This is a genomic window from Stenotrophomonas sp. AN71, assembly GCF_050435725.1.
Taxonomy (GTDB): Bacteria; Pseudomonadota; Gammaproteobacteria; order Xanthomonadales; family Xanthomonadaceae; genus Stenotrophomonas.
This window is the reverse complement of the sequence record NZ_JBNDKU010000001.1, coordinates 513,673-629,015: the sequence shown is the minus strand read 5'-3', so window position 1 is coordinate 629,015 and position 115,343 is coordinate 513,673. Positions and strand designations below refer to the sequence as shown.

General features: G+C 66.4%; 98 protein-coding genes and 1 pseudogene (2 of these 99 only partly in view). 24 read left to right on the top strand and 75 right to left on the bottom strand.

All coding sequences use genetic code 11. From position 1 onward, the window contains the following. Positions 1 to 993: the 5' portion of a DUF1176 domain-containing protein gene (locus ABH900_RS02700; protein WP_429621013.1), read on the bottom strand. It extends 57 nt beyond the left edge of the window; 993 of the gene's 1,050 nt are visible here — the first part of the coding sequence; its start codon is at positions 991 to 993; its stop codon lies off the left edge, out of view. A 131-nt stretch (positions 994 to 1,124) separates the two neighbouring features. On the opposite strand from ABH900_RS02700, the gene ABH900_RS02695 reads away from it, so the two are divergent. Next, positions 1,125 to 4,034 (top strand): VIT domain-containing protein, encoded by a 2,910-nt coding sequence (locus ABH900_RS02695; protein ID WP_429621011.1) that lies wholly within the window; start codon positions 1,125 to 1,127, stop codon positions 4,032 to 4,034. A gap of 69 nt (positions 4,035 to 4,103) precedes the next feature. Here the strand turns inward: ABH900_RS02695 and ABH900_RS02690 are convergent, their stop codons facing one another. Then, positions 4,104 to 5,309 carry an acyltransferase family protein gene (locus ABH900_RS02690; protein ID WP_429621009.1) on the bottom strand — a complete coding sequence of 402 codons (1,206 nt, stop codon included), beginning with the start codon at positions 5,307 to 5,309 and terminating at the stop codon, positions 4,104 to 4,106. Between the two features lie 154 nt (positions 5,310 to 5,463). On the opposite strand from ABH900_RS02690, the gene ABH900_RS02685 reads away from it, so the two are divergent. From ABH900_RS02685 to ABH900_RS02645, 9 genes are all read left to right on the top strand, one after another. Then, on the top strand, positions 5,464 to 6,348 hold the full coding sequence (locus ABH900_RS02685) for a LytTR family DNA-binding domain-containing protein (RefSeq protein WP_429621008.1): 885 nt from the start codon (positions 5,464 to 5,466) through the stop codon (positions 6,346 to 6,348). 119 nt (positions 6,349 to 6,467) lie between these two features. Next, positions 6,468 to 7,593, top strand: a protein-coding gene (prfB, locus tag ABH900_RS02680; protein ID WP_157721524.1) for a peptide chain release factor 2 whose coding sequence is annotated in 2 segments (ribosomal slippage) — positions 6,468 to 6,542 and positions 6,544 to 7,593 — 1,125 coding nt in all. Because the reading frame shifts where the segments join, the coding sequence is not laid out codon by codon here. Positions 7,594 to 7,638: 45 nt separating this feature from the next. After that, positions 7,639 to 8,421, top strand: a complete 783-nt coding sequence (locus ABH900_RS02675; protein WP_429621006.1) for a helix-turn-helix transcriptional regulator — start codon at positions 7,639 to 7,641, stop codon at positions 8,419 to 8,421. Between the two features lie 792 nt (positions 8,422 to 9,213). Then, entirely contained in the window at positions 9,214 to 10,599 is a 1,386-nt protein-coding gene (locus ABH900_RS02670) for an NAD-dependent succinate-semialdehyde dehydrogenase (RefSeq protein ID WP_429621004.1), read from the top strand. A gap of 64 nt (positions 10,600 to 10,663) precedes the next feature. Continuing rightward, positions 10,664 to 12,304 carry an acetolactate synthase large subunit gene (locus ABH900_RS02665; protein WP_429621002.1) on the top strand — a complete coding sequence of 547 codons (1,641 nt, stop codon included), beginning with the start codon at positions 10,664 to 10,666 and terminating at the stop codon, positions 12,302 to 12,304. A 189-nt stretch (positions 12,305 to 12,493) separates the two neighbouring features. Further along, positions 12,494 to 14,005 (top strand): lysine--tRNA ligase, encoded by a 1,512-nt coding sequence (gene lysS / locus ABH900_RS02660; RefSeq protein ID WP_429620999.1) that lies wholly within the window; start codon positions 12,494 to 12,496, stop codon positions 14,003 to 14,005. A gap of 205 nt (positions 14,006 to 14,210) precedes the next feature. Further along, positions 14,211 to 15,356 (top strand): HD domain-containing phosphohydrolase, encoded by a 1,146-nt coding sequence (locus ABH900_RS02655; RefSeq protein WP_429620997.1) that lies wholly within the window; start codon positions 14,211 to 14,213, stop codon positions 15,354 to 15,356. Then, a complete protein-coding gene (locus ABH900_RS02650) occupies positions 15,353 to 17,530 on the top strand; it encodes a response regulator (protein WP_429620996.1) in 2,178 nt (725 codons plus the stop codon). Before ABH900_RS02655 ends, ABH900_RS02650 begins: the two co-directional genes overlap by 4 nt. Positions 17,531 to 17,665: 135 nt before the next feature. Then, a complete protein-coding gene (locus ABH900_RS02645) occupies positions 17,666 to 18,463 on the top strand; it encodes an alpha/beta fold hydrolase (RefSeq protein WP_429620994.1) in 798 nt (265 codons plus the stop codon). A 71-nt stretch (positions 18,464 to 18,534) separates the two neighbouring features. On the opposite strand, the gene ABH900_RS02640 is transcribed toward ABH900_RS02645, so the two are convergent. The 5 genes from ABH900_RS02640 to betI all read right to left on the bottom strand — a co-directional run bounded on the left by ABH900_RS02640 (position 18,535) and on the right by betI (position 25,350). Continuing rightward, positions 18,535 to 19,407, bottom strand: coding sequence for a crotonase/enoyl-CoA hydratase family protein (locus tag ABH900_RS02640; protein WP_429620992.1), 873 nt, complete (start codon positions 19,405 to 19,407; stop codon positions 18,535 to 18,537). Between the two features lie 161 nt (positions 19,408 to 19,568). Beyond that, positions 19,569 to 21,245: a long-chain fatty acid--CoA ligase gene (locus ABH900_RS02635; protein WP_429620990.1), complete on the bottom strand. Its 1,677-nt coding sequence runs from the start codon at positions 21,243 to 21,245 to the stop codon at positions 19,569 to 19,571. A gap of 219 nt (positions 21,246 to 21,464) precedes the next feature. Beyond that, on the bottom strand, positions 21,465 to 23,147 hold the full coding sequence (gene betA, locus ABH900_RS02630) for a choline dehydrogenase (protein WP_429620988.1): 1,683 nt from the start codon (positions 23,145 to 23,147) through the stop codon (positions 21,465 to 21,467). 101 nt (positions 23,148 to 23,248) lie between these two features. Continuing rightward, the gene (gene betB / locus ABH900_RS02625; RefSeq protein WP_429620985.1) at positions 23,249 to 24,721 is read right to left on the bottom strand and encodes a betaine-aldehyde dehydrogenase; all 1,473 of its coding nucleotides are present in this window, start codon (positions 24,719 to 24,721) and stop codon (positions 23,249 to 23,251) included. A 38-nt stretch (positions 24,722 to 24,759) separates the two neighbouring features. After that, entirely contained in the window at positions 24,760 to 25,350 is a 591-nt protein-coding gene (gene betI / locus ABH900_RS02620) for a transcriptional regulator BetI (RefSeq protein WP_429620983.1), read from the bottom strand. A 169-nt stretch (positions 25,351 to 25,519) separates the two neighbouring features. Between betI and ABH900_RS02615 the strand changes: the two genes are divergently transcribed. After that, the gene (locus ABH900_RS02615) at positions 25,520 to 27,070 is read left to right on the top strand and encodes a BCCT family transporter (RefSeq protein ID WP_429620981.1); all 1,551 of its coding nucleotides are present in this window, start codon (positions 25,520 to 25,522) and stop codon (positions 27,068 to 27,070) included. A gap of 187 nt (positions 27,071 to 27,257) precedes the next feature. Here the strand turns inward: ABH900_RS02615 and acnA are convergent, their stop codons facing one another. Both acnA and bamE read right to left on the bottom strand, forming a co-directional pair. Then, a complete protein-coding gene (gene acnA / locus ABH900_RS02610; protein ID WP_429620979.1) occupies positions 27,258 to 30,011 on the bottom strand; it encodes an aconitate hydratase AcnA in 2,754 nt (917 codons plus the stop codon). 393 nt (positions 30,012 to 30,404) lie between these two features. Beyond that, the gene (gene bamE, locus ABH900_RS02605; protein WP_429620977.1) at positions 30,405 to 30,764 is read right to left on the bottom strand and encodes an outer membrane protein assembly factor BamE domain-containing protein; all 360 of its coding nucleotides are present in this window, start codon (positions 30,762 to 30,764) and stop codon (positions 30,405 to 30,407) included. Positions 30,765 to 30,952: 188 nt separating this feature from the next. Here bamE and ABH900_RS02600 point away from each other — a divergent pair, with 188 nt between their 5' ends. The 9 genes and pseudogenes from ABH900_RS02600 to ABH900_RS02560 all read left to right on the top strand — a co-directional run bounded on the left by ABH900_RS02600 (position 30,953) and on the right by ABH900_RS02560 (position 38,463). Next, positions 30,953 to 31,177, top strand: coding sequence for an AbrB/MazE/SpoVT family DNA-binding domain-containing protein (locus tag ABH900_RS02600; protein ID WP_429620975.1), 225 nt, complete (start codon positions 30,953 to 30,955; stop codon positions 31,175 to 31,177). 6 nt (positions 31,178 to 31,183) lie between these two features. After that, positions 31,184 to 31,582, top strand: a complete 399-nt coding sequence (locus tag ABH900_RS02595; RefSeq protein ID WP_008267153.1) for a type II toxin-antitoxin system VapC family toxin — start codon at positions 31,184 to 31,186, stop codon at positions 31,580 to 31,582. 43 nt (positions 31,583 to 31,625) lie between these two features. Next, the gene (gene acnB / locus ABH900_RS02590) at positions 31,626 to 34,217 is read left to right on the top strand and encodes a bifunctional aconitate hydratase 2/2-methylisocitrate dehydratase (RefSeq protein WP_429620972.1); all 2,592 of its coding nucleotides are present in this window, start codon (positions 31,626 to 31,628) and stop codon (positions 34,215 to 34,217) included. Between the two features lie 98 nt (positions 34,218 to 34,315). After that, positions 34,316 to 34,984, top strand: a complete 669-nt coding sequence (locus ABH900_RS02585; RefSeq protein ID WP_429620970.1) for a hypothetical protein — start codon at positions 34,316 to 34,318, stop codon at positions 34,982 to 34,984. Then, positions 34,965 to 35,705 (top strand): dCTP deaminase domain-containing protein, encoded by a 741-nt coding sequence (locus tag ABH900_RS02580; RefSeq protein WP_429620969.1) that lies wholly within the window; start codon positions 34,965 to 34,967, stop codon positions 35,703 to 35,705. The genes ABH900_RS02585 and ABH900_RS02580 overlap by 20 nt, the downstream gene beginning before the upstream one ends. Positions 35,706 to 35,759: 54 nt before the next feature. Further along, on the top strand, positions 35,760 to 36,809 hold the full coding sequence (locus ABH900_RS02575) for a thiamine-phosphate kinase (RefSeq protein ID WP_429620967.1): 1,050 nt from the start codon (positions 35,760 to 35,762) through the stop codon (positions 36,807 to 36,809). Between the two features lie 166 nt (positions 36,810 to 36,975). Next, positions 36,976 to 37,173, top strand: a complete 198-nt coding sequence (locus ABH900_RS02570; protein ID WP_429620965.1) for a hypothetical protein — start codon at positions 36,976 to 36,978, stop codon at positions 37,171 to 37,173. A gap of 64 nt (positions 37,174 to 37,237) precedes the next feature. Next, positions 37,238 to 37,549, top strand: a pseudogene (locus tag ABH900_RS02565) (aconitase family protein); the annotation flags it as partial. 242 nt (positions 37,550 to 37,791) lie between these two features. Next, positions 37,792 to 38,463: an energy transducer TonB gene (locus ABH900_RS02560; protein ID WP_429620963.1), complete on the top strand. Its 672-nt coding sequence runs from the start codon at positions 37,792 to 37,794 to the stop codon at positions 38,461 to 38,463. A gap of 222 nt (positions 38,464 to 38,685) precedes the next feature. Here ABH900_RS02560 and ABH900_RS02555 read toward each other — a convergent pair whose 3' ends face one another. From ABH900_RS02555 to ABH900_RS02240, 64 genes are all read right to left on the bottom strand, one after another. Next, positions 38,686 to 39,759, bottom strand: a complete 1,074-nt coding sequence (locus ABH900_RS02555; protein WP_429620961.1) for a protein-glutamate methylesterase/protein-glutamine glutaminase — start codon at positions 39,757 to 39,759, stop codon at positions 38,686 to 38,688. Next, positions 39,756 to 40,352 (bottom strand): chemoreceptor glutamine deamidase CheD, encoded by a 597-nt coding sequence (cheD, locus tag ABH900_RS02550; RefSeq protein WP_428708251.1) that lies wholly within the window; start codon positions 40,350 to 40,352, stop codon positions 39,756 to 39,758. The genes ABH900_RS02555 and cheD overlap by 4 nt, the downstream gene beginning before the upstream one ends. Next, entirely contained in the window at positions 40,349 to 41,218 is an 870-nt protein-coding gene (locus ABH900_RS02545; protein WP_429620958.1) for a CheR family methyltransferase, read from the bottom strand. Before ABH900_RS02545 ends, cheD begins: the two co-directional genes overlap by 4 nt. Positions 41,219 to 41,255: 37 nt before the next feature. Beyond that, positions 41,256 to 43,529 carry a methyl-accepting chemotaxis protein gene (locus ABH900_RS02540; RefSeq protein ID WP_429620956.1) on the bottom strand — a complete coding sequence of 758 codons (2,274 nt, stop codon included), beginning with the start codon at positions 43,527 to 43,529 and terminating at the stop codon, positions 41,256 to 41,258. A gap of 849 nt (positions 43,530 to 44,378) precedes the next feature. Beyond that, positions 44,379 to 46,757, bottom strand: coding sequence for a methyl-accepting chemotaxis protein (locus tag ABH900_RS02535; RefSeq protein ID WP_429620954.1), 2,379 nt, complete (start codon positions 46,755 to 46,757; stop codon positions 44,379 to 44,381). A 101-nt stretch (positions 46,758 to 46,858) separates the two neighbouring features. Further along, a complete protein-coding gene (locus tag ABH900_RS02530; protein WP_429620952.1) occupies positions 46,859 to 47,242 on the bottom strand; it encodes a hypothetical protein in 384 nt (127 codons plus the stop codon). 136 nt (positions 47,243 to 47,378) lie between these two features. Beyond that, positions 47,379 to 47,870 (bottom strand): chemotaxis protein CheW, encoded by a 492-nt coding sequence (locus tag ABH900_RS02525; RefSeq protein ID WP_429620951.1) that lies wholly within the window; start codon positions 47,868 to 47,870, stop codon positions 47,379 to 47,381. Between the two features lie 235 nt (positions 47,871 to 48,105). Beyond that, positions 48,106 to 48,879 carry a flagellar brake protein gene (locus ABH900_RS02520; protein WP_429621421.1) on the bottom strand — a complete coding sequence of 258 codons (774 nt, stop codon included), beginning with the start codon at positions 48,877 to 48,879 and terminating at the stop codon, positions 48,106 to 48,108. Positions 48,880 to 49,128: 249 nt separating this feature from the next. Further along, positions 49,129 to 51,378, bottom strand: a complete 2,250-nt coding sequence (locus tag ABH900_RS02515) for a methyl-accepting chemotaxis protein (RefSeq protein ID WP_429620949.1) — start codon at positions 51,376 to 51,378, stop codon at positions 49,129 to 49,131. A gap of 348 nt (positions 51,379 to 51,726) precedes the next feature. Next, positions 51,727 to 53,712 carry a chemotaxis protein CheA gene (locus tag ABH900_RS02510; RefSeq protein WP_429620948.1) on the bottom strand — a complete coding sequence of 662 codons (1,986 nt, stop codon included), beginning with the start codon at positions 53,710 to 53,712 and terminating at the stop codon, positions 51,727 to 51,729. 45 nt (positions 53,713 to 53,757) lie between these two features. Further along, the gene (locus tag ABH900_RS02505) at positions 53,758 to 54,123 is read right to left on the bottom strand and encodes a response regulator (protein ID WP_005409521.1); all 366 of its coding nucleotides are present in this window, start codon (positions 54,121 to 54,123) and stop codon (positions 53,758 to 53,760) included. Then, positions 54,120 to 54,428, bottom strand: coding sequence for an STAS domain-containing protein (locus ABH900_RS02500; protein WP_057496420.1), 309 nt, complete (start codon positions 54,426 to 54,428; stop codon positions 54,120 to 54,122). The genes ABH900_RS02505 and ABH900_RS02500 overlap by 4 nt, the downstream gene beginning before the upstream one ends. Positions 54,429 to 54,744: 316 nt before the next feature. Continuing rightward, positions 54,745 to 56,001, bottom strand: a complete 1,257-nt coding sequence (locus tag ABH900_RS02495) for a chemotaxis protein CheW (RefSeq protein WP_429620945.1) — start codon at positions 55,999 to 56,001, stop codon at positions 54,745 to 54,747. Continuing rightward, positions 55,998 to 56,780, bottom strand: coding sequence for a ParA family protein (locus tag ABH900_RS02490; protein ID WP_429620943.1), 783 nt, complete (start codon positions 56,778 to 56,780; stop codon positions 55,998 to 56,000). The genes ABH900_RS02495 and ABH900_RS02490 overlap by 4 nt, the downstream gene beginning before the upstream one ends. Positions 56,781 to 56,784: 4 nt before the next feature. Continuing rightward, entirely contained in the window at positions 56,785 to 57,792 is a 1,008-nt protein-coding gene (motD, locus tag ABH900_RS02485; protein ID WP_429620941.1) for a flagellar motor protein MotD, read from the bottom strand. A 1-nt stretch (position 57,793) separates the two neighbouring features. Next, entirely contained in the window at positions 57,794 to 58,534 is a 741-nt protein-coding gene (locus ABH900_RS02480; protein WP_429620939.1) for a flagellar motor protein, read from the bottom strand. 101 nt (positions 58,535 to 58,635) lie between these two features. After that, positions 58,636 to 60,468 (bottom strand): chemotaxis protein CheA, encoded by a 1,833-nt coding sequence (locus ABH900_RS02475; RefSeq protein ID WP_429620938.1) that lies wholly within the window; start codon positions 60,466 to 60,468, stop codon positions 58,636 to 58,638. A 2-nt stretch (positions 60,469 to 60,470) separates the two neighbouring features. Beyond that, the gene (locus tag ABH900_RS02470) at positions 60,471 to 61,076 is read right to left on the bottom strand and encodes a protein phosphatase CheZ (protein WP_429620936.1); all 606 of its coding nucleotides are present in this window, start codon (positions 61,074 to 61,076) and stop codon (positions 60,471 to 60,473) included. Further along, positions 61,076 to 61,468 (bottom strand): chemotaxis response regulator CheY, encoded by a 393-nt coding sequence (gene cheY, locus ABH900_RS02465; RefSeq protein WP_006365466.1) that lies wholly within the window; start codon positions 61,466 to 61,468, stop codon positions 61,076 to 61,078. Before cheY ends, ABH900_RS02470 begins: the two co-directional genes overlap by 1 nt. Before the next feature lie 57 nt (positions 61,469 to 61,525). Continuing rightward, on the bottom strand, positions 61,526 to 62,269 hold the full coding sequence (locus ABH900_RS02460; protein ID WP_188489504.1) for an RNA polymerase sigma factor FliA: 744 nt from the start codon (positions 62,267 to 62,269) through the stop codon (positions 61,526 to 61,528). Then, positions 62,266 to 63,153: a MinD/ParA family ATP-binding protein gene (locus tag ABH900_RS02455; protein WP_010482449.1), complete on the bottom strand. Its 888-nt coding sequence runs from the start codon at positions 63,151 to 63,153 to the stop codon at positions 62,266 to 62,268. The genes ABH900_RS02460 and ABH900_RS02455 overlap by 4 nt, the downstream gene beginning before the upstream one ends. Further along, a complete protein-coding gene (gene flhF, locus ABH900_RS02450; RefSeq protein ID WP_429620934.1) occupies positions 63,140 to 64,756 on the bottom strand; it encodes a flagellar biosynthesis protein FlhF in 1,617 nt (538 codons plus the stop codon). Before flhF ends, ABH900_RS02455 begins: the two co-directional genes overlap by 14 nt. Before the next feature lie 145 nt (positions 64,757 to 64,901). Next, positions 64,902 to 66,962, bottom strand: a complete 2,061-nt coding sequence (gene flhA, locus ABH900_RS02445; protein WP_429621419.1) for a flagellar biosynthesis protein FlhA — start codon at positions 66,960 to 66,962, stop codon at positions 64,902 to 64,904. 44 nt (positions 66,963 to 67,006) lie between these two features. After that, positions 67,007 to 68,137: a flagellar biosynthesis protein FlhB gene (gene flhB, locus ABH900_RS02440; protein ID WP_429620933.1), complete on the bottom strand. Its 1,131-nt coding sequence runs from the start codon at positions 68,135 to 68,137 to the stop codon at positions 67,007 to 67,009. A gap of 124 nt (positions 68,138 to 68,261) precedes the next feature. Continuing rightward, positions 68,262 to 70,508, bottom strand: coding sequence for a CocE/NonD family hydrolase (locus ABH900_RS02435; RefSeq protein WP_429620931.1), 2,247 nt, complete (start codon positions 70,506 to 70,508; stop codon positions 68,262 to 68,264). Between the two features lie 138 nt (positions 70,509 to 70,646). Continuing rightward, positions 70,647 to 72,779 carry a putative bifunctional diguanylate cyclase/phosphodiesterase gene (locus ABH900_RS02430; RefSeq protein ID WP_429620928.1) on the bottom strand — a complete coding sequence of 711 codons (2,133 nt, stop codon included), beginning with the start codon at positions 72,777 to 72,779 and terminating at the stop codon, positions 70,647 to 70,649. A 165-nt stretch (positions 72,780 to 72,944) separates the two neighbouring features. Beyond that, complete coding sequence (gene fliR / locus ABH900_RS02425; protein ID WP_429620927.1) at positions 72,945 to 73,736, bottom strand: flagellar biosynthetic protein FliR; 792 nt, start codon at positions 73,734 to 73,736, stop codon at positions 72,945 to 72,947. 13 nt (positions 73,737 to 73,749) lie between these two features. After that, positions 73,750 to 74,019 carry a flagellar biosynthetic protein FliQ gene (locus ABH900_RS02420; RefSeq protein ID WP_005413254.1) on the bottom strand — a complete coding sequence of 90 codons (270 nt, stop codon included), beginning with the start codon at positions 74,017 to 74,019 and terminating at the stop codon, positions 73,750 to 73,752. Between the two features lie 84 nt (positions 74,020 to 74,103). Further along, positions 74,104 to 74,883 carry a flagellar type III secretion system pore protein FliP gene (gene fliP / locus ABH900_RS02415; RefSeq protein WP_429620924.1) on the bottom strand — a complete coding sequence of 260 codons (780 nt, stop codon included), beginning with the start codon at positions 74,881 to 74,883 and terminating at the stop codon, positions 74,104 to 74,106. 1 nt (position 74,884) lies between these two features. Then, on the bottom strand, positions 74,885 to 75,283 hold the full coding sequence (gene fliO, locus ABH900_RS02410; protein ID WP_429621417.1) for a flagellar biosynthetic protein FliO: 399 nt from the start codon (positions 75,281 to 75,283) through the stop codon (positions 74,885 to 74,887). Between the two features lie 17 nt (positions 75,284 to 75,300). Continuing rightward, positions 75,301 to 75,636, bottom strand: coding sequence for a flagellar motor switch protein FliN (gene fliN / locus ABH900_RS02405; RefSeq protein WP_429620922.1), 336 nt, complete (start codon positions 75,634 to 75,636; stop codon positions 75,301 to 75,303). Next, on the bottom strand, positions 75,633 to 76,637 hold the full coding sequence (gene fliM, locus ABH900_RS02400) for a flagellar motor switch protein FliM (RefSeq protein ID WP_429620920.1): 1,005 nt from the start codon (positions 76,635 to 76,637) through the stop codon (positions 75,633 to 75,635). The genes fliN and fliM overlap by 4 nt, the downstream gene beginning before the upstream one ends. A 10-nt stretch (positions 76,638 to 76,647) precedes the next feature. After that, positions 76,648 to 77,163: a flagellar basal body-associated FliL family protein gene (locus ABH900_RS02395; protein ID WP_429620918.1), complete on the bottom strand. Its 516-nt coding sequence runs from the start codon at positions 77,161 to 77,163 to the stop codon at positions 76,648 to 76,650. A 192-nt stretch (positions 77,164 to 77,355) separates the two neighbouring features. Then, complete coding sequence (locus ABH900_RS02390) at positions 77,356 to 78,516, bottom strand: flagellar hook-length control protein FliK (RefSeq protein WP_429620916.1); 1,161 nt, start codon at positions 78,514 to 78,516, stop codon at positions 77,356 to 77,358. Next, positions 78,516 to 78,998 carry a flagellar export protein FliJ gene (gene fliJ / locus ABH900_RS02385; protein WP_429620914.1) on the bottom strand — a complete coding sequence of 161 codons (483 nt, stop codon included), beginning with the start codon at positions 78,996 to 78,998 and terminating at the stop codon, positions 78,516 to 78,518. The genes ABH900_RS02390 and fliJ overlap by 1 nt, the downstream gene beginning before the upstream one ends. A 3-nt stretch (positions 78,999 to 79,001) precedes the next feature. Further along, a complete protein-coding gene (locus ABH900_RS02380; protein WP_429620912.1) occupies positions 79,002 to 80,387 on the bottom strand; it encodes a FliI/YscN family ATPase in 1,386 nt (461 codons plus the stop codon). Further along, the gene (locus ABH900_RS02375) at positions 80,384 to 81,025 is read right to left on the bottom strand and encodes a FliH/SctL family protein (RefSeq protein ID WP_429620910.1); all 642 of its coding nucleotides are present in this window, start codon (positions 81,023 to 81,025) and stop codon (positions 80,384 to 80,386) included. Before ABH900_RS02375 ends, ABH900_RS02380 begins: the two co-directional genes overlap by 4 nt. Continuing rightward, the gene (fliG, locus tag ABH900_RS02370) at positions 81,022 to 82,008 is read right to left on the bottom strand and encodes a flagellar motor switch protein FliG (RefSeq protein ID WP_024958226.1); all 987 of its coding nucleotides are present in this window, start codon (positions 82,006 to 82,008) and stop codon (positions 81,022 to 81,024) included. The genes ABH900_RS02375 and fliG overlap by 4 nt, the downstream gene beginning before the upstream one ends. Positions 82,009 to 82,015: 7 nt before the next feature. Continuing rightward, positions 82,016 to 83,662, bottom strand: coding sequence for a flagellar basal-body MS-ring/collar protein FliF (gene fliF, locus ABH900_RS02365; RefSeq protein WP_429620907.1), 1,647 nt, complete (start codon positions 83,660 to 83,662; stop codon positions 82,016 to 82,018). A gap of 13 nt (positions 83,663 to 83,675) precedes the next feature. After that, positions 83,676 to 84,041, bottom strand: coding sequence for a flagellar hook-basal body complex protein FliE (gene fliE, locus ABH900_RS02360; RefSeq protein ID WP_429620905.1), 366 nt, complete (start codon positions 84,039 to 84,041; stop codon positions 83,676 to 83,678). A gap of 720 nt (positions 84,042 to 84,761) precedes the next feature. After that, complete coding sequence (locus tag ABH900_RS02355; protein WP_429620903.1) at positions 84,762 to 85,328, bottom strand: SUKH-4 family immunity protein; 567 nt, start codon at positions 85,326 to 85,328, stop codon at positions 84,762 to 84,764. A 162-nt stretch (positions 85,329 to 85,490) separates the two neighbouring features. Beyond that, positions 85,491 to 86,996, bottom strand: a complete 1,506-nt coding sequence (locus tag ABH900_RS02350; RefSeq protein WP_429620902.1) for a sigma-54 dependent transcriptional regulator — start codon at positions 86,994 to 86,996, stop codon at positions 85,491 to 85,493. After that, complete coding sequence (locus ABH900_RS02345) at positions 86,993 to 87,370, bottom strand: response regulator (RefSeq protein ID WP_135273546.1); 378 nt, start codon at positions 87,368 to 87,370, stop codon at positions 86,993 to 86,995. Before ABH900_RS02345 ends, ABH900_RS02350 begins: the two co-directional genes overlap by 4 nt. Positions 87,371 to 87,384: 14 nt before the next feature. Continuing rightward, complete coding sequence (gene rpoN, locus ABH900_RS02340) at positions 87,385 to 88,794, bottom strand: RNA polymerase factor sigma-54 (RefSeq protein WP_429620900.1); 1,410 nt, start codon at positions 88,792 to 88,794, stop codon at positions 87,385 to 87,387. 327 nt (positions 88,795 to 89,121) lie between these two features. Then, on the bottom strand, positions 89,122 to 89,754 hold the full coding sequence (locus ABH900_RS02335) for a response regulator (RefSeq protein ID WP_005413261.1): 633 nt from the start codon (positions 89,752 to 89,754) through the stop codon (positions 89,122 to 89,124). Between the two features lie 92 nt (positions 89,755 to 89,846). Further along, entirely contained in the window at positions 89,847 to 90,425 is a 579-nt protein-coding gene (locus ABH900_RS02330) for a PilZ domain-containing protein (RefSeq protein ID WP_429620898.1), read from the bottom strand. Further along, a complete protein-coding gene (locus ABH900_RS02325) occupies positions 90,422 to 90,715 on the bottom strand; it encodes a hypothetical protein (RefSeq protein WP_429620896.1) in 294 nt (97 codons plus the stop codon). Before ABH900_RS02325 ends, ABH900_RS02330 begins: the two co-directional genes overlap by 4 nt. Next, positions 90,712 to 91,128 (bottom strand): flagellar export chaperone FliS, encoded by a 417-nt coding sequence (gene fliS, locus ABH900_RS02320; RefSeq protein WP_005409561.1) that lies wholly within the window; start codon positions 91,126 to 91,128, stop codon positions 90,712 to 90,714. The genes ABH900_RS02325 and fliS overlap by 4 nt, the downstream gene beginning before the upstream one ends. Before the next feature lie 128 nt (positions 91,129 to 91,256). Further along, on the bottom strand, positions 91,257 to 92,672 hold the full coding sequence (gene fliD / locus ABH900_RS02315; protein WP_429620894.1) for a flagellar filament capping protein FliD: 1,416 nt from the start codon (positions 92,670 to 92,672) through the stop codon (positions 91,257 to 91,259). A 441-nt stretch (positions 92,673 to 93,113) separates the two neighbouring features. Then, positions 93,114 to 94,292, bottom strand: coding sequence for a flagellin (locus ABH900_RS02310; RefSeq protein ID WP_429620892.1), 1,179 nt, complete (start codon positions 94,290 to 94,292; stop codon positions 93,114 to 93,116). 86 nt (positions 94,293 to 94,378) lie between these two features. Then, positions 94,379 to 95,569: a flagellin gene (locus ABH900_RS02305; protein WP_429620890.1), complete on the bottom strand. Its 1,191-nt coding sequence runs from the start codon at positions 95,567 to 95,569 to the stop codon at positions 94,379 to 94,381. Between the two features lie 72 nt (positions 95,570 to 95,641). Further along, positions 95,642 to 96,859 carry a flagellin gene (locus ABH900_RS02300; protein WP_429620888.1) on the bottom strand — a complete coding sequence of 406 codons (1,218 nt, stop codon included), beginning with the start codon at positions 96,857 to 96,859 and terminating at the stop codon, positions 95,642 to 95,644. A gap of 423 nt (positions 96,860 to 97,282) precedes the next feature. Continuing rightward, a complete protein-coding gene (gene flgL / locus ABH900_RS02295; RefSeq protein ID WP_429620886.1) occupies positions 97,283 to 98,485 on the bottom strand; it encodes a flagellar hook-associated protein FlgL in 1,203 nt (400 codons plus the stop codon). Next, complete coding sequence (gene flgK / locus ABH900_RS02290) at positions 98,482 to 100,362, bottom strand: flagellar hook-associated protein FlgK (RefSeq protein ID WP_429620884.1); 1,881 nt, start codon at positions 100,360 to 100,362, stop codon at positions 98,482 to 98,484. The genes flgL and flgK overlap by 4 nt, the downstream gene beginning before the upstream one ends. Positions 100,363 to 100,370: 8 nt before the next feature. Next, positions 100,371 to 101,570 (bottom strand): flagellar assembly peptidoglycan hydrolase FlgJ, encoded by a 1,200-nt coding sequence (flgJ, locus tag ABH900_RS02285; RefSeq protein ID WP_429620882.1) that lies wholly within the window; start codon positions 101,568 to 101,570, stop codon positions 100,371 to 100,373. A 1-nt stretch (position 101,571) separates the two neighbouring features. Continuing rightward, positions 101,572 to 102,714 carry a flagellar basal body P-ring protein FlgI gene (locus ABH900_RS02280; RefSeq protein ID WP_429620880.1) on the bottom strand — a complete coding sequence of 381 codons (1,143 nt, stop codon included), beginning with the start codon at positions 102,712 to 102,714 and terminating at the stop codon, positions 101,572 to 101,574. A gap of 2 nt (positions 102,715 to 102,716) precedes the next feature. After that, on the bottom strand, positions 102,717 to 103,409 hold the full coding sequence (gene flgH, locus ABH900_RS02275) for a flagellar basal body L-ring protein FlgH (protein ID WP_429620878.1): 693 nt from the start codon (positions 103,407 to 103,409) through the stop codon (positions 102,717 to 102,719). Positions 103,410 to 103,431: 22 nt separating this feature from the next. After that, positions 103,432 to 104,217 carry a flagellar basal-body rod protein FlgG gene (gene flgG, locus ABH900_RS02270; RefSeq protein ID WP_429620876.1) on the bottom strand — a complete coding sequence of 262 codons (786 nt, stop codon included), beginning with the start codon at positions 104,215 to 104,217 and terminating at the stop codon, positions 103,432 to 103,434. 103 nt (positions 104,218 to 104,320) lie between these two features. Continuing rightward, a complete protein-coding gene (locus ABH900_RS02265) occupies positions 104,321 to 105,070 on the bottom strand; it encodes a flagellar basal body rod protein FlgF (RefSeq protein WP_429620874.1) in 750 nt (249 codons plus the stop codon). A 32-nt stretch (positions 105,071 to 105,102) separates the two neighbouring features. Further along, a complete protein-coding gene (gene flgE, locus ABH900_RS02260) occupies positions 105,103 to 106,326 on the bottom strand; it encodes a flagellar hook protein FlgE (RefSeq protein WP_429620872.1) in 1,224 nt (407 codons plus the stop codon). 32 nt (positions 106,327 to 106,358) lie between these two features. Further along, positions 106,359 to 107,042, bottom strand: coding sequence for a flagellar hook capping FlgD N-terminal domain-containing protein (locus tag ABH900_RS02255; RefSeq protein WP_429620870.1), 684 nt, complete (start codon positions 107,040 to 107,042; stop codon positions 106,359 to 106,361). A gap of 23 nt (positions 107,043 to 107,065) precedes the next feature. Beyond that, complete coding sequence (gene flgC, locus ABH900_RS02250) at positions 107,066 to 107,473, bottom strand: flagellar basal body rod protein FlgC (protein ID WP_005416461.1); 408 nt, start codon at positions 107,471 to 107,473, stop codon at positions 107,066 to 107,068. 3 nt (positions 107,474 to 107,476) lie between these two features. Next, positions 107,477 to 107,872 carry a flagellar basal body rod protein FlgB gene (flgB, locus tag ABH900_RS02245; protein WP_429620868.1) on the bottom strand — a complete coding sequence of 132 codons (396 nt, stop codon included), beginning with the start codon at positions 107,870 to 107,872 and terminating at the stop codon, positions 107,477 to 107,479. Between the two features lie 151 nt (positions 107,873 to 108,023). Next, the gene (locus ABH900_RS02240; RefSeq protein ID WP_429620866.1) at positions 108,024 to 108,968 is read right to left on the bottom strand and encodes a chemotaxis protein; all 945 of its coding nucleotides are present in this window, start codon (positions 108,966 to 108,968) and stop codon (positions 108,024 to 108,026) included. A gap of 195 nt (positions 108,969 to 109,163) precedes the next feature. On the opposite strand from ABH900_RS02240, the gene flgA reads away from it, so the two are divergent. From flgA to ABH900_RS02220, 4 genes are all read left to right on the top strand, one after another. After that, a complete protein-coding gene (gene flgA / locus ABH900_RS02235) occupies positions 109,164 to 109,820 on the top strand; it encodes a flagellar basal body P-ring formation chaperone FlgA (RefSeq protein WP_429620864.1) in 657 nt (218 codons plus the stop codon). Positions 109,821 to 109,895: 75 nt separating this feature from the next. Next, complete coding sequence (flgM, locus tag ABH900_RS02230; protein ID WP_429620862.1) at positions 109,896 to 110,201, top strand: flagellar biosynthesis anti-sigma factor FlgM; 306 nt, start codon at positions 109,896 to 109,898, stop codon at positions 110,199 to 110,201. Then, positions 110,198 to 110,536: a flagellar protein FlgN gene (locus ABH900_RS02225; RefSeq protein WP_429620860.1), complete on the top strand. Its 339-nt coding sequence runs from the start codon at positions 110,198 to 110,200 to the stop codon at positions 110,534 to 110,536. The genes flgM and ABH900_RS02225 overlap by 4 nt, the downstream gene beginning before the upstream one ends. 91 nt (positions 110,537 to 110,627) lie before the next feature. Then, positions 110,628 to 111,848, top strand: a complete 1,221-nt coding sequence (locus tag ABH900_RS02220; protein WP_429620858.1) for an ATP-binding protein — start codon at positions 110,628 to 110,630, stop codon at positions 111,846 to 111,848. 85 nt (positions 111,849 to 111,933) lie between these two features. On the opposite strand, the gene ABH900_RS02215 is transcribed toward ABH900_RS02220, so the two are convergent. Then, complete coding sequence (locus ABH900_RS02215) at positions 111,934 to 113,709, bottom strand: EAL domain-containing protein (protein WP_429620856.1); 1,776 nt, start codon at positions 113,707 to 113,709, stop codon at positions 111,934 to 111,936. A 4-nt stretch (positions 113,710 to 113,713) separates the two neighbouring features. Next, a protein-coding gene (locus tag ABH900_RS02210) for a PAS domain S-box protein (RefSeq protein ID WP_429620854.1) crosses the window boundary here: on the bottom strand, positions 113,714 to 115,343 show its 3' portion. The gene runs 473 nt beyond the window's last position; only the last 1,630 of its 2,103 coding nucleotides appear in the window; its start codon lies off the right edge, out of view; it ends in the stop codon at positions 113,714 to 113,716.

Genomic DNA, 115,343 nt, shown 5'->3' with positions numbered 1-115,343 from the left:
GCACAGGCCTGCTGCCACCTCCGAAGTGGCGACGAACGCGCTGCCGTTCCAGGTCCAGGTGCTCTGCGAAATGCAGTCGCCGAGGCCACGGCCCTTCTGCGACGCGACGATCTGGCCGTCGTCATAGTCAATCGCATCACTGGTCACCCACTGCGCCTGGAACGGCGCTTGCGGGCGGGCCACCCAGTAGCCGTCGCCGGTGTTGTACGCCGCCCGCCAGCAGGGCACGTTGACCAGCACGTGCTGCGCATCCAGGCGCTGCACTTCCAGGGGTGAGTTGCTCAGCGGGATATCCGCATCGGTATCGAGCAGGCCTTCGCAGCTGCTGTCCTTCAGCGTCGCGCGCAGGGCTGCACGCAGGGCGGGTGAGGCAGCCAGCCGCGCAAAGGCAGGATCATCAGGGGTCGAGTCCAGGGTGGCGGCCTTGCGTACCAGTGGCACTGGCAATGCAGCCGGGACGCGGGTTTCAGGCGTGCTGCCCTTGCGCATCACAGCGCCGGGCGTACCCAGGCGGCCCTGGTACTCGTCGATCTTCAGCAGCGCCGCGGCGGCGCCCTTGTCCGACAACGGCCAGCGATGGCCGGCGGCATCGGTCACGCTGATCCCGCCATCGCGCACCAGCGCGGACAGCAGCGCGCTGGTCTGCGCGGCGTTCAAGCTGTGCGTCCCTTCGCCCTTTGCGGGTGCCAGAACGCCCAGATCCTGGGTCTGGATACGCAGGTGCAGGGCGCCCTTGGGCTGCGCCTGGCCTTCTTCCGGCTGCAGCGACAGGCGGCCTTCGATGGCCTGATTGGGGCCGCCCTTGCGGGTGAGCAGGACACTGAGGGTGCTGTTTTCGTCGGCGGCATAGCCGGCAGCACGGCAGGTGAGGGTGTTGTCGCAGGCCGCAACCCAGTCATGGTGCTGGAAATACAGGGGCTTGGACGGGGCCGCAGCAATGGCGGCCAGCGGGCAGGCCAGGGCCAGCAGGGCAGCAGGCAGGGGCAGTCGCATCGGCATCCTTGCGCGTGTGGGAGAGTGGGACATGGTGCCTGCCGGCGGAGGCAATGAAAAGCGACGCACTGCCCAACCCCGTTCCGTCAGCTCACGCGTTCAAGCATTCACGATCCCACTGGAGCGCTGTCATGGTCTTCGCCCGTTGCTGCATTGTGTTTCTGCTGACGCTGGCAGCTCCGACTGCCGGGGCGCAGGCGCTTCGTGTCGCGCGGCCTCCCGCCGCGACGCCCCTCCTGGTCGCCGCCGCCGCCGAACAACCGGTGCAGTTGCAGCACGCGCGCATCGAAGGCGAAGTGCAGGCCGGCATTGCTCAGACCCGCATCACCCTGGAATTCCATAATCCGAACCGGCGCGTGCTGGAGGGCGAACTGCAGTTCCCGCTGGCCGATGGGCAGCAGATCAGCGGTTTCGCGCTGGACATCAACGGCGAGCTGCGCGATGCGGTGCCGGTGCCCAAGGACCGCGGCCGTCAGGTGTTCGAGGAGATCGCCCGGCGTGGCGTCGACCCGGGCCTGCTGGAACAGACCGCCGGCAACCAGTTCCGCCTGCGCATCTATCCGTTGCCGGCCGGTGGCAGCCGCCGCGTACAGTTGGTGCTGCGCGAACCACTGGCCTTCGCCGGCCAAGGCTGGCAATGGACACTGCCGCTGCAGTTTGCTGCGGGTGCCGCTTCGGTCGAGCTGAAACTGCAAGCGCCCCCGGTTACTGCAGGTACGGCGCCGTTCCGTATCAGCGCGGGGCAGTTGCAATGGCAGGGCAAGGGCGCGCAGCTGCCGGCGCAGCTGCAATGGAACCTGCCGGCGGCACGCCAGGCGCAGGTGCAGGTGGCGGCTTGGCAGGACGGTCACTACCTGCTGGCACAACTGCCGGTGCCGGTCAGCCGCACACCGCGCACGCTGCCCAGCGAGATTGGCCTGCTGTGGGACGCCTCGGGTTCGGCGGGCCAGCGCGATCGCACGCGGGAGTTTGCGCTGCTGGATCGCTATTTCGCGGCGATGGGCGATGGCACGGTGGCATTGACGGTGCTGCGTGATCGTGCCGAGCCGGTGCGTCGCTTCCGCATCCGCGCCGGCAACTGGAGCGAGCTGCGCGCCGTACTGCAGGGCATGCGCCCGGACGGTGCCAGCGCGCTTGCGCAGTGGCAGCCGCAGCCGAGCGTGAAGGAATACCTGCTGGTCAGCGATGGCCTGCTGACCTACGGGCTGGAGTCGCTGCCGGCGATGGCGCCGGAGCAGCGCCTGTTCGCGATCAGCAGCGCCGGTGCCCGTACCGATGCGGTGCGCCTGCGCGGCTGGAGCGAGACTCATGGCGGCCGCTTCGTCGCGCTTGGCAAGGATGTCGATGCGGCCGCTCGGGAACTGCTGTCGTCGCCGTTGGACGTGCAGGTCGATGCGGGTCGTGGCGTACAGGACGTGGTGATCGACCGCCACAGCGAAGCCGAGGGCTGGTTGTGGCTGCATGCCCGTCTCGCGGCGGACGGTGTGCCGATGCGGGTGCGTGTAGGGGACGGTGAGTGGCAGGCGCTGCCGGCAACGCGGAAGAGCGATGACGGTGAGCTGCTGGCGGGATTGTGGGCGCAGGCGCGCCTGCAGCAGCTGGCGTCCGACCGCCGCGGCAACCGCGAGGCGATGCAGCGACTGTCGCAGCAGTTCGGCCTGGTCGGGCCGGATACTTCATTGATCGTGCTTGAAACCCTCGAGGACTATCTGCGTTACGCGATCCGCCCGGCAGGCAGATTGCGCGCCGAGTACGAGGCCCGTTTCGCACGGCAGGTCAGCGACCAGGGGGCCGCCGAGCGCAAGCGTCTGGATGGCGTGGCGGCGCAGTGGCACGAGCGCCAGCAGTGGTGGAATCGCAGCTGGCCGAAGGGCGCGCCGCTGCAGGCAAAGGGCGCCACGCTGGAGGTGGTGTCCGCCGATGCTGCAGCCGAATCGGCCCCTGTGGCGATGCTGGCGGCTCCCTCACCCGCTGCTCCACCCGCCCCGGCGCCGGTGGCCGTCGCTGCCGAGCAGCGCATGCAGGCCACCAGTGCGCGCGCGCGTCGCCCGGCATCGACGTCGAACCTGGCACTGGACGCGATCACAGTCACTGGCGGGACGGTCGATGAACCTGTAGCGGCCAACAACGGAGCGCTGGGCATCCAGCTGGCGGCATGGCAGCCGGATTCGGCCATCGCCCGGCGCCTGCGCCAGGGGCCGCCGTCGCAGCTGTACGACCGCTACCTGGCCGAACGCGATGCGCACGCTGACAGCAGTGCATTCTTCCTCGACGTCGCCGACCTGCTGCTGGAACAGGGGCAGCGCGATCTGGCGCTGCGCGTGCTGTCCAACCTGGCTGAGATGGACCTGGACAACCGCCACCTGCTGCGCGTGCTCGGCTATCGGCTGATGCAGGCCGACGCCCCCGCACTGGCGGTGCCGGTGTTCGAGCAGGTGCTGGCGATGGGGCAGGAAGAGCCGCAGAGCTTCCGCGACCTGGGCCTGGCACTGGCGGCGGCCGGCAAGCCGCAACAGGCGCTGGCACCGCTGTACCAGGTGGTGGTGCGGCCGTGGGACAACCGCTTCGATGGCATCGCGTTGATCGCGCTGGATGAGCTGACCAACCTGGTGGCTCGCAGCACGCCGCGGCTGGATACCACCGGCATCGATCCGCGCCTGCTGCAGGCGATGCCGCTGGACCTGCGCGTGGTGCTGTCGTGGGACGCCGACAACAGCGACATGGACCTGTGGGTGACCGACCCGAATGGCGAGCGTGCCTACTACGGCAACCGCCTGACGTACCAGGGCGGGCAGATGTCGCAGGATTTCACCGGCGGCTATGGTCCCGAGCAGTTCTCGCTGCGCAACGCCAAGCCAGGCAGGTACAAGGTGGAAGCGAACTACTTCGGCAGCCGCCAGCAGCTGGTCACCGGTGCTACCACGCTCATGCTGCGCCTGACCACCCACTGGGGCACGCCGAAGCAGAAGGACCAGATGGTGACGATGCGGTTGAAGGACCGTGCCGAGACCGTGCTGGTAGGTGAGTTCGAGGTCAAATGATCGATCCCGGGCCATGTAGCGTCGAGCTTGCTCGACTGTCTCGTTGTAGGGCCGAGCCTGCGCTCGGCTCTACAACGTCGCAGCCCGTATCGCTGGCGTCGGTGGGCGATTGGCGCGAAGGCCGAACAGGGGGCGCAGCCAGCGCACGCGTCGGACCAGCAGTTCGTGGATCAACAGGCAGCCACCGACGGTGCCGGACACCAGCAGCGCAGGTTCCAGCCACGGGCCCAGCTGCAACGGGCGCAACGCGTACAGCAGGACGATCAGCACGGTCTGATGCAGGATGTACCAGCTGAACACCGCCTCCCGGCAGTAGGTCAGGCCGGCCCAGGGGCGATCCAGCAACACGCGGGCCCAGCCGAACAGCGCCAGCAGCATGCACCACGTATATAACGCGCGTCCGACGCGTTCGGCCTGGGCCCATGGCAATGCCAGCACCCAGGCATCGACCTCGCCTACATGCGGCAGGCGGGACAGGGCGCGGATGCCCAGCTCCATGCACAGACCCAGGGCCGCCAGAGCCAGTGTCAAGCGCCGCCCACGCACCAGCAGACCCCAGCCGCGCTGCCAGCGCGCGGCGAGGAATCCGCCGAGGAACAATGGCAGCGACTCGGCATGCACGTAGACGTCGTCCAGCAAGGCGTGGGTGGGCGGCCAGCGCGGCATCAACACCAGCAGCGCCCAGGCCAGCCACGCAGCCGGCGCCATCAGCAACACGCTGCCCAGCAGGCGGTCGCTCAGCTGCACGCGAGGCAATACTCCGCGCAGCGGTCGCAGCAGGCTGGCCAGCGACACCACCAGTACGGTGTAGGGCAGCAGATAGGCCAGGTACCAGAGGTGGTTCCAGGTAAAGCCGTACGCGGCACCACTGAAATGCGCTCCCGGCCACGGCTGGAACTGCCAGTAGCGCCACAGGAACCGGGCCAACCCTGGTGCTGCGTCGCCCTTGTCCAGCGCCTCGTAGTAGGCCTGCAGGGATACGACGGCAACGATGCCGAACAGCAGCGGCAGCTGCAGCCGCCAGCAACGGCGCAGGGTGTGCTGCAGCCGTCCCTGATCGGGCAGGGACAGGCCCAGGGCGATACCGCTGATGGCGAACAGCAATGGCATGCGCCATCGGTTCAGCGCGATCATCGGCCACTGCAGCCACTCGGCGGTGTAAGCGCTCTTGAGGTGAAAGTCCCAGCCGGCCACGTAGGCCATGGCGGCGTGGTAGAGGATCAGCAGGGCGAAGGCGGCGATTCGCAGGGTGTCCAGATCGTGGCGACGGTGCATGGGCGGCGTGCATCAGGAGGAAACTGCACCCTCCGCCGGCCAACGCCTGGGCGCCAGCAGAGGGGGCCCGGTAGCGGCCCCGCAGGGGCCAATGGAGGGGTGGCAGGGACCAATGGCCAATGCAGGCGGGGCCGGATGGGCAACAATAGGTCGCATGGAAAATGGAGATCCGGCGGTGTTGGCCGCCCCTGTTGCCGAGCCGTCGCGGCGCCGTGGATTGGCCGCCGCGTTCTGGTCGCTGCTGTTTCTGGGCACCGCAGCAGGCAACGTCCTGGCGCTGTGGATGCGGGCATTGCGTGACGCGCAGCCGTTCCCCATGGCGGCAACCTCAATCGAAGAGTTCAGCAGTGCGCTGGCCAGCCTGGCACTGCTGGTGCTGTTGCATGCGGCCGCACGCCGTTGGCCCCTGCATGCCGATACCTGGCGGCGGCGCATCGGTTTCTACGTGCTGGGCGGCATCGCCTGGTGGCTGCTGCACGTCAGTGCCATGGTGCTGCTGCGCAAGCTGGCCTTCAGCATGGTCGGCCAGCACTACACTTACGGCGACTGGCCGACGCAGTGGTTCTACGAGTTCTTCAAGGATGTGCAGACCTACAGCCTGCTGGTGATCGCCGTGCACGCCGTGGCCTGGTTCGGCCGCCAGCGGCAGGGTGAGGCCCACCTGCTGGCGCCGCCCGACGAGGGCCCGCCGGTGGAGCCGGTGGAACGCCCGGCGCACTTCCTGGTACGCAAGCTGGGCAAGGAATTCCTGGTGGCCACGGCCGACGTGGAGTACGCACAGGCCGCAGGCAACTATGTGAACCTGCGGGTACGCGGGCATGACTACCCGCTGCGGATCACCATGGCGGTGCTGGAGCAGCGCCTGGACCCGGCGCTGTTCCTGCGCCCGCACCGCAGCTGGCTGATCCATCGTGGCCTGCTGCGCTCGATCGAGCCGCTGGAGGGCGGCGAGGCCCTGCTGCATATGGCCGACGGGGCCCGGGTACCCTGCAGCCGGAGACAGCTGCCGCTGCTGCGGCAGGCGCTGGGCGGGGGGTAGTGTCGAGCCTGCTCGACGAGGGCGGCGGCGCCCCGGGCGCAGTCGAGCAAGCTCGACTCTACGGGTGGGGCGTCCTGCGGTATCATATGCAGTCATCTATTTAGTGCATAACCGCCGACATGATCGAACTGAATCCTGTCCGCCAGCGCATCACCGATCTGACCGATCGCGTGCTGTCGCTTCGGGGGTATCTTTGACTACGACGCCAAGAAAGAGCGTCTTGAAGAAGTAACGCGGGAGCTGGAAAGCCCCGACGTCTGGAACAATGCCGAATACGCCCAGAATCTGGGCCGCGAGCGTTCCAGCCTGGAAAAGACCGTGGGCGGCATCGCCTCGGTGCTCGATGGCCTGAGCGACGCCACCGAACTGCTGGAACTGGCCGAGTCCGAACAGGACGAAGACACGGCGTTGGCCGTGGTCGCCGACCTGGACAAGCACCAGGCGCATGTGGAGAAGCTGGAGTTCCAGCGCATGTTCTCCGGCGAAATGGACAATGCCGCAGCGTTCGTCGACATCCAGGCCGGTGCCGGCGGCACCGAAGCCCAGGACTGGGCCGAGATCCTGCTGCGCATGTACCTGCGCTGGTGTGAGTCGCGTGGCTGGAAGACCGAGCTGATGGAAGTCTCCGGTGGCGACGTCGCCGGTATCAAGTCGGCCACCCTGCGCGTGGAAGGCGACTACGCCTACGGCTGGCTGAAGACCGAAACCGGCGTGCACCGCCTGGTGCGCAAGTCGCCGTTCGACTCGGACAACCGCCGCCACACCAGCTTCACCTCGGTGTTCGTGTCGCCGGAAATCGACGACAACATCGACATCACCATCAATCCGGCCGACCTGCGTACCGACGTCTACCGCTCCTCCGGCGCCGGTGGCCAGCACGTCAACAAGACCGAGTCGGCGGTGCGTATCACCCACATCCCGACCAATATCGTGGTTGCGTGCCAGACCGGCCGCAGCCAGCACCAGAACCGCGACAACGCGATGAAGATGCTGGCCGCCAAGCTGTACGAGCTGGAAATCCAGAAGCGCAACGCCGAGAAGGACGCGGTGGAAGCCACCAAGTCCGACATCGGCTGGGGCAGCCAGATCCGCAATTACGTGCTCGACCAGAGCCGTATCAAGGACCTGCGCACCGGCATCGAGCGTTCGGATACGCAGAAGGTGCTCGACGGTGACCTGGACGAGTTCGTCGAGGCCAGCCTTAAGGCCGGCCTGGCCGTGGGCTCCAAGCGCGTCGATGCCTGATCGGCGCGCCTGCGCGGATATCATCGCCTTCCGCAACGGAGGGCGATGATGCGCAGCGAGAGTGAACGCAAGGAACTGGGCGGTTTCCTCAAGGCCTGCCGCGCCCGTGTCGACCCCGCCACGCTCGGCCTGCCGGCCGGGCGTCGGCGTACGCCGGGCCTGAAGCGCGAGGAAGTGGCACTGGCGATCGGGGTCAGCGTCAGCTGGTACACCTGGATCGAACAGGGCCGCGAAGTGCGCGCCTCGCCCGAGGTGCTGGAGCGCCTGGCGCAGGTGCTGCGCATGAGCGACGACGAACGCGCCTATGCGTTCGCGCTCTCCGGTTATGGCGTGCCACTGGAATCGCCGGACGAGAGCGTGACCGACGGCTTGCGCCAGCTGGTGGAGGCGATGCAGCCGATCCCGGCCTACGTGCGCAATACCCGATTCGACATCCTGGCCTGGAACCCGGCCATCGCCGACCTGTTCGTCGACTACAGCCAGCTGGCGCCGCACGAGCGCAACACGCTGCGGCTGATGTTCCTGTACCCGCCGTACCGGACGCTCATCCTCAACTGGGAAGAAATGACCCGCGGCCTGCTGGCCGGCTTCCGCGCGGCAATGGCGCAGGCGCCGGACAAGGCCCCGTTCCTGGCGCTGGTCGAGGACATCGCGGCGCACAGCGAGGAGTTCCGCCAGTGGTGGCCGGAGCACGACGTGCGCCGTTTCGACGAGGGCGCGAAGACACTGAACCATCCCACGCGCGGGTTGCTGGACCTGCAGTACGTGGCGCTGGTGCCGGAGAGCCGGCACGACCTTTCCTTGGTTACCTACCTGCCGCGTAGGTAGGGGGTTTACGGCAGGGCTGCGCCCTGCACCCGCAGAGGCTTCAAGCCAAGGCAACAGCAAGAGCGGGCTATCCGTGGGATGGCGGGACGGTATCGGAGTGCGGGGATGCCGTAAACCCGTCCTTGGGGGCTTGGCAGCCGCATCCATGCGGCTGACACCCCGCACTCCGACACCGCCCCGCCTCTGACAGGTTCCCGGGGCTGTTGGCAGGTGTCGACCTTGGTCGACACCTCTGTCAGATATCGAATGAAGTTCCGGGGTCAGATCCGTTTTCCTACGGAAACGGATCTGACCCCAAGAGTATTTCCGACAGATCGCGGAAAACTGTCGAAGGCGGGGTGGGTCCGGTTGAGGGGGCGTGAGCCGCATGGGCCCGAGGCATGCCTCGGGCGGGTTGGGCAGGACGCCCAACCCCGGTCTTGCCGTGTGCGCAGGACTGCGCACACGAGCAAGCGGCGACCGAGCTTACATGGGTGAGGGCGCTTTGCTTGCGAAGCATTGCTTCGCAAGCGCCCAAACGCCCAGCCGCCAGCGGCTGGGCCGGGTCCCGGAGGGGTACTTGCAGCGCCCCCTCAACCGGACCCACCCCGCCAACCCCCGGAATGCAAGCTTCTGCCGTTGACGTTGCTCTGGCTTCGGTGGGTGCACGGCGCAGCCCTGCCAAGAGCCCCCATTCAGGCAGGTAAGTGCAGGTCACAGGATAAGCAGACGCCTTGTTGCGTTCATCAATCGGGTCCACATTCCTGTGCAGGAGACGGGCACCGCCCGTTGTCGAGACACCAGGAGACCTGCATGTCCGCTGCCCCCACTACCGCCATTTCCCGCGATCCGGCCACCGGCCAGCAGATCGCCAGCCATCCCTTCGCCACCGGCGCCGAACTGGAAGCGATCCTCGACCGCGGCCAGGCCGGCTTCGCCACCTGGAGCACAAAGAGCCTGGAGCAGCGGGCCGACGTGCTGCGTGCGATGGCGGCGGTGCTGCGTCGTGACCGAGAGCCGTTGGCTGCGCTGGCCACCGCCGAGATGGGCAAGGTCCACGCCGAGTCGCTGGCCGAGATCGAAAAGTGCGCCGTACTGTGCGACTGGTACGCCGACAACGGCGCGCAGTTCCTGCGCGACGAGCCGACCCAGGTGCCGGATGACAAGGCCTACGTGTCCTACCTGCCGTTGGGCGTGGTGCTGGGCATCATGCCGTGGAATTTCCCGTACTGGCAGGTGATGCGCGCGGCGGTGCCGATCCTGATGGGCGGCAACGGCTTCCTGCTGAAGCCGGCTGAGAACATCGTCGGCACCGCCCGGCTGCTCGACGCGGCCTGGCGCGATGCCGGGTTGCCGGAAGGCACCTTCATCGCCGCCAACATCAGCCGTGAGGGCACCAGCCACGCGATCGCCGATGACCGCATTGCTGCAGTGACCCTGACCGGCAGCGTGGCTGCCGGCCGCAGCATCGCGGCGCAGGCCGGGCAGGCGCTGAAGAAAGTGGTGCTTGAGCTGGGCGGCTCGGATCCGTTCATCGTGCTGGCCGACGCCGATCTGGATGCCGCGGTCGATGCGGCGGTCGCCTCGCGCTTCCAGAACACCGGGCAGGTGTGCATCGCCGGCAAGCGCATCATCGTCGAAGAGGCGGTGTACGACCGGTTCGTGGCGCAGTTCTGCCAGAAGGTGCAGGCGCTGACCATCGGCGATGGCCGCGAAGCAGGCAACCGCATCGGCCCGATGGCCCGACAGGACCTGCTCGAACAGCTCGACGCGCAGGTGCGTGCCTCGGTGGAGGCCGGTGCGCAGCTGCTGGTCGGCGGTCACCAGCTGGATCGCCCCGGCGCGTTCTATGCGCCCACCGTGCTGGCCGGCGTGGAGCCGGGCATGCAGGCGTTCGATACCGAGACCTTCGGGCCGGTGGCCTCGATCAGTCGCGCACGTGACGCCGACCATGCAGTGGAACTGGCCAACCAGAGCGAATTCGGCCTCAGCGGCAACCTGTGGACCGGCGACCGTGCCCGTGCGATGCAGCTGGCGCGCCGGCTGCAGACCGGCGGAGTGTTCGTCAACGGCTTCTCCGCTTCGGACCCACGCGTGCCGATCGGCGGCGTGAAGAAGAGTGGCTTCGGCCGTGAGCTCTCCCATTTCGGCATCCGCGAGTTCGTCAACGCGCAGACGGTGTGGTTCGACAAGCGTTGACGCGCGGCTCTCATCCTTCCTGCAACGATCCACCATCAGTCCAGCGAAAAAGGACGGCATTCCCATGTCCAAGGGTTCAGATCTGCTCGTCGCCGCACTTGAGAACGAAGGCGTCGAGCGTATTTTCGGCATTCCCGGCGAAGAAAACCTCGACGTGGTCGAGTCGCTGCGCCATTCCAGCATCGAGCTGGTCATCACCCGTCACGAGCAGGCAGCGGTGTTCATGGCGGCCACGTATGGCCGGCTGACCGGCAAGCCCGGCGTGTGCCTGGCCACGCTCGGTCCGGGTGCGCTCAACTTCACCACCGGCGCGGCCTACGCGCTGCTGGGTGCGTGGCCGGTGATCATGATCACCGGGCAGAAGGGCATCGTCGCCAGCAAGCAGGCGCGGTTCCAGATCGTGGACATCGTCAGCACGATGAAGCCACTGACCAAGCAGGCACGGCAGATCGTCTCGGCGCGCACCATTCCGACCATCGTCCGTGAAGCCTTCCGCACGGCACAGGAGGAGCGCCCCGGCCCGGTGCTGCTGGAGCTCCCTGAAGACATCGCGGCGATGGAGGTCGAGGACGTGGCATTGATACCGCCGCATCCGGTGGATCGGCCGATCGCAAGCCCGGAAGCCCTGGATCGCGCGGCGCAGATCATCCGCGATGCCCGGCGGCCGCTGCTGGTGATCGCCTCGGCGGCCTCGCGGCCGCAATCGAGCGAAGCGCTGTCGGCGTTCGTGCAGCGCGCCGGCATCCCCTTTGTCACCACGCAGATGGGCAAGGGTGCCGTGGCCGGTGGCTCGGGCCTGTACATGGGCACGGCGGCGCTGAGTGAGCGCGACTACGTTCACATGGCCATTGACCAGGCCGACGTGATCGTCACCATCGGCCACGAGGTGACCGAGAAGCCGCCGTTCGTGATGCACCCGGGCGGCCCGACCGTGATCCATATCGGTTACTCGCAGGCAGCGGTGGAACAGGTGTATTTCCCGCAGGTGGAAGTGATCGGCGATATCGGCCGCTCGCTGACACTGCTGGGCGACCGCATCGAAGGCAGGGTCGACAACGCCGCCGCGCTGCTGCCGTTGCGCGCGACGATCCTGGAGCACATCGCCGATCGCGCCGAAGAGGCTGGCTTCACCCCGCAGCGGTTGGTGCATGACGTGCGCCAGGTGATGCCGCCCGACGGCATCGTGGCGCTGGACAACGGCATGTACAAGATCTGGTTCGCCCGCAATTACCGCACCCAGGTGGCCAATACGCTGCTGCTGGACAACGCGCTGGCCACGATGGGTGCAGGTCTGCCGTCGGCGATCATGGCCTCGATCCTGTATCCGCAGCGGCGGGTGCTGGCCGTATGTGGTGATGGTGGCTTCATGATGAACAGCCAGGAGCTGGAGACCGCACGCCGGCTGGGCCTGAACCTGGTGGTGCTGATCCTCAACGACGGCGCCTACGGCATGATCCGCTGGAAGCAGGCGGTGGACGGCTTCGCCGACTACGGCATGACGTTCGGCAATCCGGATTTCGTCAAGTACGCCGAAGCCTATGGCTGCAAGGGGCACGCGGTCACGGCCATCGAGCAGTTCATCCCGACCCTGGAGGCGGCGTTCAACGAGGGTGGGGTGCACCTGGTGTCGGTGCCGATTGATTACTCGGAGAACGAGCGGGTGCTTGTGGACGAACTGCGGCAGGCGTTCCCTGGAAACAGGTAAGACCGGAGCAGGGCCGGCCGATCCGCGCGGTAGGTGTCGACCTTGGTCGACACGCAGAGCGCCAACCAGGGTTGGCGGCTACCAGGCGGTGGGCCCGGCCCAGGGCCGGGGCAGGGCGGTTTTGGTATGCTGTGGAACCGGCTGCGCCGGGCGCAGCATCCCCCCTCACTACACGATTCCCGCAGATCCATGAGCGAAGCTACCGATACCCCCCCCGTCGACGAAAACAAGTTGATCGCCGAGCGCCGTGAGAAACTCAAAGCGCTGCGTGGGCAGGGCATCGCGTACCCGAACGACTTCCGTCGCGAGGACTTCGCCGGTCGTCTGCAGGACGAGTTCGCCGACGCTGAAACCTGGACCGCCGAGGCGTTGGAAGGCCAGGGACGCCAAGTGAAGATGGCCGGTCGCCTGATGGCCAAGCGCATCATGGGCAGGGCCAGCTTCGCGCAGATCCAGGACGAGTCCGGCCGCATCCAGCTGTTCCTGCAGGGTGCCACGCTGGGTGATGCCTACACCGCCTTCAAGGGTTGGGACGTGGGCGACATCATCGCCGTCGAAGGCGGCCTGACCCGCACCAAGACCGGCGAGCTGTCGGTCAAGGCCGAGTCGATCCGCCTGCTGACCAAGTCGCTGCGCCCGCTGCCGGACAAATGGCATGGCCTGGCCGACGTCGAGCAGCGCTACCGCCAGCGTTACGTCGATTTGATCGTGACCCCGGAATCGCGCGCGGTCTTCATCAAGCGCTCGAAGATCATCCGCGCCATGCGCGCGTGGCTGGACAACCGCGACTTCCTGGAAGTCGAAACGCCGATGATGCATTACATCCCCGGCGGCGCGGCGGCCAAGCCGTTCACCACCCACCACAACGCGCTGGACCTGGACCTGTACCTGCGCGTGGCGCCGGAGCTGTACCTCAAGCGACTGACCGTGGGTGGCCTGGAGCGGGTGTACGAGATCAACCGCAACTTCCGCAACGAAGGTGTGAGCACCCGGCACAACCCGGAATTCACCATGATGGAGCTGTACGAGGCGTACGCCACGTACAACGAGATCATGGACCTGACCGAAGGTGTCATCCGTGACGTGGCCCAGGCCGTGAACGGTGGTACCGAGGTGGAGTGGGATGGCGCGAAGATCGATCTGGGCCCGGCGTTCCGCCGCTGGCGCATGGACGAGGCGGTGCGCCATCACAACCCGGAAATCTCCGCGGCCGACTGCACTGACCGCGACGCGTTGCTGCGCCATTGCGAGCGCTTGAAGATCCGCGTCAAGCCGTCCTACGGCTGGGGCAAGCTGCTGCTGGAGATCTTCGAGGCGACCGTCGAGCACACCCTGATCCAGCCGACCTTCATCACCGATCACCCGGTGGAGGTCTCACCGCTGGCCCGTGCCAATGACAACGATCCGGGCTACACGGACCGCTTCGAGCTGTTCGTCAATGGCAAGGAGCTGGCCAACGGCTTCTCCGAGCTGAACGATCCGGAAGACCAGGCCCAGCGCTTCCAGGCCCAGGTGGCGGCCAAGGAAGGCGGCGATGATGAGGCCATGCATTACGATGCCGACTACATCCGTGCGCTGGAGTACGGCATGGCGCCGACCGGCGGTCTCGGCATCGGCGTTGATCGCCTGGTGATGCTGCTGACCGGCAGCAGCTCGATCCGTGATGTGCTGTTGTTCCCGTACATGCGTCCGGAGCAGTAAGACGTCTTTCCTACATGGGTTTGTGCGCGCCGTCTCGAAACGAGACGGTGCGATTGACGCCTCCCACACTCGGCGTATCGTTATTGCACTACCTTGACGCCTGTTGTGGCTTGATCGGCGCCAAGGGGAGTGCACAGTGTGGAGAGCCCGCTTCACAATGTGATGACGATCATGAACCGGGACGCATGACACGGGAGTCAGGCCGATGCAGGGTGCGAGCGTTCGCAGCGGCAGAGTATCCTCGCCTGCTGATGATCCGGCGTGGTCGAAAAACCAGGCGGAGTACGCGTTGAACATCGTCATTGTTGACGACCAGACGTCCGCCCGGACGATGCTGCGTCACGTCATCGAGGACATCGCGCCGGAACTGAGCGTGTATGACTTCGGCGATCCGCTGACCGCATTGGCCTGGTGCGAGGCGCACCCGGTCGACCTGTTGCTGCTCGATTACCGCATGCCGGAAATGGATGGGCTGGAGTTCGCCCGCCGTTTCCGCCGCCTGCCCAAGCACCGTGACATTCCGGTGATCCTGATCACCGTGGTCGGCGACGAGCCGATCCGGCAGGCGGCACTGGAAGCGGGCGTCATCGATTTCCTGGTCAAGCCGATCCGTCCACGCGAACTGCGCGCACGTTGCTACAACCTGCTGCAGCTGCGTCAGCAGACCGAGAACGTGAAGCAACGCGCGCTGTCGCTGGAGCAGCGCCTGCTGGCCAGCATGCACGAGGTCGAGGAGCGCGAGCGCGAAACCCTTTCGCGACTGGCGCGGGCGATCGAGTTCCGTGATGCCGGCACCAGCGCCTACCTGGAGCGCATGGCGCGCGTGGCCGGCCTGATCGCCGACCAGCTGGGGCTGCCCGAGGATGACGTGCGGCTGATCGAAATGGCGGCGCCGTTGCACGACATGGGCAAGATCGCCATCCCCGACGCGGTGCTGCTCAAGCAGGGCAAACTCAACGACGAGGAGCTGGCGATCATGCGCCGGCATCCGCGCATTGGCCATGAACTGCTCAGTGGCAGCCAGAATCGCTTCATCCAGGTGGGTGCATTGATCGCCTTGCGCCATCATGAGCGCTATGACGGCAGTGGTTACCCGGATGGGCTGGTCGGCGATGCGATTCCGCTGGAGGCGCGGATCGTCGCCGTTGCGGATGTCTTCGATGCCCTGATTTCGCCCCGTCCGTACAAGGAAGCATGGACCATGGAAGCCACCCTGGCTTATCTGTACGCCCAGCGTGGCCGTCTGTTCGACCCCCGGTGCGTGGACGCGCTGCTGCGCGGCCGCGAACAACTGGACCAGATCTGCGCCGAGCATTCGATGGCCTCCGCGCGTCCGGGGCTGGGCGCGTGAAACGCGTGTTGTCGCAGCTGAGGCTGCGCCTGTCCCAGCGCCAGGACAGTGAGCATGGCCAGCAGATCGTCCGCATCGCGCTGATCAGCCTGATCCTGGCCTACGTGCTGCTGCCGGCACCGCGCCACGACCTGCCGCACGCGCAGTACGTGGGTGTGCTGGCGATCGTGCTGACCGGCCTGAGCCTGTCGCTGCTGTTGTTCGGCTGGTTGCTGTGGCGGCCGGCGCGCTCCGATCCTCGCAGGGTGCTTGGCATGTTGGCCGACTACGGCCTGATCGCGGCCGGCATGGTGCAGATGGGCGAGCCGCTGGCCTGGGTCTACATCGTGGTGATGTGGGTGACGGTCGGCAACGGCATGCGCTTCGGCAACCACTATCTCTACGTGGCGGTGGCAATGGCAATGGTCAGCTTCGGCAGTACCGTGCTGCTGACGCCGTACTGGGAACAGAATTTCCGCCTGGCCATCGGCCTCTGGCTCGGCCTGGCTGCGGTGCCGCTGTATTTCTCGACGCTTCTGCGGCAGCTGACCGAGGCGATGGCCGAAGCGCGCCGGGCCAGCGAGGCCAAGAGCCGCTTCCTGGCCAACATGAGTCATGAATTCCGCACCCCGCTCAATGGCCTCAACGGCATGACCGAAGTGCTGGCAACCACGCGCCTGGACGATGAACAGCGCGAGTGCCTGAACACCATCCAGGCCTCCTCGCGCAGCCTGCTGGCGCTGGTGGAAGAGGTGCTGGACATCTCCGCCATCGAGGCCGGCAAACTGCGGGTGGTGGCCGAGGATTTCGCATTGGCCGATGTGATCCAGGCGATCGGGCTGATCCTGCTGCCGCAGGCCAAGGCCAAGCGTCTGGACTACCGGGTGAAGGTTGCCGATGGTGTGCCGCCCCGGCTGCGTGGCGATGTAGGCCACCTCCGGCAGATCCTGCTGAACCTCGCCGGCAATGCGGTCAAGTTCACCGACCACGGCCGCGTCGAGATCCGTGTCGGTGTGGTGCACGCCGATACCAGTGGCGCAGTGCGGCTGCGCTTCGACATCATCGACACCGGCATCGGCGTGGTCCCGGCCATGCGTCCGCGGCTGTTCGATGCCTTCGAGCAGGCCGACGTCAGCATGGCGCGGCGCCACGAGGGTACCGGCCTGGGCACGACCATCGCCAAGGGGCTGGTCGAAGCCATGGACGGTGATATCGGCTATCTGGAAAACCCGCCGCGCGGCAGCCATTTCTGGGTGGAACTGCCGTTCGCGCCGCCGCAGCCGATGGTGCCAGGTGCGGTGCCGACCCTGGCCGGCGGCGAGGAGACCGGGCCGGGCGGCAATGTGATTGCTTTCGCCGATCCGTTCCTGCGCCATCGCGCGCGGGTGCGCAGCATGCAGATCCTGGTGGCCGATGACCACGAAGCCAATCGCATGGTGCTGCAGCGTCTGCTGCAGAAGGCCGGCCACCGCGTGCTGTGCGTGGATGGCGGTGAAGCGGTGCTGGACGCACTGGCTGACAGTGAGTACGACGCGGTCATCGTCGACCTGCACATGCCGGGCATGAGTGGCCTGGACATGCTGAAGGAACTGCGCGTGATGCAGGCCGGTGGCGGTCCGCGCACGCCGGTGCTGGTGCTCAGTGCCGATGTCACCCCTGAGGCGATCCAGCGCTGTACGCAGGCCGGCGCGCATGCGTTCCTGGCCAAGCCGGTCGTGGCGGTGCGCCTGCTCGACACGCTGGCCGAGATTGCCAACAACGCCCAGTTGAAAACCATGGCCGCACCCGCGGTGCGGACCACGGCGCCGGTGCTGGATGGCGTGCTCGACAGCAGTGTGCTGGATGAGTTGGCCTCGCTGGGGATGGGGGAGGGCTTCGAGCGCGAGTTCATCCGCCAGTGCATGGAGGATGCCGCGACCTGCATGGGCAAGGCCGACCAGTCCGGTGAGGCCGCGCAGTGGGACGTGTTCCGCGAGCAGGCCCACGCGATCAAGGGCGTGGCGAGCAACCTGGGGCTGATGCGCGCGGCCAACCGTGCTGGCGAGCTGATGCGGATGGCCGACTGGCAGCTCAAGGCCGAATGGCGCACGCGCCTGAGCATCCTGCACGATGCCGTGAAGGAAGGCCGACGCGCACTGGAGGCACGGGCCGAACGGCGCCTGCGCGGCGCGGCCGATGATGGTGAGGCGCGCTGAATGCGGGTGCTGGCCGGAAAACGGCTGATTGATTGTCGCCTGCGCGGTTGATAGCATGCGGGCCTGTTCAAGACGCCCTCCCGGTCCGCCGGGAGGGCGTCTCGTTTTGGTTCCCCTTCATTTCAAGGAACCGGCATGAACACGCTCCCCGATACCCGCGCACCGGCCAACCGTGGCCTGGGTCATGTGCTGCACGGCCACGGCCCTCGACGCGTCATGGTGCTGCACGACTGGCTGGGCGACCACACCGGCTACGCGCCGCTGTTGCCCTGGCTTGACGGCAGTGCCTTCACCTACGCCTTCATCGATCTGCGCGGTTACGGCCGCTCGATGGGCATGCGGGGCGATTACAGCCTGATGGAGATGGCGGCCGACTGCCTGGAACTGGCCGATCGGCTGGAATGGTCGCGCTTCCATGTCATCGGGCATTCGATGACCGGCATGCTGACCCAGCGCTTGGCAGTGGATGCGCCGCAGCGGATCGCCAGCGCGGTCGCGGTCTGTCCGGTATCCGCCGCCGGCAACCGGCTGCAGGGCGAGGCGCTGGCGTTCTTTGCCAGCACCACCACCGATGATGCCGCGCTGCGCAGATTGTTTGCCTTTGTGTCCCCGGGCCTGCCGGCATCCTGGGTGGAGGCGAAGCTGGAGTGCAACCGTCGCAACGTCGCCGCATCCTGCCGGCTGCCGTACCTGCGTACGCTGGTGGAAGCGGATTTCGTGGATGAGGTGCGCGGGTTGCGCACTCCCTTCCTGGTCATCATCGGCGATCGTGATCCTGGATTGGATGCCCCGGCGATGCAGAGCACCTTCCTGGCCTGGCATCCGGTGGCGGAACTGCAGGTGCTTGGCAATTGCGGGCACTACCCGATGCAGGAATGCCCGCCGCGCCTGGCTGCGGTGATCGAGGCGTTCCTGCTGCGCCAGCAGGATTGAACGAGACCGGGAGCGCGGATAAAAAAAGCCCGGTGGCCAACCGGGCTTGAACCCTTCTGGGGGAGGGTGAATCAGGCCGCGTCGAGACTGGCGCGACGGGTCTGGGCCTTGATCAGGCGATCCATGGTGCGCAGCGAGCGATCGCCGAGGGCGAGGGCGGAGTCGACCCAGACCTTGGTGATCTCCAGCAGTTCATCGTAGCTGACCGGTTGGGCGATGCCGCGTGCCGCGTTCATTGCCAGATACGACTGCGGGATGCGCTGCTGCTGGCGGATCAGGTCTTCGACTGCGGCACGGCCTTCGCCCTTCTTCACCAGTACGTCGACCACGCCCATCGCGTACATTTCCTCGGCGCTGTAGACCCGGCCGTCGAGGATGATCTTCTCGGCCAGGTGCGGGGACACCCGCCGGCACAGGAACGAATAGGCACCCATGCCCGGGAACAGGCCGAACAGCACCTCCGGCAGGCCCAGGCCGCTGCCTTCCTCGGCCACGATGGTGTGGCAGGCCAGGGCCATTTCCAGTCCGCCGCCCAGCGCATCGCCCTGGATCAGCGCGATCGAGCGGATGTCGCCGCCAAAGCCGGTATGCAGATGGTGCACGCCTTCCACGCAGCGCTGGGCGTAGGTCAGCAGGAGGTCGCGGTTGCCTTCGCGGATCAGGCGGGTGAACAGGTCCAGGTCGCCGCCCAGGTTGTAGGCGGCGGCATCGGAGGCCAGCACGAAATGCCGTAGCTTGCCGCTATGGCGCTCGGCCGGGCTGCGGGTGATGGCGCCCATGTAGCTCCACATCTCGTCCAGCATGTCCTTGCGGCAGCAGGGACGGATGCCGGTGGTGGCATCGGCATGCATGAACAGCCAGTGGGCAGCGCCATCGGCGCTGTCTTCGGTACGGATGGTGGCAAACGGCGAGCCGCTGGTGGGCAGCTTTTCAATGGTGCTCATGGAAGGGTCCTCGGCATGCGGCCCGCAGAGTCAGGTGGGTGGCCGGCGGGCCGAACGGTCCACACACGCGGCGATGCTACACCGCCTCCAGGGCGACGCATGCGAAAGGGCCCAGGACGTTTCCGTCCCGGGCCCGATTCCGTTCAAGTTGCCGAAAACCCTTACTGGGCGGGCGTATCGCGGAGTTCGCGACGGAGAATCTTGCCGACGTTGGTCTTCGGCAGCTCCTTTCGGAATTCGACGATTTTGGGGTGCTTGTAGCCGGTCAGGTTGGCCCGGGCATGCTCCTTGACCATTTCGGCGGTCAGGTTCGGGTCCTTCTTCACGATGACCACCTTCACCACCTCGCCGGACTTCTCGTCCGGAACGCCGACGGCGGCCACTTCCAGCACGCCCGGCATCATCGCGATCACGTCCTCGACTTCATTCGGGTACACGTTGAAGCCGGACACCAGGATCATGTCCTTCTTGCGGTCGACGATGTAGAAAAAGCCCTGTTCATCCATCTTCGCCATGTCGCCGGTATGCAGCCAGCCATCGGCGTCGATGGCACTGGCGGTCTCCTCCGGGCGCTGCCAGTAGCCCTTCATCACCTGCGGGCCCTTGATGCACAGCTCGCCGACCTCACCCAGCGGCAGGATGTTGCTGTTGTCGTCCTTGATGCAGGCATCAGTGGACGGGATCGGCAGGCCGATCGAGCCGTTGTACTCGGTCAGGGTGAGCGGATTGATGCAGGCCGCCGGCGAGGTCTCGGTCAGGCCATAGGCCTCGACCAGGGTCACGCCGGTGGTCTTCTTCCAGCGCTCGGCCACAGCACGCTGCACCGCCATGCCGCCACCGAGGGTGACCTTCAGCGACGAGAAATCGACGGTGTCGAAGCCGGGCGTGTTGAGCAGGCCGTTGAACAGCGTGTTGACGCCGGTGATCGCAGTGAAGCGCACCGACTTGAGCTCCTTGACGAAGCCCTTCATGTCGCGTGGGTTGGTGATCAGGTGGTTGCAGCCACCGAACTTCATGAAAACCAGGCCGTTCGCGGTCAATGCGAAGATGTGGTACAGCGGCAGGGCGGTGATGATCCACTCCTTGCCCATCTCGATGCCCGACGCGCTGATCCAGGCCGAGGCCTGCTGCATGTTGGCGATCAGGTTGCGGTTGGTCAGCATCGCCCCCTTGGCCACGCCGGTGGTGCCGCCGGTGTACTGCAGGAAGGCGATGTCGTCATGGTCGATCTCGACCTTGGTCAGGCTGTGGCGGCTGCCGAGCTTGAGCGCCTGCCTGAAGCGCACCGCACCCTTGAGATGGTAGTTGGGCACCATCTTCTTGATGTACTTCAACACGAAGTTGACGATCACGCCCTTGGCGCCGAGCAGGTCGCCCAGGCCGGTGGTGATCACGTGCTTGACCGGCGAATCGGCGATGACCTGCTCGACGGTGTCGCCGAAGTTGTCGACCACCACCAGTGCGGTCACGCCGGCATCCACCAGCTGGTGCTTGAGCTCGCGCGCGGTATACAGCGGATTGACGTTGACCACGGTCAGGCCGGCACGCAGCACGCCGAAGGTGGCGATCGGGTACTGCAGGCAGTTGGGCATCATCAGGGCGACGCGGTCACCCTTCTTGAGCTTGAGCTCGCCCAGCAGGTACGCCGCGAACTGTTCGACCAGTGCATCGGTCTCGCCGTAGGTGAGCACCTTGCCGAAGCTGGAGTAGGCGGGGCGGTCGCGGAATTTCGCGACGGAAGCGTCGAAGACCGAAGCTACCGAATGGAACTCGTTGACGTCGATTTCGGCGGGAACGCCTTTCGGATAGCTCTGTAGCCAGGGACGATCCAGACTCATATTCCCCCTCCAGGAATCGTGATGTAGTAGGTCCGGCCCTGAGCGTATCGACAATGGCCGGTCATTGCAGCATACCCCGCCGTAGGGAAAACGCGAAGAGGCCCCGAAGGGCCTCTTTGCTCGGTAGTGCCGGCCGCTGGCCGGCATCTGCCGCAACCGGGATGTCGGGCAATGCCGGCCAGCGGCCGGCACTACCGTGGCCCGCGGGGGCCGCATGCGTCAGCCCTTGTTGCGCACCGGTGCGCCGTTGGCCTTGTAGTACGGCGCGGTGCTGCGGGCCAGCGGGGTGCGGCCGCGGATCATGTCGGCCAGCTTCTCGGCGATCATGATGGTCGGCGCATTGAGGTTGCCGGTCACCACCTGCGGCATGATCGAGGCATCGACGATGCGCAGGGCTTCCAGGCCATGCACGCGGCCCTGGCCATCGACCACCGCCATCGGATCATCTGCGTGGCCCATCTTGTTCGAGCACGACGGGTGATAGGCGGTCTCGGCGTGCTCGCGGACGAACGCATCGATCTGCGCGTCGGTCTGCAGCGCGCTGCCCGGCGAGATTTCGCGGCCGCTGTACGGTGCCAGCGCCGGCTGCCCGAAGATCTCACGGGTGATGCGGATCGCCGCGCGGAATTCGCGCCAGTCCTGATCATGCGACATGTAGTTGAACAGGATGCTGGGATGTTCGCGCGGATCCTTGGAGCGCACGTGGATGCGGCCGCGGCTGGGCGAACGCATCGAACCGACGTGCATCTGGAAGCTGTGCGCCTTGATCGGGTTGGAGCCGTTGTAATTGATCGCCACCGGCAGGAAGTGGTACTGCAGGTTCGGCCAGTCGAACTCGGCATCGCTGCGGATGAAGCCGCCGGCCTCGAACTGGTTGCTGGCGCCGATGCCGGTGCCCAGGAACAGCCACTCGGCGCCGATCGCCGGCTGGTTGTGCAGCTTCAGTGCCGGGGCCAGCGACACCGGCTTCTTGCACTCGTACTGCAGGTACATCTCAAGGTGGTCCTGCAGGTTGGCGCCGACGCCGGGCAGGTGGTGCACCAGGTCGATGTCCAGGCTGCGCAGCAGGTCGGCCGGGCCGACACCCGAACGCTGCAGGATCTGCGGCGAGGCGATCGCGCCGCCACACAGCAGCACTTCGCGACGTGCGGTGGCACGCTGCGGCTGGTCGTTGTGCAGCCACTGCACGCCGACCGCGCGCTTGCCCGAGAACAGGATGCGGTCGGTCAGCGCGTGAGTGACGATGGTCAGGTTCGGGCGCGGCTTGGCCAGGTCCAGGTAGCCACGGGCGGTACTGGAGCGACGGCCCTTCGGGGTCACCGTGCGGTCCATCGGGCCGAAGCCTTCCTGCTGGTAACCATTGAGGTCGTCGGTGCGCGGGTAACCGGCCTGCACACCGGCCTCGACCATCGCAGCGAACAGCTCGTTGTTGCCGGCCTTCGGCGTGGTCACGCGCAGCGGGCCGTCGCCACCGTGATAGTCATTGGGGCCAATGTCGCGGGTTTCCGCCTTGCGGAAGTACGGCAGGCAATCCAGGTAGGTCCAGTCCTCAAGGCCCGGCATGCCGGCCCAGTTGTCGTAGTCCATCGCGTTGCCGCGGATGTAGCACATGCCGTTGATCAGCGACGAGCCGCCCAGGCCCTTGCCACGGCCGCAGTCCATGCGGCGGTTGTTCATGAAGGGCTCGGGATCGGTCTTGTACGCCCAGTTGTAGCGCTTGCCCTGCAGCGGGAAGGCCAATGCCGCCGGCATCTGGGTACGGAAGTCGAGCCGGTAGTCCGGGCCACCGGCTTCCAGCAGCAGCACGCTGACATCGGCATCTTCGGTGAGGCGGGTGGCCAGCACGTTGCCGGCCGAGCCGGCACCAATGATGATGTAGTCGTACTCGTTGTGGGTGCTCATGGATGTCTCCTGCAGGCCGGGACACGCTGCATGCAGGCGTCCCGGCGGAATGTCGGATCGGCGCGGTGGCCGGACGATGGGGCGGGCTCAGGGCGCGCCGATCAGAACACGCTGGCGTAGTCGCCCAGCTCGACCTGCACCGACTTGATGCGGGTGTAGTGGCCGAGGGTCGAGATGCCGTTCTCACGGCCGACACCGGATTCCTTGTAACCACCCACGGGCATTTCGGCCGGCGATTCACCCCAGGTGTTGATCCAGCAGATGCCGGCTTCCAGGCGATGGATGATGCGGTGGGCGCGGCTGACGTCCTTGCTGACCACGCCGGCGGCGAGGCCGAAGGTGGTGTCGTTGGCACGACGCACCACTTCATCCTCGTCGTCGTAGGCGAGGATGCTCATCACCGGCCCGAAGATCTCTTCGCGGACAATCGTCATGTCATCGCGGCAGTCGGAGAACACGGTCGGCAGCACGTAGGCGCCGTTGGCCAGCGCACCTTCGGTGGCACGGCCGCCGCCGGTCAACAGGCGCGCGCCTTCGGCCTTGCCGCTTTCGATGTAGCGCAGCACGTTTTCCATGTGCGGGAAGCTGGTCAGCGGGCCGAAGTTGGTCTCGGCGGCCATCGGGTCGCCAATGCGGATGCGCTTGACGCGCTCGACAACGGCGGCCTCGAAGGCGGCCAGCATGCTGCGCGGCACGAACACGCGGGTGCCGTTGGTGCAGACCTGGCCGGAGCTGAAGAAGTTGGCCATCACCGCGATATCGGCGGCGCGGTCCAGGTCGGCGTCATCGCAGATCACCAGCGGCGACTTGCCGCCCAGCTCCATGGTCACTTCCTTCAGCGACGAGGAGGCGGCACTGGCCATCACCTTCTTGCCGGTGGCGACGCCGCCGGTGAAGGAGATCTTCTCGATCACCGGGTGCTCGGTCAGCCACTGGCCGATCTCGCGGCCCGGGCCCTGCACCACATTGAACACGCCGGCCGGCACGCCGGCTTCGGTGTAGATCTCGGCCAGCCTGATCGCGGTCAGCGGGGTCACTTCCGACGGTTTGAACACCATGGCGTTGCCAGCGGCCAGGGCCGGGGCCGACTTCCACATGGCGATCTGGATCGGGTAGTTCCAGGCACCGATGCCGGCGACCACGCCCAGCGGCTCGCGGCGGGTGTAGAAGAAGCTCGATTCGCGCAGCGGCAGCTGGATGCCTTCGATGGCGGTAGCCAGGCCGGCGTAGTACTCGACCACATCGGCACCGGTGACGATGTCCACGGTGGTGGTTTCGGCCAGCGCCTTGCCGGTGTCCAGGGTTTCCAGGTGGGCCAGTTCGTCGTTGCGCTCACGCAGGATCTCGACGGCGCGGCGCAGGATGCGCGAACGTTCCATCGCGGTCATTGCGGCCCACACCTTCTGGCCTTCGGCCGCGCTCTGCACGGCGCGCTCGACGTCGGCCTGGCTGGCCACCTGCACTTCGGTGATCACTTCACCGGTGGCCGGGTTGACGGTCTTGAAGGTCTTGCCGCTGGTGGCATCGACCCGCTGGCCGTGGATGTAGAGCTGTTGGACGGGCAGGGTGGTCATGGGGCGTACTCCTTGGAAGGGGGCGGGTGCTGAAGCGCTTATAGCGCGTCAGCCTGCAACTGGAAGTCGATGTAGCCGTAAGCGATGCGCCGGGACTTCTCGGCGTTGAACTGGCCGCCGACCAGGCTGCCGCGCAGCCATAGGCCGTCGATCATGGCGGCCAGCCCACGGGCGGCCAGGCGGGCCTGCGGGTGCGGCAGCAGGCGGTTGAATTGGTGGCACAGGTTGGAGAACAACCGCTGGTCGTTGGCGCGCTGCAGGCGGGCCAGTTCGGGCTGGTGCATGCTCGCAGCCCAGAAGGTCAGCCAGACGCGCATCGCGGTGCCGTTGATCTGGCTGTCGTCGAAGTTGCCATCGACGATGGCGCGCAGCTGGTCGCGCGGGTCGTCGCCAACATCGGCGCGGTAGCGGGCGACGGCGTCCTTCAGCTCGCGCAGGATCTGCCGCATTGCAGCATTGAGCAGGCCGTCCTTGTCGCCGAAGTAGTGGGCGACGATGCCGCTGGACAGCCCGGCCTTCTTCGCGATGGTGGCGACGGTGGCATCGGCCATGCCGATCTCGTCGATGGTCTGGAAAGTGGCCCGGATCAGCTGCTCGCGGCGGACCGGTTCCACGCCTTTCTTCGGCATTGTCTCTCCACGGATTGCGACCCGAAGGATCGGGCTGCCCGCCATTATGCTTTTTATTGATTGAACGTTCAATCAATAAACCCTAGGATGCGCTCGCGCCCCACGCCATGGGCCCGGTTTACCGGTCCGGCCCCGCCCATGTGCTCCCTCGGACTGATGAGACGACCCCATGTCTTCCCTGGCTCATCCCAAGCGTTCGCCCCTGCGCTTGAACCGTTTTGTCTTCTTCAGCTCCTCGGTGTCGATCGGCATCCTCGGGCTGCTTACCGTTCTCTATCCCGAAGGCAGCGAGCATTGGCTGCAGTGGGCGCAGGCCGAGGTGTCGGCGGCGTTCGGCTGGTGGTACATGCTGCTGATCGTGCTGTGCCTGGGCTTCGTGCTGTGGCTGGCATTTTCGCCGTATGGCCGCATCCGCCTCGGCCACAACGAGGAATCGCCGGCCTTCGGCTACGTCGCTTGGGTCTCGATGCTGTTCTCGGCTGGCATCGGCATCGCCCTGTTGTACTACGGCGCTTACGAGCCGCTGGACCATTTCCTCCGCCCACCCGGGCAGCCCGGTGGCACTGTTGCCGCCGGCCGCGAGGCGATGGTGCTGACCTTCCTGCATTGGGGCCTGCACGGCTGGGCGCTGTACGCGCTGGTCAGTGTGGCGCTGGGCTACTTCGCCTACCGGCGTGACCTGCCGCTGGCGCTGCGCTCGGCGTTGTACCCGATCTTCGGCGAGCGTATCCATGGCCGTATCGGCGACATGGTTGATGGCTTCGGCATCCTGGCCACGCTGATCTCGATGGTGACCAACCTCGGCATCGGCGCGCTGGTGGCGCAGTCCGGCCTGGTCTACCTGTTCCACATCCCGGACACGCCGCAGGTACTGGTGGCCATCGTGCTGGTGATGATGGTGGTGGCCACCATCGGCGTGGTGGCGGGTGTGGAGAAGGGCATCGCCTGGCTGTCCAACCTCAACGTGCGCCTGCTGTGCGGCCTGCTGCTGTTCGTGCTGGTCACTGGCCCGACCCTGCACCTGTTCGACGGCCTGATGCAGAACACCGGCGATTACCTCGGTGCATTCGTGCGCAAGAGTTTCGACATGTACCTCAACGACCCCAAGGGCCGTGAGTGGATGGGGTCGTGGACGCTGTTCTACTGGGCGTGGTGGATCGCCTGGGCGCCGTTCGTCGGTCTTTTCGTGGCGCGCATCTCGCGCGGCCGCACCATCCGCGAAGTGATCATGGGTGTGCTGCTGATTCCGCTCGGCTTCACCCTGGCCTGGCTGTCGATCTTCGGCAACACCGCCATCGACCTGGTGCTCAACCACGGACAGGCGATCCTGGGCGAGGTGGCCCAGCACGATGCGGCGATGACGCTGTTCAAGCTGCTGGAGTACCTGCCCGCCGCGCCGTACGTGGCCGGTGCCGCGGTGGTGATCGGTTTCGTGCTGTTCCTGACCCCGGTCGATTCGGGCACGCTGATGATCGCCAACCTGTGCACGCGCCGTGTCGATGACGGCGTGGAGGATGGCCACGACGCGCCGATCTGGCTGCGCGTGTTCTGGGCGGCGGGCATCACCGTGGCCAGCGTCGGCCTGCTGCTGGCCGGCAACTTCAGTGCGATGCAGACGGCCGTGGTGCTGTGCGGCCTGCCGTTCTCGTTCATCCTGGCGCTGTACATGTGGGGCTTGCTGAAGGCGCTGCGCACCGACCCGGATGCCCCGCGCCGGTGATCGGGCATCCGGTGGCTATCCCGATGCCGCCGGTGATGCAGTAGAAGCCAGGCCATGCCTGGCTGCGGTGAAGCAGAAAGGGCCGGATCCGTGAGGATCCGGCCCTTCTTCTTGTAGAGCCGAGCCCATGCTCGGCTGATGCTGTGGCGATGTAGCCGAGCGCGGGCTCGGCTCTACAGTTGATGCGTTACTTGCTGGCCAGCTGGCGCAGCACGTACTGCAGCAGGCCACCATGACGGAAGTACTCCACTTCCTTCGGGGTCAGCAGCATCACTGAGGCTTCGAAGGTCTTTTTCGTGCCATCGGCCTTGGTCGCGGTGACCGTGGCGCGCTTGCTGGCGCCATCCTGCAGGCCGGTGACATCGATCACTTCCGAACCGTCCAGGCCCAGGGTCTGCGCGTTCTCGCCGTTGCGGAACTGCAGCGGCAGCACGCCCATGCCCACCAGGTTGGAGCGGTGGATGCGCTCGAAGCTTTCGGCGATGACCGCCTTCACCCCCAGCAGCAGGGTGCCCTTGGCCGCCCAGTCGCGCGACGAACCGGTGCCATACTCCTTGCCGGCCAGCACCACCAGCGGCACGTTGTCGGCCTTGTACTTCATGGCCGCATCGTAGATCGCCAGCTTCTCCGGCTGGCCACCGCCGGCAGGGTAGTACAGGGTGTTGCCACCTTCCTCGCCGCCGAACATCAGGTTCTTGATACGGATGTTGGCGAACGTGCCACGGACCATCACGTCATCGTTGCCGCGACGGCTGCCGTAGCTGTTGAAGTCGGCCGGCTGTACACCGCGTTCCTGCAGGAAACGGCCCGCTGGAGAATCCTTCTTGATGTTGCCGGCCGGGGAGATGTGGTCGGTGGTGATCGAATCGCCGAACAGGCCCATCACGCGTGCGCCGTGCACGTCGTCGATGCTGCCGGTCTGCATGGTCATGCCATCGAAGTACGGCGGGTTCTTGATGTAGGTGGAGGCATCGCTCCACTGATACAGGTTGCCGTCCGGCGAGGCGATGGTGTTCCAGCGGGTATCCCCCTTGAACACGTCGGCGTAGTTCTGCTTGAACATCTCCGGCCCGATGGTGGCGGCGATGACGTCGCCGATTTCCTTGTTGCTCGGCCAGATGTCGCGCAGGAACACCGGCTGCCCATCGCTGCCGGTGCCCAGTGGCTGGGTGGTCAGGTCGATGTCGGTGGTGCCTGCGATGGCGTAGGCGACCACCAGCGGCGGGCTGGCCAGGTAGTTCATCTTCACTTCGGGGTGCACGCGGCCCTCGAAGTTGCGGTTGCCCGACAGCACCGAGGTGACCACCAGGTCGCCGGCGGCGATGCCGGCGCTGACTTCGGTCGGCAGAGGGCCGGAGTTGCCGATGCAGGTGGTGCAGCCGTAGCCGACCACGTAGAAGCCGATCTTCTCCAGCTCCTTCAGCACGCCGGCCTTTTCCAGGTAATCGGTGACCACGCGGGAGCCCGGGCCGAGCGAGGTCTTCACCCACGGCTGGCGGTTCAGGCCCTTGGCCGCCGCGTTGCGTGCCAGCAGGCCGGCACCGATCATCACCGCGGGGTTGGAGGTGTTGGTGCAGGAGGTGATGGCGGCGATGACCACTGCGCCGTCCTTCAGCCGCACCTTGCGGTTCTCGATCTCGATGTCGGCGAAGCCCTTGGCCAGCTGCTCGTTGCCGACCGCCGCACCACCACCTTCATTGACGAACGAGGAGACATCGTCGCTGCGCTTGTCACGGTTGGCAGTCATGCCGACCAGCGCTTCGCGGTAGTTCTTCTGCACGTCTTCCAGCAGCACACGGTCCTGCGGGCGCTTCGGGCCGGCCAGCGATGGCTTCACCGTGCCCATGTCCAGTTCCAGCGTGGTGCTGTACTGGGCGTGCGGGCTGCCCGGCTCGTGCCACAGGCCCTGCGCCTTGGCGTAGGCCTCGACCAGGTTGATCTGCTCTTCGCTGCGGCCGGACAGGTGCAGGTAGTTCAGCGATTCGGCGTCGATCGGGAAGATGCCGCAGGTGGCGCCGTATTCCGGAGCCATGTTGCCGATGGTGGCGCGGTCGGCCAGCGGCAGGTGTTGCAGGCCCTCGCCGTAGAACTCGACGAATTTGCCGACCACGCCCAGCTTGCGCAGCATCTGGGTGACGGTCAGCACCAGGTCGGTGGCGGTGGCACCTTCGGGCAGTTTGCCGGTCAGCTTGAAGCCGACCACCTGCGGGATCAGCATCGACGACGGCTGGCCGAGCATGGCGGCCTCGGCCTCGATGCCGCCCACGCCCCAGCCGAGCACGCCGATGCCGTTGATCATCGTGGTGTGGCTGTCGGTACCGAACACGGTATCGGGGTAGGCCACCGCCTTGCCGTCCTTGTCCGCGGTCATCACCACGCGGGCCAGGTTCTCCAGGTTCACCTGGTGGACGATGCCGGTGTTGGGCGGCACCACCTTGAAGTTGTCGAAGGCCTTCTGGCCCCAGCGCAGGAAGCCGTAACGCTCCTGGTTGCGCTGGAACTCGATCTTGCCGTTGAGGTCCAGCGCATCGGGCTTGCCGAACACGTCGACCTGTACCGAGTGGTCGATGACCAGCTCGGAGGGAATCTGTGGGTTGATCTGTTCCGGCGAGCCGCCGAGCTTGACCACCGCGTCGCGCATCGCGGCGAGGTCGACCACGCAGGGCACGCCGGTGAAGTCCTGCAGGACCACACGCGCCGGCATGAAGGCGATCTCGGTGTCTGGTTCGGCGGCCGGGTTCCAGCGGGCCACGGCCTCGATGTGGTCGGGGCCGACGGTGGCGCCGCCGTCCTCATGCCGGAGCAGGTTCTCCAGCAGGATCTTCATCGAGTAGGGCAGGTGGGAGATATCGAAGCGCTGGCCCAGCGTGGGCAGGCTGAAGTAGTCGTAGGTCTTGCCGCCGACATTCAGCTGGCTGCGGGTGGAGAACGAATCGCTCATGCGGGGTAACTCCTTCTTGCGGATGGCTTGCAGTGGCTCGCGTAAATACGGGCCTGCTTGCGTTGGCCGACAGTCCGTGCCGCCGGGCAGGAGGCCAGTATGGCCGATGCCGTCGGGGCCGCAGAAGTGCGGGCTCAGAACGCAAGGTTATATATTCGTATGTAGTTTTCGTGTCATGGCAGCGCCGGAATCCAGGGCGGCCTGACAGGCTCCAGGCGGTGCTGAGCGGGTGCACCGGAGCGATAGAGTGGCGGCATGTGGCCGCAAGGTCCGGGAGGGTTCGCAAGGACCGTATGGGATGCCCGTGGCCGGGATTGGTTGGCGAGCGTGCGGTCGAAGTGCGCGGGCACGCGCCGGCGCGCTGCTGGCGGGCAGTGCGCCGGTCAGTGGCAATCAGCCGCCCAGGAACGGGTTGCCGGTCTTTGCCGGAGCTGCACCCTTGGACTTCACTTTGAGCACGTTGTCCTTGCCGAATTCGAAGACGGTCGATTCCTGCACGTTCTTTCCGAAGTGCTTGATCTTGGCGTAGTCGTAGTACCAGACCTGGGTATCGCCCAACTGCTCGCGACGCGTCGGGGCTCCGAACTTCTCGCGGACGTGGTCCTGCGTAGCCTTGCCCACCTCCAGCTCGTCCATCTGCTTCTGGGTGATTTCGGTACCCGTGGTATGGGCCGCGAACGGATTGGCATGGGCCGAGGTTGCGGTCATGACCAGTGGCGTGGCCAGGAACAGGGCCAGAGTGAATGCGCGCATGGAACTTCCTTTTATGACGGAGGGGTCGAGCGGTGCGCCGGACGTCCGGCCCGGCGGCAGCAAGCGCTGCTGCGTCATCAGTCTAATGGGCAAATGCGACTGATTCCGGTTCAGGATCACAGTTCGGTCGGTTTGTGGCAGATGCGTCAGGTATGTATAATTCATACATACTTTTTGAGGCGTACCCCATGGAAGCCACTGTTGCAGAGCGCGGACAGATCACCCTGCCCAAGGCCGTGCGGGATGCCCTTGGCCTGACCAAGGGCACGCTGCTGAAGGTCGAGCTGGACGGCAGCCGCATCATCCTGCGCAAGAGTGTTGACGATGCGATTTCACGGGCGCGCGGCAAGTTCGCGCTGGACGGCTTCGAATCGTCCGACGCGGCCGTGCGTTCGGTGCGCGACGAGAACTGATCGGTGATGATCGCCGTCGATTCGCCGGTGCTGGTCGAACTGCTCAGCAATGGCCCGCAGGCCGATGCGGTGGAAGCCATCCTCCGGCAGAGCCTGGTCGGTGGCCGCGTGGTGGTCTGTGGCGCGACCCTGGCTGAAGTCTGCGCATCGCTGCGCGGCGGGGCCGAAGTGCTCGAAGCGCTGGAAGAAATGGGCGTGCACTTCAACCCGATGGAGGCCAAGTCGGCGCTGCGTGCCGGCGAAATGCACCGCCGTCATCGCCAGCGCAGCGGCAGCCGCCGCAGCCTGGACGAATTCATGGTCGGCGCCCACGCACTGCTGCAGTGCGACGGCCTGATCACCTGGAACGACACGTTTTACCGCGACTACTTCAAGGGCCTGAAGCTGATCGTGCCGCAAGCCTGAGCCCACTTTGTTATTTCAACCTACGCATTACCCGGGAGTTGTCATGTTGGAAGCCTACCGCCACCACGTCGCTGAGCGCGCTGCGCTTGGCATCCCGCCCCTGCCGCTGACCGCGCAGCAGACGGCCGATGTCATCGAACTGCTGAAGAACCCGCCGCAGGGCGAGGCCGAGTTCCTGCTCGACCTGCTGACCCACCGCGTGCCGGCCGGCGTCGATGACGCAGCCAAGGTCAAGGCTTCGTACCTGGCAGCGATCGCGCTGGGCAGCGAGCAGAACCCGCTGATCACCCGCGAGCGCGCCACCGAACTGCTGGGCACCATGCTCGGCGGTTACAACGTCGCCCCGCTGGTGCAGCTGCTGGACGACGCCAGCGTCGGCACCATCGCCGCCAACGGTCTGAAGAAGACCCTGCTGGTGTTCGATGCCTTCCACGATGTGCAGGAGAAGGCAAAGGCCGGCAACGCCAACGCCCAGTCCGTGCTGCAGAGCTGGGCCGACGCCGAGTGGTTCACCAGCAACCCGGAAGTGCCGCAGAGCCTGACCGTCACCGTGTTCAAGGTGCCGGGCGAAACCAACACCGACGACCTGTCGCCGGCGCCGGACGCGACCACCCGCCCGGACATTCCGATGCACGCCCTGGCGATGCTGAAGAACAAGCGCGACGACGCGCCGTTCACTCCGGAAGAAGATGGCAAGCGCGGCCCGATCCAGCAGATCCTGTCGCTGAAAGACAAGGGCCACCTGGTGGCCTACGTCGGCGATGTGGTCGGCACCGGTTCCTCGCGCAAGTCGGCCACCAACAGCGTGCTGTGGTGGACCGGCGATGACATCCCGTTCATCCCGAACAAGCGCGCTGGTGGCGTCTGCCTGGGTTCGAAGATCGCTCCGATCTTCTACAACACCATGGAAGATGCCGGCGCGCTGCCGATCGAGCTGGACGTGTCGAAGATGGAGCACGGCGATGTGGTCGAGCTGCGTCCGTACGAAGGCAAGGCGCTGAAGAACGGTGAAGTGATCGCCGAGTTCCAGGTCAAGTCCGAAGTGCTGTTCGACGAAGTGCGCGCCGGCGGCCGCATTCCGCTGATCATCGGCCGCGGCCTGACCGGCAAGGCGCGTGAAGCGCTGGGCCTGGCCCCGACCGACCTGTTCCGCCTGCCGGTGCAGCCGGTCGATACCGGCAAGGGCTTCTCGCTGGCACAGAAGATGGTCGGCCGCGCCTGTGGCCTGCCGGAAGGCCAGGGCATGCGCCCGGGCACCTACTGCGAACCCAAGATGACCTCGGTCGGCTCGCAGGACACCACTGGACCAATGACCCGTGACGAGCTGAAGGACCTGGCCTGCCTGGGCTTCTCGGCCGATCTGGTGATGCAGTCGTTCTGCCACACCGCCGCTTACCCGAAGCCGGTGGACGTCAAGACCCACCACACCCTGCCGGAGTTCATCTCCACCCGTGGCGGCGTGTCGCTGCGTCCGGGCGATGGCGTGATCCACAGCTGGCTCAACCGCATGCTGCTGCCGGACACTGTCGGTACCGGTGGCGACTCGCACACCCGTTTCCCGGTGGGCATTTCGTTCCCGGCCGGTTCGGGCCTGGTCGCCTTCGCCGCTGCCACCGGCGTGATGCCGCTGGACATGCCGGAGTCGGTGCTGGTGCGCTTCAAGGGCACGATGCAGCCGGGCGTGACCCTGCGTGACCTGGTCAACGCGATCCCGCTGTACGCGATCAAGTCGGGCCTGCTGACCGTGGCCAAGGCTGGCAAGAAGAACATCTTCTCCGGCCGCATCCTGGAAATCGAAGGCCTGCCGGAACTGAAGGTCGAACAGGCCTTCGAACTGTCCGACGCCTCGGCCGAGCGTTCGGCCGCCGGTTGCTCGGTGCGCCTGAACAAGGAACCGATCATCGAGTACCTGACCAGCAACATCACGCTGCTGAAGTGGATGATTGCCGAGGGTTACCAGGATCCGCGTTCGCTGCAGCGCCGCATCGAGAAGATGGAAGCCTGGCTGGCCAACCCGGAGCTGCTGGAGCCGGATGCCGACGCTGAGTACGCCGCTGTCATCGAGATCGACCTGGCCGATATCCACGAGCCGATCGTGGCCTGCCCGAATGATCCGGACGACGTGAAGACCCTGTCCGAAGTGGCCGGCGCCAAGATCGACGAAGTGTTCATCGGTTCGTGCATGACCAACATCGGTCACTTCCGCGCCGCTGCCAAGCTGCTGGAAGGCAAGCGTGACCTGCCGACCCGCCTGTGGGTGGCCCCGCCGACCAAGATGGACGCCTCGGAGCTGACCAAGGAAGGCGTGTACGGCACCTTCGGCGCCACCGGTGCACGCATGGAAATGCCGGGCTGCTCGCTGTGCATGGGCAACCAGGCGCAGATCCGTGAGGGCTCCACCGCGATGTCGACCTCCACCCGTAACTTCCCGAACCGCCTGGGTCGCAACACCAACGTGTACCTGGGCTCGGCGGAACTGGCGGCGATCTGCTCGCGCCTGGGCCGTATCCCGACCAAGGAAGAGTACATGGCCGATGTGGGCGTGATCGCCGCCAGTGGCGCGGAGATCTACCGCTACATGAACTTCGACCAGATCGAGGAATACCAGGACGTGGCCAAGACGGCCGCTGCCTGATGCGGTAGTGTTGGAGGCGGCGCGAGCACCTTTAAGGCCCGGCTAACACCGGGCCTTATTCTTGGCGAATACTAGGCAGCTTGTTGGAGTTGGCATCCATGCATAGAGTAGGTGAGGCTGAAGTTGATGCTGAGTGTGCGTATCTCTTGGCCTGTATTCCTGATAACGGAATGGTAGTGAGCCTTTTGGAGGGCATCTTGAAGTCTCCTAACGTCCTCGCGGGGCTGTCTAGGGAGTCCTACTGGCATCCTCTTGGCTTTATAAAGATAGTTTTGCCTCCATTGCATCAAGGGCTTATTTATAGATTGCACTACTGGCCACCATCTTCAAGTTTTGCAGAGGATGTCCATTCTCATCGATCCGACTTTGCATCGAGGGTCGTTGACGGAAAGCTGGTGGTAAACAGGTATGAGCTGGTTGCTGGGAATTCATCTTCGTTGATTTCATATCAATCTATGCCAAGTGGCGAAGTTTCTGCTCGTTTCGTTGGCACGACTGATGTGAGAGAGATTTCAAGTAAGATCTATGAGCATGGGGGGGCATATTTTTGCAGTAGGGACGAGCTTCACAGGGTTATTGTTTCGGATGGGGGTGCCGTTACTATTTCAGTTTGGGACGTGAGAACTGTTCCGGCCATCGTTGTGAAGGGTGCTGGCGACCCCGTCGACACATGTTGCGGCAGGGGTGAATGTTCGGAAATGGAAATTCGCGAAGTGTTGAGCGACGTTATTTCAAGGATGCAAAATCGTGATCATAGGCCGCGATGAGATAATTAGATTGGCGAAAGGGGATTCGCGTCTAATTTGTCCATTTTCCTTGGAGAACGTAAGGCGGAGCTCTTACGATCTTACGGTTGGCGAGGAGTACTACGTTGGCGGGAGTGGGCCAAATGGAGTTATGTCCGCAGAATCAGTTGCCATGGGCCATAGCTTCAAAATTCCGGCGCATGGTCTTTGCTTTGTGCTGTCTGCAGAGGCCATTTCTCTTCCATATGATTTGACAGCTAAAGTTTCGCTTCGAATGTCGCACGTGTACGAGGGTTTGGTTCTAACTGCGCAGCCGCCGTTCGACCCTGGCTATCGGGGGAGGGTTATAATTATGATTCACAATTTGTCCTCTGGTGAGCGTCACATTAAAAGAGGGGATAGGGTTGCGACGATGGAGTTTTCGCGCGTAATCGGCCTTGCGTTGGATTCTGACGGCGAGGCGCCCGGAAAAGCCCATAGAAGTGTTTCCGGTATCGCGCAGCAGCTTAGACAGCCTGTTCAAAGTGGCCTGAATGATCTGTCTGATAGAGCTTCTTCGCTCGGAAAAGAGATTGCAACGCTGAAGACTTTGGGTCTCGCGTTTGCTGCTTTGCTTCTTGCCGTCGTTGCGATTCCTGCGGCAAATATCTATTCGGCTTTAGATCAAAAAATTGATGAGCTAAAGAAGCGGCTAGATAGTGTGGAGAGTGTTCAAAAGCATCAAAAGCTAGGCGATGAGTGACATATTTTAACTATTGGCTTAAGCCGCTATTTGTTTGCATATAAGAGGTGCGTGGTGACTGAGTACGAATCAATGCTTGACATTGGCGAGAAGGGATTCATCGCATCTCTTATGCCTATGCTGTCAGATTCAGATGCGTTCGTTAACGGATTTGGCCATGATGTCAGTATTGTTGACGTAGGTCTTGATGAATTAATTGCGTTTAAGATTGATCGCGCTCCAAAGCCGGTTTTGCTGGCGCTTGGTTACGATGAGTATCGTGTTTGGGGGCGGCTCGCGGCGGTTGCAAATATAAGCGACATCATTGCTGGTGGCGCGGTCCCGTATGCGGTTATGCTTTCGCTCGTTCTGCCCCGTGATTTTCCGGCGGAATATGCTCGTCAGATCGTTCTCGGTTGTCGAGATGCATGTCAGGAACATGGCGTTAATTTCGTTGGCGGAGACACCAAAGAGGGAAGGGAAGCCCAGGTGGTGGGTGCGGCAATCGGGCGGGTTTCGAGGGGGCGGTATTGGGCCAGGAGAAAGGCGGTCGCAGGTGATCGGCTGTATGTCACCGGAACAGTAGGCGCAGCTGCAGCGGCTATGCTTGAATTGAGCAGGTCCGAAGTAAAAGAACGGGATCGATTTGTAAGTGTTTTACGAAATCCTTGTGCAGATGTAAAAATAGCCGCGAAGTTGCGCGAGAAGTCGATGATATTCGCTGCTTGCGATATAAGTGATGGTTTGTGTGACGCTGTCGAATTGTTTTCTAGCGGAAGTGTCGGGGTAGTGATTGATGCCGACAGGCTTCCTTTAAGTTGTCTCGCTATTGAGACTTCGACAAGGTTGGGAGTCGAAGCGTGGAAGTTTGCTTTCTCTGTTGGGGACTGGGGGCTTGCTCTGGTTGTCTCTAAGGAGGATTGTGATGAATTCGAAAAAATATTCTGCGGAGAAAATGAAGTGACAAGGATTGGTGATTTTCTCGAAATTTCGTCGAGTGAAGTTCGCCACAGAGGTCGTTCCTTAGCGCTCCCGAAGATCAGAAATGAGCACTTTAGGAGTAGATTTGAAGATGGCGCTGAATTTCTTGATTTTCTAGTTAGTCCTTCAATTTTATTGCCTTGAAGGATTTTGGAGGGGTGGTTCGGGCGCTTTGCGGATCGCGGGTTTGTACGATGGACCTAAGAGCGATTCGATGTCCGGAATTCTTCTCAAGAGACCGGAATTGTGCATAATGGATTTTTGCGCAGCCATGGTGGTTGCGCAATTGGATACGTAGAGGGAGCATGATATGACCGATCAGGGACCTAGGGCTTGTACAGTGGGCTTTGGTGATGGAGAGAGGGAGGGAATCTTTCATATGTTTGGCCATGTGAAGGCTCTCGATGAAGGCAATAACCCGTATGTCCACCTGATTGCGGTTGTTGAGCTAAAGGACGGTCGGGTTATTGAGGTTGAGCCGGCTTCTGTGCGCTTTGCAAAGTCCTGATTCGTCGTTGGAAGCCTTCGAGTTTTTGTTGCGGGAGATGATGACTGATTCAGCCTTCTGTGAAGCCACCGGCGCACGCATGGAAATGCCGGGCTGCTCGCGGTGCATGGGCAACCAGGCGCAGATCCGTGAGGGCTCCACCGCGATGTCGACCTCCACCCGCAACTTCCCGAACCGCCTGGGTCGCAACACCAACGTGTACCTGGGCTCGGCGGAACTGGCGGCGATCTGCTCGCGCCTGGGCCGTATCCCGACCAAGGAAGAGTACATGGCCGATGTGGGCGTGATCGCCGCCAGTGGCGCGGAGATCTACCGCTACATGAACTTCGACCAGATCGAGGAATATCAGGACGTGGCCAAGACGGTCGCTGCCTGATGCGGTAGTGCCGGCCGCTGGCCGGCACCCCGTTGAAACGAAGAGCCCCCGGTGAAAGCCGGGGGTTTTTTGTTGTGGCATCGTCTTCGACGCATTGCTTGGCGTGACCGGTAGGTGACAAGTGTTCGTGTTGCATGCTCTGCTATCGGGCTGTCCGTCCGGAGCATTTCATGCGTCCAGTTGCTGTGCCTTCCCTCCCTGACGCCGTTCGCCGTCGTTCACTCCGTGCGTTCGTGAGTTCGATGGCCAGCGTCGCGCTGTTGTGTGTGGCATCCGCTGCAGCAGCCTACGAAGACCCGCCGACGGTAGGCATCAGTTCAATGGCGAACAATCCCGCGAGGTTTCCGGCGGGGGTATACAAAAAGGTTCCACCGGGCAGAAAGTCGCTGCTGCTGGAAATCCAGGTGGATGCGCTGGGCAAATGGACGTCGACGAAGGTGATCGAAAGCAGCGGCTGGGATGCCATCGATGCGGGCTACCTCAAGGCGGGCCAACGTTGGGACTATCAGGCTGCGGTGCGCGACGGCGAACGGGTGGCCGGCGTGATGCGCTTGCCGGTGTCGTTCTGCCTGGTGGCGTGTGAGCCGGCGCCGGCGAAAGCCTCTGCCGAGCAGGCGGTATCCGAACCGCAGGACGCGCCGGCGGAACTGGACCTGTCCTCACGGTACGGCAACGCGCCGATCTATCCAGGGCAGGCGTATCGGGACGGCTTGGAGGGCGAGGCGATCGTGGTGTGTCACGTGGCCGCCGACGGCACCCTGGTCGATGCTCTCGTGGAGACGAGCAGTGGCTGGGCGGTGCTGGATGAGGCGGCCCTGGTGGCAGTGAAGAAATGGAGGTACACCGCTGCCAGGAAGAACGGGGTGCCGGTGCCGGGGCAGGTTCGGATTCCGGTGAGGTTCAAACAGCCGTGAGGCTCATGCGGCGGCACGTGCTCCTTGGCGGCACCGTGCTTGAACGCTGCGGTCGCCGCCCGATGCGGTAGTGCCGGCCGCTGGCCGGCGCTTCGTTGAAACGAAGATCCCCGGTGAACGCCGGGGATATTCTTCTGGGTGATGGTCTGTAGTCGAGCACGGCTCGACTCTACAAAGGCATCCACGCATGGCGTGGATCTACTTCGGGGACGGGGCGCGCAATCAGCCGCGGGCGAGGGCCAGCAGCCGTTCGGCGATGCGCTCCAGCGGCACCTGTTCCTCGGCGGCGCCGAGCTTGAAGGCCGCGCCGGGCATGCCCCAGACCACGCTGGTGGCCTCGTCCTGCACCAGTGTGGGGGCGCCAGCCTGGCGCATCTCCAGCAGGCCACGCGCGCCGTCGTCACCCATGCCGGTGAGGATCGCGCCGATGGCATTACCGCCGGCGCTCTGCGCCACCGAACGGAACAGCACGTCCACTGCTGGCTTGTGCCGGTTCACCGCCGGGCCGTCGTCGACGCGGCAGCGCCAGCGCGCACCGTCGCGGATGATCCGCAGGTGCTTGCCGCCCGGAGGCAGGTAGGCATGGCCGGGAAGCACGGCTTCGCCGTCGCTGGCCTCGCGCACGGCCATGGCCGAGTGGCGGTCCAGGCGTTCTGCGAAGGCGCTGCTGAAGCTGGCCGGCAGGTGTTGGGTCATTACCACGGCGGGCGCGTCGGCGGGCATGCCTTCGAGCACCACGCGCAGCGCTTCGGTGCCACCGGCGGAAGATCCGATCGCGATCAGGCGGTCGGTGGTACGGAACTGCGGTGTGGTCGGGCGCATCGCCGGAGTTGCCTCCAGCATGAGCTTCGGTGCCGCAGCGCGCACCAGCGGGCGCACGCGTGAGCGCGCCGCCATCTTGACCTTGGCGATGATTTCGTCCGCGTAGCCCTGCAGGCCACGCGCCACATCGAGCTTGGGCTTGGAAACGAAATCCACCGCACCCAGCGCCAGTGCCTGCAGGGTGGTGTCGGCACCGCGCTCGGTCAGCGAGGAGATCATCACCACCGGCAGCGGATGCAGGCGCATCAGGTTTTCCAGAAAGGCCAGGCCATCCATGCGTGGCATTTCCACATCCAGGGTGATCACGTCCGGGGCCAGGCGCTTGATCTTCTCGCGCGCCAGCAGCGGATCGGCGGCGGTGCCGACCACATCGATGGACGGATCGCTGGACAGGATCTCGGTGAGCATCTGCCGTACAACGGCGGAGTCGTCGACGATCAGGACCCGGCAGGGGGCGTTGCCGGAGAAGGTCATTCGAACAGCTCCACGCCGCCGGTGACCGGGGCCTTGGACAGGCGCGCACGTACCGCCGATTCGGTGGCCGCCACTTCGGCTTCGTGGGCATGCGGCAGGCGCTGCACCACTACACGGCCGGTGTCGGCGAAGAACCAGATCTTGCGCGGGTGGATGCCGCACAGATCTTCGGCGAGGATCGGGATGTGCTCGGCCTGCAGGTACTGGCGTACGAACTCGGCGTTGCGCGTGCCGACCGGGTTGCTGGTGAAGCCCTTGAGCACGTTGGCGCCGCCGAACACCTTCGCTTCGATGCGCTTGCGGTGCGCGCCGCGCTTGAGCATGTCGTTGATCAGCAGCTCCATCGCGTAGCTGCCGTAGCGTGCCGGCGCGCCGTCGCCGGCGTTGCCCTCGGGCAGCAGGAAGTGGTTCATGCCACCGATCTTCAATACCGGGTCGCGCAGGCAGGCGGCCACGCAGGAGCCAAGCGTGGTGGTCAACGCGGTGGTGTCATCGACCACCAGATACTGGGTCGGCAGCAGCTTGGCGGCGATCGTCTGGAAGCGCGCATCCTGGTAGCGCATCACATCGTCGGTACGCAGTGAGGCGTTCATGCGCCGGCCTTTGCCGCACGGCGGTACAGCGTGCGGCCGCAGGGCTGGATCAGGTCGGCGGCGTGCAGGTAGTTCTCCGAGTGGCCGGTGTAGAGCAGGCCGTCATCGGCCAGGTGCTGCACCAGGCGGCCAAGGATGGCGCGCTGGGTCGGCTTGTCGAAGTAGATCATCACGTTGCGGCAGAACAACGCATCGAACGGGCCGCCGACGTCGTAGCGTGGGGCAAGCAGGTTCAACGGGCGGAACTCGATCAGCTCGCGCAGCGCCGGCAGCACGCGGCACTGGCCTTCGTTGGGACCACTGCCACGCTGGAAGTAGCGGCGACGCAGGTCCGGATCGAGGCTGGCGACGCGGTCGATGTTGTAGACGCCACGACCGGCGGTGGCCAGTACCTGGGTATCGACGTCGGTGGCGACGATGCGTACCGGCGGCTTCAGCGTGCCGAACGCCTCGCAGGCGGTGATCGCCATCGAATAGGGCTCCTCGCCGGTGGAGGCGGCGCACGACCACAACAGCAGCGGCGTGCGGTTGGAGCGCTGCTGCAGCTCTTCGCGCAGCTTGTCGAAGTGGTGCGGTTCGCGGAAGAACGAAGTCAGGTTGGTGGTCAGGGCATTGGTGAACGCCTGCCACTCGTCACCATCTTCCTGTTCCAGATGGTCCAGGTATTGCTGGAAGCTGCGCATGCCCAGCGTACGCAGGCGACGCGACAGGCGGCCATAGACCATGTCGCGCTTGGCAGGCGCGAGGGCAATGCCCACGCGCTGGTAGATCAGGTCGCAGACGCGGCGGAAATCACGGTCGGCGAACTCGAATTCGCGTGGGCCGGTAACGATGGGAGTGGGACTTTGCACGGGGGACGTGTCCATCGGCGGGGGCGGCGGCCGAAGCCGCCGCAGGTGGGTCTCAGAATTCCTGCCAGTCGCTGTCGCTGGCGACGAAGGTGCTGGCGTTGCTGCTGCTGCGCCGTGCCGGTGCCGGCGCGCGGGTCGATTGCGGGCGTGCCACGGCGGCAACGCGGACCGGCTCGACCTGCGCGGCCACGGCCTTCATCGCGGCTGAAACCTGGTTGTCGAGGCGGAAGATCGCCACGGCGTCGGCCAGCTGGCCGGCCTGGTCTTCCATCGCGCGTGCGGCGGCGGTGGCTTCTTCCACCAGCGCGGCGTTCTGCTGGGTGGTCTCGTCCATCTGCACCACGGTCTGGTTGACCTGCTCGATGCCGGCCGACTGTTCCTGCGAGGCGGCGGAGATCTCGGCCATGATGTCGGTCACGCGCTGCACCGAGGCGACGATCTCGCCCATGGTGCTGCCGGCCTGGTGGACCAGGCTGGAGCCTTCGGCAACTTTGCCGACCGAATCATCGATCAGGCCCTTGATCTCCTTGGCGGCGGCCGCCGAACGCTGGGCGAGGGTGCGCACTTCGCTGGCAACCACGGCGAAGCCGCGGCCCTGTTCGCCGGCACGTGCGGCTTCCACCGCAGCGTTCAGTGCCAGGATGTTGGTCTGGAAGGCGATGCCGTCGATGACGCTGATGATTTCGGCGATCTTCTTCGACGAGGCTTCGATGGCCGACATGGTGGTGACCACCTGGCCGACCACGCTGCCGCCTTGCGAGGCGACGCCATGCGCGCCGATGGCGAGCTGGTTGGCCTGGCGTGCGTGCTCGGCGTTCTGGCGCACGGTGGAGGTCAGTTCCTCCATCGAGGCGGCGGTTTCTTCCAGGTTGGCGGCCTGCTGCTCGGTGCGGCGCGACAGGTCGCTGTTGCCGGAGGCGATCTCGCCGGCGGCCAGGGTGATGCTGGAGGCGCTGGCCTGTATCTGGCCAACGATCTGGGTCAGCTGGGTGACGGTGGTGTTGGCATCATCCCGCATGCGCGCGAACACGCCCTGGTAATCGCCGTGCATGCGCGCGGTCAGGTCACCTTCGGCGATGGCCGACAGCAGCTGCGAGAGCTTGCCGAGGTTGTCATCGCTGACCGCCATCATCGCGTTGAGGTTCTCCAGCATCAGGCGGAAATCGTGATCGAAGCGCTGGGCGTCACCGCGCCGGCTGAAGTCACCTGCGGCAGCGGCCGTGGCCAGTTGCTTGATTTCGGTGTTGATGCGGCCGAGGTTGGCCTTGACCGTATCGACGGTGGTGGTCATCGCCGCCTTTTCGCCCGGATAGCGCGCGATGTCGCGGCTGAGGTCTCCGACCGCGTACTGCTGCACCACGTCCAGCACATCCTGCAGGGTCTGCACGTGGCCGCCGACCAGGGCGTTGGTTTCCTGCACCATCAGCCGGTACTCGCCGGGGAAGGCGCTGGCTTCGATGCGGTAGCTCAGTTCGCCCGCATCGTGGCGGCGCGCCATCTCGCGCTGGCCGCCGATCACGGCGTGCAGCTGCTGCTGCATGACGGACATCGCCTCCAGCAGCCGGCCGGGCTCGTCGTGCGGCTGCGGGCCGATGTGGCTGTCCAGCTTGCCATTGGCGATACCCTCGGCGACGGCGGTGGCCTGCTTCAGCGGGCGCGCGATACGGTTGCCGATGACCCAGCTCAGGGCCAGCACGATCAGCACCAGCACGCCACCGGACATGGCCATGATGGCGGTGAACACCAGTGCCTGCTTCTGCACGTCGTCCATGTAGACGCCGCTGCTGACCACCCAGTTCCAGGGTGCGAACAGGCCGGCGTAGGCGACCTTCTCGACGTCGCCCTTGCTGCCGGGCTTGGCCCAGCGATAGTTGACGAAACCGCCACCGGCCTTGGCTGCCTCAACCTGGTCGTAGTAGATGCGCACGCCGTCGTCGGTGCGGAAGTCCTTCATGTCCTTGCCGACCAGATCCTTGCGGAACGGGTGCATCAGCAGGCGGTAGCCGGTGTCGTAGAGGTTGAAGTAGTAGGTATCGTTCTCGGCGCGCATGACTTCCAGCGCTTGCAGCGCGGCAGCCTTGGCGGCGTCCTCACCGAGTTCGCCGGTACTGGCCAGGCGGTGATAGTGCTGCAGGATGCCGTAGCTCAGTTCGACCTGGGTCTTCAGCGCGGTCTTGCGGGTCTCGGTCAGGTCCAGGTACTGCATGCGGGCGGCGATCACCGACAGCGCGATCACGCCGAGCGCGATGAGCAGCGTCAGCAGGTTGAGCTTGCGCCGGACGGAAAGATTGCTGAAGTAGTGTTGCCAGCGATGCAGGAGATTCATCGAGCAGGACCAGGTCGAAACGGGCGGGCGGCGCCAAGCCGGTCAGCGGCGGGATACGCCGTGACAACCCCGTTATCGGCCGCGCGGGCGGGGGATTGAGGTGCGGTGTCCGAACGTATTCAGGTTTCCTTGCAGCGGCGGCTGCGGCGCTGCCTGCGGCAGGCTTTTGAAGCAACGGCAACGGCAACGGCAACGGCAACGGCAACGGCAACGGCAGCAACGGCAACGGCGGTTGGTCGGCTCTGCATTGTCAGTGGGTGGCTGGGTCGGGGTGGGCTGGCGGGACACGCTGTAAACCCGTCCCTGGGGGCTCGATGGCGCCATCCATGGCGCCAACGGTCCCGCCAGCCCACCCCGACCCAGCCCTCTCGGCATTTCGGTGTCGGACAGCAAGAGCGTTGGGTTTCCAAGTGGAAAGAGGGGGTCAGATCCGTTTTCCTGCGGAAAACGGATCTGACCCCGGAAGCGTGCAGCTGTTGCTCTTGCTCTTCTTTCTTCAATCCGGGGTGGACGCGCACGGAAAGTGTCCGTGGCCGGGAGGGTGGGTCGCGCAGGGGTGTCCGCGGCATGGATGCCGCGGCCAAGCCCCCAGGGGTGAGGGCGCTTTGCTTGCGAAGCACTGCTTCGCAAGCGCCCGAACGCACAGCCGCCAGCGGCTGGGCCGGACCCCGGAGGGGGGTTCACGGCGTCCCCTGCGCGACCCACCCTCCCGGCCCAAGCGAAGGAAACCCGCCGCTTTCCACGGCCACCCCGAGGGGCTGCGCCGTTGGCTGGATAATCAGATACCCCGTAAACAAAAACGCCCCAGCGCAGGGCCAGGGCGTTCTCGTACGTCAGGTCAGGCAGGCATCAGAATTCCTGCCAGTCTCCGTCGGCCAGTTCGGTGGCCATCGAGCGACCGCCAGCGGTGCGGCGGGCCGGCGGCGCGACCGGTGCCTGGGCGACCGGTGCAGTGACTCGCGGGGCCGGGGCAGCGGTGACGCGCGGGGCGGTCACGACCTCGGCTTCGTCGACCACGAAGATCGAGACCGCTTCGCTGAGATGGCCGGCCTGTTCTTCCATCGCACGTGCGGCGGCGGTGGCTTCTTCCACCAGCGCGGCGTTCTGCTGGGTGGTCTCGTCCATCTGCACCACGGTCTGGTTGACCTGCTCGATGCCGGCCGACTGTTCCTGCGAGGCGGCGGAGATCTCGGCCATGATGTCGGTCACGCGCTGCACCGAGGCGACGATTTCGCCCATGGTGCTGCCGGCCTTGCGTACCAGTGCCGAGCCGTCGCTGACCTTGCCGACCGAATCATCGATCAGGCCCTTGATCTCCTTGGCAGCTGCGGCCGAGCGCTGGGCGAGGGTGCGCACTTCGCTGGCAACCACGGCGAAGCCGCGGCCCTGTTCGCCGGCACGTGCGGCTTCCACCGCAGCGTTCAGCGCCAGGATGTTGGTCTGGAAGGCGATGCCGTCGATGACGCTGATGATCTCGGCGATTTTCTTCGACGAGGCTTCGATGGCCGACATGGTGGTGACCACCTGGCCGACGACGTCGCCGCCCTGCGAGGCGACGCCATGCGCGCCGATGGCGAGCTGGTTGGCCTGGCGTGCGTGCTCGGCGTTCTGGCGCACGGTGGAGGTGAGTTCCTCCATCGAGGCGGCGGTTTCTTCCAGGTTGGCGGCCTGCTGTTCGGTGCGGCGCGACAGGTCACTGTTGCCCGACGCGATTTCGCCGGCCGCCGAGCTGATCGCGCGGCTGGACTGCTTGATGCGGGTGACGATCTCGCTCAGCTGCGCGGCGGTGGCGTTGGCATCGTCGCGCATGCGGGCGAACACGCCCTGATAATCGCCGTGCATGCGCACGGTCAGGTCACCCTGCGACAGTGCAGCCAGCAACCCGGAGATCTGTTCGATGCTGCCGGCGTTGGCGTCCAGCAGGCCGTTGATCTGCTGGGCCAGTTGCAGGAAGAAGCCTTCCTTGTCGCTGGCGTCGATGCGACCGGACAGGTCGCCGGCGGCGGCCTGGGCGATCACGCGTGCCACTTCGGCTTCGACCTGCGCTTCCTGGGTGCGGTCGCGCCATTCCACCACGTAGCCGACGGTGTCGCCGTCTTCGTTGCGGATGGTGGACACCACCTGGGCGAACTGGGCGTCGCCGTACTGCATCGGGCGACGGGCCACGCCGTGCGCCTTCAGGTTGCCCAGCAGGGTCTGGTCCATTTCGCCACGGTGCTCGAGCACGGTGACCGGCTTGCCGATCAGCGAGGCCTTGGCATCGAAGTCCGGCAGGTCACGGCGCACGTCGTCCTGGTACTGACTCAGGGTCTGCTGCAGCGCACGGTTGCTGTAGACGATGGTGTTGCTGGTGTCGGTCAGGTACACGCCAGTGGAACTGTAGTCCAGCGCGGTTCGGATGCGCAGGTTCTCGCGCGCAATCGCCTGGTCGGTTTCGGTGCGCTCGCGCAGGTCGCGCTGCATGCGCTGCATGGCCTGCATCAGTTCGCCCACTTCATCCTGGCGGCTGACGTCGATGTGGCCATCGAGCTTGCCGCCGGCCACGTCGTTGGCGACCGAGACGGCGCCGCGCACGCTGCCGACCAGGGCACGGGCAAACAGCCACACCAGCACCAAGCCGAGTGCGGCGCCGCCGAGCAGGGCGATCACGGTCAGCACGGCCGAAGCGGAATAGGTGGATTCGGCCTCTTCGCGCGAGGCGCGGGCGAGGCGGTTGTCTTCGGCGATCAGCGCTTCCAGCGCCGAGGCGGCCTTGCGGTGCTTGCTGCGGGTTTCGCCGACGAAGGTGTCGATGGCATCGTCCGGCAGGTCCAGTTCCAGCATCTCGGTGACGCTGTCATAGGAGGCCAGGGCGTCCTTCCATTCCTTGGCGAAGGTATCAAACAGCTTCTTCTGCTGCGGGTTGTCGACCAGTGCCGGGTAGCCCTTGATCGACTTGTCCATGCTCTCGCGCAGCTCGACCGCCTGCTTGCGCGCGTCGGACTTGACGTCGTCGCTGGCGCGGATCAGCTGCTGGTAGGCGGCGTTACGGTACTCGCCCAGCATGCCGCGCATCTCGCCGGCCATGCGGATGCTGTCCATGCGCGAACCGGCCAGTTCTGTGGTGACGTTGTTCAGCGAATGCAGGCCACGATAGGCCACGATGCCCTGCAGCAGCATCACCAGCAGGATGACGCCGAAGGTCAGCATCAGCTTCGGCATCAGTTTCAGGTTGTTGATCCACGGCATGGGCGTTGCGATCTCCTAAGGCAGACGCGTCCGGGCATCGGGCCCGGTTGCAGCAGGAACCGCGCCGGCACCAGGTCCGGCGAGATTCGACGAACAGCGGTTTACTTGATGTTGGCCAGCTTCAGCGCCGACGGCGAGCTGACTTCGATTTCCGCGCGCGAGGCATCGCGCTGGATCTTGCCGATCACGCAGACAGTCTTGCCTTCCAGCGATTCCAGCGGGAAGGAGAACTTGCCGCGGTTCTCACCGGCGATGCGTGCCGAGAAGGTGTGGCGCGGGAAGGCGCCGCCCATGTACAGGAAGGTCGGCTGGCCTTCGGAACCTTCTGCGTAGCGGGCCTTCTCAACCTTGCCACAGACCATGCCGTCCTTGCCGACCGAGCGCGGTGCCATTTCCGGCGGGATCATGTCGGCCGACTGGGCGAAAGCGGAGGCGGCGGTGGTGGCCAGGACAGCAGCCGAAACGAACGCAAGCAGGGACTTCATCGAGGTGTATCTCCGGGGATGGTAACGGTCGGGCCGGTGCTGCGCGCTCCTGCGCGACCGGCTTCTGTCCCCCTATCGGCATCGCCGGAGGGAACTGAAGGGTTTTGTGACTGGAACGTGAAGCAGTTCCGTTCGATCAGGCAGCGACGTCTTCGGCAATGCTGGTCTGGCCCATGTCGGCGCTGTCGAGCAGGGTCTCGATGTCCAGCAGGATCAGCATGCGATCGTCGTGGGTACCGATGCCGGAGATGAAGCGGGTATCGACGGCGGCGCCGAACTCCGGGGTCGGGCGGATCTGTTCGGCCGACAGCGGAATCACGTCGGAGACGCTGTCAACGACGATGCCGACCACGCGGTCTTCCACGTTCAGCACGATCATCACGGTGAACGCATCGTAGCGGGCGTTTTCCAGGCGCAGCTTCAGGCGCAGGTCGATGACCGGCACGATGGTGCCGCGCAGGTTGATCACGCCCTTGATGTAGTCAGGGGCATCCGGCACGCGGGTGACCGCGTCGTAGCCGCGGATTTCCTGCACCTTGAGGATGTCCACGCCGTAGTGCTCGGCACCGAGGGTGAAGCTGAGGAATTCGCCACCGGCGCTGGCAGCGGTGCTGGTCTTGTCGTTCATCGAGGGGTCCTGGTTCTGCCGGAAGTCCCGGTGTCAGGCTCGGTATCGGCCCCGCTGGGGGGGACTTTAGGTGCCGGGAGAGGCATCCACGCATGGCGTGGATCTACCGGGGAGGGGTGGGGCATCCACGCATGGCGTGGATCTACCGGGGGCCGGTAGCATCCACCGAAGCACGGTAGCGCCGGGTCATGCCCGGCTGGGTTTGCGCATTCGCCGGGCATGGCCCGGCGCTACCCTACAGCTCGCCGTTGCGGCGGGCCTTGCGCTGGCGGTCGATGCGGAAGATGTAGCGCTGGATGGCGCTGTCGGCGCCGCGCGGAAGGCTGTCGAAGCGCATGCCGACGCGCTTGACCTCGATGCCGTTGGGCTGGCGCTGCGGCAACAGGTTGCAGACCACCAGTTCGATGTCCAGGTCCGGGCCGTCGGGCAGCGACAGCTGCGCCGGGTAGCGCTTCTGCAGGGCGAACACCGCGCAGTCGGTGGGTACAACCACGGCCAGGCCGCCGCCACTGATGTCCACCACCCGCATCGACAGTGCCTCGGCACGCGCTTCGCCCGGCGGCAGCAGCAGCTGTGGCGAGTCGGTGACCGGTGTCTCCAGCCGGTACAGTTCGCGGCGCTGCAGGTGTACCAGTTCCTCCGGCAGTGGTGCGCGGAAGGCCACGTGGCCGTCGTTGTCCACGCGCTGGAGTGAGTGCAGGCGGAACCGCACCAGCACCCGTTCGAGCTGGGCGAAGCACAGCAGGTGGTCGGCCTGTTCGGCGGCACGGTTGGAGGCTTCCTGCGGACTGCCATCGAGCAGCAGGTAGTCCTCGTCTTCGTCGAGGTCGAGCAGGGCGGTCGGGAACGAGCGGTCGCGGCCGTCGATATGCGCGTTGATCAGCGAACGCTGCTCGATCAGCGACCTCAGCAACTGGCGCAGCTGGCGGGGGTTGCGGACGAGGAAACGTTCGTCAGCGGCGTCGGCCGCATGGACTTCATGCACTGCAGTGTCGTTGCCGTCGGACATGGAATCTAGGGTCAAGGGCGGGCGCCAGCACGCGTTGGTGCGAGGCTTGATGGGAGTATCGGCCCCTGCACCGGATTATGAAGTGAGAATTGCATCACTTTCCATGCGTAGGGGGTCAGATCCCTTTCCCGCGGGAAAGGGATCTGACCCCGGGTGCTGACCGCACCTGTAGATCCACGCCATGCGTGGATGCTTCCTGTGTGGGGTCAGAGCCCCCTTCCCGGGAAGAGGGATCCGACCCCGGGTGCTTCAGAACTCCTGCCAGTCGCCATCGGTGGCCAGCGCCGGCTGTGCCGCCGATGCACGCAGCGTGCGTGCGGGCGCTGCCTTCGCGGCCGGTGCGGCCACGGCGACCTGGCGCGGTACCGGTGCCGCGATCGGGCGGGCCGGGACGCCCGTCGTGCCCTGCGATGCCAGCCGGAAGCGGGCCACGGCCTCACCCAGCTGCACTGCCTGGTCTTCCATCGCGCGTGCGGCGGCGGTGGCTTCTTCCACCAGTGCGGCGTTCTGCTGGGTGGTCTCGTCCATCTGCACCACGGTCTGGTTGACCTGCTCGATGCCGGCCGACTGTTCCTGCGAGGCGGCGGAGATCTCGGCCATGATGTCGGTCACGCGCTGCACCGAGGCGACGATCTCGCCCATGGTGCTGCCGGCCTGGTGGACCAGGCTGGAGCCTTCGGCAACCTTGCCGACCGAATCATCGATCAGGCCCTTGATCTCCTTGGCGGCGGCCGCCGAACGCTGGGCGAGGGTGCGCACTTCGCTGGCAACCACGGCAAAGCCACGGCCCTGTTCGCCGGCACGTGCGGCTTCCACCGCAGCGTTCAGCGCCAGGATGTTGGTCTGGAAGGCGATGCCGTCGATGACGCTGATGATTTCGGCGATCTTCTTCGACGAGGCTTCGATGGCCGACATGGTGGTGACCACCTGGCCGACGACGTCGCCGCCCTGCGAGGCGACGCCATGCGCGCCGATGGCGAGCTGGTTGGCCTGGCGTGCGTGCTCGGCGTTCTGGCGCACGGTGGAGGTCAGTTCCTCCATCGAGGCGGCGGTTTCTTCCAGGTTGGCGGCCTGCTGCTCGGTGCGGCGCGACAGGTCGCTGTTGCCGGAGGCGATCTCGCCGGCGGCCAGGGTGATGCTGGAGGCGCTGGCCTGGATCTGGCCGACGATCTGGGTCAGCTGGGCGACGGTGGTGTTGGCATCGTCGCGCATGCGCGCGAACACGCCGTTGAACTGGCCGTCCATGCGTGCGGTCAGGTCGCCGGCGGCGATCGACTGCAGCAGCTGCGAGAGCTGCCCCAGGTTGCCGTCGGCCACCTGCATCATGGTGTTGAGGTGCTCGATCATCAGCTTGAAGTCGTGCTGGAAGCGCTGCACGTCGCCACGCTGGCTGAAATCGCCGGCGGCTGCGGCACCTGCCAGCTGCTGGATCTGCGTATTGATCGCCAGCAGGCTGGCCTTGGCCGCATCCATCGATTCGTGCAGGATCGCGCGGCTGCCGGGCAGGCGGCGTGCATCCGGAGCGAGGTTGCCGATGGCGTACTGGTTGAGCACGTCGATGGCATCGCGGATCGCATCGAGGTGCTCGAAGATCACGGTGTTGATGCCGCCGGCCAGCTGGCCGTAGACGCCCGGGAAATCTTCGGGGATGCGGTGACTGATATCCGGACCGGCGTGCATCTGTGCCATCAGCTGGGTCTGCTCGGAGAACCGGCGCAGCATCGCGGTCATGTCAGCGGTGGCAGCCAGCATCTTGCCCGCCTCGTCCTTGCTGGTGGCCTGGGTGCTGATGCTGAGGTCGCCACGGGCGACGGCCTGGATGGCGGTCACCGCTTTGCCGAGCGGACCGGTGACCGCGCGAGAGATGACCGTGGCCAGCGCAGCGGCAACCAGCGACAACAGCACGATGCAGCCGACGATGGCGATCATGCTGGTGCGGTGGGTGGCATTGGCTGCGGCGATCTTGCCGTCCATCAGGCCAGCGATATGGGTGCCGAGCGTCTTCATTGCAGCGAACAGGTCGCGGCGGGCTGGGCGCGACTGCTCGTCGGAGATCTGCTGGGCGAGGGCGCCATCGCCGGCGGCGACTGCGGCGCGCATCGCCTTGTTGGCGGCGAAGTAGCGCTCCAGCTGCTCGCTGGCTGCGCGGTAGAGTTCGCGCTCCTTGGCCAGGGCAGGCAGTGACGCGTATGCGGTCAGCTCCTCGTGCACGGTCCTGGCGGTGTCGTCCATGCGCTTGTTGTAGTCGGCGACCTTGTCGGGCTGGTCGAGCATGCTCAGCAGCGCCAGTTCGTAGGTGCGGAATTCGCCCAGCTGCGAGCGTGCTTCACCCAGGTGCTGGACCGACGGAATATCGTTGCCGGCCATCTCGCCCAGCTGTTTGTTGGCCTCGCTCAGGCGCAACAGGGCGAAGGCCCCGAGGACCAGGGTCATCAACGTGGTGAGGGTGAACCCCACGGCCAGCTTGCGGGCGATGGGCAGATCTTGGAACCACTTCATGCAGGGTGCTCCAGGTGGGCGGGGTGCCGGCGCAGGTGCGTCGGCCGGGGGTGGTTGCAGAGCGAACGGTGGTGTCCGGTGGGGTTCGGTGACGGCCGTCATTGCGGAATAACGGCGCGGTTTGGGTGGACTTTATGGACGCAGATCACATTCGGTTGCGTAGGGGGTGAAGGCGCGAAAGCCCTGCCATGGAAGGGCTTTCGCTTGGGTGGCGTGGTTGCACGCGAAACCATCGCGATGACGGAGTTCACGGAATGCAGGTTGCCGGATCTGCCCCCCTGGTGGAGAGCGCGCAAACGAAAACCGCCGCCCCGGAGGGCGGCGGTTCTGGACAACATGCAGGGGAAATCAGGCGGCCTGCGGCATCCGCAGCGAGCGCACGAGGCCACCGATGTCGACGATCAGCGCCACGCGACCATCGCCAAGGATGGTGGCACCGGACACCCCGCCGATGCGGCGGTAGTTGTTCTCGATGTTCTTCACCACGACCTGCTGCTGGCCGACCAGCTCGTCCACTTCCAGTGCGATCTTCTGGCCATCACCCTCGACCACCACTACCAGCGATTCGCTGTTCGCGCGGCGGCTGCCATAGCCGTAGTACTCGGTGAGCGACAGGATCGGCAGGTACTCGCCGCGTACGCGCAGCACACGGCCTTCGCCGGCCATGCTGCGGATGTCCTCGGCCTGCGGCTGCAGCGCCTCCAGCACGTAGGCCAGTGGCAGGATCAGGGTTTCGCCGGCCACGGCCACGGTCATGCCATCGAGGATGGCCAGGGTCAGTGGCAGGCGGATCAGCGTGCGGGTGCCTGTGCCGAGGCTGCTTTCGATCTGTACCTCTCCGCCCAGTGCCTGGATGTTGCGGCGGACCACATCCATGCCGACACCACGACCGGACAGATCGGTGACCGCATCGGCGGTGGAGAAGCCGGGCTGGAAGATCAGGTCCCAGACCTGCGAGTCGGTCGGGTTGTCCGGTACTGCCAGGCCGCGCTCGGTGGCCTTGGCCAGGATCTTGGCGCGATCCAGGCCGCGGCCATCGTCGCTGACTTCGATGACGATGTGGCCGCCCTGATGCGAGGCTGCCAGGGTGATCGTACCGGTCTCGTCCTTGCCCGCGCCGCGGCGCACATCCGGCATTTCCAGACCGTGGTCGATGGAGTTGCGCACCAGGTGCACCAGCGGATCGGCGATCTTCTCGATCAGGCCCTTGTCCAGCTCGGTGCCTTCGCCGATCGTGCGCAGGCGGACCTGCTTGCCGAGGCGGCTGGACAGATCGCGGACCAGGCGCGGGAAGCGACGGAACACCGCATCGACCGGCAGCATGCGTACGCCGATCACCGCTTCCTGCAGATCGCGGGTATTGCGTTCAAGCTGGTCCAGGCCGGCGAACAGGCTCTCGGCATGGACCGGGTCCAGCGCGTGCGAGACCTGCTTGAGCATGGCCTGGGTGATGACCAGTTCGCCGACCAGGTTGATCAGCGCATCGACCTTGTCGACGCTGACGCGGATCGAGGTTTCTGCTTCCTGGCTGGCGCCACCACTGGCGGCGGGCGCGGCGGGTGCTGAAGGGGTTGCGGGTGTGGCTGCGCCAACGGCCGTCGGAGTCTGGGTAGCCAGGCTCGGCGGCGCCGCTGGACGGATGTCCAGTTCGCAGTCGTCCAGCACCCAGGCGAAGGTGTCTTCGATCTTGCTGCGTGGCACCTTGCCGACCAGGCCCAGGTCCCATGCCAGGTGTGCTTCGAGCGGGTCGAGCTGGGCGAAGCCCGGCAGGCGCTCCATGCGCGCGGCGACCTGCAGCGAGCCGAGGTGCTCCAGTTCGCGGATGATGCGCAGCGGGTCGTTGCCGCTCATGAACAACGACGGTGCCGGAGTGAAGCCGATCTGCCAGGCTTCCGGCGTTTCATCAGCCTGTGGAGCAGCGGCAACCGGCGCGCTGGGAGCGGCCTGCCCGGACAGCACCGCTTCCAGGCGTGCCTTTACTGCGGCGACGGCGGCCGGGTCAGCGGCCTGCCCGTGTTCTGCTTCGCGCAGTAGAGCACGCAGCACGTCCACCGAGGACAGCATGGCGTCGACCGCGTGGCCTTCCAGTGCCCGCTTGCCGGCGCGCAGCTCATCGAGCAGCGTTTCCAGTACGTGGGTCAGGCTGGCGATGGCATCGAAGCCGAAGGTGCCGGCGCCGCCCTTGATGGAATGGGCGGCGCGGAACACCGAGTTGATGATCTCCGCGTCCTGCTGCCCGGATTCCAGGGCCAGCAGGCCAGCCTCCATTGCGTCGAGGCCTTCGCGGCTCTCCTCGAAGAAGGTGGCGTGGAAGCGTTGCAGGTCCATGCTCATGGCAGTGGTGGTCCGGAAGCGAAGAGGGGGAGCGATGCGGGGCGATCAGCCCAGCACTTTCTGCACGGTGGCGACCAGCTGTTCGGGATTGAACGGCTTGACCAGCCAGCCGGTGGCGCCGGCGGCCTTGCCTTCGGATTTCTTGTCCGCGGCCGATTCGGTGGTCAGCATCAGCAGCGGGGTGAACTTGTAGTCCGGCAGCTGGCGCAGTTCGCGGATCAGCGCGATGCCGTCCATGTTCGGCATGTTGACGTCGGTGACCACCGCATTGAAGCGCTGGCCCTTGGCGCGACCGAGCGCGACCGCGCCGTCTTCGGCTTCTTCGACGGCAAAACCGGCCGAGGTGAGGGCGAAGGAAACCATCTGGCGCATCGACGCCGAATCGTCCACCACCAAGATACGTGCGCTCATGCAGCGTTCTCCACAGATTTCAGGTTGTCATGGGGTACGTCCAGGCCCAGGGCCTGGGTGACGCCCAGCAGGCGCGCGGCGTCACGGAAGGTTGCAGTGCAACCGTGGAAGCCGGTGCCCAGGCCTGCCTCGCGGCGGGCCTGCACGAAGGCACACAGCACCTGCACGGCGGCTGTGTGGATGCGGGCGACCTGGCTTGCATCCAGGGTCAGCTCGCCTGCCTGCGCCACCAGCGGGGCCAGGCGGTTCTTGAGCTCGGTGCTGCTCTCGATGCCGAGATCCTCACCCAGTTCGACAGTGCTCATCGTTGCTCCGGACAAACGGTTCCGTGATCCATAACGGCATACCAGTGGGGTTCTTTAGAAGAATCGACGAGGTGCGTCGATGCGGTGCTGTTGAAAAGGGGACGGAGGGGATTAAGTCGCAAACGACCCTGCGCTCTGCCCACCATCAGCCTAGTCGTCGCCTTGCGCCGACGCGTTACCTGTCGGGGACGCAAGGAATTGATCCGTTGGATCAACACCTTACGTCCCCACTGCGCGGTCGCCGTTTCCACGGATAGCCTCGGAGGGGCACGGGCATTTACGACTTAATCCCCTCCGTCCCCTTTTTCTTTTCGGCTCAGCTCAACAGTCGCGTCGCGTCGAGCAGGATCATCGGGCGCTGGCTGACCCGGGCCACACCGCGGAACAGGTCGTTGGAGATCTGGCAGATGCGCGCGGTATCGGGCGGTTCGATCTGCGAATCGGTGAGGTTGGCAACATCTTCCACCGCCGATACACGCAGGCCAATGGTTTCACCGTCCTCCTCCAGCACCACGATGCGGGTCTGTGCGTCCTCTTCGGCCGCGGCGGCGCCCAGGTGCAGGCCCAGATCCATTACCGGTACTACCTGGCCACGCAGGTTCATGATGCCAAGCATGGCCGGCGCGGTGCCGCGCAACGGCAGCAGCGGCACCGGCAGCACCACTTCCTGCACCTTCAGCAATTCCAGCGCGTAGGCCTGGGTACCGCAGCGTAGGCGCAGCCAGCGCGAGGTGCGTTCGCCGGCACGGCGGTTCTGCGGATGTGGGCTGCGCGCCGGCTGGTGTGCCTGGGCCTGCAGCTCCTGCCAGGTCCCGGGTCGGTTGCCTGCCGGCGCATCCACGGCTACGCGCGGCGGTGGCGTGGCGGCAGCGCGCGCCACCGGAGCCGGTGCTGGCCGCGCAGCCGGTGGTGACACGGGTGCTGCGATCACCGCCGCCGGTGGCGTGGGGACGTCTTCGCCGCCGGCCGCTGCCTCGAAGGCGGCTTGCAGGCCGGGGCTGTCGGTGTGGGCGAGGCGATGGCTGTCGGCCGGGTCGGTCTCGTAGATCACTTCGTCCGGCAGATCGTCCCAGGTGGGTTCCGGGCCGGTCTTCGCAGTGACGTTGGCGGATGCAGTTTCGTGGATGACCTCGTCGGGCAGGTCGTCCCAGGTCGGCTCGCGTTCTGCGTCCGCTGCGCTCGCTGGGCGTGGCCCGGCGCTACCCGGTGCCGACGCGGCCTCGAAGGCGGCTTCCAGCGCTGCGGCATCGACGGTCGGGGCGGCGACGGTGTCCGTTTCGTAGATCACCTCGGCCGGCAGGTCGTCCCAGGTGGGTTCGCGTGCAGGCGTTGCGGCGGCGTCGAACGCGGCTTGCAGCGCCGCGTCATCTTCGACCGGGGCGATGGCGGCCGTTTCGGTTTCATGGACCACTTCGGCCGGCAGATCGTCCCAGGTCGGCTCGCGTTCTGCGACTGCTGTGCTCGCCGGGCGTGGCCCGGCGCTACCGGGAGTTGGCGTGGCAGGCGGAGCCGCAACAATCGCTTCGCTCAGCAGTTCGTCCAGGTAGTCGTCCAACACGCCGGTGCTGTTCATGCGGCCTGCTCCAGCGCGCGGGCATCCTCGCCGAGGATCCAGTTCAATGCACGGCGATAGGCTGCCAGGCCACGGCCCGGGTAGTCCTCGCCGACGCTGGGCAGCGTCAGGCCGCCGGCGTTGCTGATGCGGGTGTCGATCGGAATCGCATCCTCCCAGACGCGCGCGCCATGGCGGTCCTGCATGGTGCGCAGCGATTCGTTGCCGGCACGCGTGCGACGGTCAAACAGCGTCGGCAGGATCGAGATCGGCAGCGGACGGCGGCGCGAGCGCTCGACCATCTCGCCGGTGCGGACCATGCCCTCCAGGCCATGCAGGGCCAGCGGCTCGGCCTGTGTCGGGATGATCAGGCGGTCGGCGGCAGCCAGCGCATTGATCATCAGCAGGCCGAGCGTCGGTGCGCAGTCCAGCAGGATGTAGTCGTGCTGGCCCTGGTGGCGTGCGAGCGCGTTCTGCAGGGCCAGGCCGAGGCCGGGCTGGTTGGCGCTGCGTCGCTCCAGTGTCGCCAGTGCCGACTGCGCGCAGACGTAGTCCAGGCCATGGATGCTGCTGGCGTGGCACAGGCTGGACAGATCTGCTGGCGGCGCGCCGAACAGTTCCAGTACACCGGCCGGCGGCGGATCCACCGGCACACCGAACGCGCGGCTGAGCGAGGCATGCGGATCAAGGTCGATCAGCAGCACGCGATGGCCGAGCCCGGCCAGGCCGCGGCCGAGGGCGAGGGTGGTGGTGGTCTTGCCGACTCCGCCCTTCTGGTTGGCGACTGCCCAGATGCGCATCGGTTTACTCCTTCATTGCCGGGGGAACGGCGGCGCCGACACGGCTGCCAGCCGGCACCGGCGGCAACTTCACCGGTGCGATGGGGGAGGTAGCCGGAGTTGCGTCGGCTTGTTCGGGGGAGGCGTTGCCAACGGCGCCGGTGGCGGCATTGAGGCGTTCACCGAGCGGGTCCACCGAATGACTGGTGTCGGCCAGGATGATGACCATCACCCGCCGGTTGCGGTTGCGGCCCTGCGCACTTTCGTTCTCCTCGCGCGGGCGGAACTGGCCGTAGCCGACCATCGCCAGCCGCGACGGCTGCACGCCCTGGTCGGCGAACAGGTGCACCACGCTGGCCGCGCGACCGGCCGACAGTTCCCAGTTGGAGGGGAACGTGGCGGTAGCGATCGGCACATTGTCGGTGTGGCCTTCCACGCGCACGCTGTTGGGTACGTCGCGCAGCACCTCGGCCAGGCTGGCCAGGGTCTGCCGTGCATGCACGTCCAGCGCGGCTGAGCCCGTGGGGAACAGGATGTCGCTGTTGATCTCGACCTCGATCCACAGTTCGGTGCGGCGCACGCTGATCATGCCGCGATCGATCAGTGGTGCCAGTGCGGCCGTCAGGCGGTCGGCGATGCTGCTGAGCTGGCGCTCGGCACGCGCGATCTGTTCCTGGTTGTGGACCGACACCGGCATGCGCATCTGCGAGGCCATCGATGGCAACAGGGTGGGGTCGTGCGAGGGCGCCGGCGCGGACGGGCCAACCTTGGTGCCGGACTTGATCACCGAGGGGCTGTCCCAGCCGCCGCCCTGCACCTGCTTGTTGCCGACCTGCACCGGGTTGATGGTGCGCGGTGCGCCACCGAACGCATCGGTGAGGGCGTCGGCCATGATCCGGTACTTGCCCTCGTTGACCGAGGAGATTGCGTACATGACCACGAAGAAGGCCAGCAGCAGCGTCATCAGGTCGGCATAGGGAATCGCCCATGCCTCATGGTTGGCGTGCTCTTCGTGGTGCTTGCGGCGGGCCATGTCAGTGCAGGAAGCCGGAGAGGTTGGTTTCGATGTTGCGCGGGTTCTCGCCCTGGGCGATCGAGATCAGGCCTTCGATGACCATTTCACGGTCGCGCGTGTTGTGCGAGATCACACTCTTGAGCTTGGCGGCAACCGGCAGGAACAGCAGGTTGGCCGAAGCGATACCGTAGATGGTGGCGGTGAACGCGGCGGCGATGCCGTGGCCGAGCTTGCTGGGGTCGGCCAGGTTCTTCATCACTGCGATCAGGCCGAGCACGGCGCCGATGATGCCAAGCGTCGGTGCATAGATGCCCATTGCCTCGAACACCTTGGCGCCGGCCTGGTCCTGGTGTTCCTGGCTGCCCAGTTCGATTTCCAGCATGTGCCGCATCGATTCGGGCTCGACGCCGTCCACCAGCAGCTGCAGGCCCTTGCGCAGGAACGGGTCCTGCTGCGCCTCCACCTGCGATTCCAGGCCCAGCAGGCCCTGGCGACGGGCGATGTTGCTCCACTCGACGATCTGCTGGATCAGTTCACGACGATCGCTGTGCGGCGGACGCACGACCCAGCGCACGATCTTGAACGCATGCTTGAACACCGCCGGCGAGGTATGCAGCAGGATCGCGGCGATGGTGCCGACAATCACGATCACGAACGCCGCCGGCGACCACAGCGACGCCAGGCCGGCGCCCTTGAGGATGCTGCCGCCGACCAGTGAGGCCAGCGCGAGAAAGAGTCCAATAAGGCTGAGTCTATCCATGGGTCCGGTATCGGCTTGTGTGAATGGGACTTGAGACACCGGGAGCGTACGTACAGACGGTGGTCACAGTTTTCGGTTCGCCGGGCCATGCCCGACTGGGGTCATCTCAACCCATCCACATCCAGGATCAGCGCCATGCGACCATCGCCGATCAAGGTTGCACCGGCGTAACCGCGCAGACCGCGCAGGGCTTTTGGCAGCGGCTTGATGACCACTTCCTCGCGCCCGCGCACCTGGTCCACGACCAGGCCGAAGCGGGCCTCACCGGCCTGCAGCACCACGATGGTCAGCAGGGGCGACGCGGCAGGCGTCACATCCAGCCACTGGCGCAGATCGACCAGCGGCAGGGTGTGCGAACGGCGGTCGAGCACGGCGCGGCCGTCGAACCAGCCCAGCGAGGTGCGCGGGGCGTGCAGGACTTCCATCACGCGCGCCAGCGGCAACGCATAGACGTCCTCGCCGGCCTGCACCAGCAGGGTTGGCAGGATCGCCAGGGTCAGCGGCACGCGGATCAGGAAGCGGCTGCCACGGCCCAGTTCCGACTGGATCTGGATCTGGCCGCTCAGCTCGCGGATGCGCGACTGCACCACGTCCATGCCCACGCCACGGCCGGAGATGTCGGTGACCTGCTGCTTGGTCGAGAAGCCCGGCAGGAACACCAGGTGCAGGCACTCCTCGCTGCTCAGGCGGGCGGCGGCTTCCGGATCGATCAGGCCCTTTTCGCGCGCCTTCGCGCGCAGCTTTTCCGGATCGATGCCGGCGCCATCGTCCTGCACCTCGATGCTGACGTAGTCGCCTTCCTGCTGGGCCGACAGACGCACGTGGCCCATCCGCGGCTTGCCCTGCGCTTCTCGCAGTTCAGGCATCTCCACGCCATGGTCGATGGCATTGCGGACCAGGTGCACCAGCGGATCGGCCAGCGCCTCGACCAGATTGCGGTCGAGCTCGGTTTCGGCACCGATCAGCTCCAGATCCACTTCCTTCTTCAGCGACCGGGCAACGTCGCGGGCCACCTTGGGGAAGCGCGAGAACACCTTGCCGACCGGCTGCATGCGGGTGCGCATGACCGCCGACTGCAGGCGCGCGGTGGCGATGTCCAGGGTGGACACAGCACGGTCCAGCTCTTCATCGCGCAGGCGTGCGCGCAGCGTCTTCAGCCGATTGCGTGACAACACCAGTTCGCCGATCAGGTTGACGATCGCATCCAGGCGTTTGGTATCCACGCGTACGGTGTGTTCGGCCTCTGCCAGCGGCTTGCTCGCCGGCTTGGCGGCCGGGGCGGACGCGGCAGGGCGCGCTGTCGGTGCCGGCGCCGGTACCGATGGTGCAACGGCGACCGGTGTGGTGCCGGGCGCGGCGCCACCGTGCAGCTGGTCGAGCAGGGCTTCGAATTCGTCTTCGCTGATCAGCCCATCGTCGGCCTTCTTTGCCGGGGCCACCGCAGTCGGTGCGTTGCCGCCATGCAGCTGATCGAGCAGGGCCTCGAACTCGTCATCGGTGATCAGGTCGCCGCCAGCGGCAGCGGGTGCGGTGACCGACGCGGCGGGCGCGGCACTGCCATGCATGTCGAACTGCGCGATCAGCTCGGGCGGCGCATAGCCCGGTTCGGTGCCCGACGACACCGCATCTAGCATCGACTGCAGGTAGTCCAGCGATTGCTGGGCCGCGTCGAAGTGATGGGCCTGGAGCAGGGCCTGCCCGGCACGCGCGATGCCCAGCGCTTCTTCGGCGGCGTGGCACAGCTCGACCATGGCGGTGACACCGAGGAAGCCGGCGCCGCCCTTGAGCGTGTGATAGCCACGGAACACCGCATTGAGCTGCTCGGTGTCCTGGGGTGCCTGCTCCAGCGACACCAGCTGTTCGCCGAGGCGGTCCAGGATCTCCTGCGCTTCGATGATGAAATCGGCAGTGATGTCGTCGGATACCGCGCTCATGCTTACAGCCCCAGGTCCGACAACAGGTCGTCGGCGTCGTTCTGCGAGACCGCGTGGCGGTCCAGTCCCTTCAGTGCCGGCCCGGCCAGTTCCGGGTCGGTGCGATGCTGTTCCGGCGGCAGGCCGAGCGCGCCGAAACCTTCGTGCACGCGGCGTACGATGCCGACCACACGACGGATGATCTGCCCGGTCAGGTCCTGGTAGCTCTGGGTCAGGGCGATCTCGGTCAGGTTGTGGCGGATGCGCTCAAGCTGCGCGTCCTGACCCGGCTGCAGGCCTTCGGCGCGCAGTTGTTCGGTCAGGCTGCGGCACTCTTCGGCCAGGTCCAGGGTGCGATGGGTGGCCTGTTCGGTCATCGCCACCACGTGGTCCAGGCGCGCGCAGGCGTCGTCCAGTTCGCCGGCCTCGCTGGGCACGGTCGGCAGTTCACCCAGCGCCTGCCCCAGCTCGCGGGCCAGCCGCGAAAGGCCGCTCATCATCGGCTGCGTGCGCAGCGCGACCAGTCCGTCGATGCGCTGCCGCCATGCGGCTTCGTCACCGGACTCCAGGGCGTCCAGGGCTTCCTGCAGGCGCAGGGAGAGGGCGTTCTTGTCGACCGTGGTATCCATCAGGCGCTGGCCGCCAGGCGCTCGAAGATCTTGCCGAGCTTCTCTTCCAGGGTCTGCGCGGTGAACGGCTTGATGATGTAACCGTTGACGCCACTCTGGGCGGCTTCGATGATCTGCTCGCGCTTGGCTTCGGCGGTGACCATCAGCACCGGCAGCGTCTTCAGCTTGGCGTCGGCGCGGATCGCCTTGAGCAGCTCGATGCCTGTCATCACCGGCATGTTCCAGTCGGTGACCACGAAATCGAACGGCTGGCTCTGCAGCAACGACAGTGCGGCATGCCCGTCCTCGGCTTCGGCGGTATTGGTGAAGCCCAGATCGCCCAGCAGGTTCTTGACGATTCGACGCATGGTCGAAAAGTCGTCGACGATCAGGATGCGCATGTTCTTGTTCAAAGCGGAATTCCTTTGTTGTTCAATCCGGGCGGCCGGGGGCAGCCGCCTCGGGCATGTTCATTCTTCAAGGCCGGCGTCGACGGCCTCGAATATCTTCAGTCGACCACGCAGGCGCAGCACCGCCTGGCCGTGGATCTGGCAGACCCGCGACTCGCTCACGCCGAGCACCGCGCCGATCTCCTTCAGGTTCAGCTCCTGTTCGTAGTACAGCGAGAGCACCAGCTGTTCGCGTTCGGGCAGGTGGCCGATGGCCTTGCCCAGTTCGCGGCCGAACTCGCCGCGTTCCAGCACCTGCTGCGGGGTCGGGCCACCCTGGGCGACGGTGTCCAGCTCGCCCTGGTCTTCGATGCGCGATTCCAGGCTCAGCACCTGGCCACGCGCGGCGTCTTCCATCAGCCGCAGATATTCGGGCAGCGGCATCTCCATCGCCGCGGCCACCTCGGTGGCGCTGGCGGCGCGGCCGCTGCTCTGTTCCAGGCGACGGATGGTGGCGGCGGCATCGCGTGCACGCCGATGCACCGAACGCGGCACCCAGTCGCCGCGGCGGATCTCGTCGATCATCGAGCCACGGATGCGGATGGAAGCGTAGGTCTCGAACGAGGCGCCCTGGTCGGCGTCGTAGCTGCGCGAGGCTTCGATCAGGCCCATCATGCCGGCCTGGATCAGGTCATCGACCTCGACGCTGGCCGGCAGGCGAGCGGCCAGGTGATGGGCGATACGCCGCACCAGGTCCGAATGCTGGGCGATGACATCGTTCGCGGCTGAACGTTGCACTTCCCTGTATTGGGCTGCGCCTTTCATGCGGCTACCCCGCGCTGCTTGAGGATGCGTTCGAGGAAGAACTCGACGCCGCCACGCGGTTCGGTCGGCGCCTGCCAGCGTGCGGTGCGGCGGGCGATCTCGGTGATCGCCAGGGCTGCCGGGCTGGACGGGTAGGCCTTCACCACCGGCTGCTGGCGCTGTACCGACAGGCGCAGCCAGTCATCCTGCGGCACGCAGCCCAGGTAGTTCAGCGAGACATCGGCGAGGAACTTCTCGCAGACGCGGGTCAGCTTCTCGTACAGCACGCGGCCTTCGTTGGGGTCGCGCACCATGTTGGCGACGACCTGGATGCGGTCCACGCCACGTTCGCGCGAGAGCACCTTGATCAGCGCGTAGGCGTCGGTGATCGAGGCCGGCTCGTCACAGACCACCACCACGGTGTCCTGCGCGGCCTGGCAGAAGGTCAGCACGCCATCGGTGATGCCGGCGGCGGTGTCCACCACCATGATGTCCAGCTCGCGTTCCAGTTCGGAGAACACGTTGACCAGGCCGACGTGCTCGGCCGGGGCCAGTTCGGCCATGTGCCGGCGGCCGGACGCGGCCGGTACCACCAGCACACCGTTGGGGCCTTCGACGATCACGTCGTCCAGCGTGCAGCGGCCGGCGACCAGGTCGGCCAGCGTAAAGGTGGGATTCAGCCCCAGGATCACGTCGATGTTGGCCAGGCCAAGGTCGGCGTCCAGCAGCAGCGTGCGTTTGCCCATGCCGGCCAGCGCCACGGCCAGGTTGGCGGACACGTTCGTCTTGCCCACGCCGCCCTTGCCGCCGGTCACGGCAATGGTGCGCACAGGGCCGAGCGGCTCGCTGCGGGTGGCCGACAGCGGGAAGGTCTTGGTCAGCTTGGCGTACTCACGCGACGGCATGGTTCAACTCCGGGTTGCAGGGCATATCGGCCGCTCGGCGCAAATCTTCAAGGCGAAGTACGAGATTGGCTGCACTGGCCCGGTGCAGGTCGTCCGGCACGTCCTGGCCGTCGGTCACCCAGGTGATCGGCAGGGCATGGTCCACGGCCACCGACAGGGCGTTGCCGAAGCGGCCGGTCTCGTCCAGCTTGCTCAGCACCAGGCCCTGCAGGTTGGCCGCTCCGAAGCGGCGGACCACTTCGTCCATGTCGCCGAAGCTGGTGTTGGCCGGCAGCACCAGCAGGGTGCGTACCTGGCGGGCGGCGCGCAGCCACTGCAGCTGGGCAGCCAGTGCACGGTCGCGCGGGCCAAGGCCGGCGGTGTCGATCAGCACCAGCTTGTAGTCCTTCAGGCGCTCCAGCAGCTGGTCCAGGTCGGTGCCGCTGTTGGCCTCGTGCACGGCGATGCCCAGCTGGCGGCCATAGCCGTACAGCTGCTCGCGGGCGCCGATGCGGGTGGTATCGGTGGTCACCAGGGCGACGTCGCGTGGCGCGTGCTTCTCAGCGAAGCGCGAGGCCAGCTTGGCGATGGTGGTGGTCTTGCCGGCGCCGGTTGGGCCGACCAGCGCGATCACGCCGCCTTCTTCCAGTGGATCGACCGGGGCGATCGGCAGCTTGCGCGAGATCAGCCCCAGCATCAGGCCGCGACCGCGATGGGCTTCAGTCTCCAGCGGGATCTGCATCGCCACGTCGCGGGCCAGCCCGGCATCGAAGCCATATTCGTCCATCAGGTCCAGCGCGGTGGCGCGCACCGGGCAGCCGCGCAGGCGCTCGTCGGTGAAGCGGTTCATCTCGCGCTCGATCACTTGGCGCATGCCGGCTACTTCCTGGCGCAGCTGGCGGATCTCGGCATCGTCCTGGGCCACCACGGTCAGCACCGGGGCCGGGGCGAGGGTGGGCTCAGGCGTGGCGTCGGCGAGGGTGTCGGGTGCCGCCGGTTCATTGACGATCATGTCCTGCGGCGTACCGGCCACGGCGACAGGCAGCGGCGGCGGTTGCACGGCCGGGGCCGGGCTTTCGTGATGCGTTTCATGCGGCGGATCGATCTGGAAGCGGGCGCGGTTGGCTGCCGCGCTGATGCTGGCCGCCGGCGCAACGATGGCATCGGCGTACGGGGCGAAGATCTGCTCCGGCAGCGCCGGTTCGTTGACGGCAGCGCGGGCCAGGGTGGCGGCGAAGCCGGTGCTGCCACGGGTCGGTACGATCTCGTCGGCGCTGTCGAGGGTGCGGCCGGTGGCGCCGACTGCAGCGCGGGCGAGGGCGGCGACGGCCGACGTGGTGGCGGCGACCGGCTCCGGGGCCGGGCCGCTGCTGCGGCGGCGGGTGACCGCAGCGATCACCGCATCGGCGGCAGTGCGCGGCTTCGGCGGCGGCGGAGCCACATCACGGCGCGAGGCTTCCAGCGCACGCTGCACGGCGCTTTCATCATAGTTGGCGGCGGCGACGATCTCGATGCCTTCCTCGATCCGGCGGTTGGACAGGATCACGGCGTCAGGACCATGTTCCTTGCGCACCAGGTTCATGGCCGAACGCATGTCGGCGGCGACGAATCGTTTGATTTTCATGCTGTGGTCACGGGACGAAGACGGCGGGGTGGCGGTCGGAGAACTCGGGTGTTCGGTGGTCTGCACGGTGCGGGTTCCCCTTGGAATCTGTCTGTTGCGTTGGATCGAAAGTGGTGTCTGTTTTCTGGCGCGATGGAGGGCGGTGTCAGCTGATCGTTCCGACCAGCTTCAAGCGCTTGTCCTCCGGCACCTCGCTGTAGGCCAGGACCGACAGCGACGGAACGCTGTGCCGGACCAGGCGCGCCAGCGCGGCGCGCACCGGGCCCGGTACCAGCACGACCGCGGGCTCGTTGCGGGCTTCCTGCTTGCTGACACAGTCGGCCAGGCTCTGGTGCAGTCGCTCTGCGAGTCCGGGTTCCAGCGCGGCGCCGTTGCCCTGCGTGGACTCCTGCAAGACACGTTCCAATTGTGGGTTGAGGGTGAACACCGGCAGCTCCGCCGACATTCCGGCGATTTCCTGCACGATGAAACGGCCCAGCGCGGTGCGCACGGCGGCAGTGAGCACGGCCGGGTCCTGACTGCTGGGGGCATGTTCGACCAGCGCTTCGGCGATCTTGCGCAGCTGGCGGATCGGGATGCGCTCCACCAGCAGGTTCTGCAGCACGCGCACCACCGCCGACAGTGGCAGCGCCTTGGGCGTCAGATCTTCGACGAGCTTGGGCGCACTCTTGGCGAGGTTGGCCAGCAGGTGCTGCACTTCCTCGTGGCCGAGCAGTTCCGGCGCGTGCTCGCGGATCAGGTGCGAAAGGTGGGTGGCGACCACGGTGGCCGGATCGACCACGGTGTAGCCCAGTGTTTCGGCCTGGGCGCGCTGGTGCGGCTGGATCCAGGTGGCATCCAGGCCGAACGCCGGGTCCTTGCCGGCGATACCTTCCAGGGCGCCGAGGGCGCTGCCTGGGTCCAGCGCCAGCTCACGGTCGGGGTGGATCTCGGCGGTGGCCACCGGTACGCCATGCACCAGCACACGATAGCCATTGGCCGGCAGTTCCAGGTTGTCGCGGATATGCACCGAGGGAATCAGGAACCCCACATCCTGGGTCAGCTTGCGACGGACGCCCTTGATGCGCGCCATGAGTTCGCCGCCCTGGTTGCTGTCCACCAGTGGAATCAGCCGGTAGCCGACCTCCAGCCCCAGCGGATCGACCGGGCGCAGCTCGTCCCAGCTCAGTTCGGCGGTCGGTGCCGGCGCGGCCGGGCGGCCCAGTGCGTTCAGTGCGGCGCCGTCGCTGCCGCCCGCAGCGGCATCCGACGCCGCCACCTTGCCCTTGCGGTATACCTTCCAGGCGATGAAGCCGAGGATCGCGGCCAGCGTCAGGAAAGCGACGTTGGGCATGCCCGGCACCAGGCCGACAACGCCGAGGATGCCGGCGGTGATGGCCAGCGCACGGTACTGGCCGAATACCTGGCCGGTCATGGCCTGGGCCATGTCCTGCGAGCGCGAGGCGCGGGTGACCAGCATCGCCACCGCGCTGGACACCAGCAGGGCCGGCAGCTGGGCCACCAGACCGTCACCGATCGACAGCAGGGTGTAGGTGGCGGCAGCTTCGCCGAACGGCATGCCATGTTGCAGCACGCCCACGGCCAGGCCGCCGAGCATGTTGATGAACAGGATCAGGATGCCGGCGATGGCATCGCCGCGGATGAACTTGCTGGCACCGTCCATTGCACCGTAGAAGTCGGCTTCCTCACGGACCTCTTCACGGCGCAGCTTGGCTTCTTCACGCGTCAGCAAACCGGCGTTGAGGTCGGCATCGATCGCCATCTGCTTGCCGGGCATCGCATCGAGGATGAAGCGCGCGGTCACTTCCGAGACGCGGCCGGCGCCCTTGGTGATCACCACGAAGTTGATGATGGTCAGGATCGCGAACACCACGATGCCGACCGCGTAGTTGCCGCCGATCACGAATTCGCCGAAGGCGGCGATCACTTTGCCGGCCGCTTCGTGGCCGTTCTGGCCATTGAGCAGGATCACGCGCGTGGAGGCCACGTTCAGGGCCAGCCGCAGCATGGTGGTGATCAGCAGCACGATCGGGAAGATGGTGAAATCCAGCGGACGCTTCACGTACACCACCGCCAGCAGCACCATCAGCGAGATGGCGATGTTGAAGGTGAACAGTGCGTCCAGCACCGGTGCGGCCAGCGGCACCACGACCATGGCCAGCAGGGCCAGCACGATCAGCGGCGCGCCAAGCCCCTGGCGGATCATTTCCAGGGCGCGGCGGGTGTTGAAACCGGAGGAGGGCTGGGCGCTCACGGGCGACCTCCCTTGCCGAATTCATCCACCTGGATGTGCGGGGCGTCCGGCATCGGGCCAGTACGCCAGGTGCGCAGCTGGTAGACGTAGGACAGGACCTGGGCGACGGCCGAATACAATCTCACGGGGATTTCCTTTCCGAGTTGGCCTTCCCGATACAAGGCGCGTGCCAAAGGCGGGGCGGAGACAATGGCGACCTTGTTGCCGTCGGCTACTTCACGGATGCGCAGGGCGGTCTCGTCCACGCCCAGCGCCACCACGGTCGGTGCGTTCATGGCGCCACCCTCGTATTTCAGGGCCACCGCGTAGTGGGTGGGATTGACCACCACCACGTCGGCGGTGGGCACCGCTTCCATCATCCGGCGGTTGGCCAGCTGCTGCTGCAGCTGGCGGATGCGGCCCTTGACCTCCGGACTGCCCTCGCTTTCCTTCATTTCCCGGCGCAGCTCTTCACGGGTCATCTTCAGCTTGCGCATCCAGTTCCAGCGCTGGTACGGGGCATCGATGGCGGCCAGCACCAGCATGGCGCCGGCGGTAGCCAGCAGCAGGCGCAGGGTGAAGCCGAGGCCGTCGGTGATGGCGGTCTCCAGTGGGTGGTGGATCAGCCCGCGCAGAGTGTCGAAGCCGGTCCAGACCACCAGGCCGGCGGCCACGCCGACGAAGCCCACGCGCAGCAGCGATTTGGTGAACTCGGCAATCGCCTCCGGGCCGTACAGGCGCTTGAGCCCGCTCATCGGGTTCATGCGGTTGATGTCGGGCATCATCGCCTTGGCCGACCAGCGCAGGCCGCCCATCACCAGTGGCGCGACGAAGCTGGCCAGCAGGCAGACCAGCACCAGCGGTGCGATCACCAGCATGAACTGCAGCAGCAGGTCGCCGAAGTGGCCGAACAGTTCCTTCGGGTTCTGCCTCAGGCTCTGTTCGGGGCTGAGTGCGTGCTTCATCCAGGCGCTGGCGCCGCGGCCGATCGAACCGCTCATGGCCATCACGGCCAGCACGCCGGCGCCGAACACAGCGGCGGTGCCGAGTTCGCGCGAGCGCGGCAGGTTGCCCTGTTCACGGGCATCGCGCAGGCGTTTTTCGGTCGGTTGTTCGGTCTTTTCGCCGGCGGATTCGTTCTCGGACATCACGGGCACTGCGGCAGGGGATGCCGGGGTGCGTGCAAGAACCGTTCCGTGATGGGGGCATGTGCCAACCGAGGTTGGCACCTACCGGGCAGGTGCCGGTAGCGCCGGGCCGTGCCCGGCGCGATCATCCGTCCGGTGTCGCCGGCTGCAACGGAATCGTCAGTACGCTGTCGCTGTGCCAGTCCACGCGCAGCGGCTCACCGGCATCAACGATGGACTCGTCGCTGACCTCGCGCCCGGTGCCATGGTTCACCTGGTGCATGGCGTCCTTCAGTACGTCCACCTTCACCAGCAGACGGCTGCCCGTAGCCATGCGGCGGGCGACCATGCGCGTGCGGTCGAAAGGCAGGTGGGTCCACTGCCCGGGTTGCAGCAGCTGGCGGGTGGCCGGATCGCGTACGTGGCTGGCCCGGCCCATGTAATAGGAAAGCTGCATGCGGCGGCCATCGGTCTGCAGCTCGTACAGGGTGACGGTGAAATCGAAATCCCGCTTGTTGATGCGGACTTTCAGGTCGCCGGAGAAGGTGCCCACCAGATCCATCGGGCCGGCAAAGGGCGCGGTGACGAAGGACAGCGCGGTATCTCTTTCGTCCTGCGCGGCGATGATCGGGAATGGGTAGTAGCCATGCCGCGTTTCATTGCGGTCGGCCATGTCCACGGTCTGCCCCAATTGGCCCGCCGCTGGTCGCTGTTCCTGCAGCGGGTGGTAGCCCTCGGCCGATGCCAGGCCGGCGGACAGGTGGTAACGGCGGTGATCACCTGCGGCAGCCTCCAGCGTTGCCGCGTGGCCCCAGCGGTCGGCGCCCATCAACTGGAAGTTGATCTGGTCGGGCACCAGGGCCGGGCGAGGGGCGCCGCGCAGCACATGGTCCAGCCACTGGAAGGTTACGGCTGGGGTATCGAACTGCGCGGCGGGATCGACCGCGTAACCTCGCAGCTGCATCGCCTTGAGTGCCGACTGTGCACCGCGGTGGTCGTAGGGGCCGATCAGCAAAGCGTGGTCGGCATCCGGCCGGTGCCGGAGGTGCTCCTTGAAATACTGCAGCGCCGAGATCTGGCCATCGTCGTAGTAGCCGGTGATGGTCAGCACCGGGATGCGGATGTCGTTGAACTGATCGCCATACGGGACCATTGCCTGCCAGTAGGCATCGTAGGAAGGATGGGCCAGCCAGCGCTGCAGCCAGGGATTGGGGGTGCCGTCGACCTGGTCGATCTGCCGGTAGGGGCGGCCGGAGGAGTACCAACGAGGACCCAGCTGCGACCAGCGCTCGCCCTGACCGTAGGTGGCATCGTCCAGCATCGGGCCATTGGCCACATAGAATGCCCACCCGTAATTGGCGCTCAGGAACACGTTGTTTTCCATCGGCAGGCCCTGGCCGGGAATGGCGGCAACATAGGGCACGATGGTCTTCAACGCCGGATGATGATGGCGCGCCGCCGCCCAGGCGGTGAAGCCCTCGTAGCTGCCGCCATACATGGCCACGCGGCCGTCGTTCCAGGGCTGGTGGCTGATCCAGTCGATCGCCGCGTTGGCGTCCTCGCCATCATGTTCGTAGGGGGCGATGGTGCCGGTGCCCTGTCCCTTGCCGCGTGCATCGACCACTATACCCGCATAGCCATGCGCAGCGGCCAGCAGCATCTTCAGCCGGTTCTTCGCTGGATCGGTGTAGATGGTGAACAGCATTGCTGCCGGTAACGGCATGGATGCGGTGCGAGGTCTTGCCAGCTGTGCCGACAACACGACGCCATCGCCGGCGGGGATGCGCACCGAATCGTCGATGATGAAGCGGCGTTGTTCTTCCGCCGCGACCAGCGCAGGGACCCGTGCGGCGGCCAGGGTCTGTGCACGCAGTACTGCCCGCAGGCGCAGCAGCTCCAGCGCCACGGCATCGGGTACGGTCGCGCCATCGGCCTGCGCCGCGATGGCCTGCTCCAGCTGCGCGCGCACCGTGGCAGGCTCAACAGAAAGCGCGGTTTCGGCCTGCACGGCGGCAACGTCGTCGAGGAGGGTGAAGGTGCTGTGGAAGGCCTGCGTATACGCAGCTGCGTCCTGCTCTCCCGCCGTGGCGAGCAGCAGCATCGGCACCCAGCGCTGCACCGCTGCGGTGTCGCCTGCGGACGCCAGTCCGGTGCGGGTCTGCTGGATTGGACGCTGCGCATCGGCCGTGCGGCCCATTGCCAGCAGTGCGTGGCTACGCTGCGCATCGGTCAGGGCTGGTGATTCCAGCAGGGTGTTGCCAAGCGCCTGCAGGGCGTCGTCGACCTGGGCCGGTGAAGCATTGGCTGGCAATGACCACGGCAGGTCAGCGGCGGCGGCCTGGCCAACGGCGAGGGCCAGCAACAGGCCAACAATGGGGGAACGTCGGGCCACGGACTCTTCCTTGGATGACGGTGGAACGGCGCATCCACACATGGCGTGGATCTACTTGGGGATCGACACCCAATGGTAGCGCCGGGCCGAGCTTAGCGGGCGCGGAACGCGGAGGGGCGAGCCAACCAAGGTTGGCACCTACCCGGGCGGGCGCTCCTGTGGCGGGCTCTGCGCCAGCTCCACCCGTGGCCGTGGCAGGTCGTGCAGCTGCATGAATCGGGCGGCATCGACCGGGCGGCCGAGCAGATAGCCCTGCAGGAAGTCGCAGCCCAGGCGTTCCAGATAGGCGCGTTGCGCGGCCGTCTCCACACCCTCGGCGACGATGTCCATGTCCAGCGCATGACCCAGCGCCACGATCGCCGAGACGATCACCACATCCTCGGCGCTGTGCTCCAGGTCACGCACGAAGGCGTGGTCGATCTTGATCTCGGTGGCCGGCAGCCGCTTCAGGTACAGCAGGCTGGAGTAGCCGGTGCCGAAATCATCGATGGAAATGCCCACGCCCAGCGCCGACAGTGCCTGCAGCAGGCGCAGGCTGGTATCGGTATCGCGCATCACCGTGCTCTCGGTGATTTCCAGCACCAGGTGGCGCGGGGTGATGTCATACCGTTCGATCACCTCGCGCACATCGCGCAGCAGGTGTGGCGAACTGAACTGCACCGGCGACAGGTTCACCGACATCGACCAGCCATCGTGGCCGGCATCATGCCAGCGCCGTAGCTGCTGGCAGGCCTGGTCCAGCGCCCAGCGGCCGATCTCGTTGATCGCCCCGCTGCGCTCGGCCAGGCGGATGAAACGGTCCGGCGGAATCAGGCCCTGCTCCGGATGGCGCCAACGGATCAGCGCTTCGGCGCCGGCTACTTTCTGCGTGGCCACGCGGATTTTCGGCTGGTAGTGCAGGAACAGCTGATCGCTGCCAATGGCCCGGCGCAGGTCGGCCAGCAGCCGGAACTGCTGCTCGGCACTGTCGTTCATCCAGTCGGCGAACAGCACGAACGCGTTGCGTCCGGATTCCTTGGCCTGGTACATCGCAGCATCGGCAAAGGCCATCAGCTGGCGTTCGCTGGCTGCATGGTCCGGACAGATCGCCACGCCGATGCTGGCGGTCACCTGCAGCTCGTTGTCGGCCAGCAGCGGTCCGCTGCCGACTGCCTGCAGGATGCGCCGGGCCAGCGTCGGCAGGTCCTCGTCGTGCTCGATGCGCACCACCAGCACGAACTCGTCGCCGCCCAACCGCGCCAGCAGGTCGTGCGGCCGCAGCAGCTGGCGGGTACGTTCGGCCACGGCCACCAGCAGGGCATCGCCGGCCTGGTGGCCATAGGCATCGTTGACCTGCTTGAACCCGTCCAGGTCCATGAACATCACGGCGAAGCGGCTACCGCCCTGTTCGGCGTCGGCCAGCGCCTGCACGATGCGCCGCTGCAGCAGCAGGCGGTTGGGCAGGCGGGTGAGCGGGTCGTGCAGCGCGGCCTGGGTCAGTTCCTGCTGGGCGTCGGTCAGCGAGGTACTCAGCATCGAGTTGCGCAGGCGCAGCAATTGCGCCTCCACACGCTGGTCCAGCCACGAAACCACCAGCACCACGGCCAGGATCGCCACCGTCAACACCACCACCAGCATCGCCAGCCATTCGTTCTGCAAGCCGTCACCGACCGCTGCACCGCAGATGCTGCCTTCGGGGAAACGCGCGGCTGCCATGCCCGTGTAATGCATGCCGACGATGGCCAGGCCGAGCAGGCCGGCGGCGGCCAGGCGGTCGCCGACCCGGGTGCGCTGCGCGCGCAGGCGGAAGGCCACGTACAGCGCGGTCCACGAGGCGGCCACCGCTACCATCAGCGAGAACAGCAGCCAGCCCGGGTCGTAGTCGATACCCGGGCGCATGCGCATCGCGGCCATGCCGACGTAATGCATGCCGGCGATGCCGGTGCCCATCAGTACGGCCCCGCCGGCCAGGCGCAGGTGCGGCAGCGTGCGCAGCGAGACCAGCCACAGTGCGAACACCGATGAGGCAATGGCCAGGGCAAGCGAGAGCAGGGTGATGGGCAGGTCGTAGCCCAGTGGAATGGGCAGATCGAAGGCGAGCATGCCGATGAAGTGCATCGACCAGATGCCCAGGCCCATGGCGAAGCCGCCGCCGAGACGCCACCACCAGGCCGCGCCCCTGCCGGATGCTGTGGCGGTGCGTCCGGCCATCGCCAGCGCGGTGTATGAAGCCATCACGGCGACCAGCAATGAGATCGCCACCAGCCACGGGTTGTACGTGCCTACCAGCATTCGTCAGTCTCCCGGACTTGCCTGTCGACGGAAACCACGGTGGGGCATGCATGAGGCAGGCCGACGCAGGGCGCCGGCCAAGCGTGGTGTCCCCCCTGGACGCCACGCATTCACTCTAACGCGCAGACCCGGGGGGACAGCAAGCGGCAAAGCGTGATGATGAAGTCAGCGTGTGACCGCGTCCGCGGCCTGGAAGGCGGCGTCGAACAGGCGCTGTACCGGCGGCCCCATCTCCCCGGCCAGCAGGGCCAGCAGGAACAGGCCCAGCAGCAGCGAGACCGGCAGGCCCAGCTGGATCGGGTTCAGCGCTGGCGCAGCGCGGGCGAGCACACCGAAGGCCAGGTTCACCGCCAGCATCGCCACAATCAGCGGGATGGCCAGGGTCAGCGCGCCGCGCAACACCGTCAGCAGGAAGGTCGGTGCGATGCTGAAGAAGGCATGCGGGTCGGGCAACGGCGCGCCGATCGGGAGCGCCCGGTAGCTGTCCACCACCAGCGAGATCAGGGCGAGGTGGCCATTGGCAGTGAAGAACAGCAGGCCGAACAGTAGATAGAACCATTGCCCGATCACGCCGGAGGTGCCGCCACGCAGAGGATCGCTCATCTGCGCGAAGGCAAGGCCGGTGCCCTGGGCGATCAGCTCGCCGGCCATCGCACCGGCTTCGAACACCAGCCGCAGCAGGAAACCGATGGCCACGCCGATGACCAGTTCGCGGGCAATGGTCAGCACGGTGGCGGCATCGAACCCGGTCCAGTCCGGTACCGGCGGCAGCATCGGCGCCAGTGCGATGGCCAGCGTGCCGGCCAGCACCACGCGCACCCGCGCCGGTACTGCGCGGGAGCCGACCATGGGCATGGCCATGGCCACCGCGCCGATGCGCAGCATCGTCCACAGCACGGTGCCGATCATGCCGAAGGCCTGCAGGCCGTCGGCAGCCATCTGGGTGGCGGCGTCCATCGAAGTGCGTGTCCTAGCCGATCAGGTGCGGGATGCGCTGGAACAGCAGCGTGGTGAATTCAACCAGGTGGCCGATCAGCAGGCTGCCCAGCGCGAACAGCACCGCGGTCAAGGCCGCCGCCTTGGCGACGAAGGCGATGGTGGGTTCGTTGAGCTGGGTCGCGGCCTGCACGACACCGACCACCACGCCCACCACCAGCACGGTGAGCAGCAGCGGGCCGGCCACCCACAACACGGTGATCAGGCCGCCACGCAGTTCGGTCAGGGCAAGTTCGGGAGACATCGTCTTTCCATCGGTAGTGCCGGGCCATGCCCGGCGACGCGTGTGTAGAGTCGAGCGATGCTCGACTACGCTTTACGGGGAAAATCAGGCCGGATTGAAGCTGGCCGCCAATGTGCCCACGGTCAGCACCCAGCCATCGACCAGCACGAACAGCAGGATCTTGAACGGGGCCGATACCAGCATCGGCGACAGCATCATCATGCCCATCGACATCAGCACGCTGGCCACCACCAGGTCGATGATCACGAACGGGATGAAGATCAGGAAGCCGATCTCGAAGGCGGTCTTCAGCTCGCTGGTGACGAACGAAGCAACCAGCACCGGGAACGGGATCGCGTCGGGGCTGGCGTAGGTGCCGTGCCCGGCAATGCCGGCGAAGGTCATCAGGTCGGTTTCGCGGATCTGCGCCAGCATGAAGCCGCGCAGTGGCTGCGTGGTCAGCGTCCAGGCGGTCTGGAAGTCGATGTCGCCGTTGAGGTAGGGCGCCATGCCGGCGCTCCACGCCTTGTCCCAGGTCGGCATCATCACCATCGCGGTAAGGAACAGGGCCAGGCCCAGCAGCACCTGGTTGGACGGCGTCTGGCCGGTGCCCAGCGCCTGGCGCAGCAGGCCCAGCACGATGATGATGCGGGTGAACGAGGTCAGTACCAGCAGCATCGACGGGATCAGGGTGATCGCCGTCATCAACAGCAGGGTCTGCAACGGCAGGCTGACCGGCGCACCGCCGATCTTGCCGACGTTGATGTCCGGCAGCGGCGTGGCCGGGGCGCCGGGCGCGGCGAAGGCCAGGGCCGGCAACAGGAACAGGGCAAGCAACAACAGCCACGACATCAGGGTGGCCGGACGGGTACGGGTGACACGCATGTCAGGGGTCCTTGCGCAGCCGCTGCTGCAGCAGCTGGGCGAAATTCGGGAGGTTCTTGAAGTCCGGCACGCGCACCGGTGCGGGCGGTGGCAACGGTTCGGGCAGGGTGTGCAGGGCGTTGATGCCGCCGGCGGTCACGCCCAACAGCAGTTGCTGGCCGTTGATCTCCACCACCACCACCCGCTCCTTGGCGCCGACGGCGAGGCTGGCCACCAGCTTCATGCCTTCGGCAGGGCGGAAGCCGCTGCCGGGCAGGCGCTTGAGCATCCAGCCCAGGCCGATCACCAGCGCCAGCACGGCCAGCAGCGCCAGCACCGCACCGAACAAGCTCGGTGCGGCAGCGGCATGCTGGCCGACCTGGGGGCCGATCGGCGCGGCGGCCTTGCCAACCGCCAGCAGGCTGGAAGCCAGCGCGATCAACGCAGTCTCCGGATCCGCTCGCTCGGGCTGACCACGTCGGTCAGGCGGACGCCGAAGCGGTCATTGATCACCACCACTTCGCCGTGGGCGATCAGGGTGCCGTTGACGAACACGTCCAGCGATTCGCCGGCACCACGCTCCAGTTCCACCACCGAGCCCTGGTTGAGCTGCAGCAGGTTGCGGATCGGCAGGCGGGCACGACCGACCTCCAGGGACAGGGTCACTGGCACGTCGAGGATCACGTCCAGGTTCAGGTCCGGACCGATCGCCTCATCGGCCTGCAGGCTGCTGAACTGGGCCGGGGTCGGTTCGAGGGCGTCGATATCGTTCATTGCGGGTCTTCCTGGATGACGGGTACGCGCGGACGGGTGCCCGGCGGATGGGTAGCGGTGATCTTCACGGCGTTCATGCCGTTGGCGACGCCGAACTCGCCGGTGAACACGGGGATGTTCTCCACGCACAGCGGCACCTGCGGGCTGAGGTCGATCGGCAGGATGTCGCCGACCTTCAACCGGGTCAGGTCGCGCAGGGTCATGCGCTTGCTGGCCAGCACGCTGGACAGGGTGACTTCGGCGATGTTGAGCTGTTCGCGCAGGGTCTGGCCCCAGCTCTCGTCGCGGTCGTTGCGATCGCTCTGGATGCCGGCGTCAAGCAGTTCGCGGATCGGCTCGAGCATCGAGTACGGCAGGGTGACGTGGATGTCGCCACCACCGCCGTCGAGTTCGACATGCAGGCGGCAGACCACCACGTATTCGCGTGGCGTCACGATGTTGGCGAAGTGTGGGTTGATCTCCGAGTTGATGTACTCGAAATCGACGTCCATCACCGGTGCCCAGGCTTCGCGCAGATCGGCAAAGGTCTGCTTCAGCAGCAGGTGGATCACCCGCATCTCGGTGGCGGTGAACTCGCGGCCTTCGATGCGGGTGGGGTAGCGTCCGTCGCCGCCGAAGAAGTTGTCGACGATGGCGAACACCAGGGTCGGCTCGAACACGATCAGGCCGGTGCCGCGCAATGGCTTGAAGCGGATCAGGTTCAGGTTGGTCGGCACATACAGCGAGTGCATGTAGTCGTTGAACTTGATCAGCTCGACGCCGCGGACCGACAGCTCGGCCGAGCGCCGGATCAGGTTGAACAGGCCGATCCGCCACAGGCGCGCGAAGCGCTCGTGGACCATTTCCAGGGTCGGCATGCGACCGCGGATGATGCGGTCCTGGCTGGCGAAGTCGTACGAGCGGGCTTCGCCCGAGGGCGGTTCCGCATCGGTCTCGACCGCGCCACTGTCCACGCCATGGAGCAGGGCATCGATCTCGTCCTGGGACAGCAGATCATTCATCGGTGGGCCCTTACTGGGTCACGAAGCTGGTGAACAGCAGATCGTCGGCGCCGGTGCTGCCGGTCTCGGCCTTGAGCACCTTCTGCACCTCGGCCAGCGAGTTGGCCTGCAGTTTCTGCTTGCCGGCGACATCGGCGATCTGGTCCGGGCTGACCTGCGAGAACAGCATCAGCAGACGCGCGCGGATGGCCGGCGCATGGGTCTTGATCGCTTCCAGCGCGGCCGGATCACGGGTCATCAGCTGCACTTCCAGCTGCAGGTAGCGCGGGCCGTCGACCGGGCCGTTGAGGTTGACCACGAAGGCCGGGTCCAGCGCGAAGTACTGGGCCGGCGCCGGAGTGGTGCTCTTCTTCGGCGCCTGCGCAGTCTTGTCTTCCTGCTTGGACTGGGTGAAGAACCACACGCCGCCACCGGCGGCAGCGGCGGCCAGCACGGCCACCAGCGCGGTGATCAGCATCGGACTGCGCGGCTTGGCGGCCTTGTCCTTGTCGACGGTCTTCTTGGTTTTGTCAGCGGCTGCGGCCACGGGGTGAAGCTCCTGAGGGTTGCTTCACCGGGATATGCAAGGGATGTGCCGAAGGCGGTAGGGAGGGGCGCGACGGAATTCCGTCGGGGTGCCGGTGGGGCCGAGCGGAGCAAGCTCCGCACCCACCAACGCGATCCGGGTAGGTGCCGAGCGTCCCGCTCTGGTGGGTGCCAACCTTGGTTGGCACACCTGTCAGGCGTACGCGTCCAGCAGCCCGCGCTGGCGGATCAACTGCGCGGACGACACGTTGGCGTCGCCAGGCGTCGGTTCTCCGTCGCCTGCCATGCCGCCGTTGCCGGACGGGCCGGGCGCATTGCCGTCACCACCGGGTGCCTGGTGGCCCACATCGGCATGGGCCAGCTGGAAGCCCTGTTCGCCGAGCAGTTCGCGCAGGCGCGGCAGGCTGCTTTCCAGTGCCTGGCGCACATCGACATGCGGGCTGCTGAAGCTGGCATGCACCTTGTCGCCGTTCAACTGCAGGCGGACGTCGACCGGGCCCATATCGTCAGGGCTGAGCCGGATATGGGCGTGGCCGATCTTCTGGTCGGCCAGCCAGCCCAGGCGGGCGCCGATGGCCTGGTCGAAGCCTTCATCCCCCAGCACCGGCTTGGGCGTCGGTTCGCCGTTGAAGATGGCCGTGCCGGCGGTGAGTGCGGCCTTCAGGTCCTGCACCGCCGCCGGCGCCGGGGCATGCAGCAATGGCGCCGTCGCGCGATCGCCGAGCGCCGCCAGATCACTGCCTTCGCCGCGCTCGCTGCGCTTGCCGGGCAGGATCATCTCCGGCAACGGCAGCGCGCTGGCTTCATCGGTGCTGGCGGCCGCCGGCTTGCCGACAGTGGTCATTGCGTTGGCGGCGGCGGGCGCGCCCTGCGCCGTCGCAGGCAATGCGGGAGCCGGGGCGGGCAATGCGGCAGGCGCCGCCGCGTCTTCGCCATCGGCGGCAATGGGTGTGACCAGGGGTGGGGCCGCCGCATCGGTGGGCGTGGCGACGGCAAGCATCAACCCGGCCAGACCCAGCGGCGGCCAGGGTGCGTCTTCGGTGGCGGCAGGCTTGTCCTTGTCGGCCGCGACGACCGGCGTGGCGGTGGGCAATGCCGCCGCGTCGTCGGTGGGCGGTTCACTGTCCGGCCTGCGCTCGGCATTGGCCTGCCCGTTGCTGTCCGGCGTGGTCGCCGAGGTGGAGGCTGGCGCTGTGGGCGTTGCACCCGGGGACGCCGCCGGCGCCGCCGACGATGGGCCGCCCTGCAGCAGCTGGCTGAAGTCTTTGCCACTGTCGCTGCGCGTGGCACGGGTGGTGCCGTTGCTGCTGGCCGGAGAGGGTGTGTTGGCGCTGCTGGCGAGCGGAGCGGGCATCACGGGCGGCCTCCCTGCTCGTTGCCGTCCTGGTCTTCGGCCTGTACCAAGCGGACGCGGCGCGCACCGATGTCATCCATCTCGCGCTGGTCGCGGCGGTCGGTCACCACCTTCTCCTGGGCGCGGTAGCTGGCAGCCAGCTGTTCCAGCACGGCCTTGTCACGGCTGGCCAGGATCAAGCGGGCGCGCTCGGCCTCCACCTTCTCACGATTGCCGTTGACCGTGGCCTGCTGCTGCTCGACCGCACTGTCCAGCCGGTCAAGGAAGGCGCGGCGGTTCAGCAGCTGCGCCGGGCTGGTTGCTGCCATCTGTGCGTTGGCCATCTGCTGCGAGGCATATTCCTCGGCGTAACGGCGCAGTTCGTCCAGTCGCGATAGATGGGTGTCGAGCACGCGCTGGCGTTCGGCCAGATCGCGGGCGACCGCGTCCTCGTGTTCCTGGGCCCGCTTGAGCAGGGGATCGATGCGCTTGGACTGGTTCATGGCTTAACTCTCTTGTTCCACCAGGCGCTGCAGCGCCGCCTGGCTGTGCGGGAGATCTGCGGCCTTGGCAACGTCCTGGCCGAGGAATTCCATGATGTCCGGCCAGCGTTCCAGGGCTTCGTCGGTGGCCGCGTCGTTGCCGCGCTGGTAGGCACCGATGGCGATCAGGTCACGGTTGGCCGAGTAGGCCGAGACCAGTCGCTTCAACTTGCGGATGCGCAGGCGCCACGGCTCGTCGGCGATTTCCGTGACCACGCGGCTGACCGAGGATTCGACGTCGATGGCCGGATACAGGCCGCTGTCGGCGACGCGACGGGAGAGCAGGATGTGGCCGTCCAGGATCGCGCGCGCCGCATCGGCAATCGGGTCCTGCGGATCATCGCCTTCAGTCAGCACGGTGTAGAACGCGGTGATCGAACCGCGTCCCTTGGCACCGTTGCCGGCGCGCTCGACCAATGCCGGCAGTTTGGCGAACACCGACGGCGGATAACCGCGGGTGGTCGGCGGTTCGCCGACCGACAGGCCGATCTCGCGCTGCGCCTGGGCGAAGCGGGTCAGCGAGTCCATCAGCAGCAGGACGTTCAGGCCCTGGTCGCGGAACCATTCGGCGATGGCGGTGGCGCGGTAGGCGCCGTGCAGACGCGCCAGCGGCGGCCGGTCGGCGGGGCTGGCGACAACGACTGCGCGGCGCAGACCTTCTTCGCCCAGCGTGGTCTCGACGAAATCGCGTACTTCGCGGCCGCGCTCACCGATCAGGCCGACCACGATCACGTCGGCGGCGGTGTAACGGGTCATCATGCCCAGCAGGGTGGACTTGCCCACGCCGGAGCCGGCGAACAGGCCCACGCGCTGGCCGCGGCCGATCGGCAGCAACGCATTGATCGCGCGCACGCCGACGTCCAGCGGTTGGGTGATGGGCTCGCGGGCCAATGGGTTGATCGAGACGCCGGCCATGCCGACATGGCCCTCGGCGCGGATCGGGCCCTTGCCGTCCAGCGGCACGCCGTCGCTGTCGATGACGCGGCCCAGCAGGCCTTCGCCCACTTCCACGCCACCACGGCGTGCCGACGGGACGACCCGGGCATTGGGCAGCAGGCCGTGCAGTTCGGCGCTGGGCATCAGATAGGTGCGCTCGCCGGCGAAGCCGACCACTTCGGCATCCACCCAGCCGCCGTCGACCACTTCGACCTTGCAGCTGGCCCCCAGTGGCGCCTCGCAGCCGACTGCTTCCAGGGTCAGGCCGACCGCGCGGCGCAGTACGCCCTCGCGGATCAGGCCGCGGCCATGTGCGGTATCCACGCGCAGGCCATCCAGGCGCCGCGCCAGGCGCAGGTTGCGCGCCACGGCCCAGTCGGCCGGCGGCGGCGTCGGTTGCGGTTCGGTGGTCATGCCACGGCTCCGGTCTGGCGGATCACTGCATCCAGCGCACCGCGCAGGCGCGCTTCCAGGGTGCCGTCGATGCGCACGGCTTCGGCATGCACGCGCAGGTCGCCGCGGCTGAGGCTGGTATCGGGGACCAGGCGCTGTTGCGGCGCCAGGTTCAGCAGCGGGGCGAGGGCAGCGATGTCATCCGGATGCAGGCGCACTTCCACCTCGCGGGTGCTGCCGCCGACAGCGTCGATCGCTTCACCGACCAGCTGTGCCAGGAGTGCCGGGTCTGCTTCATAGGCGCGACCGACCAGCGCACCGGCGATGCGCACGGCCAGTTCGCCCAGCGCCCCGACCACTTCGTTCTCCAGCCGCACCAGCGGCCGGCTGAAATTGTCCAGGATGCCTTCGATCTGCGCGGCCAGCCGGCGCACTTCAGCCTGGCCCTGACCATAACCTTCGGCATGGCCGTGCTCGAAGCCTTCCTTTTCGGCGCTGTCCTGGATTGCCTGGATTTCCTCCAGGGTCGGCAGCTGCAGCGGCGGCTCCGGTTCGTGGTCCGGGTCCGGCTCGGTCAGCTCGAATGCATCCTCCCGGTCCAGCACCGGTTCGGGCTGGGCCAGCAGGTCCGGGGCAAGCCAGCGCACGACATTGCTCACAGCATGGCCTCCGCGCTGCCGCCGATGGTGACGGTGCCCTCATCGGCCATGCGCTTGACGATGGCCAGGATCTCCCGCTGCGCGCCTTCCACGTCGGACAGGCGCACCGGGCCTCGGGCTTCCATGTCTTCCAGCAGGATTTCCGCCGCGCGCTGGGACATGTTGCGGGTGATCTTGTCGCGCACCTTGATGTCGGCGCCGCGCAGGGCAAGGCCGAGGCGCTCGCCGCTGACTTCGCGCAGCACCAGCTGCATTTCGCGATCGTCCAGGTCGACCAGATCGTCGAACACGAACATCAGGTCCTGGATGCGGTTGCTCAACGGTGCGTCGATTCGCGCGATCTCGCCCAGGATCGCCTGGTCCTGGCCGCTGTCCATGAAGTTGAGGATGTTGGCCGCGCACTGCACGCCACCGATGTTGGACGACTTCAGGTTCTGGTTGCCGGCGAACTGGCGCTCCATGATCTCGTTCAGTTCGTTGAGCGCGTTCGGCGGGATGCCATCGAGGGTGGCGATGCGCAGCAGCACGTCCACGCGGGTGCGGTCGGGCAGCAGCTTCAGCGCATCGGCGGCCTGGTCGGTTTCCAGATGGGCCATCACGATGGCGATGATCTGCGGGTGCTCGTTGCGCACCAGGTCGGCCACCGCACGTGGATCCATCCACTTCAGTGCATCCAGGCCGGTAGTGTTGCGGCCCAGCAGGATGCGGTCGATCAGGTTGCCCGCCTTTTCGCTGCCCAGGGCCTGCACCAGCATGTTGCGGATGTAGTCGTCCGAGCCCACGCCCAGCGAGGTCTTCGAGCCCAGCTCCTGGCCGAACTGGTCCATCACCCGTTCCACCTGCTCGCGGGTGATGTCGGTCATGGTGGCCATGGCGATGCCGATCTTCTGCACTTCCTTCGGTTCCATGTGGCGCAGCACTTCGGCCGCGTCCAGCTCACCCAGGGACAGCAGCAGAACGGCGGCGCGCTGCACGCCGGTCAGTGGTACCTCAGTCATTGGCCACCCAGCCCTTGACCACCTGGGCCACGCGCTTGGAGTCGGTCTTCACGGCTTCACGCGCCATCCGCAGTCGTTCCTCATATGAATCCACCGGCAGGGCCAGTGCATCCGGCCCGCCCAGGCTCGCGCGGTCAGCGCCGAGCGCCGGCAACGGCGTGCCATCGTCATCGACCAGCTGCACGTCCGCGCTGTGCGGCTCCAGTGCCTGGTTCGCATCCTTCTTGTTCTGGCCGGTGATCGCGCGCAGCGCCGGGCGCAGCACGCCGAACAGCAGCGCCAGTACCACCACCGCGCCCAGCAGCATGCGGCCGGCATCGTGCACCCACGGCAGCTCCCACCAGGCGGGGCCTTCGACCGGCGTGGTATCACGCACGAACGGCGCGTTCATCACCGACACGGTGTCGCCGCGCTCAGCGTTGAAGCCGACGGCCTGCTTGACCAGGGCTTCGACGCGGGTCAACTCTGCCGCCGCCAGCGGTTGCGGGGCAACCTTGCCGTTGGCGCCTGCACGCGGCACGTTGTCCACCAGCACCGCCACCGACACGCGCTTGATGCGGCCGGCTGGCTGGCGGGTGTGCTGCAGGGTGCGGTCCAGCTCGTAGTTGCGGGTGGCGTTCTTGCTGCTTTCGGTCGGGGTCTGCGCGGTGGCCGGTGCGGCCTGCTGGCCCGGCGGGCTGTTGCTGGTCGCACCCGGTACGCCCTGCGGGCCCGGCGTGCTGGTGGTGTTCTCGCTCATCTGCTCGCTGCGCAGCTTCTGCGGTTCACCGTTGTAGAGTTCACGGGCTTCCTCGGTCACCGAGAAGTCCATGTCCACGCTTACTTCCGGGTTGACGCGGCCGGGGCCGGTCATCGGTTCCAGCAGTTCGCGGATGCGCTGGTTGAACGAGGTTTCCTGGCGGCGAACCTGCTCGAACTGGGCGGCATTGATCGCTGCTTCACTGTTCGGGTCGGTGATGCTGAGCATGCGGCCGCTCTGATCGACCACGGTCACGCGTTCCGGTGCCAGGTCCGGGATGCTGGCGGCCACCATGTGCACGATGGCATCGACCTGGCTGCGCTCCAGCTGCTGGCCGCCGCGCAGCTCCAGGGTGACCGAGGCGCTGGCGACGTCACGCTGGCGGGTGAACGCGCTGGGCTTGGGAATGGCCAGGTGCACGCGCGAATCGCGCACCGGGCGCAGCGTGTTGATGGTGCGCGACAGCTCGGTTTCCAGTGCATGCTGGTAGCGCGCGCTTTCCACGAACTGGCTGACGCCGAAACCGGGGTCGCGCTCCATCAGCTCGAAGCCGAGCTTGCCGCTGTCGGTCAGGCCGGAACCGGCCAGCTTCAGGCGGGCGTCGTGCAGGTTCTTTTCCGGCACGGTGATGCCGCCGGTGGCCGGATCGAGGGCGAACGGAATCTGCGCGGCGCGCAGCAGGTCGGTCGCTTCAGCGGTCGCCTTCTGGTCTAGGCCGGTATACAGCGGGACCATGCCTGGCTTCTGCGACCAGAAGAACACGGACAGGCCCGCCGCCACCGCCACTGCGATCATCGCCATCAGCCCCAGCCGACGGGTGATCTGCAGGCTCTGCAGGCGGTCGAACCATTGCCCGGCCCTTTCGGCGTTCAGGCTGTCCTTGGAAAGCGTCAGTGCCATGCGTCAAAGTTCCTTACAGCGGCATGTTCATCACGTCCTGGTAGGCCTGGACGAGACGGTTGCGGACTTCCACGGTGGCGCGGAAGGCGATCTGGGACTGCTGTGAGGCGACCATCACCTTGGCCAGGTCGGCGCTGGGGTCACCCAGTTCGAAGGCCTTGGCCAGCGCGCCGGACTTCTGCTGCGCGTCGTTGACGCCGGCAATGGCGCCGCGCAGGGTCTCGGTGAAGCTGGCCGGCTGCACCTGCGGGGTATCCAGTACCGATCCCGGCAGGGCATTGCTGCGCGGCGTTTCGGCCAGCGGGTTGAGCGCCGGCTGTCCCATCTGGGTCTGATAGGAGCGGATCTGGGAAAGGATCGACGTGACGGAGTGGGACATCTGCAACGGTTCCAGAAACAGGGGATGGGTTGTCTGCTGGAGCCAGTGCAAGTGCCGTGCCGAAACCGGTTTTCGATTCAGTGAGGTGAGGGCGTTGGGTGTGCTGGCAGGGCTGCGCCCTGCACCCGCCGAATCAACGTCAACGTCAAAAGCCGGCTCCCCGTGGGGTGGCGGGGTGGGGGGGGGGGGGGGGGGGGGCGGGGACCCCGCCCCGGGGGGGGGGGGGGGGGGGCGGGGCCGCCGCCCCCCCCCCCCCCCCCCCCCCCCCCCCCCCCCCCACCAAACCCCCCCCCCCCCCGGGGGGGGGGGGGGGGGTGGGGGGGGGGGGGGGGGGGGGGGGGGCCCCCCAACCCCCCCCGGGGGGGGGGGGGCGGCGCCCCCCCCCCCCCCCCCCCCCCCCCCCCCGCCCCCACCCCGCCTCCGACAGATTCCGCGATCTGCCGGAACGGCGTCTGTGCTGCTGTTGGTGGGTGTCGACCTTGGCCGACACGCTCGGTCCATGCCATGGCTGCCGTCCAGTAGATCCACGCCATGCGTGGATGCTGTTCTCGAGGCGTGACACGCGCCATTTAACCGGCGTCGGTTTTCTGGCCTACGGCTGCAGAGTCCAGTGGCCGGAATTCTGGCGCTGCAGATGCGAAGGGGTCGGATCCCTTTCCAACGGAAAGGGCCCGACCTCATTCAAGAAGGGAAGCCCAGAGAGCGTCTTTGATACGAGTGCTACCACGGGTAGCTGAGATCGACCCCGAGCGAACGATGCAGTTCCACCTTTTCGGATGAAAGAGGAAAGAACCCCTCCGAAAGCTCGTAAAGGCACGTGGGCCAGAAGTTGCTTTCGTCCAGCATTGAGCTGGGATCGGACTTGCGGAAGGCAGTCTCAAGCTCCAGGAGCGTGCACTCTGACACGTCCCTGTGGGAGTTGATCGCAGCCTGAATCGCTTCCATCAACGCGTTGTGGAAGATTGCGAAACTGCCCAGGTCTGAATTGCAGTACTTGAGCGGTGTTCCACCGTCGATTGGAAGCAGCCCTACCGAGCCATCCATGAGATCGACGAAAAAGAGTCCGCCCGGTACACGTCCAAAGATCGCCAGGTTGCGATCGTCAGCCTGGTATTTCTGTAGACGTGGATGGAACATCGTGCTGTTGTTGGGATATGGCGCAAGACGGTCAGACAGCTGCCGCGCTTCGAACAGCAGGGCAGAGTGATCGATCTGTTCCTGGCTGATTGGCGTGAGATCAAGCGTTGGCGGTCTGATTGAGTTCTCCATCCGGACAAGGCTACCCATATGTTTCGCAGCTGCCCTTAGGAGAAGTTGCAAACGACGTCCAGCGGCTGATTCCCTCATCCACGCATGGCGTGGATCTACTGATGTCATGCAGCGGCGCCACAAACACCAACGCCTGGGCAAGCCCAGGCGTTCGTGCCCCCTTCATGCTGATCGCGTGGTTCAGCCGGCCAGTTCGGCCTGCTCGCGTTCGATGCCGTACTTGCGCAGCTTTTCCACCAGGGTGGTGCGGCGCAGGCCGAGCAGCTGGGCAGCATGGGCGACCACGCCCTGGGTGCGTTCCAGTGCTTCGTTGATCAGGCCCAGTTCGATGTTGGCCATGTGGTTGCGCAGGTCCAGGCCATCGTCGGGCAGTGCGGCCGGTGCCGCCGGTCGATTGACGGCGATGCCGTGCTCCAGCGCCGGCTGGTTGCCGCTGCCCGGCGTGTGGAACGAGAAGCTGCGCAGGTCCAGGCGTTCTTCGCTGGCGGCGACTTGGGCCAGTGCCGGTGCGGCGGCTGCGGCCAGCGCGGCGTCGCCACGGTAGCGGGCCGGCAGGTCCTGCACGCGCACCGAACCACCCGGGTGCAGCACGGCCAGGCGTTCGACCAGGTTGGTCAGCTCGCGCACATTGCCGGGCCATTCGTAGCCGGCCAAGGCCTGCAGCGCCTCCGCGGTGAAGCGCACTTCGCCGCGGCCGGTGCGCGCCAGCTGCGTGGCGATGGTTTCCACCAGTGCCGGCAGGTCTTCGCAGCGCTCGCGCAGGGCCGGTACTTCGATCGGGAACACATTGAGGCGGTAGAACAGGTCTTCGCGGAACTTGCCTTCGGCGATGCGGGTTTCCAGATCGCGATGGGTCGCGGCCACCACGCGCACGTTGCAGCGGATGGTCTGGTTGCCACCGACACGTTCGAAGCTGCGTTCCTGCAGCACGCGCAGCAGCTTGACCTGCATCGGCAGGCTCATGTCGCCGATCTCGTCCAGCAGCAGGGTGCCACCTTCGGCCATTTCGAAGCGGCCCTTGCGCGCGGTCAGTGCGCCGGTGAAGGCGCCCTTTTCGTGGCCGAACAGTTCGCTTTCCAGCAGGTCGGCGGGAATGGCGCCGCAGTTGATCGCCACGAACGGGCCATCACGGCGCGGCGAGCGCTGGTGGATCGCGCGCGACACCACTTCCTTGCCGGTACCGGATTCACCCAGCACCAGCACCGTGGTATCGAACGCCGCGACCTGCTCGATCATGGTGCGCAGTCCTGTCACCGCCGGGCCATTGCCGGTCGGCCCCTGCTCCTGCACGGCGCCGGCCTGGTGCTCGGCGTCCAGGCGCTTGAGGCTGGCGCGGCGCAGCAGGGCCTCCATCTGCGCATGGCGCAGCGGGGTTTCCAGTGGCCAGAGATTGGCTTCGTGCAGGCCATGCTGCTGGGCAAACGCCTGGGCGTCGCCGTCGGCCAGCAGCACCGGCGGTGGCAGGCTGCTGCCCCCGAGCCAGCTGTACAGCGCGGCACTGGCCGCGGTGTCGTCCAGACTGCCGACGATCACCGCCATCCAGTCGTTCTGGCGCTGCCGGCTGAGGTCGAAGTCGGCTGCGTCGGAGACCCAGCGCGGGTTGAAGTCCATGAATTCCAGCAGGGCAACGGTGCGCTCGGCACGCACCGCGTCGTTGTCCAGTACCAGGATGCGCGATTCGCTCACGATCGATCCTCCCTGAGGCCTTCCAGGATCGGCATGACTTCCTGGATGTAGGACAGCTTGCTGACAAAGTTGTCGGCGCCGGCGCGCAGCGCGTGCTCCCGGTGCTCGACGTCGTCGAAGTGGCTGGCGATGACGATGTACGGCGCATCGTCCTGCGACTTGATCAGGCGGGTCGCCTGCAGGCCGCCCATCTCCGGCATGGCCAGGTCCATCAGCACCACCTGCGGGCGCAGCGTTTCCGAGCGCTCGATCGCTTCCAGGCCATTGCCGGCGCTGCCGACGATCTGCAGCCAGTCGATCTTGCGGAAATGGCGCATCGCGGCATTGATGAAGCCCTCGTGGTCATCGACCAGCAGGACCGTGAGCTTGTTCATGTCCAACATCCTTTTCAGCCCACCCGGGCCAGCTGCGGTTGCCTGGCGCTGAGCCGGCGCCGTTCGCGGGCCGGGGCGATATCCAGTTGTTCTCGGTATTTTGCGACGGTTCGGCGGGCAATGTTCACCCCCTGGCGTGACAACAGGCCGGCAATGGCCTCATCGGCCAGCGGCCGACCGGCCGGCTCGGCGTCGATCAGACGCCGGACCATGGCCTTCACGGCCTGGCCGGAGACGCTGGCGCCCTCCAGGCGGACCGCGAAGAAGTGCTTCAGCTCGAAGGTGCCGCGCGGGGTCTGCAGGAATTTGCCGGTGGTGATCCGCGAAACCGTGGACTCGTGCATGCCGATTTCCTCGGCCACCTCCTTCAGGGTCAGCGGCGCCATGGCTTCCTCGCCACGCACCAGGAACGCGGCCTGGCGCTCGACGATCACTCGCGCGGTGCGCAGCAGGGTGTCATAGCGCATCGACAGGCCACGGCTGAACCAGCGGGCTTCCTGCAGCATCTCACGCAGGGCGGGGGCCGCCTCGTTGCTGTCGGCCAGTGCCTGTTCGTACTGGCTGTTGATCGACACGCGGCGACTGGTGGCCGGGTTCAGCGCAACCTTCCACTGATTGTCGGCGTGCCAGGCGACCACATCCGGCACCACCACCGCGTTGCGCTCGGGCAGCAGGCTGTCGCCGGGGCGCGGCTGCAGCGAGAGGATCAGGCGCACCGCCTCGCGCACGTCGTCGATCTCGGCGTCATGCTGGCGGGCGAGGGCGGGGTAGTCGTGCGCCGCCAGCGCGTCGAGCGCGCCGCCGAGGATGCGTGTGGCCAGGTGGCGCGCGGGCACCGTGCCGTGCAGGCTGCGCAGCTGTGCCTGCAGGCCCTCGCACAGGTCCTGCGCGGCCATGCCGGCGGGTTCGCCGTGCAGCAGCTGCTGGCGGATGGCCTCCACGCCGTCTGCGGCGATGTCGAACTGGGCGCTGGCCAGCAGTTGCAGCTGCGCCAGCGGCGCCTGCAGGTAGCCCGCTTCATCGCAATGGTCCAGCCAGAACGCGGCCACCGCCAGCTGGCGGTCGTCCATGTCCAGCGACAGGCGCTGCAGCACGCGCAGTTGCGGGTCGGTCGATTCGCCCGCGGCGATGCGCGCCATGCGGTCGTCGTCGCCATCCTGCCAGCTGGCGCTGGCCACATCCCACATGGAGGACTCGGGCAGCTCGTCGAAGGCGGCGGTATCCAGCACGGTGGCACTGGCATCGACGGCGTCGGCCGCAGGCGCTTCGGCCTCTTCGATCTCCAGCAGCGGATTGGAATCCAGCAGGCGCTGGATTTCCTGTTCCAGGTGCAGGCCATCGAGCTGCAGCAGCCGGATCGACTGCAGCAGCTGCGGGGTGAGGTGAAGTTGTTGGCCCAGCTGGGTCGAGAGTGCAGCCTTCATCGTGGTTCCCCGGCACCGCTCCCCGGCGCCTTGTGGAACGCATCTTGCTTTTCATCCGGCGGGCGCGGAATCGGGGGGTTCCTGAGGGTGCTCGTGGAAATCCCTACGCGATGTCGGGAAATTCCTTACATGAAAGCAGGATATTGACGATGGTCGCGGCTAAGGCATTGATTCGTGGTGCAGAATTCGCCGTGCCCCCTGTGTGTCGTGCACGGATTCCTGTCGGGGTACGTCGGGATGACGGGATTTCGTCGCCGATGCGAGGCCGGCGCGGGTTGGTAGCGTCGACTCGACCCGGCCATCGTTGCGCATCGCCGAGATGGGCGCTTACTCCAGCTCGTGCTGGTGGCGGGCCGCAAGCAGCAGCAGGTCGTTGGCGCGGCGGCAGCCCAGCGACTCCATCATGCGCGCGCGATGGGTTTCCACCGTCTTGACGCTGATGCCGAGGTCAGCAGCGATTTCCTTGTTGCTCTCGCCCTTGCCGATACGGCGCAGGATCTCGCGCTGGCGCGGCGACAATGCGGCGATACCGGTCGGTTTCTCGCGGCCGAGCATCGGCGCCAGCATCTTGGCCGAGATCTGCGGGCTCAGGAACACCTGTCCGGCGTGCGCGGCGCGCAATGCCAGCTCCAGCTCCTGCGGCGCGGCGTCCTTGACCACGAATCCGACTGCGCCGCGATCGAGCGCATCGCGTACATGGGCCGCGTCATCGTGCATGGTCATCATCACCACCCGGGTGCCGGGTGCGCGCAGGCGGATGTCGCTGAGTGCTTCCAGGCCGGTGCGGCCGGGCAGCGAGAGATCCATCAGCACCACGTCGGGCGCGTGCTGCAGGGCCAGCTGCAAGGCCTGTTCGGCATTGCTGGCCTCGGCGACCAGCTGCACGTCGGCAAACCCTTGCAGCAGCCGCGCCAGGCCGGCGCGGACCAAGGTGTGATCGTCGACGATGAGAACTCGCACAGGCACGCGGCAGATCCGTGTAGGGGAGTCCACCTTAACTTAGCTGAACGGGCGCGCCAAGGGTCGGCCGTCCAGCACCAAGGTGGCAGGTTTCAACGCGCGCGGCGGGCTTCGGCCACCTGGCGGCGGTGCAGGCGGAACAGGTGTCGCTCCATCGCCATCTCCAGGCCATCACCTAGGCGCTGGAAACGAAGCCACAGGAAGTGCCCACCACCGCCGTCGGCGGCTTCGGCGATTACTTCCACCGGCAGGTCGATGTGATCCGGGAGCCAGTCGCTGGGCTGCAAGCGCACTACGCCGGCCTGGCCGGGGTTGGCACCACTGCGCGGGCCCAGCTGCAGGCGGATGCCGCGGCGTGACCAGCGCACCGGACGCAGGGTCAGCTCCTGGCCCTGCTGGCGTACCAGTCGGCCCAGCAGCACCATGGCCAGGTCCAGCTTGGCCTCCAGCCGCTGCAGCTGCAGGCTGGCTTCGCTGCGTTCTTCGTGTTCGTCGGTGCGGCTGTCTTCGACCAGCGCGAGGCTGCGCAACAGGCCTTCGGCGCTGCTGGTGCGGCCGGCAGCACTACCGGCCTGGAACTCGGCCGGCAACGCCAGCTCGCAGCTGAGCGTCTCGTCGAACAGCTCGCTTTCGGCGGGGTGGTGCAGCGACGTGGTCGGCAGTGAGGTCATGCCAGCGATTCTGCCTGCAGGTAGGCGTGCGCGGCGCGAAGGGAGCGCTGGCCGTTGCTGATCTGTGCGGCGACAGCATCGCGACGCTGGCGCAGCAGGCCCAGCAGGCTCTGCTGGCGCTCGAACAACGCGTTCAACGGAGCGTGGTCGGCCTGGGTCAGCGGTTGGCTGAGCAGGGCGTGCAGGGTGCTGTCATGGCCATCGAGCAGGCTGTCGGCATGGTCGAGCGCTTCTTCGCCCAGCGCCTTCTCGAAGGCGTCCAGCTGTGCGTGCAGTTCAAGCAGGCTCACGGCGCCACCGCTGCCGGGCGGCGCTGTTCCTGAGGGATCGCGTTCCAGGCGCTGTCGATCTCGCCCAGCAGCTGCAGCGATTCGTCCAGCGCCGCACGGTCGTTGTGCAGATTGGCCTCGGTCAGGCGCTGCAGCACGTAGTCGTAAAGCGCCGAGAGGTTGCCGGCGATCTCGCCGCCGGCCTCGTGGTCCAGCGAGCCGTTGAGGTGGCCGACGATCGCGCAGACTTCGCCGATCGCCTTGCCCTTGCCGGCTTGGTCGCCACGCTCGAGGCTGGCCAGGGCACGGCGGACGCGCTCCAGCGCGCCGGCCAGCAGCATCGCCACCAGCTTGTGCGGATCGGCATCGGCGACCGCACTGGTCACTCCCACCTGGCGATACTGTTCGGCATATTGACGGCTGGAACCGTACATTCGTGATTCTCCTTGCGCTGGGTGCCGCCGGTCGATCGCAGTGATCGTTGCCGACGGCGCGGCGATGATGGCTGTTGCGTCCGTTATCGGTGCGTTGCGCGGCAAACTTGAGCGCTGCGCACGCCTGCTCAGCGGTTCAACTGCGCCAGCTGCTGCTGCAGTGACGTATTGCTCTGCTGCAGCTTGCCCATCAGGCTGTCCAGCGCCACGAACTGCTTCTTGTAGCGCTCTTCCACGCTCTTCATGCGCGTGTCCAGGTCCTTGCGGCGCTTGTCGATGTTGTCCAGCGTGGTGTTCAGGCCCTTGGTGCGGGCGACGAACGCACCTTCCTTGCCCACGGTGGTGCTCACGTAGCCGTCCACCAGCGTGAACAGCTGGCCGGCACCACCGGTGTCGCCGGTGATCGCCTGGCGCATCTTCTCCGGCTGGCTGGCCAGCGCGGCGGCGAACTTTGTGGTGTCCAGCACCAGCGTGCCGTCGGCATTGGGGTAGCCGCGGGTATCCAGGCCGATCGCCTTGGCGTCCAGCTTGTCGCCGGCCAGGTCCTTGAGCACGCTGGACATCACCGAACGCAGCTGGCTGGTAGCACCGCGCATCTGCGCGTCACCAGTCAGGGTTGAGGCTGACTTGGTCTTCGCGTCGTACTTGGTTTCGGTACCGATCGCCGCCAGCGCCGCGTTGTACGCGGTGACGAACTCCTGCATCACCTTGGTCGCCGCGCCGGTGTCGGTACTGATGGTAACCGTGCTGGTGCCAGGCATCTTCAGGTTCAGGGTCAGGCCTGGAACCGCATCGGCCACGGTATTGCTGGCGCTGACGACCTTGACGCCATCGATCGTCAGTTCTGCATCGGCGGCGGCGGTGTTCTGCTTCAGGCTGTTGACCAGGCCGCCCAGCTTGGCGTCGCTGCCGGCATATTCCAGCTTGATCGCATTGGCCGCGCCGGTCTTCTCCTGGGCGATCGACAGGTACTGGTTGTCGCCGGAGCTGATCAGGGTAGCCTGCACGCCTTCCTTGCGGCCGGCCGCGTCGATCTTGTTGCGGACGGTGGTCAGCGTGTCGCCGGCTTCCACCTCCACGTTCATGGTCTTGGCCTTGTCGCCCACGCCGACGGTCAGCGTCAAGGTTCCGGCGGCGAAGGTGTCGGTTTTCGGTACCGAGGTATCGGCGATCAGCTTGTGCGCGGTGGCCAGCGATGTGACGTTGACCACGTGCGAGCCGTTGGAGGCTGCAGCCTTGGTGGTACCGACGTCGTACAGCGCGACCGAGGCCGTCAGGATTTCGTCGGTACCCTTGTCGCCGCCCTTGCTGGCGGTCACCGTACGCGTATCGAACGCGGTGGTCGCCTTCAATGCGGTCAGCGCGGTCTTGAGCTTGTCGAAGGCCGAGGTGATGGTGCCGATCGACGACAGCTGCATCTTGGCCTTGGACTGCTGCAGGTTCAGCGCATTGTCGGCGGGCTTGCGGTCAGCTGCGACCAGCTGGTTGACGATGTCGGAGATGTTGAGCCCCGAGCCAATGCCACCGTATCCAAAGTCTGCCACGTCGTTTCTCCTGGTATCCGGGCCTGACCGTCGTGCGGTGGCCCGTCGTCAACGAAAATAGCGGCCTGCGCCGCTGGGTCTTGAGGACTTCGTTGATGCATGCGGCGTGCCAATGGCTTGGCGCGGGTTCTGGCACGCAGGTTGCAGGAGTGCTGGGGCAGGGTGCGGGTAGGTTCACCGCGGGCTGCCGGGAGTCTGCAAAAAGCCCTCCCCCAATGCAGGGGAGGGATCAGGCTACTGACAATCGGGGGGAGACGAAGCCGCCCGGTACGTACAGTCAAGGGTACAGCGCTGAAAGAGAGATCCGCAGGAGCGGGCGATGCCAAGCCGGTTCGGGAGTGATCCCGGGCCGGGCATGGCCCGCGCCTTCGTGCATCGTGGCTTCCCGGTTGCCGCTACCGTCGGTTCGACCCGACGGTAGCGGCGCCTTCTTGCCGTGGATCAGCGCAGCAGGCTGAGCACGCCCTGCGGCACCTGGTTGGCCTGGGCCAGCATGGCCGTACCGGCCTGCTGCAGGATCTGGGTGCGGGTCAGCTCAGCGGTTTCCTTGGCGAAGTCGGTGTCCTTGATGCGGCTACGCGAAGCCGACAGGTTTTCCGACGAGGTCTGCAGGTTCGCCACGACCGAGGTGAAGCGGTTCTGGATCGCACCGAGATCGGCGCGGGTGCTGTTGATCGCACCCAGGGCCTTGTCGACCACTTCCAGCGACTGCTGGGCGCCGAGCACGGTGCTCACGTCCAGCTTCTGCACGTTGGCCGAAGTGTCGGTGCCGGCGGTGTAGGCGCCCGCAGCAGCTGCGGTGCCCCAGGTCTTGGCGGTCGCGTCGTAGTCACTGCGCATCAGGGCGATATCGGCAGCGGCAACGGCCTTGCCTTCCTTCACCGAGCTCAGCTTCAGCGTGCCGTCGGCATTGGCTTCGGCGAAGATGCCGGCCTCGCCGATCTTGGCGTTGATGGCGGTCGCAACGGCCTTGGAAGCGTCGGCCGTGGTGGCGCCGGCCTTGACTTCAACCGTGCCGATGTCCACGCCCATCACCGTGCCGGAGAAGCGCGCACCGTCGGTGCTGGCGGCCAGGGCAGCGGTCGCGCCGGTGGCGAAGGTCGAGGTGCCCAGCGAGCCGGCCTTGGCGTCGATGGTCTTGTCGATGGCGATGGCCTGGCCGGCGTTGGCGCCGACCTGGAACAGCTGGCTGGAGAACGAACCGTCCAGCAGCTTGGTGCCGTTGAAGTCCGACTGCTTGGCAACGCGGTCGATTTCCGAGACCAGCTGGGTCACTTCGGCCTGCAGCGCCTTGCGGTCGCTGGCCGAGTTGGTGGCGTTGGAGGCCTGCACCGACAGCTCGCGGACGCGCTGCAGGTTGTTGCCGATTTCGGTCAGCGAACCTTCGGCGACCTGGGCCAGCGAGATGCCGTCGTTGGCATTGCGGATGGCGACGTCGGTACCGCGGATCTGCGTGCCGAAGCGCTCGGAGATCGCCAGGCCGGCGGCGTCGTCCTTGGCGCTGTTGATGCGCGAACCGGAGGACAGGCGCTGGATGGTGGTAGCCAGCGAGCTGCCGCTGGTGCTCAGGTTGCGCTGAGCATTCAACGACATCGTATTGGTGTTGATGACTTGTGCCATGGTGCTTTTCCTTTGGCGAAGGTGGAACGTGTTTCAGGATCCGGGCGCCACGTCATGCGGCGCCCGGAGGTCGATCAGACGGCGGATCAGCGCAGCAGGCTGAGCACGCCCTGCGGCACCTGGTTGGCCTGGGCCAGCATGGCCGTACCGGCCTGCTGCAGGATCTGGGTGCGGGTCAGCTCGGCGGTTTCCTTGGCGAAGTCGGTGTCCTTGATGCGGCTACGCGAAGCCGACAGGTTCTCCGACGAGGTCTGCAGGTTCGCCACGACCGAGGTGAAGCGGTTCTGGATCGCGCCGAGGTCGGCGCGGGTGCTGTTGATCGCACCCAGGGCCTTGTCGACGATTTCCATGGCCTGCTGGGCGCCCTTCACGGTGCTGACGTCCAGGTTGCTGGCGTACTTCGATGCCGGCGCCGCCGCAGCGGTGGTGGCGGTGAAGGTCGGCGCGGTGGCGCCGGTCCAGGTGCCCGGGGTCGCGGTGATGGCCTTGAACGAGCCGTCGGCGTTGGTGCTGTCCTTGACCGAGGTCAGGGTCACGCCGGCGGTGCCGTTGACTTCAGCGAACACGCCGGTTTCACCGATCTTGGCGTTGATCGCGGTGACCAGTGCTTCACGCGAGGCCTTGCCGGTGGCAGCGGCGTCGGCGCCCTGCTTGACCGAGACGTCGGCGATGGCCACACCGTTGATGGACAGGCCGGTGGTGCTGAAGTCCGCATTGGTGCCCGGATCGGCCAGGGCCAGTGCGTTGGTGTCGAACTTGGCACCGCCCAGGGCGTTGGCCTTGGCGTCGATGGTCTTGTCGATGGCGATGGCCTGGCCGGCGTTGGCGCCGACCTGGAACAGCTGGCTGGAGAACGAACCGTCCAGCAGCTTGGTGCCGTTGAAGTCCGACTGCTTGGCAACGCGGTCGATTTCCGAGACCAGCTGGGTCACTTCGGCCTGCAGCGCCTTGCGGTCGCTGGCCGAGTTGGTGGCGTTGGAGGCCTGCACCGACAGCTCGCGGACGCGCTGCAGGTTGTTGCCGATTTCGGTCAGCGAACCTTCGGCGACCTGGGCCAGCGAGATGCCGTCGTTGGCATTGCGGATGGCGACGTCGGTACCGCGGATCTGCGTGCCGAAGCGCTCGGAGATCGCCAGGCCGGCGGCGTCGTCCTTGGCGCTGTTGATGCGCGAACCGGAGGACAGGCGCTGGATGGTGGTAGCCAGCGAGCTGCCGCTGGTGCTCAGGTTACGCTGAGCATTCAACGACATCGTATTGGTGTTGATGACTTGTGCCATGAGGAGAGGTCCTTGAGCGGTTGCACGTGAGTTGGGTTAGACGCCCCCGACGTGCCCCGGGGGCGGCTCATGTCAGCGCTGCAACAGGCTGAGCACGTTCTGCGGTACCTGGTTGGCCTGGGCCAGCATGGCCGTGCCGGCCTGCTGCAGGATCTGGGTGCGGGTCAGCTCGGCGGTTTCCTTGGCGAAGTCGGTATCGCGGATGCGGCTGCGCGATGCGGACAGGTTCTCCGAGGAGGTCTGCAGGTTGGCCACCACCGAGGTGAAGCGGTTCTGGATCGCGCCGAGGTCGGCGCGGACGCTGTTGACCGACTCCAGCGCCTTGTCGACGATCGACATCGCCTTCTGCGCGCCTTCAGCGGTGGTGACGTTCAGGTCCTTGACGAAGCTGGCCGTTGCGCCGGTCAGCGTGCCGCCGTTGGTGCTGGTCTCGGTCAGGCCCAGTCCGGCAATGGTGGCGGCGGTGGCGCCGGCCGGCGGGGTGGCCGCGCTGACACCGAGGGTGAAGGTCTGGCCATCCTTCACCGATGCCAGGCTGACCACGCCGGCGTTGACCGAGGCGACCACGCCGGTTTCACCCAGCTTGTTGTTGATCGCGGCCGCGGTGGCCGAGGTGATCGATTCGCCGGCCTTCACCGTGAAATCGCTGATGGTGACCGTGGTGGCGCTGCCGCCCGGCGGGGTGACCGAGACCTGCAGGCCGGAATAGGTGGTATCGGCGGTGGCCTTGTCGACAGCCAGTGCGGTGCCGGTGTAGCCGTTGGCGAAGCTGGCCGCACCCAGCGAGTCGGCCTTGGCGTTGACCACGCTGTTGATGGCGATGGCCTGGCCGGCGTTGGCGCCCACCTGGAAAAGCTGGCTGGTGAAGCTGCCATCGAGCAGCTTGGTGCCGTTGAAGTCGGCCTGCTTGGCGACACGGTCGATTTCGCTGACCAGCTGGGTCACTTCGGCCTGCAGCGCCTTGCGGTCGCTGGCCGAGTTGGTGGCGTTGGAGGCCTGCACGCCCAGTTCGCGGATGCGCTGCAGGTTGTTGCCGACTTCATTCAGCGAACCCTCGGCCACCTGGGCCAGGGAGATGCCGTCGTTGGCGTTGCGGATGGCCACGTCCAGACCACGGATCTGGGTGGTGAAGCGCTCGCTGATGGCCAGGCCGGCGGCGTCGTCCTTCGCGCTGTTGATGCGCAGGCCGGACGAGAGGCGCTGGATGGTGGTAGCGAGCGAGCTGCCGCTGGTGCTCAGGTTGCGCTGAGCGTTGAGCGACATCGTATTGGTGTTGATTACCTGTGCCATGGGGTCGTCTCCTCTTATGTGGAACCCGTTGGTGAATGAAGCGAAGCGCCGCCTGTTTTTTTGTGTGGCTGTGTGCTTCGCCGTTGCCAAATGAATAACGGCGCTTTGTCAACAACCTTTAGCCGTGAATTCCGCTGGAGCCGCAATTCGGTGCTGGAGGCTGTTTTTCCGGGGTTTTCCGTCCTGTTGCCAGGGCGGAAGCGGCCCCGGAAGGGGCGGTCGGGCAGGGCCTGGCCAGCGCTGATGAAGGTATCGGCGGGGTGCGGCCGGGCTTGATGGGCAATCACGGAAAATCGGCCGGAGACGGCCTGGCGGTGGTAGCGCCGGGGCACGCCCGGCGAGCGCGGCGGAACGGGAAACCACAAACGAAAAAGGCCGCGATGCTGGGCATCGCGGCCTTCGGTGTGCAACGTCGCAGGGACGTCAGCGGATCTTGTTGAACAGCGACATCGACTGCATCTGCGAGAAGATCGTCTGTGCCGCCTGCAGCGCCGTACTCTGCAACTGGTACTGGCTCAACGCATCGGCATAGTCCAGGTCACGCATCTGCGACAGCGTGGTCTTCAGGGTCACGCCATTGGCTTCGCGCATGTCAGCCGCATTGTCCAGCGCCTTCAACTGTGCGCCACCGGCCGCACGTGAGTCGATCATCCGCTCTGACGCGCGTGCAATGTCGCGCAGCGCGCTCTGCAGCTGGTTCTGCTGCGCGCTCATCTGCGCAGTGGTGCCGGTGTCCGCACCCAGCGCCGCCACCAGGTTGTCCATGGTGGCGAAGATGTCGCGGCTGCTGGCCGCCTGCATATTGAAGCGGTCACCTGCCGCCGGTGCACCAGTGATCTGCAGGCGTACACCGTTCACCTCCAGGTCGTCACCGGCCTTGTAGGTGCCGGTGCCGGTCACGTTGCCCGCACCGTCCACCACCTCATACTGGGTGCCGGTGGTGAAGCGCACGCTGAAGGACTGGCCGTTCCAGCTGTTGCTGCCGTCGCGGGTGACGTTGGTCAGCACCCCGTTGCCAGTGTTGCCGGCAGCGGCGCTGCCGTCGACGAAGCCATCGCCGGTCGGGATGCGCATGAAGATCTCGCTGCCGGGCAGGGCATCCTTGACGTAGGTGTCCGGTCCGACCTCGACCTGGCGCTGCGTCTGGTCACCCCGGTAGACCACCTTGCCGTTGATCTTGGCGAACGGCGGGTCACCATCGTTGGTACCGCCGAATACGTAGCGGCCCGTGCCGTCGTCGGCGTTGGCCAGCGACAACAGGCCATCGCGGATCTGGTTCACTTCGGTGATCAGCGTCTTCTTGTCGGCCGCGCTCAGCGCCGGGTTGCTGGCCTGGATGGTCAGGTCGTTGACGCGGGCCATCAGATCGTTGACCTGGGCCAGGGTGTTTTCCTGCACGCCCAAGCGGTTCTGCACGTTGCCGGCATTGAGTTTCATGCGGTCCAGTGCGGCCAGGCTGCGATCCAGACCGACCGCGGTGCCGGCAGCGACCGGATCGTCCTTGGCACTGACGATCTTGCTGCCGGTGGCGATCTGCTGTTCCAGGTGGCTGAGCTTGGCCTGCTTGGCCATCATCAGCGACACCGACTGGTTGAACATCATTCCGGTGGAGATGCGGCTGCTCATCGGCGGACGGCTCCCAGGATGGTCTGGAACATGCTGTCGGCAGTGGAGATCAGCTGCGAGGCGGCCTGGTAGGCCTGCTGCAGGCGCAGCATGTCGGCGGCTTCCTCGTCGAGGTTCACCCCTGACACTTCATCGCGCGCTTCCTGCGCCTTGTCATTGATCACCAGCTGGGCATCCAGCGAATACTCGGCCGAACGGGCTGCGGCGCCGACCTGGGTGGTCAGCCCGCCCAGCGCGCCGTTGAGGGTTACCGTGCCGGCATTGAACGCCTTCGCACTTTCCACCTTGGCCAGCTTGGAGGCGTTGCTGTTGTCCGACGACCCGGCCGGGGTCGGGGTGATGTTGAAGGTATCGCCCACTTTCGGCGCGCCGTCCAGCACGAAGCTCCAACCGTTGGCGCTGATGGTCTGGCCGGGGGTGTAGGTCTGCGGCGGGCCACCGTCGATGGTGTAGGTGGTGGCCGAGGTGAACACGATCGCCGATGGATTGCGCAGGTTGGCGTTGGCCGAATCGGTAACGGTGACGCCGCTCAGCTTGCCGGTGCCGGTGTTGGCGGTGGCCGCCGCGCCCTTCACTGCGGCGGCGGCAGCGATGCGCGACGGATCGGTGATCGCCATTTCCAGGCTGCCGGCCACGCCGGCGGTCGGCTGCAGCAGGAAACGGTCATTCGCCGCCGGGGTACCGCCCACCACCAGCTGCACGCCGTTGATCACCAGCGGATCGGCAGCCGTGCCGGTGCCGGTCAGCGGGACGCTGGCGCCGGTGTCGGAACGGCTCGCTTTCCAGTTGGTGCCGTCGAACTGCAGCACCACGTTCTGCGCGTCCAGCTTGCCCAGGTCGCCATAGGTGGCGCTGAGGCTGCCGGTGCCGGTGTTGCTGTTGTTGGCGGTGACGCGTGGGTTGCCGATGTTGAAGAAATCACCGCCCATCTGGCCGTACAGGTCCACGCCCTGATGGTGTGCCTGGTTGAAGCTTTCGGCCAGGCCCACCGCCAGCTTGCCCAGCTCGGCCTGGGCCGGGGTCAGCACGGTATCGCGGAATTCCAGCAGGCCACCGATCTGGCCGCCGACCGCCTTTGGGTCCAGGCGGATGGTGTTGCCCTGGGTTTCCAGCGCCAGCTGCAGGCGCTCGGGCTGGTACGGGTCGGCCACGGTGGTGACCTTGGTGGCCGTGGTGCCCACCACCAGCGCGTTGCCGCCGGCGGTGTAGACATTCATCACGCCGCCATCCTGGATGACGGCCGTACCCCCGGTGTAGCCGATCAACTGGGTGATCAGCTGATCGCGGCGGTCAAGCAGATCCGGCGCGGCAGTGGCCACGTTGGTGCCGATCGCCCCGTTGATCTGCGCGATTTCCTGCGCGAGCCGGTTGACTTCGGTCGCGCCGGCCAGCAGGCCGTTGTTGACCTCGCTGTTGAGGTTGTTCAGCTGCGTGTTGAGCTGCACGAAGCGGTTGGCCAGCGTCTTGCCGCCATCGAGCATGTTCTGCCGATCGGCGGTGCCGGCCGCGTTGGAGGACAGGCCACTGACCGAATCGAAGAAGTTCGACCAGACGCCGGAGACATTCGTGGCCGCATCGGAGAACAGCGCGTTGACCCGGTCGGCCATGCCCGAAAGCTGCTTCAGGCGTGCCAGTTCACCGCTGCTGTCGAGCAGGCGCGAGATCGCCAGCTGGTCGGCCGTGCGGCGGATGTCGGTGATACGGGTGCCGTTGCCAACCGTGCCGTAGCCGTAATTCTGCGGATCGGCCGTGGCGAAGTTGACCTTCTGCCGGCTGTAGCCGGGGGTATTGAGGTTGGCCACGTTGTGGCTGGTGGTCGCCAACGCACGCTGGAAGGCGAGCAGGGCTCCGGTGCCGGTGGAAAGTACGCTGGACATGGGGTTCCTCAACGACGAGTGATACCCAGCGCCGCGGTTGCGGTGCTGGCGAAGGTCTGGCCAAGACGCGAGCCGGCATCGGCCACGGCGGCCACGGCGCGCTCGATGGTCGGTCCACCGGCGATCGCGGCGATCTTGGCCGCGTAGCGCGGGTCGGTGGCATAACCGGCACGCTGCAGGCCACGGGCGAAGCCCTGCACGTCGGTGCCGGCCTGCAGGGCCTGCTGGTAGCGCGGGCTGGTCTTCAGCAGGCGCACGTAGTCGGCGAAGCTCTCGGCCGGTGAGCTGTAGGCACGGAAGCTGGCGGTTTCGTTGCGGCGCACGCCGTCGACATACTCATGGGTGCCGGCCTCGACGCGCTGGCCGTTCCAGCCGGTGGCCTTGATGCCGAACAGGTTGTGCGACGTGCTGCCATCGGCCTGGCGGATATGACGCTTGCCCCAGCCGGTTTCCAGCGCGGCCTGGGCGACCAGGGCGCGGGCATCCACGCCCAGTTCTTTCGCTGCGCTCTGCGCGTGCTGCCAGATGCTGGCGACGAAGCCCTCGGGCGTGTGCGCGCCGAGCTGGGCAACGGCCGTGCGGGCGGCCATCGCATCGGCCGGATTGACCATCGAGCCTCGGTTGTTGGCGGTGGCCGACCACTGATCGTTGCTGGCCGCCCAATCGTCGCCCTGCAGGCTGCCGATGTACGGGTCTTCAGTGCCCAGCGAACGATGCAGGCGGCTGCTTTCGCGGCCGGCAATCAGGTCCAGGGCTTGTTCCATCGGCGCCGTCGCGGCCTGTGCGCCGTGCTGGGCACCGGCGGCCATCTGCTGCAGCATGCGCACCGCCTGGCTGCCGTCTTCCAGGGGCAGCGACGGCGCGGGCGTGGCCGGCGCGTTGAGCTGGTAGGCGCGGCTGGCCTTGGCCGGGTCCACACGCGTGTCCAGCGCCGGGCCATCGGCAGCCTGGCCGGACAGCTGGCGGGTGATCATGCCCGACAGGCCCAGGCCCTTGCCGCGGGTCATCGCCTCGGCGATCTTCTGGTCGTACATGTCGCGGAACATCTTGTTCTCGCCCGGAAACAGCGAGTCGCCGAAGCTGGCATCGCGCATGCTCTTCACCAGCATCTGCGCGAACTGGCCTTCCAGCTGACGTGCAACCTTGTCGATCTTGGCCGGATCGTTCTGCTGTGGCGGGTTCAGATCGAATGCGGGATTGATGCGCATGTCAGATCACCTCAAGCTCGGCACTCAATGCGCCGGCCTGCTTCAGGGCTTCCAGGATCGCGATGAGATCGCCCGGCGCCGCGCCGACCGCGTTCACCGCGTGCACGATTTCATCCAGGGTGGTGCCGCCGCTGAACTTGAACATGCGGCTGCCGTCATTGGTGGCGGTGATGGTCGACTGCGGGCTGGCCACGGTGCGGCCGCCGGACAGGGCATTGGGCTGGCTGACGTTGGTGTTTTCCTGGATCGTCACCGTCAGTGAGCCGTGCGCGATCGCTGCCGGCCCGACCCGCACCTGCTGGCCGATGACCACGGTGCCGGTACGCGAGTTGACCACCACCTTGGCCGGCGCGCTGCCGGGGGTCAGTTCCAGGTTCTCGATACGTGCCAGCAGGCCGATGCGTGCGCCTGGATCGGTCGGCGCGGTCACCGCCACGGTCACGCCATCGACCGCGCGTGCCGCACCCTCGCCGAACGCGTTGTTGAGCGCGGCGACCATGCGCGAGACGGTGGTGAAATCATTGTTGTGCAGATTCAGCGTGATGTCGCCGCCATTGGCCAGTGGATCGGGCAGGGCGCGCTCAACGGTGGCGCCGTTGGGAATACGCCCGACGCTTGGCACGTTGACCGACACCCGCGAACCATCCTTGCCCTGTGCGCCGAAGCCGCCGACGATCAGGTTGCCTTGGGCGATGGCGTAGATCTGGCCATCGGCACCGCGCAGCGGCGCCATCAGCAGCGAGCCACCGCGCAGCGACACCGCGTTGCCGATCGAAGACACGGTGATGTCGATCGGCTGGCCCGGCTTGGCAAACGGCGGCAGCTCGGCGTGGATCGCCACGGCGGCCACGTTCTTCAGCTGCGGGTTGACGTTCGGTGGCACGTTCACGCCCAGCTCGCCCAGCAGGTTCTTCAGGCTCTGCACGGTGAACGGTGCCTGGCTGGTGCGGTCGCCGCTGCCATCCAGGCCGACCACCAGGCCATAGCCCACCAGCGCATTGCCGCGCACGCCGCCCACCTGGGCCAGGTCCTTGATGCGCTCGGCGCTGGCCGGGGCCACCACCGCGAAAACCATGATCACGCCACAGTAGAGCGACGCCATGCGTCGCTGCCAGGAAGAAGAGGAGAAAAGTTTCATGGCCATACTCAGAACGGCGTCAGGCCGGAGTTGAAGAAGCGGCTCAGCCAGCCCATCGCGTTGGACTGCGCGACCGGGCCGCGACCGCCATAGACGATGCGGGCTTCGGCCACGCGGCTGGAGGGAATGGTGTTGTCCTGGCTGATGTCGCCCGGACGGACGATGCCCTGCACCTGCACCAGTTCATCGCCCTGGTTCAGCCGCAGGTTCTTCTGCCCCTGCACCACCAGGTTGCCGTTGGGCAGGCGCTGGACCACGGTGACCGTGACACTGCCCTGCAGCCGGTTGCTCTGCGCGCTGTTGCCCTTGCCGGCGAAATCACGCTTGCCGGCCGCGGTGGCACTGAGGATGTCCTTGCCACCCAGGGTGACCGGCGCACCGAGAATGGATGGCGTGCCCAGGCTCAGGTTCGATTCCTTGTTGGTGGCCGTGTTCGCGCTGGTCTGCGCGGTGGTGTTTTCCAGCAGGGTGATGGTCAGCAGGTCGCCGACGTCGCGCGCGCGACGGTCCGAATACAGCTGCAGGGTCGGGCCGGCAGCGTAGATCGCGCCGGCGGTCGGCTCGGCCTGCGGTGGCACGATCGGCTGGATCGGTGCCATCGTCGGATACGGGCGCACGTCGCCGGCGATCACGCAGCCACCGAGCAGGGCAGCCACGGCGCAGGCGAGGGCAGTACGGGCGAAGTTGGAAATGGGCGACATGGCGGTTTCCCGGTTGGGCCGGTCAGATCTTGTTGTTGAGATAGCCGAGCATCGAGTCGGTGGTGGAGATCGCCTTGGCGTTCATTTCGTAGGCGCGCTGGGTTTCGATCATCGACACCAGCTCTTCCACCACGTTCACGTTGCTGCCCTCCAGCGCGCCCTGCACCACGTTGCCCAGGCCGTTCAGGCCGGGATTGCCGTTCTGTGCCGGGCCGGAGGCGGTGGTTTCCAGGAACAGGTTCTCGCCACGTGCCTGCAGGCCGGCCGGATTGACGAAGTCGGTCAGGGTCAGCGCGCCCACTTCCACCGAGGCGGCGTTGTCGGCCATCTTCACGCTGATGGTGCCGTCGCTGCCGATGGTCACAGACTGTGCGCCTTCGGGAATCTGGACGCCCGGCTGCACCGGATAGCCGCTGTTGGTGACCAGCTCGCTGTCCTGGTTGATCTTGAACGAGCCATCACGGGTATAGGCCGAGCTGCCATCGGGCATCTGCACTTCGAAGAAGCCGCGGCCGTTGACCATCACATCCAGGGCGCGGCCGGTCTGCTGCTGGCTGCCCTGTTCGAAATTCTTGGCGGTGGCGACCACGCGCACGCCAGTGCCCAGCTGCAGGCCGGTCGGCAGCTGCGTCTGTGCCGAAGAAGAACCGCCGGGCTGGCGCACCTGCTGGTACAGCAGGTCCTCGAAGCTGGCGCGGTCCTGCTTGAAACCGGTGGTGTTGGTGTTGGCGAGGTTGTTGGAAACCACCGACATGCGCATCTGCTGCGCATCCAGTCCGGTTTTAGCGATCCACAATGCCTGGTTCATCTTCGGTGTCCTGTCTGGGTGGAGCCGGCCGCGTAGTGCGGCCCTTGGTAGCGGGTCTGCAAGGGGTGTGCCAGCACCGGCCAGGGCCGGTGCCGGAATTCCGTCAGCTGCCCAGGCGCAGCAGGCTGTTAGCGCTGCGTGCGTTGTCATCGCCGTGCTTGATCACCTGCACCTGCATTTCGTACTGGCGCTGCAACTGGATCATCTGCACCAGCGCGCCGGCGGCATCGACGTTGCTGCCTTCCAGCTGGCCGCTGTGCACGGCGGTGCCCTGCGCCGGGGCGAACGGCTGGCGCGGGTCGGTATTGCGGAACAGGCCATCCAGCCCGCGCTCAAGGCGCTCATCCGGCGCCTGTACCACCTTGATCCGGCCGATCTGCGCCATCGTCTGCGGGCCTTCGCCCTGCGGGATGATCGAGATCGTGCCGTCGGCGCCAACCTCCATCGCCTGGTAGGGCGGAATGGCGATCGGATTGTTGTTGTCGTCCAGCACCGTGCGGCCACCGGAGGTCACCAGCTGGCCGTTCGGCGTCACCGACAGGGCCGCACCGCGCGTATACGCTTCGCTGCCATCGCTGGACTGCACGGCCAGCCAGGTGCCGGTCTGCAGTGCCAGATCCAGCGGCTTGCCGGTGATGTGCTGCGCGCCTGGCCGGCGGTTGAAGCCGGCATCGACGTGCAGCGCATCCACCCGCGAGGCAAAGCCCGGGCCGCGGACCGGGAAGGCTTCGGTGTTGGCCAGCGCTTCCTTGAAGCCGGGGGTGTCCGAGTTGGCGAGGTTGTGGCTGAGCGTACCCTGCGCCTGCAGGGAAGCGCGGGCACCGGTCATCGCCACGTAAAGGGCTTTATCCATGCGGGGAGTTCCGTGACAGTGTCAGCAGCTCATCAACGGATGTTGATGACGGTCTGGGTGATCTGGTCCTGGGTGGTGATCATCTGCGCGTTGGCCTGGAAGTTCCGCTGCGCGGTGATCATGTTCACCAGCTGCTCGGTGAGGTCGACGGTGGACGCTTCCAGCGACCCGGCCTGGATCTTGCCGAGGTTGGAGGTGTCCGGCATGCCGGTGCGCGGCGTACCCGATTCGAAGGTCTCCACCCACAGGTTGTTGCCCTTTGATTCCAGGCCCTGCGTGTTGTTGAAGGTGGTCAGTGCGACCTGGCCCAGCGGCTTGTCGTCGCCGTTGGAATAGCGGGCGTAGACCACGCCGGATTCGGAGACGGTGATCTCGTTGAGCTTGCCTGCGGCGTAGCCGTCCTGCTGGGTATTGCGCAGCGCGAACTTCTCGCCGTACTGGGTCGAACCGCTGACATCCAGCGTCATGTTCAGCTGGCCGGCACCGGTGGTCGGGGTGAAGGTGCCGAGGCTGACCTTGCCATTGGCTGGTGCAACGAGCTTGCCGCTGTTGTCGAAGGTGACCGGGGTCGGCGCGCCGGCCGGCTGGCCGTCCACGTAGTTGCGCACGGTCCATTCGTTGGGGTTGGCGCCCTTGACGAAGTACGAGACCTGGATGTGGCTCACGCCCAGCGAGTCGTACACGGTGATGCCACCGCTGGAGTGGTTGTAGCTGTTGGAATCGGCCGGGTCGAAGGTCGCCACGGTCGGCTGCTTCGCGTTGGCCGGCAGGGTGAAGCCGACCTTCACTTCGCTGGTCTGCTTCGGCGGGCTGTCGGTGGTCAGCAGCTGCAGGTCGACCAGGCGGCCCGAATCGAAGTTGGTGCCATCGGCATTCGGTGCGAACACCTGCAGGCGTGCACCCTGCGGGTTGACCACGTAGCCGGCGGCATCGGTCTGGAAGTTGCCGGCACGCGAGTACACGCGCGAGCCATTCATGTTCATGGTGAAGAAGCCCTCACCGGAAATGGCCATGTCCAGGCTGCGCCCGGTCTGTTCGTTGTGGCCCTGGATGAACTGCTGGGCGACGTTGGAAACGCGCACGCCCGAGCCGGTCTGGTTGGTCGACAGGCCATAGCTGGTTGAGGCGAACAGGTCGGCGAACTCGGCACGCGACTGCTTGAAGCCAGTGGTGTTGACGTTGGCGACGTTGTTGGCGGTGACGCTCAGGTCGGTGTTGGCGGCATTGATGCCGGACAGCGAGACATTGAAGCCCATGGGATGCTCCTGGTTGATGCGGGATGTGCGGCTCAGCTGACGCGGAGCACGTAGTCGATCGGGGCCGTGCCCAGGCCCTTGAGGTTCAGGTACAGACCGTCGGAACCGACGGTCACGCTCTCCACCGGCGCCTGTACGTAGGTGGACAGCTTGGTGCTCTTGCCTGCGGTGTCGACGTGGTTGGCGACGATGGAGTACTTGCCTGGTTCCATGCGCTTGCCGTTGGCGTCCTTGCCGTCCCACTGGAAGGCGGTTTCGCCGGCGGCCTTGGCTTCCACGCTCAGCGAGGTGACCTTGGCGCCGTTGGCATCGGTGATGTCCACGGTGACGATGCCGGCCGACGGCGCGGCGACCGTGCCTTCAACACTGCCTTCCTTTTCCAGCACCAGCTTTTCCGACGGCACCAGCACCTGGTGGCCGACGAGGGCAGCGCCACGCAGCACCTGGTCGCTGGCCATCGATTCCTGGAAGCCCTTCACCGTCTTGTTCAGATCGGTGATGCCCTGCACGGTCGACATCTGCGCCATCTGCGCGACCATCTGCGTGTTGTCCATCGGCTTCAGCGGATCCTGGTGCTGCAGCTGCTCGGTCATCAGGCGCAGGAAGTCGGCCTGGTCCAGCGTGTTCTTCTTTTTCGTGGCGTTGCTGTTGGGGGCATTCAAACCAAGCGCGCTGTAGACGTCCTGGTTGGTCTGGGTGTTGACGGAGGTGGTCATGGCGGTATCCGGTACTGCGGGCCTCAGCGGCCCATGGTCAGGGTGGCCAGAGCCAGTTCCTTGGCGGTGGTCAGCATCTCCACGCCGGCCTGGTAATTGCGCGAGGTCGAGATCAGGTTGACCATCTGCGCCACCGGATCGACGTCGGGCTGGTAGATGTAGCCATCGGCGTCGGCCAGCGGGTGGCCCGGCTCGTAGCGCTTGATCGGCGCCGCCTCGCTCTGGGTGATCTCCTTGACCTTCACCGAGGTGATGTTCGGATCGTTCTTGCTGGTGACGGCCTGGAAGATCGGTTCCAGCGGCTTGTACACCGCGTCGGCGGAACCGGCGACGGTGTCGGCGTTGGAAAGGTTGGAGGCGATGGTGCTCATGCGCACCGACTGCGCCTGCAGCGCAGAGCCGGCGATGTCGAAGATCGGCAGGTTGCTCATGGCTTATTGCCCCGTGATCGCAGTCAGCATGGAACGCACCTTGCTCTCGACGAAGCTGAGCGAGGCGCGGTATTCGAGTGCGGCGCGGCCATAGGCCGCACGCTCGGCGTCGGGGTCGACGGTGTTGCCATCGAGGCTGGGCTGCACCCCTTCGCGCGCGATCTGGAACGGGTTCAGTCCGCCGCCGATCTCGTAGTGCTGCTCATGGGAGGTGGCCATCAGGCCGTTGGCATCCTGTCCCTGGGCGTGGCGCAGGGCGGCATCGAAGTCCAGGTCCTGGGCCTTGTAGCCGGGAGTGTCGGCATTGCCGAGATTGCTGGCGATCAGCTTCATCCGCTGTTCGCGCAACGGCATGGCCTGGGCATGCACGCCCAGGTAGTCGGTAATCAGGTTGCGCACGGTGCACTCCCACGGGAACGTTGCCCGGGAAGCTGCAAGGGGTGTGCCAAAGCAAGCGGGGTCAGATCCCCTCAGGGGCTCTGACCCCGGGGGTCACCCATTGCCATGTATGGGGCCGGAGCCCCTGCGGGGATCCGACCCCGGGACGGCCTTACGCCGCCAACGCGACCTTGCGCAGGCGGTCCAGCACGAAGTCGGCCAGCTCGTGCGGCGAGTACTTGGCGACGAAGGCATTGGCACCCACGCGCTCGACCATCGCATTGTTGAATACGCCCGAGAGCGAGGTGTGCAGCAGCACGTACAGGCCGGCCAGGCCCGGGTGGCGCCGGATTTCCGTCGTCAGCGTGTAGCCGTCCATGGCCGGCATCTCGATGTCCGAGATGACCATGGCGTAGCGCTCGGCCGGATTCTCACCCGCTGCGTGGATCTGCAGCAGATGGTCCAGCGCCTGCTTGCCGTCGGAGAGCAGGGTGGCGCCCACGCCCAGCTGGTCCAGGACGCTGCGGATCTGCTGGCGGGCTACGCGTGAGTCGTCCACCACCAGCACCTGCAGCTGCGGGCCGTCTCCCGGCATCGCCATGGCCGGGTCGAGCACGGCTTCGCCACGGATCTGGGCAATGTCGGCCAACACGCTTTCGACGTCGATCACCTGGATCAGCTCGCCCTGGAAGCGGGTCACCGCAGTCAGGTAGCTGGACTCGGCGCCCAGCTCCGGTGGCGGATGAATGTCTTCCACCGCGATGTTGACGATGCGCTCCACGCCACTGACCAGGAAGCCCTGGATGGAGCGATTGAATTCGGTGACGACCAGGTAGCCGGGCGAGGTGTCCGCATCGGGCTCACGCTCGGGGTGGCCGATCGCCAGGCCCAGATCGAGCACCGGCACCGAGCGGCCCCGCACGTCGGCCACGCCGGCGAACTGGCCGGGCAGGCCGGGCACCTGGAACAGCTCCGGACGGCGCAGGACTTCCTGCACCTTGAAGACATTGACGCCAAAAAGCTGACGTCCGCCGAGACGGAACAGCAGCAGCGCCAGGCGGTTGTGGCCGGCCAGTCGGGTCCGCTGGTCGATCCGGTTGAGCAGGTCATGGGACATGGCTGCTGTATCGGCGGCGCAGCGGCTGAACTTGAGCGCTTTTGTAGCGTCGAGCTTGCTCGACTGCTTTCACGGCCCGTCGAGCAAGCTCGACGCTACATGGGGCGTGAGTTGAGCAAGCTCGACGCTATAAAGGCAGTGCTCTGGCACGCCGCTTGCACGCAGCTGGGCCAGATCCCCTCGACAGGAGGCGCCATGCGCCGGGTCACATATCTATTCGCCATCGCGCTGGCCCTGGCCGCGCCGTGGGCGGCTGCCGCGGACTGGCAGCCGGTGGCCAGCATCCGTGCGGCGGCTTTGTCGACACTGCCGGCTGGCAGCGAGGGCGAGGCCCAGGTGGCCGACGCGTTGCGCCTGCCCAAGTGTGGCGGCGCACTGCAGGTGCAGCCCACGGCCAACACCACGGTGGAGGTCAGCTGCCCCGATGCCGGCGGCTGGCGCCTGTTCGTGCCGGTGAAGGTGCGGCGCAACCAGACCGTGCTGGTGCTCAACCGTGGAATCGGCACTGGAGAAACCCTCACCGCCGCCGATATCACTACTGCCCAGCGTGACGCCGCCCGGATTGCCGGTGCTGTGCTGACCGATCCCAATACAGCGATCGGCCGCATCGCCCGCCGTCCGTTGCAGGCCGGAGCCCTGCTGTCGAACAACGACCTGGTGGTGCAGCGTCTCATCAAGCGAGGAGACAATGTGGCTCTGGTATCGCGTCGTGGCTCGGTCGAGGTCCGCATTGCCGGTCGCGCGATGGGCGATGCGGGTGAGAACGAACGGGTCTCGGTCGAGAACCTGTCCTCGCGGCGGATCGTGCAGGGCACGGTCGATGCCGCAGGTGACGTAATCGTGGCGCGTTGAATTACCGCAGAATATCCCTAAAGATCACGGCCCTGCGGCCGTTATCCCTTGTGAACGGCAACTCCAGGAAACCCCATGAGCCAGAAAATCGACGGCAACCTGCAGGTCCCCCAGGCACTGCGCAGCGTCACGACCCCGGCCAACAAGCCCGGCGTCAGCAGCGATTCGGCGGCACGCCCGGTCGAAGCGGCCGACAGCCTGCGCCTGACCGGCGAGGCCACCAACCTGCAGGCCATCGAGCGTGAGCTGACCACCGCCCCGGCGATCGACGCCCAGCGCGTGGCCGCCGTGCGCGAGTCGCTGCAGAACGGCACCTACAAGATCAATCCGGACGCGATCGCATCGCGCATGCTCGATCTGGACCAGCAGCTGCAGGGATGACGGCAGCGATGAGCGAGCCGCTGCAGCGTCTCGCCCAGGCCCTGGACGTTGAGCGCCAGGCCCTGGTCGAGCACGACGTGCACGCCCTGATCCGCGCCACCGGTGCCAAGCTGGAGGCGTTGCGTGCGCTGGAAGGCGCACCGCCGGTCGGCGAGGGTGAGCAGCTGCAGGAACTGGCAGAACGCAACCGCGCCAACGGCGTGCTGCTGTCGCGGCGCCGCCGTGAAGTGAACTGGGCGCTGCGCCAGCTGGGCCGCACCGAAGACGCCTCGGCCTATGACGCCAAGGGCCAGTCACATACGGTCAGCGTCGGCCGTCCCCTCGCCGTCGCCTGACGCGACGGCGATCGCACAACACCCTCCGGCGGGCTGAAGCCCGCTGCATGACCGCGTATATTGGGCGCCTGTTCGAACGCCCCGAGTCGCCGTGTCCGCTGCCAACGCCCTGGTTACCGCCCCCCTTCCGCCGCAGCCGGTGCTGCAGGCCCTGCTTGAGCGCCTGCGCGAAGGCCTGTTGCTGTTCACCGAAGACGGGCAGGTGGCCCTGGCCAATCCGGCCGCGCAGAGCCTGCTGGCCAGTGGCGAAGACGGTGGACTGCCGCCGCCGCAGCGCCTGCGCGAACTGCTGCCGCCGGACGCGCTGGAACAGGCGCGCCAGCATGGCCACTGGAACGGCAGCCTGCCGCTGGGCGAGGGCGTGGTGATTGCGCACCTGTACCACCATGGCCCGGTCGGCGAAGGTCACTTCCTCGCACTGTTCCGCCACATCGAGGGGCAGGAGGACTATGAGCGCGAGCTGCAGCAGCGCCACGCCGAGCTGCGCCAGGCCTACCTGCGCCTGAACGGTACCCAGGAAAAACTGCTGCAGTCGGAGAAGATGGCCTCGATCGGCCAGCTTGCCGCCGGCGTCGCGCACGAGATCAACAACCCTATCGGGTACGTGCACTCCAACCTGGGCAGCCTGCAGGAGTATCTGCGCAGCCTGTTCACCGTGATCGAAGCCTACGAGCGTGCCCTGCGTGCACCAGACCCGAAGGCGCTGATCCCGGAAATCGACGATATCCGTGACCGTCTGGACATCGATTTCATCAGCCGCGACCTGCCCCAGCTGATGGCCGAATCACGCGAAGGCATCGAGCGGGTGACCCGCATCGTGCGCGACCTGAAGGACTTCTCGTACTCCGGTCGCGACGAGTCCTGGAAGCTGGTCGATCTGCACGCAGGCCTTGAATCGACCATCAACATCATCTGGAACGAACTCAAGTACAAGGTCAGCCTGGTGCGCGAGTTTGGGCAGCTGCCGCTGGTGGAGTGCCTCCCGTCGGAGTTGAACCAGGTCTACATGAACCTGCTGCTCAACGCCGGTCACGCCATTGCCGAACGCGGCACCATCACCGTGCGTACCGGCGTCGATGGCGACCACGTGTGGGTGGAATTTGAAGACACCGGCGGCGGCATCTCGCCGGAACTGCGCCAGCGCATCTTCGATCCGTTCTTCACCACCAAGCCGGTGGGCAGTGGCACCGGACTGGGCCTGTCGATTTCCTACAGCATCATCAACAAGCACCATGGCCGCATCGACCTGGACAGCACGCCGGGCGTGGGTTCGCGCTTCCGCGTGGTGCTGCCGGTGAAGCAGCCGCGCTGACCTGCTTCTGCCGGAAGTTCCGCCGGGCATGGCCCGGCGCTGGCCACCCATATCGGTGGCGCCGGGCCATGCCCGGCGGATGCGGTCAGCGCAGTGGCGGGCGATCCTCGCCACTCTCGCCTGGCTCGGTCGCCACCGGCCCGGCATTGCTGCGTCGCTGTTCCTCGTAGGTGCGGAATGCCTGGTGGATGTGCTTGCGTAGTTCGTCGTCGTTCCATGGCTTGGTCAGGAAGCGATAGATCGCGCCGCGGTTGATCGCATCGGTCACCGTGTTCAGATCCGTGTAGCCGGACAGCACCAGACGGATGGTGTCCGGGTACAGCATCTTCACCCGGCCCAGGAACTCGGTGCCGCTCATGTCGCTCATGCGCTGGTCGGACAGGATCACCTGCACATCGTTGATCGCCAGCAGGTCGAACGCATCGCGCACGTTGCCCGCGGCCAGGATGCGGTAGCCATCGCGCCGGAACAGGCGCACCAGTGAGCGCAGCACGTTCTCTTCGTCGTCCAGCAGCAGCAGCGTGCGGTCTGGCCGGGTCTCGGCGAAGGCTTCCGGCCGCAGGTAGCGGCGGCGCAGGGTCATGCCGGCCGCATCCGCGGACATCGGCTCGCCGAACAGGTAACCCTGGAACACGTCGCAGTCGTTGCGGCGCAGGAAGCCCAGCTGAGCCTGCGACTCCACGCCGTTGGCGATCACCGTCATGCCCAGCTGGTGGCCCATGGCAATGATCGCGCGGGCGATCGCCGCCTCGCGGTTGCCGGCCGGCGCGCTCTTGATGAAGCTGCGATCGATCTTCAGCTTGTCTACCGGGTAGCGCACCAGCGCGCTGAGGCTGGAGTCGCCGGTACCGAAGTTGTCCAGGCTCAGGCTGATGCCTTCGTTGCGCAGGTTGGCCAGCGTTTCATGCACGAAATTGACGTTGTTGGTCAACGCGCTTTCGTTGATCTCCAGCGTCAGCATCTGCGCCGGCACGCCAGCGGCCTGTATCAGCGACATCACCTCAGCGAAGAAGTTCGGCCGCAGCAGCTGCAGGGTGGACACGTTCACTGCGATGGTGAAGTCATCGAAGCCCTGGTCGCGCCACAGCCGGGCCTGCTTCAAAGCGCCTTCCAGCACCCAGGTACCGATCTGCACGATGATGCCCAGCCGCTCGGCGGTACGCATGAAGCGTTCCGGCACCAGCATGCCCAGCGTGGGCGACTGCCAGCGCAACAGCGCTTCCATGCCAACCACATGGCCGTCGCGGGCGCTGACCAGCGGCTGGTAGCGTAGCTTCAGTTCGCCGTTGGGAATGGCATCGACAATCTGCCGCGCGATGATGCTCTCGCTGTGCGCGCTCGGCGGCGTGTCCACCGCATGGATGCGAACCGCGTTGCCTCCCTCGCGGGCGGCCTGGTAGAGCGCATCCTCGGCATGGTCAAGCAGGCGCGAAGCGCTGCTGGCATGTTCCGGGCACAGGCTCACGCCCAGCTTGCCGGTCATGAACAGCGTGTACGGCAGCACCGACAGCGGCAGCTCCATCTGTTGGCGGATCTCTTCTGCGAAATCCTCCGGCAACGCCACATCGTCGGTGCGTGGCACTGCGATCAGGAACTCATCGCTGCCATGCCGCCAGAGCTTGCCGCGCCCGCGCAGGTAGGACTGCAGGCGTTGTGCCACCAGCACCAGCGCCTGGTCGCCCACCTCAGCGCTCATGTTCTCGTTGACCGAAGCGAAGTGGTCGATGTCCACGTGCATCAGCATCAATGCGGTGCCGCCGGAGGCGGCCTCGGCGACCATCGCCTGCAGCTCGGGATTGCCGGCGCCAAGGCGGTCGGGGGCATCGTCGATGCTGACCGGGGGCAGGTTGGGATTCCACATAGGCTCAGTATTCCGGTGAATCGACGGCGGCCATGCCGGCCGCCTGATAGGGGAGATGGACGTCGATCAGGGTACCTTCGCCGTGTGCGGACTCGATCCGCACATGGCCACCGACACTCTGCGCGCGTTCGCGCATCACGATCAGGCCCAGGCCGCGCGGGCCATCCGGATCGAAGCCCTCGCCATCGTCACGGATCTGCAGGTGCAGGCCGCGCTGTCCGATGTCGCGCAGCTGCAGCTGCACCTGGCTGGCCCGTGCGTGACGCAGTGCGTTGGTCAGGCTTTCCTGGGCGATGCGGAAGCAGGCCTGTTCGATGCTGTTGTCGGGGCGCTGCGGCAGCGGCTCGATCTCGGCCAGCAGCTCCACCGGAGACGAGCGGAACAGCACCCGCGCCTGCCAGCTCAAGGCCGCCTCCAGGCCCAGCGCATCCAGCTGCGGTGGCCGTAGCAGGGTCGAGATGTCGCGCAGCTTGGCCACCGTGGTGTCGGCCAGGCTGACGATCTGTGCCAGGTCCTCGCGGCGACGCTGTGGGTCGTCCTCGTCCTGCGCTGCATGGGCAGACAGCTTGATGGCGGTGATTGCCTGGCCGATGTCGTCGTGCAGGTCACGCGAGATGGCGCGGCGCTCGTCTTCCTGCAGCGAGAACAGGCGTCCGGCCATCGCCTGCAGCTCGCGGTTGCTGGTTTCCAGCGCACTGCGCGTACGCTCTGCGTCGCTCAGGTCGCGCACGATCAACAGCTTGCAGTCGCGGCCGCCGTAGCGCACTTCGCCCACGGCCAGGCCAGCATGGAAGCTGCGGCCATCGCAGCGCTGCATCGCGACCACGCTGCTGTGGCCAGGCCCCAGGTGCAGTTGGCCGGCGCGCAGCTGGCTGCGTACCCGCGGCAGGTCGGCGGCAGCCACCAGCGCCGACAGCGGCTCGCCCAGCAGGGTGTGGCTGCCATAGCCGAACAGGCTGGCGGCCCAGGCATTGGCATACAGCACATGCTCCTCGGACAGGATCACCACCCCGTCGGGCAGGACCCGCACCAGTTCCCGGAACTGCTCTTCACGCTCACGCAGCAGGCGACGCGACTGCTCATGCTCGGTCACGTCCTGCAACGTGCCCAGTACGCGGCTGCGACCGGCTTCGTCGATGCCGCTGGCGGCGCGCAGATGCACCGTCAACGCGCGACCCTCCATCGACAGCAGCGGCAGCAGTACATCCACCTGCACCGCATCCCCCGAGCACAGCTCGGCCAGCAGGTGTTCGGTCTGCGTCGCAGTGGTCGGGTCGGCCGGTACCAGCAGCTCGTCGAAGCGATGCCAGCGGCGCGCTTCCGGCGGGCGGCGGCCGAGCAGGCGGTAGACCTGGTTGGAATAGCGCCCCAGCCCGGTGGACGGGTCCAGCTCCCAGGCGCCGATGCGGGCCAGCTCGTGTGCTTCCTCCACGCGCGCCAGCGCCTGGTCGCGGCGCAGCTGGGCCAGATCCTCGGCGGTGCGGTCGATGGCAATCAACAGGCGGGCATTGTGGCCGTCGTAGCTGATGGCATTGGAGCGCAGCTCCATCTGCCGCAGGCTGCCATCGCGCAGCTGCAGCTGCGCGCGCAGGATGCACAGCTCCTGGGGCGCCTCGCGGATGGCTTCCAGCTTG

Coding starts and splice junctions, on each gene's coding strand:
- flgE (WP_429620872.1), bottom strand. CDS start 106,326: ATGGGCTTCAATGTCTCGCTGTCCGGCATCAATGCCGCCAACACCGAC.
- ABH900_RS02500 (WP_057496420.1), bottom strand. CDS start 54,428: ATGAGCACTGTCGAACTGGGTGAGGATCTCGGCATCGAGAGCAGCACC.
- flhB (WP_429620933.1), bottom strand. CDS start 68,137: ATGTCCGAGAACGAATCCGCCGGCGAAAAGACCGAACAACCGACCGAA.
- ABH900_RS02240 (WP_429620866.1), bottom strand. CDS start 108,968: ATGTCCCATGACCTGCTCAACCGGATCGACCAGCGGACCCGACTGGCC.
- acnA (WP_429620979.1), bottom strand. CDS start 30,011: ATGAGCGATTCGTTCTCCACCCGCAGCCAGCTGAATGTCGGCGGCAAG.
- lysS (WP_429620999.1), top strand. CDS start 12,494: ATGAGCGAAGCTACCGATACCCCCCCCGTCGACGAAAACAAGTTGATC.
- ABH900_RS02265 (WP_429620874.1), bottom strand. CDS start 105,070: ATGGATAAAGCCCTTTACGTGGCGATGACCGGTGCCCGCGCTTCCCTG.
- cheD (WP_428708251.1), bottom strand. CDS start 40,352: ATGAACGCCTCACTGCGTACCGACGATGTGATGCGCTACCAGGATGCG.
- rpoN (WP_429620900.1), bottom strand. CDS start 88,794: ATGAAGGCTGCACTCTCGACCCAGCTGGGCCAACAACTTCACCTCACC.
- ABH900_RS02530 (WP_429620952.1), bottom strand. CDS start 47,242: ATGAAGTCCCTGCTTGCGTTCGTTTCGGCTGCTGTCCTGGCCACCACC.
- fliP (WP_429620924.1), bottom strand. CDS start 74,883: ATGCGTGTCACCCGTACCCGTCCGGCCACCCTGATGTCGTGGCTGTTG.
- ABH900_RS02505 (WP_005409521.1), bottom strand. CDS start 54,123: ATGAGCGCACGTATCTTGGTGGTGGACGATTCGGCGTCGATGCGCCAG.
- ABH900_RS02355 (WP_429620903.1), bottom strand. CDS start 85,328: ATGGGTAGCCTTGTCCGGATGGAGAACTCAATCAGACCGCCAACGCTT.
- ABH900_RS02345 (WP_135273546.1), bottom strand. CDS start 87,370: ATGAACAAGCTCACGGTCCTGCTGGTCGATGACCACGAGGGCTTCATC.
- flhA (WP_429621419.1), bottom strand. CDS start 66,962: ATGATCCGCCAGGGGCTTGGCGCGCCGCTGATCGTGCTGGCCCTGCTG.
- ABH900_RS02215 (WP_429620856.1), bottom strand. CDS start 113,709: ATGTGGAATCCCAACCTGCCCCCGGTCAGCATCGACGATGCCCCCGAC.
- ABH900_RS02595 (WP_008267153.1), top strand. CDS start 31,184: ATGATCGCCGTCGATTCGCCGGTGCTGGTCGAACTGCTCAGCAATGGC.
- ABH900_RS02515 (WP_429620949.1), bottom strand. CDS start 51,378: ATGAAGTGGTTCCAAGATCTGCCCATCGCCCGCAAGCTGGCCGTGGGG.
- fliR (WP_429620927.1), bottom strand. CDS start 73,736: ATGGACGCCGCCACCCAGATGGCTGCCGACGGCCTGCAGGCCTTCGGC.
- ABH900_RS02300 (WP_429620888.1), bottom strand. CDS start 96,859: ATGGCACAGGTAATCAACACCAATACGATGTCGCTCAACGCTCAGCGC.
- ABH900_RS02455 (WP_010482449.1), bottom strand. CDS start 63,153: ATGCCGTCGCGTGAGTACGCCAAGCTGACCAAGACCTTCCCGCTGTCG.
- ABH900_RS02330 (WP_429620898.1), bottom strand. CDS start 90,425: ATGACCTCACTGCCGACCACGTCGCTGCACCACCCCGCCGAAAGCGAG.
- ABH900_RS02305 (WP_429620890.1), bottom strand. CDS start 95,569: ATGGCACAAGTCATCAACACCAATACGATGTCGTTGAATGCTCAGCGT.
- ABH900_RS02665 (WP_429621002.1), top strand. CDS start 10,664: ATGTCCAAGGGTTCAGATCTGCTCGTCGCCGCACTTGAGAACGAAGGC.
- ABH900_RS02510 (WP_429620948.1), bottom strand. CDS start 53,712: ATGAGCATGGACCTGCAACGCTTCCACGCCACCTTCTTCGAGGAGAGC.
- motD (WP_429620941.1), bottom strand. CDS start 57,792: ATGGCCCGCCGCAAGCACCACGAAGAGCACGCCAACCATGAGGCATGG.
- ABH900_RS02635 (WP_429620990.1), bottom strand. CDS start 21,245: ATGAGTCTGGATCGTCCCTGGCTACAGAGCTATCCGAAAGGCGTTCCC.
- flgC (WP_005416461.1), bottom strand. CDS start 107,473: ATGAGCAACCTGCCGATCTTCGACATCGCCGGCTCTGCGCTGCAGGCG.
- ABH900_RS02430 (WP_429620928.1), bottom strand. CDS start 72,779: ATGCTGGTAGGCACGTACAACCCGTGGCTGGTGGCGATCTCATTGCTG.
- ABH900_RS02380 (WP_429620912.1), bottom strand. CDS start 80,387: ATGACCACCGAACCGCAACCGACGCCGCCGCCGGCCGACTGGGCCGTG.
- fliJ (WP_429620914.1), bottom strand. CDS start 78,998: ATGAACCAGTCCAAGCGCATCGATCCCCTGCTCAAGCGGGCCCAGGAA.
- ABH900_RS02695 (WP_429621011.1), top strand. CDS start 1,125: ATGGTCTTCGCCCGTTGCTGCATTGTGTTTCTGCTGACGCTGGCAGCT.
- ABH900_RS02390 (WP_429620916.1), bottom strand. CDS start 78,516: ATGCCCGCTCCGCTCGCCAGCAGCGCCAACACACCCTCTCCGGCCAGC.
- ABH900_RS02685 (WP_429621008.1), top strand. CDS start 5,464: ATGGAAAATGGAGATCCGGCGGTGTTGGCCGCCCCTGTTGCCGAGCCG.
- ABH900_RS02535 (WP_429620954.1), bottom strand. CDS start 46,757: ATGCCGTGGATCAACAACCTGAAACTGATGCCGAAGCTGATGCTGACC.
- bamE (WP_429620977.1), bottom strand. CDS start 30,764: ATGCGCGCATTCACTCTGGCCCTGTTCCTGGCCACGCCACTGGTCATG.
- ABH900_RS02490 (WP_429620943.1), bottom strand. CDS start 56,780: ATGCGCATCTGGGCAGTCGCCAACCAGAAGGGCGGAGTCGGCAAGACC.
- ABH900_RS02310 (WP_429620892.1), bottom strand. CDS start 94,292: ATGGCACAAGTCATCAACACCAATACGATGTCGTTGAATGCTCAGCGC.
- fliS (WP_005409561.1), bottom strand. CDS start 91,128: ATGTACGGTTCCAGCCGTCAATATGCCGAACAGTATCGCCAGGTGGGA.
- ABH900_RS02675 (WP_429621006.1), top strand. CDS start 7,639: ATGATGCGCAGCGAGAGTGAACGCAAGGAACTGGGCGGTTTCCTCAAG.
- ABH900_RS02460 (WP_188489504.1), bottom strand. CDS start 62,269: ATGAAAGGCGCAGCCCAATACAGGGAAGTGCAACGTTCAGCCGCGAAC.
- ABH900_RS02225 (WP_429620860.1), top strand. CDS start 110,198: ATGACGGCAGCGATGAGCGAGCCGCTGCAGCGTCTCGCCCAGGCCCTG.
- ABH900_RS02520 (WP_429621421.1), bottom strand. CDS start 48,879: ATGTCCGACGGCAACGACACTGCAGTGCATGAAGTCCATGCGGCCGAC.
- ABH900_RS02570 (WP_429620965.1), top strand. CDS start 36,976: ATGACCGATCAGGGACCTAGGGCTTGTACAGTGGGCTTTGGTGATGGA.
- ABH900_RS02495 (WP_429620945.1), bottom strand. CDS start 56,001: ATGAACAGCACCGGCGTGTTGGACGACTACCTGGACGAACTGCTGAGC.
- ABH900_RS02560 (WP_429620963.1), top strand. CDS start 37,792: ATGGCCAGCGTCGCGCTGTTGTGTGTGGCATCCGCTGCAGCAGCCTAC.
- fliM (WP_429620920.1), bottom strand. CDS start 76,637: ATGAATGATCTGCTGTCCCAGGACGAGATCGATGCCCTGCTCCATGGC.
- ABH900_RS02555 (WP_429620961.1), bottom strand. CDS start 39,759: ATGACCTTCTCCGGCAACGCCCCCTGCCGGGTCCTGATCGTCGACGAC.
- flhF (WP_429620934.1), bottom strand. CDS start 64,756: ATGAAAATCAAACGATTCGTCGCCGCCGACATGCGTTCGGCCATGAAC.
- ABH900_RS02525 (WP_429620951.1), bottom strand. CDS start 47,870: ATGAACGACAAGACCAGCACCGCTGCCAGCGCCGGTGGCGAATTCCTC.
- flgM (WP_429620862.1), top strand. CDS start 109,896: ATGAGCCAGAAAATCGACGGCAACCTGCAGGTCCCCCAGGCACTGCGC.
- ABH900_RS02420 (WP_005413254.1), bottom strand. CDS start 74,019: ATGTCTCCCGAACTTGCCCTGACCGAACTGCGTGGCGGCCTGATCACC.
- ABH900_RS02470 (WP_429620936.1), bottom strand. CDS start 61,076: ATGGATACCACGGTCGACAAGAACGCCCTCTCCCTGCGCCTGCAGGAA.
- ABH900_RS02640 (WP_429620992.1), bottom strand. CDS start 19,407: ATGAGCACCATTGAAAAGCTGCCCACCAGCGGCTCGCCGTTTGCCACC.
- flgH (WP_429620878.1), bottom strand. CDS start 103,409: ATGTCGCCCATTTCCAACTTCGCCCGTACTGCCCTCGCCTGCGCCGTG.
- ABH900_RS02670 (WP_429621004.1), top strand. CDS start 9,214: ATGTCCGCTGCCCCCACTACCGCCATTTCCCGCGATCCGGCCACCGGC.
- ABH900_RS02690 (WP_429621009.1), bottom strand. CDS start 5,309: ATGCACCGTCGCCACGATCTGGACACCCTGCGAATCGCCGCCTTCGCC.
- betB (WP_429620985.1), bottom strand. CDS start 24,721: ATGACCACCCTGCCCGTCCAACAGCTCTACATCCACGGCCAGCGGGTC.
- ABH900_RS02545 (WP_429620958.1), bottom strand. CDS start 41,218: ATGGACACGTCCCCCGTGCAAAGTCCCACTCCCATCGTTACCGGCCCA.
- fliE (WP_429620905.1), bottom strand. CDS start 84,041: ATGTCCCACTCCGTCACGTCGATCCTTTCCCAGATCCGCTCCTATCAG.
- flgA (WP_429620864.1), top strand. CDS start 109,164: ATGCGCCGGGTCACATATCTATTCGCCATCGCGCTGGCCCTGGCCGCG.
- flgJ (WP_429620882.1), bottom strand. CDS start 101,570: ATGCGCATCAATCCCGCATTCGATCTGAACCCGCCACAGCAGAACGAT.
- flgG (WP_429620876.1), bottom strand. CDS start 104,217: ATGAACCAGGCATTGTGGATCGCTAAAACCGGACTGGATGCGCAGCAG.
- fliN (WP_429620922.1), bottom strand. CDS start 75,636: ATGAACGATATCGACGCCCTCGAACCGACCCCGGCCCAGTTCAGCAGC.
- ABH900_RS02255 (WP_429620870.1), bottom strand. CDS start 107,042: ATGACCACCTCCGTCAACACCCAGACCAACCAGGACGTCTACAGCGCG.
- flgL (WP_429620886.1), bottom strand. CDS start 98,485: ATGAGCAGCCGCATCTCCACCGGAATGATGTTCAACCAGTCGGTGTCG.
- acnB (WP_429620972.1), top strand. CDS start 31,626: ATGTTGGAAGCCTACCGCCACCACGTCGCTGAGCGCGCTGCGCTTGGC.
- ABH900_RS02475 (WP_429620938.1), bottom strand. CDS start 60,468: ATGAGCGCGGTATCCGACGACATCACTGCCGATTTCATCATCGAAGCG.
- ABH900_RS02585 (WP_429620970.1), top strand. CDS start 34,316: ATGCATAGAGTAGGTGAGGCTGAAGTTGATGCTGAGTGTGCGTATCTC.
- betI (WP_429620983.1), bottom strand. CDS start 25,350: ATGCCGAAGAAAGGCGTGGAACCGGTCCGCCGCGAGCAGCTGATCCGG.
- ABH900_RS02280 (WP_429620880.1), bottom strand. CDS start 102,714: ATGGCCATGAAACTTTTCTCCTCTTCTTCCTGGCAGCGACGCATGGCG.
- betA (WP_429620988.1), bottom strand. CDS start 23,147: ATGAGCACCCACAACGAGTACGACTACATCATCATTGGTGCCGGCTCG.
- fliF (WP_429620907.1), bottom strand. CDS start 83,662: ATGGCACTGACGCTTTCCAAGGACAGCCTGAACGCCGAAAGGGCCGGG.
- ABH900_RS02480 (WP_429620939.1), bottom strand. CDS start 58,534: ATGGATAGACTCAGCCTTATTGGACTCTTTCTCGCGCTGGCCTCACTG.
- ABH900_RS02655 (WP_429620997.1), top strand. CDS start 14,211: ATGCAGGGTGCGAGCGTTCGCAGCGGCAGAGTATCCTCGCCTGCTGAT.
- ABH900_RS02600 (WP_429620975.1), top strand. CDS start 30,953: ATGGAAGCCACTGTTGCAGAGCGCGGACAGATCACCCTGCCCAAGGCC.
- ABH900_RS02645 (WP_429620994.1), top strand. CDS start 17,666: ATGAACACGCTCCCCGATACCCGCGCACCGGCCAACCGTGGCCTGGGT.
- ABH900_RS02540 (WP_429620956.1), bottom strand. CDS start 43,529: ATGAATCTCCTGCATCGCTGGCAACACTACTTCAGCAATCTTTCCGTC.
- flgK (WP_429620884.1), bottom strand. CDS start 100,362: ATGTCCAGCGTACTTTCCACCGGCACCGGAGCCCTGCTCGCCTTCCAG.
- ABH900_RS02615 (WP_429620981.1), top strand. CDS start 25,520: ATGTCTTCCCTGGCTCATCCCAAGCGTTCGCCCCTGCGCTTGAACCGT.